This window comes from Mycobacterium sp. RTGN6, from assembly GCF_033804605.1.
Classification (GTDB): Bacteria; Actinomycetota; Actinomycetes; order Mycobacteriales; family Mycobacteriaceae; genus Mycobacterium.
Window position 1 is genome coordinate 1 of sequence record NZ_JAPZKZ010000011.1, and the last position, 112,693, is coordinate 112,693.

The following is a 112,693-nucleotide window of genomic DNA, read 5'->3' on the forward strand; positions in this document are numbered from 1 at the left end:
AGAAGGCGCCGTCGACCGGCGGGGTGCCGAAGAACGCCATGTGCGGACAGAGGTGGTAGTCGCCGCGCCGCGTCTCGGCACTCTCGGGATCGGGTCGCGGGGGGGGGGGGGGCACCCCCCCCCCCCGGCGCCCGGGGTGCACCCCCCCCCCCCCCGGCCCGGCGGGGCGGCGGGGGGGGGGGGGGGGGGGGCGGGGGGGGGGGGGGGGGGGGGGGGGGGGGGGGGGGGGGGGCGGGGGCCGGCGCCCCCCCCCCCCCCGCTCCGAGCGCGAGCAATCCGAATGCTGCTGCAGTGACGCGATTTCGGTCAATCATGACCAACTGGCTCGCTTTCGGTGTGGTTGCCCGGTGTGCACTGCGACTGACGTCAGACGGACTTGGTCACTCCGTAGTAGGCGACGATGTCGTCGGTGTCCGTGGTCGAACTCGTCAGCGTCGCGTACGACCGAATGAACGACTGACCGACGCAACCGTCCACCTTGATGTGGGTGTCCTTCAGCGTGACGCGCACGGGTGCCGCCTTGTACTCCTTCTTGTTCACGGCCACCTGGGTCACCGTGCCGGGCTTGGGGTGGATCTCGATGGTGCCCGAGAGCGGGAACGTGAGGCTGGTCAGGCCTGGGCCCGCAAGGGGGAAGCTGGCACCCACCTGGACGCCGGCCTGTCCGATCAGACGGACCTGGCCCAGTTCGATGCCGCAGCCGATCTGGTAGCCGGCCTCGAGGGTGCCGCCGCTGAGCGACGTCTTGCCCTTGCCGGTGACGGTTCCGGTGAACGTGCCGCCCACCAGGTACTCGCGCTGAGCGAGCGAGGTGGTCAACGGGGCGATGGGCAACTGTGTCTCGTTGCTCGCCACGACGGTCAACGTCCAACCGTCGGGGCTCGTCACGATGCCAGGCTCGGCGGAGGCGACGATGCCGTTGTCCGGCGGAGGGCCGACGTCACCGGCCGGATCCACCGGCGGTTCGGCCAACGCGAGGGGGGAGGTGGCTGCGAAGGGAATGGCCATGCACGCGGCTGCCATCAGAGCAAAGCGATTCATTGTGTTCTCTCGTTCGAGGTCGACTAGGGATTCAGACGGACTTGGTGACGCCGATGTAGGTGATGACGTCGTCGGTGTTGTCGGTCGAGCTGGTCAGCGTCGCGTACGAACGGATGAACGACTGGCCGGCGCACTGGTCGGTCTTGACGCGGACACCGGTGATGGTGATCCGTGTCGTGGTGCCCTTGAACTTCTTCTTGTCGATTGCGACGGTGGCCACCGTGCCGGGCTTCAGGTAGATCTTGCCCTGGAGGCTGATGCCGGCGCTGACGGTGGGAAGGCCCATGTTGCCGAAGCCGGGGGTGAGGCTGGCGCCGGGGTTGATCTCGACCTCGTCGGAGATGATGCCGCAGCCGATCTGCTCGCCGGCCTCCAATGAGCCGCCCGTCAGCTTGGTCTTGCCCTTGCCGGTGATGGTGCCGGTGAACGTGCCTGCGACCAGGTACTCGCGCGACGAGACCGCGGTGGTCAACGGGGCCACCGGCAGCTGCGTCTCGTTGCTGCCGGAGACGGTGAGCTTCCAGCCGTCGGGGGTGTCGAGCACGCCGGGAGCGCCCGACGGGACCGCGCCCTCGGGCGGCAGCGGGTTGGTGGCATTCACCGGCACCACGGGCGGCTCCGGAGGCGGGTCGGCCAAGGCGAGGGGCGCAGTCCCTGCCGGAATAGCGATGCAGACTGCTGCCATAACGGCAAAACGGTTCAACATGGTGGTATTGGCGCCTCTCGTGGTCGGGCGTGCGGATCTGTCGCGTCGGAGCATCCAATGGCCAGGTTGCTAGACGGTGAACGGAATACAAACAATGTCGGCCCTATAGTCATCCAGCGGGCCACTCGGGCACCGCGTTTGAATCAGCATGATTTGCAAGCGAATTCACAGGTTCGTGCTACCGAATGGATGGAGACCGGCCACCTGCAGTTTGGTTGTCGTTCATAATTCCGACGTTTAATCCGAACACGGTAGCTTCAGCTGACGCCCAACCGGACGTGCCGGTTCTGGGTGGCGGAGCGTCAGGCAGTCTGACGAGACTGCGGGACCGACGACATTTGGAGGAACCCATGAGATCACCCCAGCTCCGTGGCCGGGCGCTCGGCGCCTCGGTCATCGCATTGGGAATGGCATTGGCGTTCACGCCACTGGCGCTCGCCGATCCGGTCGAGCCTGCACCAGGTCCGGGGCCGTCACCCATAGTGGTGGAGGCCGCGCCGATGGGGGACGACGCCACGCCCGCCGCAGTGACGGCGTGTGGTGCGTTCGCCCAAGCGCTGGACGGTACTTCGCTCTATTTTGGCGATTTCGCGGACTCCCTCGAGGGTTCTAACTACTCGGACCCCGCCGTCGAAAGCAGCAACTCCGTCGGAAGGACGGCGCTGCGCCAGGGTGCCGGCGTCGCGCTGGAGGCGGCGAACACACCCGGTCTGCAGCCCGAGATCGCGAGTCCGATGCGTTCGTGGTCGATGGGAGCCACCGCAATGCTGATCAAGATGGGGCTCCGCATCCCTGGCGAAAGCCTGAACACCACCGCGGAAGGCATGAACAACAGCGCCACCGAGGCTCAGATGGCGTGTGCCACGGCCGGCACCCACGCCTGAGTCGTTCGTGAGGAAATGCGCCATCGCGGCGCTCGTCGTTGGTTTGCTGCTTGCCGGTTGCGCCGGAAAGACGACGGAAGGTCGGTCGGCGGCGCCGAAGTTGGTGCCCGACACGGCGCTCGAAGGGCTGCTCCTATCGGCCAACGAGGTGAACACCATCATGGGCACGTCGGGGATGACGCCGCGAAGTCAGGTCGTCAATCAGATGGGTGACAACCGGAACCTGCTCCCGAATCTCAACTGTCTCGGAGTCTGGCAGGTGACGCAGGCGCCGATCTATGATCCGTTCCACTGGAAGACGTTGAGACAGCAGCTATTTCGCGTGCCCGACAGCGAGCAGTGGGACTATCTGGTGGTGGAGTCGGTCGTGTCGTTCCGTACGTCGGACGGAGCGCGTGCGTTCTTCGACGACTCCGCCGACCGCTGGTCCAAGTGCACCAACCACCACGTCAACATCACGCTCAACGGCGGGTCGCTGCCCAAGTGGTTCAGCGGCGACCTCATTAGAAGCGACACCCAGCTGGCGATGCCCTACACCCGCGGCGAAGGTGACCAAACCCGTTCCTGCCAGAGAGTTCTGGCAGTGAGTGCGAACGTGATCATCGATGCGCAGGCCTGCAAACCGCAGCAGTCAACGCCGATTGCGTCCGCCGTGGACGTCACCGAGAAGATCGAGTCGAAGATGCCCAGCTGACTCCTTTCGAGGAGCATGATTGAGGTATGTCGCACGCACGGAGTTGGCTCGCCGCGGTGATGCTGGCTGCGGGTGCGGCTACGTTGGCCACTGCACCGGCGGTGTGCGCCGAACCGAATCTGGACCAGTCGGCCGCCGCGGTCATCCAACAGCTGACCGATGAGGGCTACAACGTCCAGATCAACTGGGTAAGCGGCGTCAGCAGTAGGCCACTCTCCGAGTGCGCCGTCCTCGGTGTGCACAACCCCAACCTCGCCGGCGGGCCCGTCGAGGACTTCACCACGGTCTACGTCGACGTCTCGTGCCCGAACCACGACGGCGACTCGCATTTCGACCTCGGAGTCGGGATCGGCTTCGGTTGAGCAGACCTCGGTAAAGGCTGAGGTAACTTACCGATATGGTGCGGCCCGCGCAGACGGCGCGCAGCGAGCGAACTCGCGACGCGCTGCGTCAGGCTGCGTTGGTCCGTTTCCTTGGCCAGGGCGTCGAGGAGACCTCGGCGGAGCAGATCGCGTCGGACGCGGGGGTATCGCTTCGGACGTTCTACCGGCACTTCACCTCGAAGCACGACCTGCTGTTCGCCGACTACGACGCCGGAGTGGAGTGGTTCCGCGCCGCGCTGGCCGCCCAGTCCGGCGAGGAGTCGCTCATCGACTCCGTACACGCGGCGGTGATGTCTGCCCCGTACGACGTCGAAGCCGTGTCGAAGATCGCCGAACTACGCGCCAAGGAACTGGACGCTGGACGCATCGTTCGCCACATCCGGGCGGTGGAAACCGATTTCGCGGAAGCGGTCGAGGAGTACCTGACGCGCGACGCCCCTCCGCTCGCGGGCACCGACGAGCGGCTGCGCATCACCGTCACGGCTCGCTGCATCGCCGCGGCGGTGTTCGGTGCGATGGAGGTGTGGATGCTCGACCCCAATCGGTCGGTGCCCGAACTGGCCCGGCTTTGCCGGACGGCGCTGGACTCGGTGGCCGCTGGACTCGAGACCAACCGACGCTAAAGTTTCGTCATTATTGACAAAACTTTGGTGGCGTGCCAGCCTCGGCACATGGCGGATTTCGACGCGATTGTCATCGGTGCGGGCCACAACGGATTGACCGCTGCCACCCTGCTGCAGCGTGCGGGGCTGCGCACGCTGTGCCTGGACTCCAAGCTGTACGCGGGCGGGATGGCCTCCACCGTCGAGCTTTTCGACGGTTTCAAGTTCGAGATCGCCGGATCGGTCCAGATCCCCACGTCCGCCACGGTGAGCCGCGAGCTCGGGCTCGACGAACTGCCCACCGTCGAGCTCGACGTGATGTCGGTGTCGCTGCGCGGCGTGGGCGACGAGCCGCTCGTCTACTACACCGACCCGATGAAGCTCATGACGCACATCAACGACGTGCATGGCGCCGAGGCGGTCAACGGAATGGCCGGGCTGATGGCCTGGTGTCAGGCGCCGACCCGGGCACTCGGGCGGTTCGACGCAGGCAAACCGCCGAAGTCGATCGACGAGATGTATGCCTGCGCGACAAACGAATTCGAACGATCGACCATCACCGACCTGCTGTTCGGTTCGGTCACCGACGTGCTCGACCGGTACCTGCCGGACAAGGAGAAGCACGGCGCGCTGCGGGGCATGCTCTCGCTGCTGGCCGTCAACACCACGTATCGCGGCCCCGCGACGCCTGGCACCGCCGCCGCGTTGGCGTACGGGTTCGCCGTTCCCGACGAGAATGCCTTGCTCGTCAAGAAGCTGAAGGGCGGCATCGGCGCGTTGACGGCTCACCTCGTCGACGTGTTCACGGCAGGCGGTGGTGAGTTGCGGCTGCGCAGCAAGGTGGAGGAGATAACCGTCGTCGACGGCCGCGTCAGCGGGGTCCGGCTCGAGGACGGTTCGATGATCACCGCGCCCGTCGTCGTCTCCGCGGTGGCTCCGGACTTCACGCTCAACCAGCTCGTCGCACCCTCCGCGGTGCCGGACGACGTCCGTGAGCGGTTCTCCCGCATCGACCATCGCGGGAGCTACCTGCAGATGCACTTCGCGCTCGACGGCATCCCGGAGTTCGCGGCTCCCTACGAACTACTCAACGATCCCGCGATGCAGTCGAACATCGGGATCTTCAGCACCCCAGAGGAATTGCAACAGCAGTGGGAGGACTGCCGGCGCGGCATCGTGCCCGCCGACCCGGCCATCGCGCTGCAGATCCCGTCCGTCAACGATCCCGGCCTCGCGCCGCCGGGAAAGCATGCGGCGTCCGCCTTTTCGCTGTGGTTCCCCGTCGAGGAGTCCCAGTCGAGCTACGGCGACATGAAGGTCGAAATGGGGCGCCGCGTGATCGAGAAGCTCACCCGGTTGGCACCGAACTTCGAAAGCTTGATCATCCGGCACACCACCTTCACGCCCAAGCACATGGGCACCATGTTCGGCGCGCCGGGCGGAGACTACTGCCACGGGCTGATCCATCCCGACCAGATCGGGATCAACCGTCCTGGCCCGAAGGGCTATGTCGACCAACCGATTCCGATCGACGGGCTCTACCTAGGCAGTGCGGGCTGCCACGGCGGACCCGGCATCACCTTCATCCCGGGCTACAACGCCGCGCAGCAAGCGTTGGCCGACAAGAATTAGTCGCCGCGGGCGCGCAGCTGGCTGACCCAGTCCTTGGGCACGCGGCCGCGTGGACCGGGTACGGTCTCGTCGGCGGGATGACTTTGCGGTGCAGCCAGTTCCGGTCCGTCGTAGTACTCATTGGCGTCGTAGTTCCAGAACCAGTCCTCGCCGGGTTCGAACGACTGGATGATTGGATGGCCGGTCGCGCGCCAGTGCGCCGCCGCGTGCCGGGCCAGCGAATCGTCACAACAGCCGACGTGACCGCACGCCGCGCATCGACGCAGGTGCACCCACCAGCCACTGACTGCGTCGCATTCGACGCACCCGGTACCGCTGGGTGGGACCTCCGGGTCGATCGCATCGCTCATGGAGTCGAGCGTAGTGGCGGCCGCCGCCGGCCCAGTAGCGCTCATGTCGTTTGTTGGGCCATATCGCGAGTAGCTACCGCGACAAACGACACAATCGCTAATGTCGCGGCATGGCAACCAGTGATTCGCGTGAAGTGGTCATCGAAGCAACGCCCGCGGAGATCCTTGACGTCATCGCCGACGTCGAGTCGACGCCGTCGTGGTCACCGCAGTACCAGAAGGCCGAGATCCTGGAGAGCTATCCCGACGGGCGGCCGAAGCAGGTCAAGATGACGGTCAAGGCCGCGGGGCTGACCGACGTCCAGGTGATCGAGTACACCTGGACCGACAGCAGCGTGAGTTGGACGCTGGTGTCGTCCGGTCAACTCAAGGCGCAGGATGCGGGCTACACGCTGACGCCTTTGGGGGACACGGACCCCGAAAAGACCCGAGTCAAGTTCGACATGGCCATCGACCTGTCGATACCGATGCCGGGCTTCCTGCTGAAGCGCACCCTGAAGGGCGGGATGGAGACCGCCACCGACGGCCTGCGCAAACAGGTGCTGAAGCTCAAGAAGGGCTGAGTCAGCCAGAGCACTCACGAAGTCGCGATATTTGCGCGGGGCGGCAGCGAGGCTCTTACGATCTCAGGGTGCGTTTGTCGTGGCCGTTGATTGGCCGTACTGGGGAAATGCGGACCATCGAGGCCGCGATCGCGGCCCCGGCCGTTTCCGGTGTCCTCGTGTGCGGAGCGGAGGGGGTCGGCAAGAGTCGAATCGCCCATGAGGCGTTGTCCGCTGCCGCGTCGCAGGGTTGTGAAACCCGCTGGACGGCGGGCACATCTCCGGGGCGGACAATTCCGCTGGGTGCGTTCACTGCGTGGGCACCGTCGGGTGTGACCGACACGGTTCAGTTGTTGCGGGGCGTTATCGAGTCGCTGACCACCGCATCTCCTTCGACCGCCGGGGTGGTCCTTGGTGTCGATGACGTACACCTGCTGGATGAGCTGTCGATCTTCGTGGTGCATCACATAGTGCAGCAGGGTGCGGCAAAGGTGATCCTCACCGCCCGCGGCGAACAGCCGATTCCCGCCGCGATACAGGAGATATGGAAGGCCGGCCAGTTCGACCGACTCGACTTGGAGCAACTGTCGCTCAGTGAAACGACCACGCTGCTGTCGGCGGCATTGGAGGGTTCGGTCGATACGGATGCCGTTCAGCGGCTATGGAAGCTGACCCGAGGGAATGTGCTGTATCTGCAGAACATCGTCGAGCAGGAAGTCGCCGACGGCCGAATCGTGCAAGTGGACGGGTACTGGCGGTGGATTGGAGATCCGGTGATGCCGCCCGGTCTCGTCGAGCTCGTTGAATCGCGTATCGGGGCCGTACCCACGCCGGTCAGCGACGTGATCGACGTGCTGGCGGTTGGGGAGCCGATCGAACTCGGCACACTGACACGCATCACCGATGCCGCAGCAATCGAGGAGGCCGAGATCCGCGGCCTCATCACGCTCGAGCCCGCCGGGACCGGTATCGAAGTGCGGGTGCAGCATCCGCTCTACGGACAGGTACGCCGCAGGCGCGCGCCGCACAGCCGGCTACGACGGCTGCGCGGACTGGTCGCCACCGAACTCGGCGCGTCCAAGGACTGCGACGACATCCGAGTCGTCGTGCGCCGCGCGGCATTGAGTCTCGACTCCGATCTCACCCCCGATGCCGACCTGCTCGCCAGGGCCGCCAACGGCGCCGTCTGGTTGGCGGATCTGCCCTTGGCGGATCGATTGGCGCAAGGGGCAATCCGCGCTGGAGCGCGACCGGAACTCAACTTCGTTCGGGCGCACGCATTGTCGTGGCTTGGGCGCGGGGAGGAGGCGGAGGCCCTACTCGCCGACATCCCGATCAGCCAGTTGACTGACCACGACCGCGCCAGGTTTGCGTTCCTGCGGTCCAGCAACATGCTGTGGGCGCTTGCCGACCCGTCGCGCGCCAAGGAGCTCATCGACGAGGCGGCGCGCGTCACACCTCCCCACGATCGCACCTACATCGACGCCTTCCTCGCGGTGTATTGGTTCGCGATGGACCAGCCGGAGGCGGCACTGCAGGCTTCGAAAACCTTGGCGCTGGAGGGCATTCCCGTCGTCGGTGCCGAGATTGCCTGGGCGCTGGCCCAGATGCGTGCGGATGCGGGGCGCACGACCGAAGCCGTGGCCGCCGCTGACGCGGGATACGCCGTCGCGACCCGCACTCTCGACGCTCCGCACATGAGGTTCAACATCGCCGACGCAGAGCTCGGTGCACTGCTGATGGCTGGCCGAGTTGCAAACGCGCTCGAGGTGGCCGAGCGCACGCGTCAGCAGGCGGTGCATCTCCCAGGAGCGGCTCAACTACTTGGGGCCGCAGTGGCTGGGCGGGCCGCGCTTGGCGCCGGTGATCTGCGCAGCGCATGCCTGCTGCTGGGACAGGCCGCCGAAGGGTTGTCCGCGTCGCACGCGATCGGCTGGGGATTCCGCTATCGCATTCCGCATGTGACTGCGCTCGCGATGCGTGGATTGACTCGCGAGGCGGTCGCCGCACTCGAAGCGCTCGACAAGGTGACCCGCCGATTTCGTGCCCTCGACCATGAGACGAGCGTGGCTCGGGCGTGGGTGGTCGCCAGCCAGGGTGCTGTCAGTGAGGCGGTCACCGTTGCGCTGTCTGCTGCGGAAAGGGCAAGAGATACAGGGCGATTCGCCGGGGAAGTGGCCTGCCTCCAGGCCGCCATCCAGTTCGGTGATCACGCCGCCGGCCACAGGTTGCGCGAACTCGAATCGATCGTCGAGGGGCCACGCGCTGGTCTCGTGGCACGGTTCGCCGAAGCTCTGCGGGACGGCGATGCGACTGAATTGGCTTCGTTGTCAGAGGAATTCGAACGGATGGGTGACCTCGTTGCGGCCGTCGATGCGGCGGCCCACGCCGCTCTGGCATACCGCCGCCAAGGCAAACGGGGGTCGGCGTTGGGATCCTCTGCCCGTGCAGAGGCCCTGGCCGAACAGTGTGGCGGGGCAAGCACCCCAGCGCTTCGCCAGGCCAGCGCACCATTGCCGCTCACCGATCGCGAAGCCGAGCTCGTCATGTTGATCGGTGAGGGATTGTCCAACCGCGACGTTGCCGAACGGCTGACCCTTTCCGTACGCACCGTCGAAAGCCACATCTACCGGGCCATGTTGAAGACCGGAACCACCAGCCGCGACGAACTCGCCGCGCTGCTACCGCGTCACGGGACGCCGACGTAGTGAACGTTGCCCTCTGAGGGCATGCGCTCGGCGCGATCGGCGCCGCAAAGACCAGTGACTAAGCTAAGTAGCACTGCGCAGAAATCGGACGACATTGCAGTGGTGTACTACTGCGCTCCTTCCGCTGCCCCTGGTGGACTATTTGCACCGCGAGGCGCGACATCTCACTCGGTGGCCGTCATTTCGCCAGGGCGCAGCTAGAGGAACGAGCGACTGATGCTAGTGAGGATCGCACGTCTTGCCATCGCGGCGCCGAAACGAATCGTGACAACGGCGGCCCTGATACTGGTCGCGGCCGCCATTTTTGGTCTGCCAGTTACCAAATTGCTCTCCGCCGGGGGGTTCACGGATCCCGGCACTGAGTCTGTTCAGGCTGCGGACATCCTCACCAACAAGTTCGGTCACAACGATCTGCAGTTGCTAGTAGCGGTAACCGCTGACGACGGCGTGCATAGTGCCGCGGCGGCCGCGGCGGCCGCCGATGTCACGTCAGTGCTGAAGAACTCGCCGGACGTCACGAATGTGATTTCAGCATGGTCGGCGCCGCCTCCAGCGGCGGCGGGATTGACCAGCAGGGACGGCAAGACCGGCATGGTCATCGCAGGTCTCAGGGGCACTGACGCCGAATACGCCAAAACTGCAAGGCAACTCGTCGATCAGCTGCCGCATGATCGCGACGGCGTCATCGTCCGGGCCGGCGGCGCGCTCACCTTCGCCGAGGCCAACGAACAGGGCGAACGCGATCTGGTGAAGATGGAATTGATCGCTATCCCGCTGAGTTTTGTGGCGCTGGTGTGGGTCTTCGGTGGTCTTTTCGCCGCGGCCCTTCCGATGGCGATCGGGGTATTCGCGATTCTTGGTTCTCTCGCCTTCCTTCGCGCGATCACCTTCTTCACCGACGTCTCGATCTTTGCGATGAACCTCACGGCGGCAATGGGTCTCGCTCTCGCGGTGGACTACACGTTGCTCATCGTCAGCCGCTATCGCGATGAGATCGCGAACGGCATGCCCCCCGATGAGGCCATTGTGCGTACGATGACGACCGCCGGGCGCACCGTGGCCTTCTCCGCGCTGACCGTGGCTCTCTCCATGAGCGCCATGGCGCTGTTCCCGATGTACTTCTTGCGATCGTTCGCCTATGCGGGGGTGGCCGTGGTTCTTCTTGCGGCCGCTGCCGCGATTGTCGTCACGCCCGCCGTCATCGTTCTGTTGGGCCGCCGGCTCGATGCGTTGGACGTCCGCAAGCTGATTCGTCGTGCCTTTGGTAGGCCGCCGACACCGGCGACGCGCCCGATCGATCAAAGTTTCTGGTACCGGAACACGTATGCTGTCATGCGCCACGCGGTGGCGGTCAGCGCCGTCCTCATTGCGGTCCTGCTGCTGCTGGGAGCTCCGTTCGTCGGAGTGAAGTGGGGCTTTCCTGACGACCGCGTATTGCCTGCCACCGCGACGTCTCGCCAGGTAGGTGACCTGTTGCGAACGGAGTTCGCAGTCAACCCGGCAACCAATGTCAGTGTCGTCATTCCCGATATGTCGGGTGTGTCACCAGAAGCGTTGAGCGGCTACGCCGCAGCCCTCTCGGACGTGGCGGATGTCTCGGGAGTATCGACGCCTGCGGCCACATTCGTGGCCGGCGAACTAGTTGGTCCACCGTCGGCTCCAACTGGAGTCGCCGACGGTGGCGCCTTCCTCACCGTGCAGAGCAAGGCCCCGCTGTTCACTGATGCTTCCAATGAGCAGCTGCGGTCGTTGCATGCCGTGCCGCGACCGGCGGGCCATACCGTATTGTTCGGCGGCGCAGCACAATACAACGTCGACAGCGTGGAGTCGATTACGTCGCGGCTGCCCATCGCTCTCGGCGTCATCGCCCTGATCACCTTCGTCCTGCTGTTCTTGGTGACCGGCAGTGTGGTTCTGCCACTGAAAGCGCTTGTGCTCAACATGCTGTCGCTGACTGCCACCTTCGGGGCGCTGGTGTGGGTCTTCCAGGACGGCCACCTTGGGGGCCTCGGCACCACGGCGGCGGGCACGTTGGTCGTCAATGTACCGGTGCTGATGTTCTGCATCGCCTTCGGTCTATCGATGGATTACGAGGTTTTCGTGTTGTCTCGAATTCGCGAGTACTGGCTGGACTCCGGTCGCACCCGCGCGGACAGCGATGAGAGTGTTGCGCTCGGAATCGCCCGTACTGGGCGCGTGGTCACCGCGGCAGCCTTGCTGATGTCCATTTCGTTCGCAGCACTTCTGACGGCCGACGTGTCGTTCATGAAGATGTTCGGCGTCGGCCTGACGATCGCGGTCTTGGTGGACGCGACGCTGGTTCGCATGCTCCTGTTGCCTGCGCTTATGCGCGTGCTTGGCCGTGCGAACTGGTGGCCCGGCTCCGCTGGCGCGAAGAACATCGTCACCGACAGCGAGACGCGCAGGCGCACTGGCGATCTCAGCAAGATATAGGCTGCTCGCTAGTCTCGCGGCCCATGCGTGCTGTGCAAGCCGGGCCTGCAGTCGAGGTGCGACAGTTGCTACCACGGGTCCAGCAGGGTGCAGCGTCGCGTCCGCCCGTGTCCGCAGGGGGGCTGTCGACACCAGGTTTAGGCGTACAGACTGCGAGATAGCGGCCAGCACTAGGACCAGCTCCAGCTGGGCCAGACTCGCGCCCACGCAGATGTGGCGACCGCCGCCGAACGGGAGATACGCGTAGCGCGGATGGGTGGACGCACTTCCCGGCAAGAATCGTTCTGGGTCGAATCGCTCTGGATCCGACCAGAACTCGGGATGGCGGTGAAGAAGATATGGCGATATACCAACGGTGTCGCCTACGGAAACGGGGATGCCCGAGATGTCGTCGTCTTGCACGGCGTCGCGGTTGACGTGGTACGCCGGCGGGTAGAGGCGCAACGCCTCTGACACCACGGCTCGCGTCCACGGCAGCGCATCAACGTCAGGTGCCTGTGGATCCCAGCCGCCCAACACTTCCTCGACTTCGGCAAGCATCCGCTCATGGGCGGCGGGATTCTGCGACAACAGTGCCAGCGTAAACGTCAGAGCATTGGTTGCTCTCTCATGTCCGGGAACGACGTGGGTCATTACCTCGTCCCGGACCTCCGCGCCGGACAGCGGTTGTTCAATCTGTCCGGCCCCCAGCAGCACGTCGAGTAGGTCGCTCGGTTCGTCGTGGGGCGCGCGGATGCGTGTGTCGATGATCCGGGTGATCATCGACTCGAGCGTCTCGGAGGCTCGACCCAGCCCGGGCACGATGCGGGTAGTGACGGATTTGAATTGCTCGGGCGTCAACGATGTCCGAAAGATCGCCGCGGCGCGTAGCGCCATCGAGGTCTGCAGTCGCTTCTCGGCTCGCCCCACCGGGGCAGCATCGCCAGAGAGGTCCATTCCGAACAACACTCGGCCGACGACATCCGTTGTCAGCGTGAGCATCTCGGAGACGATGTCGATGGTCCCGCCGGGTGCCCACTGAGCGATGCGGCCGCGGGTCGCATCGACGATTGCGGGCGCGAACGACTGCACGTGGCGGTGGCTGAACACCGGCTGAACCAGTCCGCGGTGGTGCTGCCAGACCGCCCCTTCAGTGGTAAGCAGGCCTTCACCGATGAACGCCTGCAGCGGCAGATACCCGTAGCCCCTCACATATCGGTCCTGGTGTCGGACGAGGACATGCTCGGCATATTCGGGGCGATCGAGGAGAAGGAAACTACGGTTGCGATTCAACGGTATTCGCACCGCGTCCCCATAGTTGCGCCGAAGCACGCCGTACGATGCCAGTGGGTCGTGCATCGTCAGCGCCCAATAGCGCAGCACGTTCAAGCCCGACGGCCCGGGCGGTACCGATGCGGTTCGAATATCGCCCGACCTATGCCTCATGGCAGCCGTCCCTTTCCAAGGTGCCCTGGCGGAACGATTGCCACCGGAATAGTTTCGTGCTCCGCCAAGGGAATCGTCGCTCCCGCGGAGCGTGACGGGCCCAGTAGTGCGCTACTGCACCATGGTCCGGCTTCGGCGTGGCGCTACTTAGCTAAGTGGTACTTGCCGAGACCGCCCGAGATTGCAGTGGATCGCTACTGCCATCGCCGCACTTGACGTCGGTGACGATTAATCGGTCACCACGCCAGAGGAGGCATGCACGAAGTGTCCGAGTTAGTTGCGGCGGCCGCCGATCCACAGGTTGGTGTCGAAGATCCCAAGTATGTCATCGAACGGGTAGGTGAGCCGCCGGTTCCCATTGCCGAGCCGGCAGCAGCCTTTAGCACGGCCGCTGCTGTGGGGCTGCCCCGTACGCAGCCCACCCGCGGGGTGATTGCCGTCTTGCACAAGGTGTTTCCGGGATCGTCTGTGGATGCACAGCAGGCGCCGCGCCACTATCCGCCTCGCCGCGCCGCCTTTCTCGATCAGGCTGCCATGGCACGAGAAATGCGCAGGCTGTGACTGCGCCCCTGACCATAGCGACACCGGTACTGCAGCACCAGGGCGTCGCCAAGAAACTTCGTCGGGGCGACGAGCAGGTGCACGTGCTCATCGACTTTGACTACACCTTGGACGCAGGCGAATTCGTGGTCCCGACCGGACCGTCGGGCGCAGGCAAATCGAGCCCTCCTGCATATCGCAGGCGGGCTGGACGCGCCCGACACCGGCACTGAGGCCGTGGCCGGCCAGGACGTGTGGGCGATGCGCGCAGGCGCGCGCGCCGCGTTCCGGCGGCGCAACCTCGGATTCGTGTTCCAGTTCTTCAACTTGGTGCCAATGCTGACCGCAGTCGAGAACGTGTCGTTGCCACTGGTGCTCGACGGGATGCCGACCCGATCAGCGGACGCACGCGCCGAGGAGTTGCTGCAACGGGTCGGGCTCAGAGACCGGGCCCGATACCGGCCGGCCGAACTGTCGGGCGGACAGATGCAACGGGTGGCGGTGGCGCGTGCGTTGGTGGCCCGGCCGTCCATCATCCTCGCCGACGAGCCGACCGGAAACCTGGACAGCCATTCGTCGGCCGAGGTCTTGGATCTGTTGCGGTCGCTGTCAGACGAAGACGGCGCGGCGGTCGTGATGGTGACACACGACCGAATTGCGGCGGGCTACGGCACCCGCGAAGTGCACCTTGTTGACGGGCGTGCGTACGCCGTCGACGCCGCGACGCCTATCGCGGAGCGGTGATGCATCCGCTGCGCCGAATGGATGTCTTTCCGGCGGATCCACCTCGCCGCGTTGATCGCCGACTGGCCCCGCATTGTATCTGTGGTCGCTGGGCTCACCTGTGTACTACGGCATCAAGATCGAGTGGGGTCTGCTTGGGCTGCCACTACGAACCGGAGTGGCAGCCGTGACCGTGCCCGTCTTCGCGGCGGCGGTGTACCCAGGTATCCATTCGCGGTACCCAGGTATCCATTCGCGACGGTTGGAAACGGCCAAGGTTCTACGAAGCAGTTGACGCGCGTTTGCCAATCATCGAGTCGTGTGCTGACGCGAATGAGCCGGTGCGACCGTCACAACTACGGGTTGGACCGGGTGCAGGGTCACGTCACCGCGCACTCGCAAGGGTCCCGTCTGTACCGCGTCTACGACGACAGATTGCGCGAAAACGGCCAGCACGAGCGTCATCTCCAAAAAGGCCAGACTCGCGCCAAGGCAGATGCGGCGGCCGGCGCCGAATGGGAGGTACGCATACCGCGGATAGGTGGATGCGCTGTTCGGCAGGAATCGTCTCGGGTCGAATCTTTCTGGGTCGGGCCAAAATTCGGGAATGCGATGCAGAAGGTACGGCGAGAGTGCGATGGTATCGCCGGCAAAAACCTGGACACCCGAGATGTGGTCATCTTCTGCGGCGTCGCGGATTATGTAGCAACCGGGCGGATAGAGCCGCAACGCCTCGTTCACCACCGCCTGTGTCCACGGCAACGAGTCGACGTCGGTCGCTTGTGGGTCCCGGCCCGCCAACACGTCGTCGACTTCGGCAATCATTCGCTCGTATGCAGCGGGATTTCGCGACAGTAGCGCCAGCGTGAAGGTCAGTGCATGAGTTGTGGTCTCATGGCCGGTGAGAACCAAGGTCATCACCTCATCCTGAATCTCCGCGCGGGATAGCGGTTGCTCATCCTGTCCGGCGGCTAGCAGCAGGTCGAGAAGATCGCTGGGTTCGTCGTGGGGCGCGCGGATGCGGGCGTCGATGATGCGGGCTACCAACGAATTCAGCGTCTGCGAGGCTTCTCCCAACGCAGGCGCGATGCGGGTAGCGACGGCGCGAATGCGCTCAGGTGATAGGAAAGCCAGGTGGATCGCCGCGGCGCGCAGCGCCATCGAGCTCTGCAGTCGCGTCTCAGCTCGGCCGACCATCGCGGCGTCGCTCGAGAGATCCATCCCAAACAGCGCTCGTCCGATGACATCCATTGTCAGCGCACGCATCTCGACGGCGATGTCGATACGGGTGCCCGGCACCCACTGCGCGAACCGCTTTCGGGCAGCATCAACGATGGTGGGTGCGAACGATTGCATGTGGCGGTGGCTGAACACCGGTTGCACCAGCCTGCGGTGGCGCTGCCAGACCGCCCCCTCAGCAGTAAGCAGGCCGTCACCGAGGAACGCCTTGAGCGGCCGAGCGATGAAGGTCCTCACGTACTGGTCCTGGTGTTTGAGGAGGACGTGCTCTGCGTATTCGGGTCGATCGAGCAGGAAGAAACTCCGATTGCGGCTCAGCGGTACTCGCACCGTGTCCCCGTAGGTGCGCCGGAGCACGCCGTACGTTGCTAGTGGGTCCCACAACATCTGCGCCCAGTAGCGCAGCACGTTCATGCCCGACGGCCCGGGCGGTACGGGTGCGGTTCGGATATCGCCCAACCCACGCCTCATGATTGCCGTTCCTTCCCCGATGTCTTGGTGCAACGGCGACCACCGGAATAGGTGCAACGCCTCAAGAGGAATCGTCGCTTCAGGAGGGCATTACGAACCCAGTAGTGCGCCACTGCAATATGCCGGGTTTCGTAGCGGCACTACTTAGATGCGTCTTACCTGCCGCTCCTTGAGGCAAACCAGCGAGGAACGGCGTCTATTGACCTCGGTCTAAGCGATTGCGTACGACAAGGGCAAGATCGGGCTTAAGTAGTACCGCTGGAAATCGGGCGACATTGCAGTGACGCGCTACTGCGCTCGCCATCCCCGCACGAGACCACGATTTCAGTTGTGGAGCGTGGCGCCTATTCCGATGGTCGTCGTTGCACCAGGAAATCGCGGAAGGGAGGATGATGGGTGAGGCAAGCACATCGGTCGCATCCGACGGCATCAGCGTTGACCGGCCTTCGCCGACCAGTCAATCCGATCCCCTGGCCGTCCTTAGCCATATACGGGATCCGCATGACTTGCAGGTATTGTCGCGCGATGAGTTGACGAGACTCGCAGATGAGATCAGGGCATTCCTCATTGAAAAGGTGTCGGTCTCAGGGGGACATCTCGGTCCGAACCTTGGTGTCGTCGAGTTGACCATCGCCCTTCATCGGGTATTCGAATCACCGCGCGATGCATTGATATTCGACACCGGTCATCAGGCATACCCGCATAAGCTTCTGACGGGCCGCCAAGACGACTTCGACCAATTGCGGGCCTCAGGCGGCCTGTCGGGGTACCCGTCGCGGGCAGAAAGCGAGCACGACTGGGTCGAGTCTTCGCATGCATCTGCAGCGCTTTCCTACGCGGACGGGTTGGCCAAGGCATTCGAATTGACCGGCAGTAAAGATCGCCGCGTGGTCGCGATCGTCGGTGACGGCGCGCTCACCGGTGGAATGTGTTGGGAGGCAATGAACAACATCGCTGCCGGCAAGACCCGTCGTGTCATTGTCGTCGTCAACGACAACGGCAGGTCTTATGCACCAACGATCGGCGGACTTGCCGACCATCTGACCAGCTTGCGGACGCATCCCGGTTATGAGCGGTTCCTGGCCTCAGTCAAGAGGGATCTGACCAAGCTGCCGATACTCGGACGTCCCACCTATTCGGTACTGCACGCGGTAAAGGCAGGATTGAAGGATGCTTGGAGTCCGCAGAAATTGTTCGCGGATTTGGCGATCAAGTATCTCGGCCCGATCGACGGACACGATATTTTCGCGCTGGAGAAGGCCCTGCGTAAGGCAACGGATGTGTGCGGGCCAGTCATCGTCCACACGGTGACCCAGAAAGGAATGGGATACCGCCCGGCGGAGCAAGATACGGCTGACCGCATGCATGCGTGCGGACCGATCGATCCTCGAACTGGCAAACCGAAGCCAGCCACCGATGCGACGCAATGGACGGACGTCTTTGCCAGTGAACTGCTCCAATGGGGTACGCGCCGCGACGACATCGTCGCGATTACCGCCGCGATGCCGCGCCCGACCGGGTTGGCGACATTCGGAACGCGGTTTCCGAACCGGATGTTCGATGTGGGGATCGCAGAGCAACACGCTGTTACGTCCGCGGCGGGGCTGGCGCTCGGCGGCATGCATCCAGTGGTTGCCATCTATTCAACGTTTCTGAACCGCGCCTTCGACCAAGTGATGATGGATGTCGCACTGCTGAATTTGCCTGTGACATTCGTTCTGGACCGGGCAGGCATAACGGGGCCCGATGGGGCCAGCCACAACGGCGTGTGGGATTTGTCGCTGCTGGGCATGGTGCCTGGCATGTGAGTCGCCGCCCCACGCGATGCCGCAGCGCTCCGCGAACTGTTCGGCGAGGCGCTCGGTGTCGATGACGGTCCGACCGCGATCCGGTTCCCGAAGGGATCGGTGGGTGACAATACCGAAGCTCTGGAACGAGTCGAGGGCGTCGATATACTTTGCCGCCCAAAGGATCCAGATGTTCTGTTGGTCGCGGTCGGGCCGATGGCGTCGGTCGCGCTGAGGGCGACGGCGACACTGGCGAGGCGTGGCGTGGCCGTCGTGGTGGTGGATCCTCGGTGGGTGCTTCCAGTGCCGGAGCAAGTGGTGAAGCTTGCTGGCAATGTGCGCCTGGTAGTAACACTGGAAGAGTCGGGGCTACACGGCGGGGTTGGGTCGGCCGTGGCGGCCCGGATGCGCGAGGCGCGGATCGACACACCGGTGCGCAGTGTCGGTGTGCCGCAACGATTCCTCGCTCACGCCTCGCGCAGCGCAATTCACGCCGACCTCGGCCTAACGGCCGCCGACCTGGTCACCAACATTAGTTTCTGGGTTCAGCGGCTAGCTGACGTCGACGCGAACCGGGGCGAATGACGATGCGCAGCAGTGCGCAGGGTTTTGCGGTCGTGTGCGTATACGTGGTGATCAGCCGGATCGAATCCATGGTCATGGGCGCGCTCCTTGGCCAGCGGTGTCGAGAGCGCTGAGCTGGAATTGCATTGCGAGGACCCGCATGGCATCGGCATCACGGGGTGGCAGCCGTTCCACGGCCCCGAAAACCAGATGGTCGGCGATCATCATGCGCCGCACTTGGGTCTCCGGCAGTTCGCCGGTCAGTGGTTCTTCCGGCAGGGCTCCGACGAGGGCGAAGGTGGTGCCGACGAGAAGCGGGCCCATTGAGGGCGACATCGAGCGCAGGTCACCCAGACCGAGGATCTCCGCGGCCAGGCCCGACCCGGTAGCGAGGCCAGCCTCGGCAACGGGCTTGGGCGACGCAACCAGCAGCTGGTGGATAGCCCCGTCGGCGGAACGCCGCACCCGCTCCAGCATCGAGGCCCAGCGAACCGGTGAGCGGGCGGCCAGCACTGCCGCTGCCAGCTGCAGTCTTCGCCGGTAGGGCGCCGGCGCCCCGACGGCCGTGCACAAGAACGCGGTGGTGGTGATGGTCATATAGGCCATCGCCGCCCGGGCGCCGCGACTGGGGGTGCTCGGGCCGACCCGGGCCAGCAGGGCGAAGCTGCCCAGCGCGGGGGCCAGCAGGCGCAGCATCACCGTCCGTGTCAGTTCCTCGCGGTCGGCGGCGCCGTACAGCGCCAGTTCGCCGCCGCGCAAGTCGTTGGCCAACTGGGCCGTGACGCCGATGCATCCGGCCAGCTCACTTAAATCGGCCTCCGCACAGGCATCTTCGGCGACCAGTGAGCAGACGTATAGCATCACCCGCCCGAGCACGCCCTCGCCGTAGGCGGTCCGTGGCAGCGCGGAATCGAGGTTGTGGGCCATCACTTGGCCGACATCGACCAGCATTCGGCCGACCCGTTTGCGACCCTCGCAGGGCAGCGCCAACAGCAGCGCCCGCACGTCGCGGATGCGCTCGACCAGCACCAGGTCGACCGCCTCGCTGTCGCGGACGGCGATCGCCCGCGGTGGCGATGGCGGCGTGTCGGTGTCGCCGTTCAGGTAGTCCACGGCGGTCACGACGGCGCCGCGCGCCCGCGGGCGGTCGCTCAAGTCTTCGTAGACGTCGAGCACCCGGCAAGCCAGCAGGGCGGCGGTGGCTTCGGCCCGTAGGTCCGCAGGAAGGAAACCGGCTGCGATGCCGCAGTTTCGGGCCGCCGGCGTTAGCGCCAGCCTGGCCAGCTCATCCGGTGACCGGGCTGCCCGCATCGCGGCCAAGTCAGGTGTGCGGCGCAGGTATCTCAGCCCAACGGCTAGGATGCCGAGCCGCCCCGCGCTCATCGGGAGATCACCCGCGCCGAGAGTGCGCGCAAGTGCTCACGCGCTGAGGAGGGCGGGAACACGTCCATTGCCCAGCGGGCCGTCTCGGCGGCGCGGACGGCGACGGCACGGGCAGCTCGGGTGGCCCCGCTGTGCACCAGATCGGCCTGCAGGTCGGCACTGGAAGTCAGCCCGGAGAGCCACATTTCACAAGAACCAGGCCGCATGGCCAGCCATTCGATCACCGGCCAGGTCGGTATCCGGCGGTTGAGGTCGCCGCCGGCCTCCTTGCCCAGTGAGGGGCTGCCCTCGACGTCGCGGACATCATCCATGATCTGAAAGGCGAGGGCGAGTTGGTCTGCGTACCTCATCAGGGCGGGCAGCCGTTCGTGGTCGATTCCCCCCGCAGTGCCGCCGTACGAGCAGGCCAGCCGGAACAGGGTGCCGGTCTTCGCGCCGGCCACGAGCTCATAATGCCGGCGCAAGGCGGCGGCGTCGACGGCGGGCGGTAGGCTCTCGACGAGCTGGCCGGCGGAGAGGTCGGAGATCCGGTCGAGATATGTGACGCCCGGGACCTCACCGAGCCGCGCGAACACCGCCGGATTGTCGGCCAGCACTCGCGCGAGCACCTGTAAAGCCTTGCCGGCCAAATGAAATCCCGCCCGGGCCGCGCTGCGAACGCCGAACGCGGCGGGTACGGACGGCGCATCGCGCCGCAAGAGCGAACCGTCGCAGATGTCGTCGTGCATGAGCGACGCCTCGTGGAACATCTCCATCGCACAGGCCACGTCGACGGCGTCGCGCAGCGGCACCGCGGCGGCCTCGGGCAGCAGACGGGCGCAGGCCAGCGCCATTCCGGCCCGGACCCGTTTACCGGGAACGGCCAGAATGTGGCGGTAGATGGCATCGAAACTGCCACCGCTGATAAGGACTTCGTGCAGCCGATCGGCGACCAGGGTCAATTGATCGTATGGGCGGGTCAGCAAAAGTCGGTCAACGCTGAGGGCGTCGGACGCGACGGATGTGCTTGCCTCACCCATCATCGTCCCTCCCGCGGTGTCCCGGCGAAACGACGGCCACCGGATCCGGTGATTCTCGCTCCACAACGGAAATCGTGGCTGCCGCGTATCGCGACGAGAGCAGTAGCGCGCCACTGCAATCTCGCCCGGTCTCCGGCGGTACTACTTAGGTCACGGTCGTGAGCTGGGTCGTAGTGCTATCCACCCGACAGTGACTCAGCTCATGTCGCGATCGGCACCGCGAATTCTTTCTTTCGAAGGCCAAAACACTCGCGGAATCGTCAAGTTCGACAGTGCTCCCGACCCTCACATCGCCCCGGCCCAGGCGATGTGTCCTTCGAAGCCAAGCGATTCCGCCATCGCGCGATAGCGCCCCACCAAGTCCCGGTATTCGACGTCGTCGCCGCGCGCGCGGGCTTGCAATGCACGTAGTCGCAGCAGCGTGATCTCGAGAATTGCCGAATCTTGTTCGGCCCGCAGATCCGTCAACCAGCCGATCGCCTCTTGGGCTTCGGCCAGGTCGCCCTCGGCGTCACGCTCCAGCAGCGTCTCCACCAGAACGCTGGTGTTCCAAACGCCATACCCGAGCCGTCCTGCCAGCTGCATCTCGTTCGCGGCTTTGCGCATCACCGGGATGGCACTATCGCGGTCGCCGCGCCTGGCCGTTTCCCGGGCGACGCACGTCTCGATGACCGGGAGCAGGAAGAGACCACGCGCGCGCAGCACCGTGTCGCGGACCTGCACCATCATCTCCAGCCCCCGGTGACGGTCGGCTGGGGTGTCCCGATTCAGCAGCGCAATGCCCAGCGTGTACTCGGCCAAACCCACAGCGAGATCGCTGGATTCCGCGGCGGTCTGCACCGCCTCCTCGAAGACACGCAGTGCGGAGTCATCGACCCGAGGCACCCCGTAAAGCATCGAGTTACCGTAGGTCCAGGCGAGGACACAGGCGAGGGTGCCCGGATCGCTGTCTCGCGCCATCGCGATGGCGTCGTGGAGGTCCTGCCGCCACCCGGGACCGCCCAGCCACCACCGAGCCGTGCCGCGCCATGCCAACGCGGCCGCCACCGGTGATCCGAGACCGAAGCCGGCGCCCTTGGCGGGGTCGCCCTCGGCCAACTCGACGGCGGTCTGCGACCAGCGCAAGAGCTCGCCGAATTCACCGGCATCCCACCAGTTGCAGAATGCTACGAAGGCCAACCCCACAGTCAGGGTGGGATCGCCGATCGATTCCAGCAGCACCATTTGTTCGGATGCCAGCCGCGAACCCTCCCCAGCGCGTCCGGCGTAGAGGAGTTCGGTGGCCAGCCCGGTCATGGCAATGGCCAGCGAGACCTTGTCCCCGGCTGCCGCGCACAACTCCCGCAACTCCGCGAAGCGGTCCCGGCTTTCGTGGACTGCCCCGAACCCGACGGTGGCGCACAGCATGGTCCGCGGGGCGATGCGCATCGACAGCTGGTCTGGGTACTCGGCAGGCAGCGTGTCGGCGATCTGGCGTGCCCGCTCCCAACTGACCCGGGCGGCGCTGGGATCACGGTCGATTGACCACGCGGCGGCACGCATCTGCCAGCCATAGGCGGCGGGCAGCTCGTCGGCGGCCTGCAGATGTTCGGCGATCAGCGCCGCGTTGTCCTCCACCGAGCCGGGCGCACGCTCTTGGATCTCGGTGGCCAGGCGCAGGTGCATTTCGGCGCGATCCGATTTCAGCTGCGATTCGTAGGCCACCGCGCGGATCAGGGGGTGGTGGAAGGCGTATTCGGCGCTGGGGGTGAACCGCACCTGATCGATCAGATCGACACTGAGCAGCTCGTCGAACTCCGGATCGATGCCCAGCGCGGCGAGCAGGTCAGCCCCGAAGCGGGCGCCAATTACCGACGCCGCGTTGAGCGTGCGCTTGGCCGCTGTGGTCAGTCGGTCGATGCGCGCCTCAATGGCCGCCTGCACCGTGGCCGGCACTGCGACGTCGGCGACATCCGTGAGACACACGTAGCTCCCGCGGTCGCCTTCCAGCACGCCGCGGGTAGCCAACTCGCGCACGATCTCCTCGGCGAAAAACGGGTTCCCCGCCGCCCGCTCGGCGACGATCGCCGCCAGCTCGCCGACCGAAGGATCCGCACCCAGCAGCTCACCCAGCAGCTCCGTCGTGTCCGAATCAGCCAGTGGGGCAAGGGCTATCGTCTGCGCACCGCGCACCCGCGTCAGTGCCCCCTCATACTCCGGGCGCGACGTGATCAGGACCATCGACGGGGTGCGTGGAACCACCGTCAGGAAGTCGGCCAGCATCGACTCACTGACCGCGTCGATCCAGTGCGCGTCCTCGATGATGAACAGAGACGGCTCGGTGCGGGTCAGCATTGTCGCGTTCACCAGCGCGGTCAACCGGCGCCGCCGCGCATCCGGGTCGACCTGGGGCAGCGCAACCTCGGGGTCGGCAATAGCGAGCAGATCATCAAGCAGCAACCGATCTTGCGGGTCGGCATCAGGCACATACGCCCGCAATCCAGCGCGGGCGGCTTCGCCGTCCAGGTCAGCCACCCCGCTGCCCGCCCGCAGCAGGCGGGCTATCGCACCGAAGGGGACGTCACGGGTATGCCACTCGCAGAAGGTCCAAAACACTTCGACCCCGCGACCGGCCGCTAGCGCCGCAGCTTCCCGCGCCGCCCGGGACTTGCCGATGCCGGGCGGCCCCACCACGTTCACCACACCGCCGTGGCCACCGATCGCGCGGTCCACCATGGCGTCAAGGGCCGCCATCTCCCAGCCCCGACCCACTAGGCTCGCGTCGGCGCGCCCGACCAGGCCATCGCGCGCGCCGATCGCCACCAGTCGGCGCGCGGGCACTGGTTGGTCGGCGCCCTTGATGCGTACTTGGTCCGGTTCGGCCAGCATCACGGTGTGCTCGACCAGCCTCGCGGTCGACTCCGACAGCATCACGCCGCCCGGCGGGGCCACCGATTCCATCCGCTGGGCGAACCCGACGGCCGCGCCGGTCGCGGTGTACCCAAGCGATCCCGAGCCGATGACCCCGGCGATCACCCGGCCCGAGTTCAGGCCCACCCGCAACCGCAGATCCACACCATCGCGGTTTTGGACCTCGACGGCGAGCCGCTTCGCTTCATCCTGAATCGCCAAGGCTGCGAGACAGGCACGAAAAGCGTGGTTCTCCAACGCAACTGGGGCGCCGAAGATTGCCATTAGCCCGTCGCCGGTGTGTTCGACGGCCCCGCCGCCGTAGCGTTGCGCCACCGCAGCTGAGCGCTCCAGCAGTTCGGTCATGATTTCACGCAACCGCTCTACATCCACGGCGGCCGCGAGGTCCATTGACCGCACCACGTCGGCGAACAGCACCGTCACCTGCTTGTACTCCGCTGGATCAACCGAAGCCACCAACTGCGACCCGCACATGTCGCAGAATCGGGCGCCGCGCTGTGGTGCGGAGCCGCACGACCGGCACACTGCCGTTGCCGACGGCTCGGAATCCCCGGCCAAGTCCGCGTCCTCCACTGACCTACTGATGCGCCAAGCGTATGACGTTTCGCGCATTTGCGGATAGCCGATATTGCCGCACGCGAAAAAAACGTGTGCTCGACGGGACGGCGCCAGGCAACTTACGGTCCATCCGTGACGAATACGGGACCCCTGGCCGGGGTGAAGGTCATCGAGCTCGGCGGCATCGGGCCGGGCCCACACGCGGCGATGATCCTCGCCGACCTCGGTGCCGACGTGGTGCGCGTGCGTCGCCCTGGTGGGCTGCAGATGCCACCCGAGGACGTCGACCTGCTACACCGGGGCAAGCGCGTCGTCGACCTCGACGTCAAGAACCAGCCGCAGCTGCTGCTGGACCTCGCCGCCAAGGCCGACGTGTTGCTGGACTGCTTTCGGCCCGGCACCTGCGAGCGGCTCGGCATCGGGCCCGACGAATGCGCGGCCGTCAACCCACAGCTGATCTACGCCCGCATCACGGGGTGGGGTCAGGATGGTCCGCTCGCGCAGACCGCGGGCCACGACATCAACTACCTGTCACAGACCGGCGCGCTGAGCGCCATCGGCTATCGCGACCGTCCTCCGGTGGCGCCGCTGAACCTCGTCGCTGACTTCGGCGGAGGGTCGATGTTCGTGTTGCTCGGCATCGTCGCGGCGCTCTACGAGCGTGAGCGCTCCGGGCTGGGGCAGGTGATCGACGCGGCGATGGTCGACGGGGTCAGCATCCTCGCGCAGATGATGTGGACGATGAAGGCGACCGGCTCGCTGAAGGATCAGCGCGAGTCGTTCCTGCTCGACGGCGGTGCTCCGTACTACCGCAGCTACGAGACGTCGGACGGTGCGTACATGGCGGTCGGGGCCATCGAGCCCCAGTTCTTCGCGCAATTGCTCGACGGGCTCGGACTGTCGCCCGACGAGGTGCCCAACCAATTCGAGCTCGGTCGCTACGACGAAATGAAGGCGATCTTCGCCGCCCGGTTCGCCAGCCGGACGCGCGCGGAATGGGCCGAGGTGTTCGCCGGGACGGACGCGTGTGTGACGCCCGTGCTCAGCTGGACCGAAGCCGCAGGTAACGAGCACCTGAACGCGCGCGGGACGCTGACGACGGTCGACGGCGTCCAGCAGGCCGCGCCCGCACCGCGGTTCTCCCGCACGCCGGCCGGGCCCGTGGGCGCACCGCCGAAATCGACCTCGTCGCTCGATGAAATCGACTGGTAATTGACAGAATGTACGAATTAGCTAAGAAATAGCCTGCGCGAGGCTGGAGAATAGTACTACCTTTGCTCTTATGGCAGTGCGAGCGTCGAAGGAAATGGTTTTCGACGCCTCGCCGGAGGCGATCCTCGATGAGCTCGCCGACATCGACGAGGTGCCGTCGTGGTCAACGGTGCATCGCGCCGTGGAAGTGCTCGATCGTCACCCCGATGGGCGACCTCATCACGTCAAGGCCACGGTGAAGATCATGGGCATCACCGACAAGGAGCTTCTGGAATATCACTGGGGCCACGACTGGGTGGTCTGGGACGCGTCGAAGACTTTCCAGCAACGCGGCCAACACGGTGAATACAACCTGACGCGCGTGGGCGAGCAGACGCGGGTGCGGTTCGACATCATCGTCGACCTGGCCGCGCCCATCCCGGAGTTCCTGATCAAGCGCGCCAAGAAGATCGTGTTGGACGTCGCGCTCGACCGGCTGCGGTGCCGGGTGACGCGCAACCACGGCTGACGCCCACAGGTCTTGCGCGCATGGTGAGTGAAAGGGAATGTCCGCGCGGCCCGTGCGGGTTGTCGCAGACATGCCCACCGGAGTAGTCCTTCATCGCAGCGCCACGGCCGACAACGCGGTCGACGACGTCATCGGCCAGGCCCGCCAGGCCTTCGCCGCCGGAGTCCGGCAGATCTGGCTGGCCCAGCAGTTCGACCACGACGCGATCTCGCTCGCCGGGCTCGTCGGCGCCGCGGTGCCCGGGCTCGGCGTCGGAACCTTCGTCGTCCCGATCAATCCGCGGCACCCGCTCGTCGTCTCGTCGCTGGCGCAGACCGCACAGGCTGCCTCGCACGGGAACTTCAGCCTCGGCCTTGGGCTCGGCGCGCACGGCCCCGAGCATCAGGCCTTCGGTACGTCGTGGCCGAATACCGTTGCACGGCTGCGGGAACACTTGACGGTGCTCCGGTCGATCTTCGACACCGGCGAGGTGAGCTTTCACGGAACGGAGCTCACCGCAGCCCCAGAATGGCCCGTCGCCCTGCCCGGCGGCACGCCGATTCCGTTGTACGTGGCGGCCATGGGCCCGAAGGCGCTGCAGGTGACCGGCGAGCTCGCCGACGGCACCCTGCCGTATCTCGCCGGGCCGCGCACCATCGCCGAGTTCATCGGGCCGACCATCCGCAAGGCCGCCGCGGACGTGGGTCGCGCCGAGCCGCGCGTCATCGCGGCCGTGCCGGTGTTGGTGACCGACGGCGTCGACGCGGGCCGTACGTTCGCCGCCGACGTGCTGTCGTTCTACGCGACGATCCCGTCGTACCAGAAGGTCATCGCGCGGGAGGGCGTGGGCAACGTCGCGGAACTGGCGGCGGTCGGCCCCGCCGACGCGGTGCGCAAGCAGTTGCGCCGCTATGTCGACGCCGGAGCGACGGACCTCGTGCTCAGCCCCCTGCGGGGCACCGAAGACGTTGGTCGGCAGGCCCTTTGGGAGCTCGCCGCGTCGCTCTGACTACTTCAGTACCTGCAACCGCTTGATGGCCTCTTCCATGGTCTCGTCACGCTTGCAGAAGGCGAAGCGCACCAGGTGATTCCAGTCACCGAGGTGCCCGGAGCCGGGATCGCAGAACGCCGACATCGGAATCGCCGCCACCCCCGCCCGCTCGGGCAACTCGGCGCAGAACGTCGAACTGTCGGCGTAGCCCAGCGGCCGGGGGTCGGCGCATAGGAAGTAGGTGCCGAAACTGTCGTGCACCGCGAAGCCGATGTCGCTCAGCGCCGAGGCGAGCCGGTCGCGCTTGGCCTGGAACGACTCTCGCAGCGCAGCCACCCACGCGTCCTCGGTATCGAGCGCGGTGGCCACCGCGGGCTGAAACGGTGCGCCGCCGACGTAGGTGAGGAACTGCTTGGCCGCCCGCACCCCTGCGATGAGTTCGCTTGGCCCGCAAGCCCATCCGATCTTCCATCCGGTGACGTTGAACATCTTCGCCGCACTCGAGATGGTGACCGTGCGCTCGGCCATCCCCGGATAGCCCGCCAGCGGACGGTGCTGCTTGCCGTCGAATACCAGCTGTTCGTAGACCTCGTCGGTGATCACCAGCAGGTCGCGGGCCACCGCGAGCTCGGCGATGGCGGACAGCTCCGCGTCGGAGGCGACCATCCCGGTGGGGTTGTGCGGTGAGTTGACGATGAGCGCGCGCGTGCGCGGGGTGACGGCGCGGGAGAGGGCGTCGACGTCGATGGCGAAGCCTGCGCCCGCGGTGATCATCGGCACGGCCACCCGGTGGCATCCGGCCATGGCGATCACGGGGGAGTAGGAGTCGTAGAACGGCTCGATGACCAATACCTCGGAGCCGGGTTCGACGAGCCCGATGACCGACGCCGCGATGGCCTCCGTCGCGCCGACCGTGACGAGCACCTCGGTATCGGGGTCGTAGGTGATGCCGAAGCGCCGCAGGCGTTGGTTGGCGATGGCCTCTCGCAGCGCAGCGATGCCGGGCCCGGGCGGGTACTGGTTGACGCCGTCGGCGATCGCCTGCTCGGCCGTCTTCAACATCAGGTCGGGGCCGTCCTCGTCGGGGAAGCCCTGCCCCAGGTTCACCGCGCCGATGCGCGCGGCCAACGCCGACATCTCGGCGAAGATCGTCGTCGCATACGGCTGCAGCCTCGAGACCGTCATGGGTGTCGAGCCTAGGGCCCGCCGTTCGGCGTCGCCGCAGCAGAGGAGGCGCCGGCCCGCCCGCCCAACCACCCGGTTGGGAGGGGCTGTTACGCTGCGGGTACAGGGGTCCTCACATCTGACATCCGAACCACCACGAAGAGGAATTCACCATGTCCGAAGAAGCCTTCATCTATGAGGCCATCCGCACGCCGCGAGGCAAGCAACGCAACGGCTCGCTGAACGAGGTCAAGCCACTGGATCTGGTGGTCGGGCTGATCGACGAGCTACGCACCCGCAACCCCGATCTGGACGAGAACCTGATCAGCGACGTCGTGCTCGGCGTCGTCTCGCCCGTCGGTGACCAGGGCGCCGACATCGCGCGCACGGCCGTCGTCGCCGCGGGCATGCCCGACACCGTCGGTGGCGTCCAGCTCAACCGCTTCTGCGCGTCGGGCCTCGAAGCCGTCAACACCGCCGCGCAGAAGGTGCGCTCCGGCTGGGACGACCTCGTGATCGCGGGCGGCGTCGAGTCGATGAGCCGCGTGCCGATGGGCTCTGACGGCGGCGCACTGTTCACCGATCCGGCCACCGGCTTCGACAACTACATCGTCCCGCAGGGCATCGGCGCCGACCTGATCGCCACCATCGAGGGCTTCTCCCGTGAGGACGTCGACGCCTACGCGGCGCGCTCCCAGGAGCTGGCCGCGGCGGCCTGGTCGGGCGGTTACTTCGCGAAGTCCGTCGTCCCTGTCAAGGACCAGAACGGCTTGGTGATCCTTGACCACGACGAGCACATGCGGCCCGGCAGCACCGTCGAGAGCCTTGGCAAGCTGAAGCCGGCGTTCGAGGGCCTGGCCGCCATGACCGGGTTCGACGACGTGGCGCTGCAGAAGTACCACTGGGTGGAGAAGATCAACCACGTCCACACCGGCGGGAACAGCTCCGGCATCGTCGACGGCGCCGCCCTGGTGCTCGTCGGGTCCGAGGCCGCGGGCAAGTCGCAGGGGCTGACCCCGCGCGCCCGCATCGTGGCGACCGCCACCAGCGGCGCCGACCCGACGATCATGCTCACCGGACCCACGCCGGCGACCCGCAAGGTGCTCGACCGGGCCGGGCTGACTGTCGACGACATCGACCTGTTCGAGCTCAACGAGGCCTTCGCGTCCGTGGTGCTGAAGTTCCAGAAGGACCTGAACATCCCCGACGAGAAGCTGAACGTCAACGGCGGCGCCATCGCGATGGGTCACCCACTGGGTGCCACCGGAGCCATGATCGCCGGAACCATGGTCGACGAGCTCGAGCGCCGCGGCGCCCGCCGCGCGTTGGTCACCCTGTGCATCGGTGGCGGAATGGGCGTCGCCACCATCATCGAGCGAGTCTGAGGGTAGGGAAAAGACATGGCAGAGAAAACGATTCAGTGGGACAAGGATGCCGACGGCATCGTCACCCTGACCTTGGACGACCCAACGGGCTCGGCCAACGTGATGAACGAGCACTACCAGGAGTCGATGCACTACGCGGTCGAATGCCTTCTCGCGGAGAAGGATTCGATCACCGGCGTCGTCATCACCAGCGCGAAGAAGACCTTCTTCGCCGGCGGCGACCTGAAGGCGATGATCAACCTGGGCCCCGAGAACGCGGGGGAGGCCTTCGACACGGTCGAGAACGTCAAGCGTGACCTGCGCGCACTCGAGACGCTGGGCAAGCCCGTCGTCGCCGCGATCAACGGCGCCGCGCTCGGCGGCGGCCTGGAGATCGCGCTGGCGTGTCATCACCGCATCGCGGCTGACGTGAAGGGCAGCGTCTTGGGTCTACCCGAGGTCACGCTGGGCCTGCTGCCAGGCGGCGGTGGCGTCACCCGCACCGTGCGGATGCTCGGCATCCAGACCGCGTTCGTCAGCGTGCTGAGCCAAGGCACCAGGTTCAAGCCGGCGCAGGCCAAGGAACTCGGTCTCGTCGACGAGGTGTTGCCGACCGTCGAGGAACTGGTGCCCGCCGCCAAGGCGTGGATCAAGGCCAACCCCGACAGCCACGTGCAGCCGTGGGACGTCAAGGGCTACAAGATGCCCGGGGGCACCCCGAGCACGCCGTCGCTCGCGGCGATCCTGCCGTCGTTCGCCTCGCTGCTGCGCAAGCAGCTCAAGGGCGCACCGATGCCTGCCCCGCGCGCCATCCTGGCCGCGGCGGTCGAGGGCGCGCAGGTCGACTTCGACACCGCCAGCCGCATCGAGAGCCGCTACTTCACGTCGCTGGTCACGGGTCACGTCGCGAAGAACATGATCCAGGCGTTCTTCTTCGACCTGCAGTACATCAACTCCGGCGGCTCCCGCCCCGAGGGCATCGGCAAGACCCCGATCACCAAGATCGGCGTGCTCGGCGCGGGCATGATGGGCGCGGGCATCGCCTACGTCTCGGCGAAGGCCGGGTTCGACGTCGTGCTCAAGGACGTCTCGATCGAGGCCGCGCAGAAGGGCAAGGCCTACTCGGAGAAGCTCGAGGCGAAGGCGCTCGAGCGGGGCAAGACCACGCAGGAGAAGAGCGACGCGCTGCTGGCTCGCATCACGCCGACGGCGGACCCGGCCGACTTCAAGGGCGTCGACTTCGTCGTCGAGGCGGTCTTCGAGTCGGTTGAACTGAAGCACAAGGTGTTTCAGGAGATCGAGGACGTCGTCGAGCCCAACGCACTGCTCGGGTCGAACACCTCGACCCTGCCGATCACCGAGTTGGCGACCGGCGTGAAGCGGCAGGACGACTTCATCGGAATCCACTTCTTCTCGCCCGTCGACAAGATGCCGTTGGTGGAGATCATCCGCGGCGAGAAGACCTCGGACGAGGCGTTGGCCCGGGTGTTCGACTACACCTTGGCCATCGGCAAGACCCCGATCGTCGTCAACGACAGCCGTGGCTTCTTCACCTCCCGCGTCATCGGCACCTTCGTCAACGAGGCGCTGGCGATGCTCGGCGAGGGCGTCGAGCCGACCAGCATCGAGCAGGCGGGTAGCCAGGCCGGCTACCCGGCGCCGCCGCTGCAGCTGTCCGACGAGCTCAACCTCGAGCTCATGCACAAGATCGCCGTCGCGTCGCGCAAGGGCATCGAGGACGCGGGCGGCACGTACGAGGCGCACCCGGCCGAGGCGGTCGTCGAGAAGATGATCGATCTCGAGCGGCCGTCCCGGTTGAAGGGCACCGGGTTCTACGAGTACGTCGACGGCAAGCGCGTCGGGCTGTGGTCGGGGCTGAAGGAGACGTTCAACTCCGGCACGTCGCAGCCGCCGCTGCAGGACATGATCGACCGGATGCTGTTCGCCGAGGCGCTCGAGACGCAGAAGTGCATCGACGAGGGCGTGCTCACCTCGACCGCCGACGCCAACATCGGCTCGATCATGGGCATCGGCTTCCCGCCGTGGACGGGTGGGTCGGCGCAGTACATCGTCGGATACCCCGGTGGCAAGGAAGGTTTCGTGGCCCGCGCCAAGGAACTGGCTGCCAAGTACGGCGACCGGTTCACGCCGCCTGCGTCGCTGACCTAGTTCGGCTGCGAAACTGCCCCGAAACAACGGAGTTTCGGGGCAGTTTCGCGTCTGGGGGCTACTCAGTCCCGCGCGAACACGTAGTGCCTAGCCGAATTCTTGCCGTTGCGGTCCATGGCCGATTCGTCGCCCTGAGCGAGCATCGTCCAGCCGTCGGTGAACCGTCGGGCCACGTCCTCGGAGGAGATACCGGGCACGACGAATAAGCCGCCGGGGACGAACGCGACGATCACCAGCCGGCAGCCGGGGGCGGCGAGGGTGGTGACCTCGCGGGCGTAGGCGTCGCGGTCCACGTCGCTCATCCCGTGCAGACACCCGTTGTCGACGATGAGCCCGAACCCCGATGCGACGCCCTCCGAACCGAGCCTGGTGGCGTCGGCCCTGACGAAGTCCACCGAGACGTCGGCCTTGGCGGCCTTCGTGCGCGCCTCCGCCAGCGGCTTGTCGACGTAGTCCACGCCCGTCACCTGCCACCCGTTCTTCGCCAGGTAGATCGCGGTGTCCCCAGTGCCGCAACCGATGTCGAGCGCGCGGCCCGGGGTCAAGGCGTCCGGGCCTTCGACGAGCCCGCGCAGCGTCGGTGACAGCGGGTGGCCATCCCACGGGGTGAAGCCCAGCCGGTACAGCACTCGGAAGAGCCGTTGCCGCGACGGCATGGTCAGAACCCGCCGAGGTCCGCCGACAGCCAGTGCTCGGGCTTCAGCCGGATGGTCACGCTCTCACCGTGCTCGCGGCGGGCGAACTCGAGATAGGCGTCGACCTGTTCGGGCAACAGGTAGCGCTTGGTCATCTCGACGAGCTGCTCGTCGACGCTGGGCTCGATCGAGCTGACGGCGCCGTCGACCGCGACGTAGCGCACGGTCGGCTCGAGCCGTTCGGCCATCAGCGAGAAGTACCCACTGGACTCGATGAGCCGGTGCTTGCGCGAGCCAGCACCCGTCAGCAGCCAGGGCTCCCCGCCGGGGGCGTACTGGTACCAGATGGGAACGGTCAGCGGGCCGCGCTGGTCGCCCGCGTACACCGAAAGCGCGCCGATGTGCGGTTCGGACAGAAACTGTTCGCGTTCTTCCTTGGAGAGTGCCATGTAACCCAGGCTAACCGCGCTAGCGATTGGCCCAGAGGCTCTCGACCCGCTGGGGAGTGGACACTGACTGCACGCTCATCGCGCCGAACGCGGCGACGACCGCCTCGCTGGGCGCGTGCGCGCCGAAGACGCCGCCCTGCATGGTGATCATGTTGAGCGCGGCCACGTGGTTGGCGTAGTCGGTGGCGCCGGTGGCATCGGAGACGACGAGGCATTCGTACCCGCGGTCGTTGGCGTCTCGCATGGTGGTGTGCACGCACACGTCGGTGGTGATGCCGGTGAACACGATGTGAGTGATGCCGTTGCTCTTGAGGATCAACTCCAGGTCGGTGGCGTAGAAGCTGCCCTTGCCCGGCTTGTCGATGACGGGTTCGCCTGGTCGTGGGGCCATCTCGGGTACGAGCTCCCACCCGGGCTCGCCGACCGTAAGGATGCGCCCGCACGGCCCGAGCGAGCCGATCTCAGCGCCGATCTGCGCCGAGCGCCAGCGCTTGTTGGCGGGCAGGTCGGACAGGTCGGGCCGGTGGCCCTCGCGGGTGTGGACGATGAACAGGCCTGCCTCGCGGGCGGCCCGCAGCACCGTCTGTGCGGGTCCGAGTGGCGTGCGAGTCAGCGACAGGTCGTAGCCCATCGCGTCGACGTAGCCGCCGTCACCGCAGAAGTCGACCTGCCAGTCGATGTTGATCAATGCCGTTCGGCCGCAGGGGATGTCGCCGTCGTACGGCCAGGTGTACGGATTGGCGGCGATGGTCACGGGGCTCATGCGGTCTCTCCACTCAGTGCGGGCAGGGTTGTGTCCGCTGCTGTATACAGTGCGGTATACGTGTCGCAACCTTGTTGAGCCGCGTGAACATCCGGTTACGTTCCGGCCTTCCTCGTCACCGAACCGGCGTCGGATAGTCGAAGACGGGCATCGAGTCGAACGCCCGCACGCCGCCGGGGTTGGCTCGGGCGATGGCGTTGCCCAGCCAGGCCGGTAGCCGCGAGAACGCCTGCGCGCCATAGGCCAACGCCCACACGCCAGCGCGCGTGTCCGGCACCAGCGTCTTGGCCGCTCGAAGGGCGAGTGCCCTGCTGTGCCGCACCGGTTCGGCCATCGCCTGCTCGTACGCGGCGAAGGCGCGGACGTGATCGCCGTCCGCGCGGGCGAGCTCGCCTGCCAACGTGTATGCGCCAACCACGGCAAGGGTGGTGCTGCCGCCGACCGCGGGACCGGGGCAGTAGCCCGCGTCGCCGACGAGCGTCACCCGGTCGCGCGACCAGCTGTCCATGCGCAGCTGTGTCACCGAGTCGAAGTAGAACGACGGAGTGTGGTCCAGATCGTCGAGCCATGTGTCGACTTCCGGTGCCATCGACCTGAATTCCGCGTCGAGGAAGGCCTTTTGGCGTTCGGCATCGCGGTGGTGGTACTCCAGTGGCTGCTCGCGCTTGAACAGGAAGACCGCCCGCGCATCCGAGAGGTGCTTGACCGTGTAGATCGCGGTGAGGCGACCGGGACTGGCGTACACGATGTTCTGGCCCTCGGGTGCCGCCGACTTTGGCACCGAAAGCACGGCGAGGTAGGCGCCGATGTAGGTGCTCAGTGCAGCCTCGTCGCCGAACGTCAGGCGCCGCACGTTCGAGTGCAGCCCGTCGGCGCCGACGACCAGGTCGAACCTGCGTGGTGGGGCCTTCTCGAAGGTCACGTCGCCGTCGGGGGAGATCGCCGTGATGGAATCGTCGAAGAGGTACTCGACGTCGTCTCGGCCTGCGTCGTAGTAGATCTCGCTGAGGTCGTCGCGCATGATCTCAGCGTGCCGGCTCGAGGTGGCGGCGAACAGCTTGCTGAGGTCGACGGCGACCGCACGATCGCCGGGCATGCGATGGATCGTCATTCGGTCGTTGCGGGTCGCGAGCTCGTTGACGCGATCCAGGACGCCCATCCGTTCGGTGATGTCCATCGCGGGTCGGAAGAGGTCGATGGCATGGCCGCCTGTCTTGCGCAGTGCCGGGGCGCGTTCGACGACGGTCACGTCGAAGCCGTACCTGGTCAGCCAATGGGCCAGGACCGGGCCGGAGATGCTAGCTCCCGAGATGAGGATGCTCATGTCCAACTCCTTACTTAACGATCGGTAAGGTGACGCTAACACTTACCGACCGTTAAGTCAGGGCTACCCTTCTAGGGTGCCCAGCAGACCGCCATCGGAGACCAAGCAGCGCATTCAGGAGGTCGCCAGGGAGATGTTCGTCGCCAAGGGCGTCGCGAGCACCAGCCTCCAGGACATCGCCGATCGACTCGGCGTCACCAAGCCCGCGCTGTACTACCACTTCGCCTCGCGGGAGGAGCTCGTCCGCAGCATCGTGGCGCCCCTCATCGAGGAGGGCGAACGCTTCATCGCGGAGCACGAGGCCTCGCGGGACAACGACGCGCGGGCGCTGCTGGAGGGCTACTTCGACTTTCACTACGCGCACCGCGCCGACCTCGTCATGCTCGTCACGGAGCTCAGCACACTCGCGGAGCTCGGCCTCGTCGACAAGGTGCTGGCCTGGCGCGACCGGCTCGGCAAGCTGGTCTTCGGGGCCCGGCCCACGCTGGCCCAATCGACGCGCGCCGTGATCGCGTTCGGCGGACTGCAGGACTGCTGTCTGCAGTTTCCCGACGCGCCTTACGACAAGCTTCGTCGCGTGACCGTCGACGGCGCACTGGCGGCGTTGGGACGCTGACGGATCACCGTGGGTGCTCGGTCAGCCACGCGTCGGTGACGCGGACGAAGTCACCCACCACGTCGGCGATCTGGGCATTGAAGAAGCCGGCGATCGCGCCCCCGAGCAACGGCACCTTGACCTCGGCCGCGGCAGTGCCTGCGAGGTGCGTCCCGTGGCCGGAGGGCGTTAGCTCCACCCGGCCGCGTCCGGATATCGGTGTTCGCAGGGCCGCGATGGTGACGTCACCGCTCAGGCCGCCGTGCACCGGACGCCACCGCTCGCGCTGTATCACCCGCAGTGCGCCAAGTCGCAGCGGGCGAAGCACTGCGGGCAGTTGGTCGCCGCCGAATCGCATCGTGATCTCGACGGTCGTGGTGCCGTCCTCATCGGTGGTCAAGGAGTCGAGTGTCGGCGCACCGACGTCGTAGTGGGCAAGCCGCGAACGCCAGTAGTCCGCGTGGGCGAACGCCCACTGGATATGGGTGACGGGGTGTGGGGACTGGGCCGAGAGGTTGATGGAACGCGGCACAGCACGGCACGCTACCGCAAATCAATTGGGCGTTGGCCAGTTCATCGACCTGCCGGATAATCCACAGGTCAGCGTGCTTCGAATATGGAGAGCCGAGTAACCGGTCAAATTACTGGCGATGAATGATGGTGCTCGAAACGACATTGCACAATGCAATTCCTGACGGCAACGACAAATCGAATGAATGCGCCAGGCTCACAGATGCGGCGGCGGCAGCTTCGTCAGATCTGGAAGCTGCGGCGGCGGCAGTTGTGTCAGGTCGGGCAGCTGGGGCGGTGGCAGCTGAGTCAGGTCGGGCAGCTGCGGCGGTGGTAGCTGGCCGAAATTCGGCTGCAGGATTATCGGGATGTCGGGCACCAACCCGAGGCCGATGCTCGGGAGTACCAGGTCGGGCATGTTGACCTGCGCCAGCGGTGGAATCCCGCTGAGCGCTGACCAATTCGGCGTACCAGACAGGTCCGACCCACCCAGCCCCGGCGGAGGCGGAAGGTGCTGGAGATTCGCGCCGACGCCCGACCACAGGTCGAGGCACTGTCCGGACTGCTCGTCGACGACGGTGTTGTCGGGGCACCGCACCCCGCACTGATTGGCGTCGACGGTGTATCCGGTGTTGCCTGCGTCTTCGCAGTCAGCGCGACTGATTGCGGGAACGACCACGACGCTGAACGCCATCGGAGCGAGCGCCACCGCCGAACTGGACACAAGCATCAGCAGAATTTGGCGAACGCGAACCGTCATGAGAGTCCCTTGGAAAATATCGAAATCAATGAATTCATGCGAGTGTAGACAATTGCGTCCGCGTCCGCTGCTTTACCTAATTAGCCAGCGTATTTGGCGGCCGTGGGAATTTCGTGTAAAGAGCCGGGCGCTCGGCTGGCGGTGCTGGATCGTTCGGCCGGGCTTAGAGTGAGAACTCGTGCGCTTCGGACTCTTCATCCCACAAGGTTGGCGACTCGATCTGGTGGGCATCCCCACCGCAAGCCAGTGGGGGGTGATGAGCGAGCTCGCGACCTACGCCGACGGCGGCGCCTGGGACTCGCTGTGGGTCTACGACCACTTCCACACGGTGCCGGTGCCCACCGACGAGGCCACCCACGAGGCTTGGTCGTTGATGGCCGCGTACGCGGCGACGACGTCGCGGATCAAGCTCGGCCAGATGTGCACCGCGATGAGCTACCGCAATCCCGTCTACCTGGCCAAGGTGGCCGCCACCGCCGACATCATCTCGGGTGGCCGGGTGCAGATGGGCATCGGCGGCGGCTGGTACCAACACGAATGGGAGGCCTACGGCTACGGCTTTCCCTCGGCAGGCGTTCGGTTGCGCAAGCTCGACGAGGGCGTGCAGATCATGCGCGACGCCTGGCGGGACGGCCGGGTCAGCTTCCACGGCAAGGAGTATCCCGACGTCGAGGGTGCCATCGTGGCGCCCAAGCCGCTGCAGGACGGCGGCCCACCGCTGTGGATCGCCGGCGGCGGCGAGAAGGTGACGTTGAAGATCGCCGCCAAGTACGCGCAGTACACCAACTTCACCTCCGAGCCGGAGGGCTTCCGACACAAGTCCGAAGTACTCGCCGCGCACTGCAAGGACGTCGGCACCGACTACGACGCCATCGTGCGATCGGCCAACTTCAACGCCGTCGTCGGGACGTCCGAGGCCGACGTCGCCGAGCGCGTCGAGCGGATCCGCGCCCGGCAGGTCGGCGTCGCCAACGCGGAGGCCGTCGAGGGCATGCTGTCGACGATCACGTCGCCCGACTCCGCCAGCGGCACACCGGAACAGATCGTCGAGAAGCTCCAGCGGATGAAGGCGCTCGGCTGTGAGTACGCCATCCTGTACTTCCCAGAAGCCGCCTACGACCGGTCCGGCATCGAGCTCTTCGAGCGCGAGGTCATACCCGCCCTGAGCTAGCCGCCTGATACTGGGCGACGTGCCAGCCGTCGCCACCGTCGGTGAGCACCACGCCGATGTTGAGCTCCAACGGCGGCCGGTCGGTGAACGCGAACGTGGCAGCCAGGTAGCCGAGCACGACATCGTTTGTCGGCCTGCGGGTTTCGAGGACGCGATAGTCGACCGTCATGCCCAGCGGCTGGGAGTCGTAGTAGGTGGCCACCCCCGTCCGCCCGACGGTGTACGGGCGAAGGCCTTGGAAGACGGCGTCGGTGCTGAACAACGCTGCCACGCGGTCCGGCTCACGAGCGTCGATGCCCGCCTTCCACCGGTCCATGACGCTGCGCAGGAGCTGCTCGGTCGTCATCAGTGGCCGGCGCTCTGGCCGCCGTCGACGTGCAGGATCTCGCCCGTCACGAACCCCGCCTGCTCGAGGTAGAGCACGGCGTCGACGACGTCGCTGACGTCGCCCAACCGGCCCAGTGGATGCAACCCGGCCAGTGCCGCGTACGTGGCGGGGTCGTGCATGGGAGTCTTCACAACGCCGAGGGCGACGGCGTTGGCGCGAATTCCCCTGTCCGCGTATTCGATTGCCAACGCCTTGGTAGCGGCGTTGAGGCCGCCCTTCGTCAGCGACGCCAACGCCGAAGGCACCTGTGAGTTGGCGTGGTCGACAAGGCTCGTCGAGATCGTCACCACGTGGCCACCGCGGCCGGCGGGCACCATCGCCGCGAGCGCCGCCCGCGTGACGTCGAAGAAGCCGCGCAGATTGACGCCCGTGATGGCGTCGTAGTCGGCGTCGGTGTACTCGGTGAATGGCTTCGAGATGAAGATGCCCGCGTTGTTCACCACGGTGTCGATTCGCCCGAAGTGGGAAAGTGCGGCGTCGACGATCCGTTGCCCGACGCCGGGCTCGGCGATGTCACCCGGTACGACGAGCACCATCGGGTCGTCGGACTCGGTGATGGAACGGGAGTTGGCGGCGACGACGTAGCCGAGCTTGCGGTAGCCCGCTACCAGCCCTTCGCCGATGCCCTGGGAGGCACCGGTGATGAGTGCGACGCGTGGTGAGTTGGTCATGATGGATTCCCTTCTGGCGGTTGTGCTCATCGCAACGAAGTCTCAGACGGTGGCACTCCCCGCCGCCACGACCGGATTCCTCTCTGCTGAGAGGTCGAGCCTCATAGCGGCGGACCTGCACTACGCTGGCCGAATGGAGTTGCGGCAGCTGCGCTACTTCGTCACGGTCGCCGACGAATTGAACTTCGGGCGCGCCGCCGAACGGTTGCGCATCGCGGGTCCGTCGCTGTCCCAACAAATCAAATCGCTCGAGCGTGACCTCAAGGTGCAACTGTTCGACCGCGATCGCCGGTCGGTGGCGCTCACTGCGGCCGGGTCCGCGCTGCTGCCGCAAGCCCGTGCGCTGATCGGCCAGGCCGACGACCTTCGCAGGCAGGCGCTCGGGCTGTCGTCGTCGGAGCCGGTCCGGATCGGTTGCGTGCAGTGGTGCCCGACGGACTGGGCGGAACGGGCGGCCGGAGTGGCACAGGTGCACGTCGACACTTGGGTGATGCCATCGCACGCTCAGGCCGCGCGGGTGGCCGAGGGCAGCTTGGATCTCGCGATCTGCTGGGTGGAGCGCTCCGACCTGGAGGCGCTGTCACTCGAGGCGCGGTTGGTCGGCACCGATCGGCTGTACGCGCTGGCCGTGGGTGACGACACGTCACCCGTCGATGCGCGGCACACAACGGTGCTGGTCGACGCCGACGAGGCCAGCTGGTCGTCGTGGAACCGCTACGCCGAACAGTTCGCCCGCGACGCGGGTGCACCCTTGGTGCGCGTCGACGACGGCGGCGTGACGGGCTCGACGTTCTTCGACCACATCCGTCGGCTGCGCCAGCCCGTGCTCAACAATCCCAAGGGGCAGAACGACGTAACGCCCGCGGATCTGGTCCGCCGCCCAGTGGTCGGGCCGGCCCCGCTGTGGACGTGGTCGCTGGTGTGGCGGCGCGGTGAGGACAACGCCGCGGTGCGCGCCGTCATCGAGGCGTTCACCGCTGACGCAGACCGGTCGGTGCTGGACCAACCTGGGGTGTGGCTGCCGCTGGACGACCCGCATCGGGCGGTCGTCGGCTGAGCACTGCCGTTTTACAGCCGAGGCTGTGGCCCTACTGGGGCGGGTACAACGGCGGCGGCGGCGGTGAGTGCACCGGCTGGTACACCCCCGCCGGTGGTGCCGGAGCGGGTGGCGGTCCGTCGAAGTACCCGGGCGGCGGGGGGCCGCTCAATGGGTAGTACCCGGGCGGCAGCGCGGTCACGCCGGCCGGGGGGCCTTCTGACGGCGGCGGGATCGTCTCGGATCCCGGGGCGTTGGTCGAGACGTATCCGGGTGGCAGCGGTGGAGGCGGACCGGCTCCTGGGGGCGGTGCCGATCCGGGCATCATGCCCTCCGGCGTGTCCGCGTAGTTGAACGGATCCTTCGCCTGATTCCAGGCATCGCGGATGGAGCCGAGCGGGCCGTTGTTGTTCCCGTTGCCGTAGTGGGGGTTCTCCATCTCCGGCACCGGCGGCGGGCCGATGGGCGGGGGAGGTGGTGCGGCGATGGGTTCGCTGCCTGCTGGTTCCACGACGGGCTGACCCGGGGCCGCGCACGTCGGCGTCGGCGGGTTGCAAGGAGGCGCCACGGGGTCCGCGGAAGCGTGCCCTGCCAGGGCCAATGCCCCCAGCCAGATGGTCACGCCTGCGAAGGCGACGGTGGCGATGTGCATGGCTGAGCTGGCGCGGTAGCGCTGCCGTCCGGTCATGAGTTGAGTGGTGTGCTTCCTGCCATAGTCCGCGAGGACTGCTGTCGACCCGCGATTGAGGCTAGCGCGTCAGTGGGGCGCCCGCGTTGTTAGGGCGATGTCGGCCCCCATACGCCGGTCGCAGCGGTTTGGCGGACGTACTGCGCGAAGTCCTTGGGTTCGCGGCCAAGCGCACGCTGCACACCGTCGGCCAACTGCGCCTTGCTACCGAGCACTTCGGTGAACAAGTGGTTCAACAGCCAGATGAAGTCCTTGGGCATCCCGTACTCGGCCAGCATCGAGACGTAGTCGTCGATGGAGACCGACACGAACTGGACATCCCGCCCGGCGGCCGCGGCCACCTCCGCGACCGCCTCGCCGAAGCTGAGGAGTCTCGGCCCGGTCAGCTCATAGAGCTGGCCGACGTGGCGGTCCTCGGTCAGCGCGGCGACCACGACGTCAGCGATGTCGTCGGCATCCACGAATGGCTCCTGCACGTCGCGGACCGGTAGTGCCACGCTGCCGGCGAGAACTTCATCGAGCCAGGCCCCCTCGCTGAAGTTCTGCGCGAAGAACGCGCAGCGGACGATCGTCCATCGCAGCCCTGACGCCTTGACGACGTCCTCGGCCCGCTCGGCCTCGACCTCGTTGCGGCCGGACAGCAGCACGAGGCGACTGACGCCGGCTTCCTTGGCCATTCCGGTCAGCGCGCGGACGGCGTCGACCGAACCGGGGACGGCCAGGTCCGGGTAGTAGGTGAGGTAGACCTTGTCGACGCCGGCCAGGGCAGGCCTCCAGGTCTGCTGGTCGTCCCAGTCGAATGGGACGTCGGCGGCGCGCGACCCGTGCCGGACGGGGATGCCGCACTGCTCGAGTTGGTCTGCGACGCGCTTTCCGGTCTTTCCGGTGCTGCCGATGACGAGGATGGGGCGGATGTCAGGTGAATTGGTCATGCCGATGATTCAAGGACCAATCGACGAGACGATCCATGGTTCAACGGCTCAATCGCATACGCAATCGTCTGGCTCAGATGGATCAGATGGCCGGGCCCAGCAAGTCGTCGGCGTCCTTGATGACGTAGCCGTAGCCCTGCTCGGCAAGGAAGCGCTGGCGGTGCGCGGCGTAGTCGGCGTCGAGGCTGTCGCGGGAGACCACCGAGTAGAACACTGCCCCGCCGCCGTCGGCCTTGGGCCGTAGCAACCGTCCCAACCGCTGGGCCTCTTCCTGACGTGAGCCGAAGGTGCCCGAAACCTGCACGGCGACGCTGGCTTCCGGCAGGTCGATGGAGAAGTTGGCGACCTTGGACACCACTAGTGTCTGGATCTCACCTTGGCGGAAGGCTTCGTAGAGCGACTCGCGTTCGGCGGTCTTGGTGGAGCCCTGGATCACCGGCGCGTTGAGTTCTCGGCCGAGTTCGTCCAGCTGGTCGAGATACGCGCCGATCACCAGCGTCGGCTCGTTCGGATGGCGCTCGAGAATGGACTTCACCACGGCGATCTTGGTGTGCGCGGTGGAGCAGAGCTTGTAGCGTTCCTCGGGCTCGGCGGTGGCGTAGATCATGCGCTCGTTGTCGGTCATCGTGACCCGCACCTCGATGCACTCGGCGGGGGCGATCCACCCTTGCGCCTCGATGTCCTTCCACGGTGCGTCATAGCGCTTGGGGCCGATCAGGCTGAACACGTCGCCCTCGCGGCCGTCCTCCCGGATCAGCGTGGCGGTCAGGCCGAGCCGCCGGCGGGACTGCAGGTCGGCCGTCATGCGGAACACCGGAGCGGGCAGCAGGTGCACCTCGTCGTAGATGATCAGGCCCCAGTCGCGGCTGTCGAACAACTCGAGGTGGCGGTACTCGCCCTTGGTGCGGCGCGTGATTACCTGATACGTCGCGATGGTGACCGGCCGGATCTCCTTGCGCTCGCCTGAGTACTCGCCGATCTCCTCTTCGGTCAGCGACGTGCGGGCGATCAGCTCGCGCTTCCACTGCCGGCCTGCCACGGTGTTGGTGACCAGGATCAACGTCGTCGCGCTGGCCTTGGCCATGGCCGCCGCACCCACCAGCGTCTTGCCTGCGCCGCACGGCAGCACCACCACGCCGGAGCCGCCCGCCCAGAACGAGTCGGCGGCCATCTGCTGATAGTCGCGCAGGTGCCAGTTCTGTTGGTCGAGGCTGATCGGGTGGGCCTCGCCGTCCACGTAACCCGCGAGATCCTCTGCGGGCCAACCGATCTTCAGCAGCATCTGCTTGACCCGGCCGCGTTCACTTGGGTGCACTAGGACGGTGTCGTCGTCGATGCGCGCGCCTAGCATCGGGGCGATCTTCTTGTGGCGCAGCACCTCTTCGAGCACCGCGCGGTCCAAGCTGATCAGCACGAGGCCGTGCACCGGGCTCTTGACCAACTGCAGCCTGCCGTAGCGGGCCATCGTGTCGACGATGTCGACGAGTAGCGGCTGCGGCACCGCATAACGCGAGAACGACACCAGTGCATCGACGACCTGCTCGGCGTCGTGCCCCGCCGCGCGCGCGTTCCACAGTGCCAGCGGGGTGATGCGGTAGGTGTGGATGTGTTCGGGGGCACGTTCGAGCTCGGCGAACGGCGCGATGGCCGCGCGCGCCTCGCCTGCGAGCTCGTGGTCGACTTCGAGCAGCACCGTCTTGTCGGACTGCACGATCAATGGGCCGTCAGTCATCCGCGAGCCCGCTCCGCTTCACAGTCATTCCGCCCATTATCCGTCCTCAGCCGACACCACCGACGTCACGCGGTGGATCGCGAACTCCCGGACGCGACCGGCGGCCGGGTCGTAGGCCGTGAGTTGGCCGCCCCGCACGTTGATCGGGGCGACGACACGCTGCGTGGCGACGCCCGCGGCGTCGACGTAGCCGATCACCACCGACCCCTGCTGATGCGCGGCGCGTTGCAATTGCGCCATCGCTTCGGCCGGGTCGAGCCTGATGCCCGAGGACGGCGCGGCCGCCATCTTGCGCAGCACGGCGACGATCGCGCCCAGCGTCTGGGCGTTCGGGGTCGGGTTGGGCCGGTAGCGGCGCGGCCGGCCCGGCGGGGTGACCCTGGCACCGCGGGCGCGGACGTCGACGATGGTGCCCGACGCATCCTCGGCCGCCGGAGCGAATCCGGCCGCGCGAAGGGCGGTCAGCACCTCGCCGATCGGGGCTTGCGACACCGCGACGGTGGGCGCGAGGATGCGCACGTCGAGCCGCTCCACGGCGGCCGACGCGACGGCCTGGGCCAGCAGCGCGGGGTCCTCGCAGCGGACGAACGAGGCGGCCATGCCGACGCGCAGCTGCCCGTGCCTGCGGGCGACGTCGTCGATCAGGTACGTCAAGCCTTGCGGCACAGGTGTTTTCGAGTGCCTGGTGAACAGGGCGTGCAGTTCCCCTGCGGTCCGGCCGGTGTCCAGCGCGCGCCTGATGGACTGTTCACTGATCCGGTACACCATGGCCGCACCAGCCGACTCGACGGTGGCCACCGCGGCCAATTGCTCGGCCAGTTCGCGTTCCAGCGGGCCGGGCACGATCACGGTGAGGTCGGCCTGCAGCAGGAAGTGGTCGATCGGCGCGGGCAGCACCTTGGCCATGGCCGCGACGACCCGGTCCTCGGACGCGTCCTCGAGAAGCAGCCGCATCGGCGTCGCGAGCGCGCCCCGGCCAACCACGCCGACCGCGTGTGCCTCGGTGAGCAAGTCGGCCACCGGCTCGGGTTGCAGTCGGGCCGCCCACCGCGGCCGCCGCCAGCTCAGCGCCTGCGCGGCCGACGTCGCGTCGACGCCCTTGCCGGGAGCGAGCTGCGCGAGCATCGCCAACAACAGCCGGCGGTCCAGTGGAGCGGCCGTCGAATACAACGAATCCGACAGCGCCGCATAGGGTTTGCCGTCGGGCCCGCGTTGGCCGACGAGCCCGGGCCGCGACGGCAGGTCCAGCCAGGTGGTCGCGAGTAGGTGCCAGCGCACGGCCGCGGGCGACTCGATGAAGCGGTCGGCGGCGACGGTGGGAGCCCACACCGTGCCGTCGTCCGCCAACGGGTCGGAATTCGGCACCCCTGGGGCGATGAGGCCAGCGGTCGACGCGACCCCGAGGAGCAGTCCGAGTCGTTGCTCGTCGATTCCGGTCACCTTGGTCAGCCGCTTGACCTCGCGCACCCCGAGCCCGCCGTTGCGAAGCTCGGGAACCGGTGCGGCGGACAGGTTCTCGATGAGCACCTCGACGTCGCGCAGCAGATCGATCGCTGCTCCAGCCGCGGCGGCATCGACGTCGGCCACCGACGTGGACGTCACCGCGGGATCGGGCGGCACCAGGGACGTCGGGCCGGGCAGCTCACCGCGCAGCACCTGACCGACCGCCCGCGGCAGGATGACGGTGTCGACGTCGACCTGGCGCAGCAGTCCCGACGCGAGCAGCACTTGCACCGGACGGTCGGCCGGGGTGCCAGGGGCGGCGTCTCGGGTGCGCCCGACCGGCGACCCGTCGACGAGGCGGTCGAGCAGCTCGCGTTGGGCGGGGTCGACGTCGGCGAGCAGTTCGGCGATGCGCGCGGCGCCGTCGCCGTCCGCTTCGAGCGTGACCTGGCCGGGATGCCAGGGCAGCCCCGAGGCGGCCTCCCCGGTGACCCGCAGTGCGGTGTCACCCCAGACCAGGGCTCGGGCCTTCAGGTCGTCTACAGCGGCGTTCACGTCGGCTTCGTCGGCGCGGTCGCCAATCAGCGCGACCAGCTTGGCCGGCGGTACCAGATCACCGTCGGCACGCAGCAGCAGAAGCGCGTCGAGCACCGCAAGCCGCAGAAAGTCGAGATCGTCGGTGACGGCCTTCACCGACTGCCGCGTCTGCGCCCGTGCGGCCAACGCCGAGATGGAGCCAGGCGGCGGCTGGGTCAGATCGGGCCGTAGCTCCAGCAGCTGAACCAGCGCTTCGTCGGGCAGGTCGGTCAGCCAGGCGCCCAAAGGTACCGAGGGAGCCGGCTGGGAGCTGGGGCGAGACATTGCCAACCAGCCTATGCCAGCGCACTGCGCTCGCCACTCGCCGTCGTGCCTGCCACAATGTGGGGCGTGGCTGAGAAGAAACCGCAGAAGAAGCGCTACGTCGACAACGGCTGGCCCGCGACGAACGACGGCGACCACGCCATCAGTGAGCTTGCCGCCGACCGCACCGGGGCCCTTTCCCCCTTCGGTGAGGTGACCTTCCCGCTCCCGGCCGACGAACTGCCCTACATGCACCCGATCACCGTCATCAACAGGTAGCCGTGGGCTTGTCACACCTCGACGATGAGGGGGCAGCGCACATGGTCGACGTCAGCGGCAAGGACGCCACCAAGCGCACCGCGGTGGCCGCAGGCGTACTGCGCACCCGGCCCGACGTCGTCGCACTGATCGCCAGCGGCGGCCTGCCGAAGGGTGACGCGTTGGCCACTGCGCGGGTGGCGGGCATTCTCGCCGCCAAGCGCACCAGCGACCTGATTCCGCTGTGCCATCAACTTGCGCTGACGTCCGTCGACGTCGAATTCGATATCGGCTCAACGGAAGTCGCGATCACGGCGACGGTACGTACCACCGATCGCACCGGCGTGGAGATGGAGGCGCTGACTGCCGTGAGCGTGGCAGCGCTGACGCTCTACGACATGCTCAAGGCCGTCGACCCGGCAGCGACCATCGACGGCATCCACGTCGTGCGCAAGCAGGGCGGCAAGACCGGCACCTGGACCCCTTCGTGACGCGTTCTGCGCGGGTGGTGATCGCGTCCACGCGCGCGGCCACAGGCGTCTACGAGGACCGCACCGGACCCGTCATCGTCGAGTGGTTGACGCGGCGGGGCTTCGCCGTGCCGCCGCCGGTCGTCGTGGCCGACGGCACCGGCGTGAACCAAGCGCTGTTCGCCGCGCTCGGCGAGCGGGTCAACCTGATCCTGACGTCGGGGGGCACCGGCATCTCGCCGACCGACGGAACCGCCGACGCCACCGCGAACGTCGTCGACTACCAGATTCCTGGGCTGGCCGACGCGATCCGGCGCTCCGGCCTGCCCCACGTGCCGACCTCGGTGCTGTCGCGGGGCGTGTGCGGCGTGCGCGACGGCACCCTGATCGTGAACCTGCCGGGCTCGACCGGCGGCGTCAACGACGGCCTGGGCGTGCTGGAGGACGTGCTGGACCACGCCCTTGACCAGTTGGCCGGCGGGGACCACTCCAAATGAGCGCAGTCGTGCTCCGCGCCGAACTCAGCGAGCGGCCGATCGATCTCGTCTCGCACGAAGCCCTCGTCGCGCACCGCACCGCGGGAGCCGTCGTCGGCTTCGTCGGTGCGGTCCGCGATCACGACGGAGGGCAGTCGGTGTTGAGGCTGGAGTACTCCGCGCATCCCACGGCGCAGCAGACGCTGGCCGACGTGGCCGCCGAGATCGCCGCGAACAGCCGAGGCGTGCGGGCCATCGCCGTCAGCCACCGCATCGGTGCGCTGGAGATCGGCGACGCGGCCCTAGTGGCCGCCGTGGCCGCCGCCCACCGTGGTGAAGCGTTCGAGACGTGCGCGCTGCTGGTGGAGCAGGTCAAGGCGCGGCTGCCGGTGTGGAAGCACCAGTTCTTCGCCGACGGAACCGACGAATGGGTCGGGAGCGCCTAATCCGCTACGCGGGCGGCGCAGGAACCGGGGCTGGCGGGAACAGCGGTGCCGGGCCCGCGGGCAGCGGAGCCGGTGCGGCGTCGCCGGGGGACAGCGGAACGTTCGGGCCGGGCGCCTGATCCGGGTACGGCGTGTTCATCCCACGCTGCGCGATGCCCATGATCAGGGCTTCCTTGCCGCTGATCTCCTGGTTCTGGACGGCCTGCCACAGATCCTTCAGGTAGCTCACGTTGGGCGTCTCGTTGCCGGCCGCGGTCGGATCCATGGTCGAACCCGGCGGCAACGCGTCGGGGCTGGCGAGGTGCGGCATGCCCTCTGGAGGAGTGGGAATCTGCCCGCTGACCAGCTGGTTCGCTGCGTCGTATGCCGGGGCAGGGACGTCGACGGCGTTGAGCGGGAGCAACGGATCGGCGGGTGCCGCCACGGGACCGGGCGCAGGCGGGGCGGGGGGCCCCGGCACCGGCAGCACCGGATCCAGCGGGAGGTCGCCTGCGTGCAGCGCCCATGCCTGCGGCTGATCGGCCGGGGCCGGGCCACCCTCGACGACGTCCCAGTCGGCGGCCTCGATGACGGGCGGTGCGTCGGGCAGCGGGGCGTCGGCGGGCGGTGCCTCGGGCAGCGGGGCGTCGATCATCGGCATCGGAGCGCCGACGGTGAACGCGGGGTCGATGACCGGAAGCTGCTGGTCCAGCGGCATCACGTTCGGATCGGGCGGCGGTGGTCCGTCGACGGGCGGCGCCTCGGGCATCGGGGCGTCCAGCGGGACGAATGCGTCGGGCGGCGGTGGGCCGACGGGCTCCGGGGGAGGCGTCGGGGCGAAGTCCGAGACGAGGTCGAATGGCGGCGGCGGGGGAAGCTCGCCGTTCAGTTCCGGGTTGTCGAGCGGCTGAGGCGCATCGGCCACGACGTTGCGTGGCGTCGCGGCTCCGAGGCCACGACCACAGACGGGCCAGGCGCCGCGGCCCTGGGAGGCCAGCACGCGCTCGGCGACGGCGATCTGCTGTTCCTTGGTGGCCAGATGGGCGGCGGGGGCGTACTCGCCGCCGCCATGGCCCTTCCAAGTGCCAGCCGCGAATTGGAGGCCGCCCTGATATCCGTTGCCGGTGTTGATGGCCCAGTTGCCGCCGGATTCGCATCGGGCGACGGTGTCCCACTCGCCGTCGGTCGCGGCATTGGCCTGCCCGGCGAGGGCAATGCTTCCGGTTCCGATGACGGCGCCCGTGAAGGCGATCTTTGCGACGCTTACCGCTGAACTGGTGGCCTTACGATGCCGTCCGCTCATGGGTGCAGAAAATCCTCTCGTCAACGCCCGCGAGGTCAGCTGTCGGGTTCGGGCTGGAGAGGTTGCCCGGCCGGCGTCTCACGACGTCGGCTTCACCCCAAGGAGTCGTTTCCGGCTCCGTGGTCCTGCAGTGTGGTGGACCGGTGGGTCCCCCGCCCCCATCCAATGGGTATGTCGGTGGCAGTGCCCAATGGATGAGGTTCGGCGCTATCGGGCACAGCGGGCCACCGATTTGGGTCGAGTGGCTTGGGATCAGACCGTAATGGGTTCAAGTGCTCTCGTCATTTTTGACAGCCTCGGCGTTTCCCCAGCTAGCGAACTATAAGAGGACCTTAAAGCCGCAGGACGGGTTTACGTTGTCCCAGCGTCGGGAACGAGATAACCGGGCCGTGGCCAGTTCGTGATCATTTTGTGATGTGACGTATATCACGTCATCCGCCGGCGAACGGCGGCAATACATCTACGGTCTGGTTTGTTGCGAGCGGCTTGGCGCGGTCGCGCACGGCGACGCCGTCGCAGAGGAACGAACAACGGTCCAGCACCGCGGCCAATTTGCTGCTTCGGGTGCTGAGCTGCTCGACCAGGTCATCGACCGTCGACCCCGGCGCCACACCCACGGTCTCCGTCTCCACGCCGGCCGCGGCGCGCGCCGCCGCGAAGTAGCGGACGGTGATCTGTCCCGTCATCCGCCGATCGCACTCATCGGTCGGGTCGGCTGCACGAAGTTGGGATCGTTGATGCCGTGCCCCGCGGGCTTGGCCCACATCGCCGAACGCCACGCGGCCTCGATCGCGGCGTCGTCGGCGCCGGTGCGCAGAAGCAGCCGCAGGTCGGTCTCCTCGGTGGAGAACAGGCAGCTGCGCACCTGGCCGTCGGCGGTGAGTCGGGTGCGGTCGCAGGCCGAGCAGAACGCATGCGACACCGAGGCGACGATGCCGACCGAGCCGCCGCGGCCAGGACCGTCAACGCGCCACAGCTGCGCCGGCGCCGAACCGCGGGGAGCGGGATCGGGGCGGAGCTCGAAGTTTCGCTGCAAGGTGTCCAGGATCCGGTCGGCGGAGACGGTCTCGTCGCGCTTCCATTGATGCTCGGCGTCCAGCGGCATCTGCTCGATGAGCCGCAGCTGATACCCGTGATCCAGGCAGAAGCGCAGCAGCGAGACGGCGTCGTCGAGACCGGTCTCCCGGTCGAGCACGGCGTTCACCTTGACCGGCGTCAGGCCGGCCGCAGCCGCCCCAGCGAGCCCTTCGATGACGTCGGAGAGCCGGTCGCGGCGCGTGATCTTCGCGAAGCGATCCGGCTCGACGGTGTCGAGTGAGACGTTCACCCGATCGAGTCCCGCGGCCTTGAGTCCGGCGGCGCGGCGTGCGAGCCCAATTCCGTTGGTGGTCAACGCGATCTCGGGGCGGGGACGCAGGGCCGCGGCCGCAGCGATCGCCTCCTCGAGGTGTCGCGACACCAGCGGTTCGCCTCCGGTGAAGCGCACGCTGGTGACGCCGAGTCGGGTCACGGCGACGTGGAGCAGCCGGGCCATTTCCTCTGGGTTCAGCAGTTGATCGCCGGGCAGCCAGTCGAGACCCTCGGCGGGCATGCAGTACGTGCACCGCAGGTTGCACCGGTCGGTCATCGAGACGCGCAGGTCGGTGGCGATCCGGCCGTACGTGTCGACGAGGGGGCCAGTCGGCGGCGCATCCGTGGCGGGAAGGCGCAACGACGGGACGCCGAGTGCGGTCACGGTCATCCGGGCACCCCCGTGCGGGGAGCGTCGGTGGGCACGATCTCCTTGCCAAGCGGCAGCAGGGACACCGGGATGAGCTTCAGGTTGGCGATGGCCAAGGGGATGCCGATGATCGTGATGGCCATCGCGACGGCGGTGACCACGTGGCCGATGGCCAGCCAGATGCCACAGAGGATCAGCCAGATCACGTTGCCGACGGCGGCCCCTGGGCGGGGTCCCGGCTTGTCGACGACGGTGTACCCGAACGGCCACAGCGCGTAGACCCCGATGCGGAACGCGGCGAAGCCGAACGGGATGGTGATGATGAGGATGAAGCAGAGGATGCCGGCCGCGAAGTAACCCAGGGCCAGCCACAGGCCGCCGAAGATCAGCCAGATGACGTTCAGGATCAGGCGCATGTCTTCCTCCCGCGGTCGTTTCAGCCTACCGGGGCTTATTCGCGTGCTGGTCGGGGAGGCGTCCGAGTAGAATCATCGCATTCGCGTCCTGCGCAGGTGGGACGCGTTCCTTGTGTGAACCAGAGATTGAGCGGGTGAGACCAGTGCCGACCGGCAAGGTGAAGTGGTACAGCGCCGAAAAGGGCTTCGGCTTCGTGTCCCAGGAGGACGGCGAAGACGTCTACGTCGGGTCGTCGGCGTTGCCCGCTGGCGTCGAGGAACTCAAGGCCGGTCAGAAGGTCGAGTTCGGGATCGCCGCGGGTCGTCGTGGCCCGCAGGCGTTGAGTCTCAAGGTGATCGAGCCGCCGCCGAGCATTCAGCGCACCCGGCGCGAGGCAGCTCCGGCGCCCGAGCACAAGCACACGCCTGACGAGTTGCACGGCATGGTCGAGGACATGATCACGCTGCTCGAGGGCGCGGTGCAGCCCGAGCTGCGCAAGGGCCGCTACCCCGACCGCAAGATCGCCCGGCGGGTGTCCGAGGTGGTCAAGGCCGTCGCGAGCGAGCTCGATTCCTAGGGTTCGCTCGCCGAACGTCGACTTATCGTCGGCTGACGAGGGCGCTCGACGTCAACTCGACGCTCGGCAAGACTGACGGCATGGCGTACGTCAACCCCAAGGGCGAGTTCTCCCGCGACACCAACTACATCACCACCCGCGTCACCGCGGACGGCCGCGACGGCTACCCCGTCGAACCGGGCCGCTACCGACTGGTGGTGGCGCGGGCGTGCCCGTGGGCCAACCGGGCGATCATCGTGCGCAGGCTGCTGGGGCTGGAAGACGTGCTCTCCATTGGCTTTTGCGGCCCCACCCATGACGAGCGGAGCTGGACGTTCGACCTGGACCCCGGCGGCGTCGACCCCGTGCTGAAGATTCCGCGCCTGCAGGACGCCTACTTCACCCGGGACCCCGACTACCCGAAGGGCATCACGGTGCCCGCCATCGTCGACGTCGCGACCGGGGCGGTGGTGACCAACGACTTCGCGCAGATGACCCTCGACCTGTCGACCGAGTGGACGGCCTACCACCGCGAGGGTGCGCCGCAGCTCTACCCAGAGCAGCTGCGTGCCGAAATCGACGAGGTGGCCAAGCGCGTCTACACCGAGGTCAACAATGGCGTCTACCGATGCGGGTTCGCCGGCTCGCAGGGCGCGTACGACATGGCCTACGACCGGCTGTTCACCGCATTGGACTGGTTGTCCGAAAGGCTAAGCGGGCAAAGGTATCTGGTGGGCGACACCATCACCGAGGCCGACGTGCGGCTGTTCACCACGTTGGCGCGCTTCGATCCCGTCTACCACGGCCATTTCAAGTGCAACCGGACCAAGCTCACCGAACAGCCGGTGTTGTGGGCGTACGCCCGCGACCTGTTCCAGACGCCGGGCTTCGGCGACACGATCGACTTCGTCCAGATCAAGCAGCACTACTACGTGGTGCACGCTGACATCAACCCGACGCGCATCGTGCCGAAGGGTCCCGAGCTAACGAACTGGCTGACGTCACACGGCCGGGAAGCCTTGGGCGGCAGGCCGTTCGGCGATGGGACGCCGCCCGGTCCGACGCGCGACGCAGAGCGCGTGCCGCCGGGCCACGGGGCCGACTAGGCCCACACGGTCCGCACCGACCATTCGGCGTGCGGCCAGGGGAACTCGTTGCCCTGCTCGTCGCGGACCAGGGTCGGCAGCTGGACCGCGACCCCGGTCAACTTGCCGTAGTGCGGGTCGACGGTGGGGATGGTGACCGCGAGCTTGACGTTGGGCGGGAACGCCTCGACCACCGGTCCGTCGGAACCCTCGTAGGCGCGCAGCAGCACCCACGGCGCCCGCGCGATCGACGGCGGCACCGACAGCTGGATGGGGTCGCGCGAGGTGACCACCAATTCGCCGGTGGTCTCGGGGATGTCGCACTTGGTGATCTCGAAGACGTCGCAGTACCGGTACGGCCCGACGCGGACCAACTGCCCGTGCGTGTAGGCGCTGATCTCCGGGTGCTGGGGACGTGACTCGCGGGTCAGCCGCCAGATCACCACGGCCGTGCCTGCGGATGCGAGTATCGCGACCACCCCGAGGACGGCGATGACGCGCTTCACTCGGGTGCCGCCGCCGCGCGAGTGCGGGGCCCCTCCTGCTCGGCGAAGACGGGCCTGTTGCCGCCGAGCCCCGGGATCAGCGAATCACCGTTGTAGCTCACCAGCGTCTGCGCGAGCCCCGGGATGAGGAACGCGGTGATGGCCGTGAAGCCCACCCACAGGTCGGTGTAGATCAGCACGCCCGTCGCACCGCCGAGGACCCAGGCCAGCTGCAGGAACGACTCCGATCGGCCGAACGCAGAGGCCGTCGACGCCTCGGGCAGGTCGTCCTGAATGGAGGCGTCCAGGCAGGCCTTCGCGATGGCGCTGGCACCCGCCGTGACCAGCGTCGCCACCGCGGCCACCAGGATGTTGCCCGCCAGCGCGGTACCCAACGCGACGGCGGTGACGGCGATGGTGGCCCACACCACCAGCTTGGCGGGATGGCCGAGTTTGAGCCGCGCGGCCGTCATGTTGCCGGCGAAGTTGCCGATGCCCGCCGCGACGCCGATCAGGCCGAGCACCTTGATCTGTTCCCAGCCGCTGCTGTCGGCATCCGCCTTGGCGACGAACGCGGGGTACAGGAACAGGAACCCCACCATCAACTTGATCGTGCAGTTGCCCCACAGCGAAGTGATGATGTTGCGGCCCAAGGGTTGTCGCGCCGACTTGCCCGGTTTGCCTGCGGGCTCCCGGTTGATCAGTTCGGTGGGCGCGTGGTAGCTCAGCGTGGTCGGCACCTCACCCTCGGTGACCTCGACCCACTTGGGGATCCGCATCGCCAGGACCGCCCCCGCCACCGTCATCGCGACGCAGACGTAGAGCGCGCCGGGCAGGTCGAACATGTTGAACGAGTACTCCACGCCCGCGGCGATGGCGCCTCCGACGATGGTGCCGCCGAGCAGGCCGAAGGTGGTCAGCCGCGAATTCACCCGAACCAGATCGATGGTCGGTGGCAAGACGCGCGGTGTCATGGCGCTGCGCAGCACGGAGAACGACTTCGACAGCACCATCATGCCCAGCGCGCACGGGTAGAGCACCCATGGCGGGAAGCTGCCGTTCTCGTAGTTGGCGATGAGTACCACCGCGAGCACGGTGCGCAGCCCGAACGACGTGGCGAGCGCGACGCGGCGGCCATGCTGAAACCGGTCGAGCGCGGGCCCGATGAGTGGAGCGATGACCGCGAACGGCGCGATGGTGATGAGCAGGTAGAGGGCGACCTTGCTCTTGCTCTCGCCGGACGCTGCGGCGAAGAACAGCGTGTTGGCCAACGCCACGGCCATGGCCGAGTCGGCCGCGAAGTTGGCCATTACCGGGTACGTCAGTGCCGTCAGCCCGGACTTGTCGGCGCCGTCGGCGGTGGCCGCCTTCTGGAACAGGCCGTACATCTTCGAGCCCATTTCGCGGCCGCGCGCCGCGGCGCCGCGCGGGGGCGCGACCCGCTGACCGGCGGACTGTCCTGCGCCACCGGCGGGCGGCGGTGCGGAACCGGAGCGCTCGCGCGGCGAGTCGATGGGGGGCAGGTACGGGTTGGCGCTGCCGGGTGCGGCTCCGCGGCGCGGCCGCCGCTGGCGGCCGGGATCGCTCGGGTAGTTGGCCATGCCCGGATGCTCCGGCGGCCGTGGCGGAGAGTAGCGAGGACCCCTCGGGTCCCCTGGCCCGTGCCTGGGATCGCGCGGTCCGCTCACGCCGTCGATTCTTCCCCATCGGCCGGACAGACGCCTGCAGGGCGACCGGTGTGGCTTTGCTCGCCCCCCGTCAGGCAGTATTGATGCCGATGGACGCCATTACTGATACCGCCGAGCACGTTGACTCGGCCGACCTCACCACGGTGCTCACGGGCGCCGTGGAGCTGGCGCGCGCCGCGATCGTCGAGTTCAGCGGTGAGGACGTGGTCGGCGAGTATCTCGGCGCAAGCTTCGAGGATCCGACCGCGGCCACCCACCGCTTCCTCGCCGCCATGCCCGGCTACCAGGGCTGGCAGTGGGCCGTCGTGCTCGCGGCATATCCGGGCGCCGATCACGCCACCATCAGCGAGGTGGTCCTGGTGCCTGGGCCGACGGCGCTGCTGGCGCCCGCGTGGGTGCCCTGGCAGCAGCGGATCCAACCCGGCGACCTCGGCCCCGGCGACCTGCTGGCTCCGCCCGCCGACGACCCGCGGCTGGTGCCCGGCTACATGTCGTCGGGCGACGAAGAACTCGACGAGGTGGCAGGCGAGGTGGGCTACGGCCGTACCCGGGTGCTCAGCCAGTGGGGCCGCATCGAGGCCGCCCAGCGGTGGTTCGACGGCGACTACGGTCCAGGTTCGGCGATGGCGCGCTCCACCCGCCGCGTGTGCCGCGACTGCGGTTTCTACCTGCCGCTGTCGGGTTCGTTGGGGTTGATGTTCGGGGTGTGTACCAACGAGTTGGCGGCCGACGCCCACGTCGTCACCAATGAATACGGCTGCGGCGCGCATTCGGACACGCCTGCGCCTGCCAGCATCGGGTCGCCCATGTTCGACCCGTTCGACGACGGCGTGCTCGACCTGGCCGACCAGTAGTCGCGCGACTACGGTTCCCTGCGGCCCTCGGCGGCCGCCTTCAGCCGGCGCAGCGATGCGTTCATGCCGTCGACCAGCTCCCGTTCGAAGTTGGGTACGCCTCCGAACATCTTGTCCACCACGAAGTTCGACGCCGGCTTGATCCCGTCGTCGGCGCGTCGTGTCTCGACCACGCGGGTGCCGGTTGAGGTCGGTTCGAGCTCGTAGGACCAGACGGTGTTGTTCTCGTTGACGCGGAACGCGAGTTTCTTCTCGGGCTCCAGCTCGGTGACCCGACACGTGGTCGGCCAGTACGTGAGCTTGCGTCGGTTCAGGTTGACCGTCTTGGTGCCGACGCGCAGCGGTCCGAACGCCTTCATCACCCGGCATTGCGGACTCCATCGTGGCATCAGGCTGAGGTCGGAGATCAACGCCCAGACCTTGGCCGGCGGCGCGTCGATGTCGAGTTGCGCCTGCAGAACCTCATCGGACATGTCGTTCCTCCGTGTGTCGAATTCAGCTGAGCCCGGACTGCGCGCCGCGTGAGCCCCTGCGGGCGGCTTGGCGCTGCCACAGGAAGATCGACGTCCCGAGTACGCCGACGCCGAGGCCGGCCACTGTGGTGGGCCTCCAGCCGTGCAGGTCCGGCACGGTGAACGCGAGGATCACCGCGACGAGCCACCCCGTGGCAATGACGACGATGACCGGCCATGGCTTCAGCAGCGCCGCCGGCAGAGCGGGCGGTTCTGGCGTTGCGTCGCCGGGTGGCGGTGTCGTCGCGGACATCGCGCACCAACCTAGTCGATGGGCCTGCCGCCCGGACCGCGACCCGAAACGCCCGATGTTCTGCCGGTTTCCGAACACGGGTCGGTAGTCTGTTGCCTCGTGAGCGACGCGGATGCCCGACTGGCCAGCGACTTGTCGCTCGCCGTCGTTCGCCTGGCACGGCAATTGCGGTTCCGGCGTCCCGATTCTCCGGTCTCCCTGTCGCAGTTGTCCGCCCTCGCGACGCTCGCGAAGGAGGGTCCGATGACTCCGGGCACCCTCGCGGTGCGCGAACGCGTGCGACCGCCGTCGATGACACGCGTGATTGCGTCGCTCGCTGAGCTCGGGTTCGTCGACAGGGCCGCCCATCCCGACGACGGCCGCCAGGTGTTGGTGTCGGTCTCGCAGTCGGGGGCCGAGTTGATCGAGATCGAGCGGCGCGCCAGCCGTGAGTGGTTGCAGCAGCGGCTGGCCGAGTTCACGACGGACGAGCGCAGGACCTTGGTGGCCGCGGCGGACCTGATGATGGCCATCGTGGACGAAAGTGCTTCAGCCTGAATGTGATCGACGTCGGCGATCCGGCCGATCCGCGGCTCGACGACTTCCGCGACCTCAACAGCATCGACCGCAGGCCCGACCTGCCGACCGGCAAGGGGCTCGTCATCGCCGAGGGCGTGTTGGTGGTGCAGCGGATGTTGGCGTCGAGGTTCGCTCCGCGGGCGATGTTCGGAACCGACCGCAGACTCGGCGAGCTGGCGGCCGACCTCTGCGACGTCGACGTGCCGTACTACCGGGCCAGCGCGGAGGTGATGGCCGAGGTGATCGGCTTCCACCTGAACCGTGGGGTGCTGGCCGCGGCGCCGCGCCCGCCGGAGTTGACTGTCGCGGGCGTGCTGGACGGCGCGCACACGATCGCGGTGCTCGAAGGCGTCAACGACCACGAGAACCTGGGCTCGATCTTCCGCAACGCGGCGGGGCTGGCCGTCGACGCCGTGGTGTTTGGCACTGGGTGCGCCGATCCGCTGTACCGGCGGGCGGTGCGCGTCTCCATGGGGCACGCGCTGCTCGTCCCCTACGCGTGGGCCGCCGACTGGCCGAGGGACCTGGAGACGTTGCGGGACAATGGTTTCCGGATACTGGCGATGACCCCCGACCCGTCGGCGCCGTCGTTGGCCGAAGCGATGACGCACCTCGCGGAGGCAAAGGTGGCGGTGCTGGTCGGCGCCGAGGGGCCGGGGCTGACCGAGCGTGCGATGCGGTCGAGCGACGTGCGGGTGCGCATCCCGATGTCGCGGGGCACTGACTCGCTGAACGTCGCGACGGCGGCGGCGTTGGCCTTCTACGAGCGGGCTAGGGAGCACTAGCCCCCTGCAGCAGTGGGAGTTTCGGCGTTGACCAAGTTGTCGTGGAACACGTCCATCAGTTCCGAACTGAGATGGTCGTTCTTCTTCGTCAGCGACGCGAACTCGTACTGCTTCTTGGGCATGTCGTCACGGATGGCGACCATGGGGTCTTCGAAGTCGCGGATGTATCCCACGGCCAGGCCGCCCATTTGGTAACCCATCAGCTTGAGCAGATCGTCGTCGAGGGTGCGGGCCACCTCGATCGGCGTCGACAGGTACTGGTTCTCCTCCTGACGAACCCAGCCGACGCAGTAGGTGATGTTGATGCCCTGGCGCACCTTGTCCGACTTGTTGGCCGCGGCGCCGTGGTACACCTTGCCCGAATAGAAGAAGACCGAGCCGCGCTCCATTTCGGCACGCACGATCTCCTCGTCGACGTAGGTCTGCTTCCCCTCGGCGAAGTGACTTCCCGGCACCAGTCGGGTGGCACCGTTTTCGACGGTGAAGTCGGTCATCGCCCACATGGTGTTGCACTGCACGTCGTAGTCGAGCGGGAAGGGAAAGAAGTCCCATGCGTTCTCGTCACGGTGTAGCGGCTGGTCCGTCTCGCCCGGGAAAACCGAGATCACCTGGGTGAGGTGCAGCTGATAGACGGTGGCCTTGGACAGCATGTCCGCGCAGGTGTCGAGCACCAGCGGGTGAGTGACGAGCTCACGGCTGGCGGGCGAGCGCGGGATCAGCGAGCCGGTTCGGCGGGTCATCCGGCCGATGAAGTCGTCGTTGCCTGCGGGCGTGAGGTCGATGTGCTCCTCGAGCTCTTGGGCCACCCGGTCCATGAGTTCGTTCGAGACGAGGTTGTCGACGATGACGAAGCCGTTGGCGCGGATCGCTGCGGCAACTTCTGCCGACGTCGCGGTGGGCGGCAGGTGGTACTCAGGCATCGAGCAACTCCGATCACGTGATGGTGCGAGGTAGGGTGAGCCGCGTGGAAATGGGCCGGGAACCTCGCTGGTGAGGCGGCATCGTTGACGGTGAAACTGAATCAGTCTCAGATTTCTGAGCCACTGCCGATCGGTAAAGGACACGTAACCGCCGGGGCGTCCCTGCCCGAGCTCATGGTTCCGGTGATGGCCCAGGTTGGCGCCCGGCGCTCGGCCGCTCAGTCCCGCAGCCAGGACAAGATGGACCGGGTCCTGCGCGCCACTGCAGCGCTCCTCGACGAGAGCGGCGCCGATGCGGTCACCACCACTGCGGTGGCGGCGCGTGCCGAGGTATCCATCGGCTGGCTCTACAACTTCTTCGACGACCGCCAGGCGCTGCTCGAAGAGATCGTGGCCACCGGCCTGCTGCAACTCGACCGTGATCTGGAGAAAGTCGGATTCAGCCTGGCGGGCACCGACTGGCGGACCACTGTGATCGCCGGCATCGATACCGTGATCGAGTTCTTCGACGCCTCACCGGGATTCAGGTCGCTGTGGTTCTCCGCAGAATTCTCCGGCCGCATGCTGCAGGCGAACCGACTGCACGACGACGCGCTGGCCGCCTACCTGGCGGCCAGCGTCACCGCGACCCGACCCGATGCGCCGGACGTACCGCTGGAGATCGTCACGCAGGTCTTCATCGGCATGCTCGACAAGGGACTCGATCTCTCCTACCGCAACAACTCGGAAGGCGACAAGAAGATGCTCGCGGAGATGTCCCGCGCCAGTGTCGACTACCTGGGTTGCTTCTTGCCCTGACGACGTGGCCACCGCCGAGGAAGCGAACTGGGAAGGTTGATGGAGTGACAGAGGATGCCAAGCCGTGGGGCACGGGACTGACGGTGGCGGGTTTCGTCGCGGCGGTCACGGCCGCGGCGATCATCGTGTTGAGCCTCGGCCTGACGAGGGTGCACCCGCTACTCGCAGTCGGCCTGAACGTCGTCGCCGTCGGTGGGTTGGCGCCGACGGTGTGGGAATGGCGCAGGCGCCCGGTGTGGCGGTGGTTCGTGCTCGGCAGCGGCGTCGGGGTCGTGGGGGGCTGGCTGGCGCTGCTCGCGATGGCGATCGCAAGCTAGGCGCGCGACGACAGGTCAGGGTTGGGTGCCGGAGCGGACGCCAAGCAGGACGTCCTCCCAAGCCGGTACCTCGGGCTTGCGCTTGCGGGCGCGCGGCTTCGGTGCGGGCTGCGGTTCCGGTTCGATGACCTGTTCCGGGGGACTGAGCGGCAGTTCCGGTTCGGCGACGAATTCGGGGACGGGTGCGACCGCCCGCAGTGGCGGCCGGTCGAAGTTCGGGTCGATGAGCTCGGCGGCGGAGTCGTCGAACGCCGTGGCGGTGCCGCCGTGGGCTCCCGGGGTGAACCGGAAGTGGGCGACGTTGTCCGACCGGCCGGCCTTCCATGCCATCTGCACCGTCCAGCGGCCGTCCTCGTTGCGCCAGGCGTCCCACGTCGTCGACTCCGGGTCGAGGCCGCGCGAGACGAGCGCGGCGGTCACGGTCTCCAGCAGTGTCATGACGGATGGCCCGTCGGCGAGCACCGGATGGGCGGCGGTGGCCAACTCGGCGGCGCGGGAGCGTTCCAGCAGGACGGGGTGGGCGAATCGTTCTATCCGGCTGAGGCTCTCCCCGGCCGCAGAGGCAACCTGTTCGACGGACGCGCCCGCACGAATCCTCGATTGAATGTCCTTGGGACGCAGCACGGTTGGAACCTCGACCTCGATCTTGGGTGGACTGACGCCGGCCCGGTCCCCGCGCAGTGCGGCGTGCAGGCGATCGTCGGGACACAACACGAACTTGTCACCCGAGTCGGCCGTCTCGCAGATGATGCGTTTGCCATCGACGTCGAGTCCGACGACCTGCAGTTCCCGCATATCGACCTCCTGAGGCTTAACGCATCACCCTACTGCGTTACCGACTCGTGACCGGCCCGACACGCGGAGCGTTGCGCACGAGGTCAGAGGTGTTCGACGACCCAATCGACGCAGGCCACGAGGGCACTGACGTCGTCGGGATCGACGGCGGGGAACATCGCCACGCGCAGCTGGTTGCGGCCCAACTTCCGGTACGGCTCGGTGTCGACGATGCCGTTGGCGCGTAGCTCCTTGGCCACCGCCGCTGCGTCGACGTCATCGGAGAAGTCGATCGTGCCGACGACCTGTGAGCGCTGCGCCGGATCCGCGACGAACGGTGTGGTGTAACTGGTGGCCTCGGCCCACGAATACAGCCGCTGCGACGAGTCCGCGGTGCGCTTGACGGCCCAGTCCAGTCCGCCGTTGCCGTTCAGCCAGTCGACTTGCTCGGCGAGCATGACGAGCGTGCCGATGGCCGGGGTGTTGTACGTCTGGTTCTTGAGGCTGTTGTCGACGGCGATCGGCAGCGAAAGGAAGTCGGGCACCCAGCGGCCGCCCGCGGCGATCTGTTCGACGCGGGCCAGTGCGGCTGGGCTCATGATGGCCAGCCACAGACCACCGTCGGAGGCGAAGTTCTTTTGCGGCGCAAAGTAATACGCGTCGGTATCGGCGATGTCGACGGGCAGTCCGCCCGCCGCCGACGTGGCGTCGATGACCACCAACGCATCGCCGGCCGGCCGCTGCACGGGCACCGCGACACCGGTGGACGTCTCGTTGTGCGCCCACGCCACCACGTCGACGGACGGATCCGACTGGGGTTCGGGAGCGGTGCCGGGGTCGGACTTGATGACGATCGGGTCGCCCACGAATGGGTTGGCCGCCACGGCGGAGGCGAACTTCGCACTGAATTCGCCGAAGGTGAGGTGCAGCGAGCGCTTGTCGATGAGTCCGAATGCGGCGGCGTCCCAGAACGCCGTCGACCCGCCGTTGCCAAGCACGACCTCGTAGCCGTCGGGCACCGAGAACAGCGTTTTGATGCCGTCGCGCACGCGGCCGACCAGGTTCTTCACCGGCGCCTGCCGGTGCGAGGTGCCGAACAGCGCACCCGCTGCCGCGAGGGCCTGCAGTTGTTCTGGGCGGACCTTGGATGGTCCCGAGCCGAAGCGGCCGTCCTTGGGCTTCAGTTCGGCGGGAATGGTGAGCGCCATGCCGCCAAGCCTAGTGACCTCGCTAGAGCGTGAGGATGCGGGCATCGTCGGCCGTGACCGCGACGGTGTGTTCGCTGTGCGCGGCGCGTGCGCCGGTGGCGGTGCGCAACGTCCATCCGTCGGCGTCGTGCCGGTAGTCGTCGGTGCCGTCGGCGATGAGCATCGGCTCGATGGCGATCACCAACCCGGGCCGCAGCGTCATGCCCAGGCCCGCTCGGCCTTCGTTGGGGACGTGCGGGGCCTCGTGCATCGTGCGTCCGATCCCGTGCCCGCCGTGATCGGCGAGCATGCCGAAGCCGGCGCGACGAGCGGTCGTCCCGATCGCGTGGCCGATGTCGCCGAGCGTGTTTCCAGGCCGGACCGCGGCGATGCCCGCCGTCAGTGCCGCGTCCGTCGCGGCGATCAACGCGGAGTCCTCGGGTGAAGCGGTGCCGACGACGAAGCTGCGGGCGGCGTCACCGCACCAGCCGTTCAGGACGGCGCCGAAGTCGATGGAGACGAGGTCGCCGTCGGACAGCAGCTCCGCCTTGGGGATGCCGTGAACGACGGCATCGTTGACGCTCGTGCACAGCACGGCGGGGAAGGGCGACGACGCCCAGGGCGGGTGGTAGTTGAGGAACGGCGACGTCGCTCCGTGCCGCGCGAGCACGTCCGCGGCGACCTCGTCGAGGTCGGCGGTCGAACGTCCGGGGACGGCGTAGGCGGCGACGGCGCGCAGGGCCTCGGCCACCACGGCGCCCGCTGCGGCCATCGCGTCGATCTCGGAAGCGGTCTTCAGTTGGACCATCAACTGTGATCTACATCACATGTGACCGGGATTACCAGGCTGGACCACATCCCAGAAACGGCCTGTTCAATTCCTGGGACCTCCGGTACCGTGTTAGACACCGAGCAAGCAAATGTAAACCTCACGGGAGGGTTCGAATGGCTCGCACGAAGATGATCAACCGTTGGCGTCGCAACATGGAAGTCCGCGATGACACCGAGTACGTGGACATGCTCACCACACTGTCTGAGGGGTCTGTGCGGCGCAACTTCAATCCGTACACGGACATCGACTGGGATTCGCCCGAGTTTGCCGTCGTCCCGAACGACGAGCGCTGGATCTTGCCGGGCACCGACCCGTTCGGCAAGCACCCCTGGTACCAGGCGCAGTCGAAGGAACGCCAGATCGAGATCGGCATGTGGCGCCAGGCCAACGTCGCCAAGGTGGGCCTGCACTTCGAGTCGATTCTGATTCGCGGTCTGATGGAGTACGCGTTCTGGACGCCGAACGGCTCGCCGGAATACCGGTACTGCTTGCACGAGGCGGTCGAAGAGTGCAACCACACCATGATGTTTCAGGAGATGGTGAACCGCATCGGCACCGACGTGCCTGGCATGCCGCGGCTGCTCAAGTGGATCCAGCCGGTCATCCCGCTGGCCGCCGGTCCGCTGCCGATCCCGTTCTGGTTCGGCATTCTCGCGGGTGAGGAGCCCATCGACCACACCCAGAAGAACGTGTTGCGCGAGGGCAAGACGCTGCACCCGATCATGGAGCGGGTGATGGCCATCCACGTCGCCGAGGAGGCCCGGCACATCTCGTTCGCGCACGAGTACCTCCGCAAGCGGATTCCGCACCTGCCGCGACGCAAGCGGTTCTTGTTGTCGCTCTACGTCCCGCTGACCATGCGGATCCTGTGCTCGGCCATCATCGTTCCGCCGCGGGCGTTCTGGAAGGAATTCGACATCCCCCGCTCGGTCCGCAAGGAAGTGTTCTTCTCCTCGCCCGAGTCCCGCCAGATGCTGAGGGACATGTTCGGCGACGTCCGGATGCTCTGCCACGACACCGGCCTGATGAACCCGCTTTCGAAGCTCATCTGGCGGATCTGCAAGATCAACGGTGCGCCCAGCCGCTACCGCAGCGAGCCGCAACGCCAGCATCTGGTGTCGGTCGCTTAAGGTTCGGCATGCCCCACGTCATCACCCAGTCGTGTTGCAGCGACGGGTCCTGTGTCTACGCCTGCCCGGTGAACTGCATCCACCCGTCACCGGACGAGCCCGGCTTCGCCACGGCGGAGATGCTGTACATCGATCCGGTGGCGTGCGTCGACTGTGGGGCGTGCGTCTCGGCGTGCCCGGTCGGGGCCATCGCACCCGAGTCGAAGCTGGAGCTCGAGCAGCTGCCCTTCGTCGAGCTCAACGCTTCGTTCTATCCGAAGCGTGAGGGCAAGCTGCCGCCGACGTCCAAGCTGGCGCCGGTGCTCGAGGCCCCGGAGATCCGGGCGCGCTCCGGCGGCCCACTGACGGTGGCGATCGTCGGTTCCGGGCCTGCGGCGATGTATGCGGCGGACGAACTGCTCACGCAGCACGGTGTGGTCGTGAACGTCTTCGAGAAGCTGCCGACGCCGTACGGGTTGGTGCGGGCGGGCGTCGCGCCGGACCATCAGACCACCAAACGGGTCACGTGGTTGTTCGACAAGATCGCCAGCAAGCGCGGCTTCGGGTTCTACCTCAACGTCGAGGTCGGCAAGCACGTCAGCCACGCCGAACTGCTGGCCCACCATCACGCGGTGCTCTACGCAGTCGGGGCGCCCAACGACCGTCGGCTCGACATCGAGGGCATGGGAATGCCCGGCAGCGGGACGGCGACCGAGCTGGTCGCGTGGATCAACGGTCACCCCGACTTCGCCGAGCTGCCCGTCGACCTGAGCCACGAGCGGGTCGTGATCGTGGGCAACGGCAACGTCGCCTTGGACGTGGCCCGCATCTTGACTAGTGATCCGGACGCGCTGGCTCGCACCGACATCGCCGATCACGCGCTGGCGGCGCTGCGTGGCTCGCGGGTCCAGGAGGTCGTGATCGTCGCGCGGCGCGGACCGGCCGCCTCCGCGTTCACGCTGCCCGAGTTGATCGGGCTGACGGCGACGCACGAGGTGGTGCTCGACGCAGCGGACCATGAACTGGTGCTGCGCGAGCTCGCGACGGAGTCCGACCCGTTGACGCGCAACAAGCTCGAGGTGCTCTCGAAGCTCGGCGACGCATCGGCTCCGATGACCCGGCCCCGCATCCGATTGGCATACCAACTGACGCCGCACAGGCTGCTTGGCGCGGGCCGCGCCGAGGGCATCGCGTTCGTGGTCACCGGAGCCGACGAGGTGCGCCACGTCGAAGCGGGGTTGGTGTTGACGTCGATCGGATACCGCGGCAAGGCCATCGCCGACCTGCCGTTCGACGACGACGCAGCCGTGGTGCCCAACGAGCGCGGGCGGGTCGGCGGGGCGCCGGGGGCGTATGTCGCCGGCTGGATCAAGCGCGGGCCGACGGGGTTCATCGGCACCAACAAGTCGTGCGCGGCGGAGACCGTCTGCGAGTTGGTCGCCGACTACAACGCAGGCCGGCTGGCCGATCCGAGCGTCAAACCCGCGACGCTGGATCGACTGGTTCGGCAGCGGCAACCCGACGTCGTTGACTCGGCCGGCTGGACGGCGATCGACGAGGCCGAGCGTGCCCGCGGCGGTGCAGACCGGCCACGCGACAAGTTCACCGCTATCCCCGACATGCTCGCGGCCGCCGCGGCCGCTCCGGTGCCGTCGCTGAGTCGACGATTGCTGGCTGGGTTGCGCCGCTAGGCCGTCCGACTTCGGCAAAACCCCGCGCCACTCCCGCTGCGGGCGTAAGCAATTCCCATGAGCGCAGGCGCGTACGTGGGTCGTGTCGGGGGGTTGGCGGTTGCGCTGGGGGTGGGCGCGGCGTTGTTCACCGGTAGCGGGGTCGCGTGGGCGGACACTCCGTCGTCGTCTGATTCGTCGTCGACGGACTCCTCGCCGGCGTCGGCTCACGACGAGAAACCCGGCGCCGAGAAGCCCGACGCCGAGAAGCCGGATGCGACGAAACCGGACTCCCAGCAACCCGATACGACGAAACCCGAGCCCGAGGCGGGAGCCGACGAAGCGGCCGACCCCGACCCCGTGGACCCAGAGCCCTCAGACCCCGCGGACCCCGCGGACCCCGCCGAGCCGGCCAAGCCGGTCACCGAGTCCAAGAAGTCGGCCGCCACGACAGAGGAGTCCGCCGCGTCGACGACGCCCACGACCAAGGTGTCCGCCACCGAGGTGAAGGTCGACGAGTCGAAGCACCTCGAGTCGAAGCCCACGGCCGAATCGGAGTCGACCGAGCAGTCGGCCCTCACCGCCTCGCCGCGCGCGATGGCCGCCAGCGTCGAGGTCCAGGCCGCGGCGACGTCCGTGGCAGTTCCGTCGCTGCGGCCGTGGCCAACGGCCTTCGACCCCGGCACCGCCGTGAGTTACCTGACGGGCCTGGTGACCAGCGTCGTCAGCGCCGTACTGAACCCGTTCGCCGCAGGGCTGCCCGCGGGCCCGGCCGCGCCTCCGACGGCGTGGACGCTGCTGGCGTGGGTGCGTCGGGAGTTGTTCAACGAGTCGCCGACCATCACCCCGGTGATCAACCCGCAATCAAACGGACTCGTCACCGGAAACATCGGTGCAGTCGACCCCGATGGCGACCCCCTGACCTACACCGTCGTCGGCACGCCACACAACGGCGGCACGCTCGAGATCGACGACGCCGGCAACTTCACCTACCGCCCCATGAACGCGATGGCAGCGGTCGGCGGAGTCGATCAGTTCACGGTCGTGGTCAGCGACGAGGCCGCCGGGCTCCACGTGCACGGCCCGCTGGGTCTGTTGAAGTTCGTGCCGATCCTCGGCAACTTCATCAATCCCGGCGCCGGTGACGCAGTGGCGCAAACGATCACGGTCAACGTCGACCCAGTGGCCGGCGTCGACCTGTCGTTCCCGGCCAGCTTCCACTGGGGTGTGGCACATGCGGGATTCCAGGCCGAGGGCGGCCCAGGCTCACCGGTGGATCCGAACTCCGACTGGTACAAGTGGGTGCACGATCCGATCAATCAGCTGCTGGGACTGACCCACGGAGTGCCGGAGGACGGGCCAGGCACGTACGTCTCCTACGACACCGACGCGGTGCTCGCCGAGACCGACCTCGGCATGAACACGTTCCGGATGAGCATCGAGTGGAGCCGTATCTTCCCGAATTCCACTGCATCCATTGATATCTCAGATGAAGGCGGTGGCGTCAGTCAGGCCGATCTGGAGGCGCTGGACGCGCTGGCCAACTCGGCCGAGGTCCAGCACTACCGCGACGTGTTCGCCTCGCTGCGCGCACATGATCTGGAACCGCTGATCACCGTCAACCACTTCACGTTGCCGGCCTGGGTGCACGACCCGACCACCACCCGGCTGCTGGCCCAGCTCGGCTTGCCCGCGCCGGACGCGGGGTGGCTGTCGCCCGACACCCCGGTCGAGTTCGAGAAGTACGCCGCGTACGTCGCGTGGAAGTACGGCGACCAGGTCGACAACTGGACGGTGCTCAACGAGCCCGTGCCGCCGGTCCTGACCGAGTTCCTCTCGATACCCGGTGTGGTGCCGGCCTGGCCGCCGGGGCTCATCCGGCCCGATCTTGCGTCGACGTTCCTGGTGAACGAGGCCAAGGGGTACGTCGCCGCGTACGACGCCATCCATGAGTGGGACCAGCACATCGCGACGCCGGGCCAGCCCAAGGCGTTCGTCGGGTTCGCGAACAACATGATCCCGGCCCGGCCGGCCAACCCGGTGAATCCGCTCGACGTACAGGCGGCCGACGCGTGGAACGACTTCTACAACCACTGGTTCCCGAACGCCGTCATCGACGGGTGGGTCGATGCCAACCTCGACGGCATCCAGACCGCCGACGAGATCCATCCCGAGTTCATGAACAAGGCCGACTTCATCGGCGTCCAGTACTACGGGTCGCAACCGATGCAGGGCTTCGGCTTCGCACCGGTCCCGGGATTCCCATGGCTGAAGGGCCTGCCGGGCCGATGCGCGGCCTCCGAGCCGACGTGCAGTGACTTCAACCAGCCGACTGACCCCGGTGGCTTCCGCGAGGTCCTCGAGGTCGCGGCCTCATACGGAAAGCCGTTGTGGGTCACCGAGAATGGCATCGCGGATGCGAATGACTCGAAGCGGCCGTCGTACCTCGTCAACCACATCGCCGTCGTACAGGACATGGTCGCGCACGGCGTCGACATCCGCGGCTACACCTACTGGTCGTTCGTCGACAACCTCGAATGGGCCAACGGCTATGACCTCGAGTTCGGGCTGTACGGCTCCGACCCGACGACGCCGGAACTGGAGCGCACACCGAAGCCGGCCAGCATCGCCGCGATCAGCGGGATCACGACGTCAAACTCGCTACCGCTGGCCTTGCTCGGTATGTACATCCCGAACCTATGAGCCCTGCTTCATCGCCTCGGCGATCTCCTCCATGCTGACCTCGCGGACCTGCTGGCCCAGCGACCAGTGGTGCCCGAACGGGTCGCGCACGGCGCCGTAGCGGTCACCCCAGAACTGATCCTCGAGCGGTGCGACGACCGTCGCCCCGGCGTCGAGCGCCTGCTGGAACTTGGCGTCGACGTCCTCGGTGACCTGAAGGTGGATGGTGACCGGGGTGCCGCCAAGCGACGTCGGCGTCATCGACTTGCCGCCACTCATCTCGGGGAAGTCGTCGTTGAGCATGATCGACGAGCCGTTGATCGCGAGCGACGCGTGGACGAGCTTGCCTCCTGGGCCGGGCACCCGGCCCTGCTCGACGGCATCGAAGGCCTTGACGTAGAAGTCGATGGCGGCGGCGGCATCGTCGACGACGAGGTGGGGAATGACGGCGGATTGCAGTTGTTCTGGCATGGCGAGCTCCTAATTCTTGGTGCGATTCATGCGTACGTCGTTACTGACCGGCACCGCACACGCAACTCATCGCGGTGCCAACCCCAAGCCAACCCCACGCCACCGACAAGTGGCGCTAGACAACCGAGAATTCAGCGGGCAGACGTCCTCGCCCGGTGAGTGCCAGCAGCATCGACTCGCCCTGACCGAGCGCGACCCCGATGCGGGTGGCCAACGCCGTGGCCTCCGCCAGCACGTCGTCCGGCAATACCGGCGCAATGCTGCAGGCGCGTGCGATGTCGAGTCCGTGCACCGCCAGCTCGAAGGTGCGGGTCGGAAGGTAGTGGTTCAGCCGGATGCCGAGGCCGCCGATGACGGCGATCAGCGGATCGCCCACACCGTCCAGATCGGACAGCGCCCGCTCGACCAGTCCGTCGATGGTGGCTGCGGGATCGGCGCCGAGCTCGCGACCGGCCTGCCTGCCGCGCTCGATGATGTCGGCGGCACCCAGGGTGGACGCGTAGTCGCGAATCTTCACGTAGTAGTCGGCGGGGCTAGTGACGTCCTCGCGCTCGGCGGTCGTCTGTAGGTAGGTGCTCACCGTGATCAGCGATCGCGACGTGTGGCCGACGAGCGCCCGCAGGTCCCAGTCGCCCAGTCCAGGACCGTCCCAACCCGATCCGGGGAGTTGGCGCACCAGGTGTGCGAACGCCCTGGCGGCCGAGGCGAAGGTGGCGACGGTCGAATCGGTCATGACGTGCTGAGCTGATCCCAGCCTTCGACTTCCTCAGGCGTTCGTGGATCCGGGCCGACGTAGATGGCCGACGGGCGCACCAGCTTGCCGAGCCGCTTCTGCTCGAGGATGTGCGCGCACCAGCCCGCCGTGCGCCCACAGGTGAACATCGCGGGCATCATCTTGGCGGGCACCTTGGCGAAGTCGAGGATCACCGCGGCCCAGAACTCGACGTTGGTCTCGATGGCGCGATCCGGGCGTCGCTCGCGAAGCTCGGCCAGTGCGGCCTGTTCCAGGGCGGCGGCGGCGTCGTAGCGGGGCGCATTGAGCCGTTTGGCGGTGGCCCGCAGCACCTTGGCCCGCGGATCCTCGGCGCGGTAGACGCGGTGCCCGAAGCCCATGAGCTTGTCCTTGCGGTCGAGGATGCCCTTCACCACGGCCCGGGCGTCGCCACTGGTCTCGACCTCCTCGATCATCGGGAGCACGCGCGCAGGCGCGCCGCCGTGCAGCGGGCCGCTCATCGCGCCGACGGCGCCGGACAACGACGCCGCCACGTCGGCCCCCGTCGAGGCGATTACCCGCGCCGTGAACGTGGAGGCGTTCATGCCGTGTTCGGCGGCGGTCACCCAGTACGCGTCGATGGCCTCGACGTGCTTGGGGTCGGGGTCGCCCTGCCATCGGGTCATGAAACGTTCTGTGACGGTGACACATTGGTCGATGGTGCGTTGCGGCACCGCGGGCTGGTAGATGCCGCGGGCGGATTGTGCGACGTAGGACAGGGCCATCACCGACGCCCTGGCCAGCTGCTCGCGGGCGGTCTCGTCGTCGATGTCCAGCAAGGGGGCGTAGCCCCAGATCGGCGCGAGCATGGCCAACCCGGCCTGCACGTCGACGCGGACGTCGCCGGTGTGGATCGGCAGGGGGAACGGTTCGGCCGGTGGCAACCCGTGGCCGAACCGTCCGTCGACGAGCAGCGCCCACACGTCACCGAACGTGACGCGGCGGTCGACCAGGTCCTCGATGTCCACGCCGCGGTAGCGCAACGCGCCACCGTCCTTGTCGGGTTCGGCGATCTCAGTGGTGAAGGCGACGACGCCTTCGAGGCCCGTGACGAAGTCGTCGGGTACCTGGGACATGCGGGTCATGCGCCGATTCTTGCACTCGCTTCGGTACAGATCACTGCCGGTCCGTAATGCATCGGCGAACACGCGGGCGTAGCGTCGCGACCGTGAGTTCCCAGGATGGCGAGCACCTCGCGCACATGCGGGTGGAGTACGGCTCGGTCGAGAAGGACGGCAGCCCCGACCTCGACGCCGACTGGCTCGCCGACGGCTGGGTTGCCTTGCTGCGCAACTGGATGGCCGACGCCGAGCGGGCCGGCTGTGCGGAGCCGAACGCCATGGTGGTCGGGACGACCGATGAGCGGGGAAGGCCCGTCACCCGAACGGTGTTGTCCAAGGGCGTGGACGAAACCGGCATCACGTTCTTCACCAATTACGACTCCGACAAGGGCGAGCAGCTAGCCCGCAATGCGTACGCCTCGGCAACCTTCCCGTGGTACGCGCTTGGCCGCCAGGTACACGTGCGCGGACCGGTGACGAAGGTGTCGGCCGCCGCCACGCTCGACTACTGGTCCAAGCGGCCACGCGGTTCGCAACTGGGGGCGTGGGCGTCACACCAGTCAAAACCGATTGGCACACGTGCGGCACTGCTGGAACAGTTGTCCGACGTGACGCAACGATTCGCCGACCTCGACGCGGTCCCGGTGCCGCCGAACTGGGGCGGCTATCTCATCGCACCGGAGGTCGTCGAGTTCTGGCAGGGTCGGGAAAACCGGGTACACAATAGGATTCGTGTCACAGAGGGCCGCGTCGAGCGGCTCCAGCCGTAGTGCGGAAGTTATTCGCCGACACCACACCGCTGCGAACACCGGATTTCCGGCGGCTGTGGCTGGCAGAGGTCGTCACGGTCATCGGCGGCAACCTGACCATCTTCGCGGTGCCGGTCCAGCTGTACGCCCTCACCCAGAACTCCGTGTACGTCGGGCTTTCCGGACTGTTCGCGCTCGTTCCGCTGGTCGTGTTCGGGCTCCTCGGCGGTGCCTGGGCCGACGCGATGGACCGGCGACTGCTGTTGATCATCGCGTCGATCGGGCTCGCGCTGTCGTCGGTGCTGCTGTGGCTTCAGGCCGCGCTGGCGCTGAACAATGTCTGGGTGGTGCTGTGCCTGCTATCGGTGCAGCAGGCGTTCTATGCGATCGAGAGCCCGACCCGGGCGGCGGCCATTCCACGCATGGTGCCCGGCGATCAGTTGGCGGCCGCCAACTCGCTGAACATCACGGTGTTCCAGTTCGGTGCCATCGTGGGGCCGCTGTTGGCCGGCGTGATGCTGCACTGGGTCGACCTGTCCACGCTCTACCTGATCGACGCGATCACCTGCATCTTGCCGATCTGGATGATGTTCCGGATCGCGCGGATGCCACCCACCAATGGCGCCCAGGGTTCGTCGGGGTACGGGTTTGCCGCGGTGCTGGACGGGTTCCGGTACCTGGCCGGAAACCGGGTGGTGCTGATGTCGTTCGTCGTGGACCTCATCGCGATGATCCTTGGCATGCCTCGCGCCCTGTTCCCGCAAATGGCGCACGAAAGCTTTGGCGGCCCGGTCGAGGGGGGCACCACGATCGCGCTGCTGGCCGCGGCGATGTCGGCAGGCGCCGTCGCGGGCGGAGTGTTCTCGGGCTGGTTTCCCCGCATCCAGCGTCAGGGTTTGGCGGTCGTGACCTCGATCGTGGTGTGGGGCGTGGCGATGATCGGGTTCGGGGTGGCTGGCGGGTTCGCGCACGGCCATACCGGTGCTCTGCTCTGGATTGCGTTGGCGTTCTTGGCCATTGGCGGCGCCGCGGACATGGTCTCATCGGCGTTTCGCAATACCATCCTGCAGCAGGCCGCTTCTGATGAATTGCGCGGCCGGTTGCAGGGCGTGTTCACGGTGGTCGTGGCGGGCGGACCGCGGTTGGCCGACCTGTTGCACGGCGCCGCAGCGGCCGCAGTGGGCACCACCGTGGCAGCGGCTGGTGGGGGCGGATTGGTCGTCATCGGCGTGATGGTGGCCGCGGTGGCCGTCCCTGCGTTCGTGCGTTATCGCGTGTAAGTCCTTCCCATTTCACCGACTTAACTAACTCACAGTCCGGAGGGTTAACATGCTCGAGTGGCCCATGTGTTGGGGGAGGCGCCAGCAGGCCTGCGCGAGCGCAAGAAGCAGCGCACTCGCGCGATGCTCATCGACGCGGCCATGAACCTCTGCGTTAGACAAGGCTACGAACAGACCACCGTCGAACAGATCGCGGAGGCCGCGGACGTCTCATCGCGCACGTTCAGTCGGTACTTCGCCACCAAGGACGCGGTGTTCCTCACGCTCATCGAGGATTACGTCGAGCAGGTCGCCGTCGAGTTGGGAAACGTTCCGGCCAACGTCGGTCCGCTGGAAGGGCTGCGGATGGCGCACGTCGCGACCCTCACACGAGTGGCGAACCGTCCGGTCGGCCGGCTGTCCGACGACCGGATCGCGCTCATGTTGCGCGTCATCAATGCGTCGGATGCACTGCGGCAGGCCGCTTTCGACTTCGAGCACGAACCGTCTCACGTCTTCATGGCCAAGCGCTTAGGGGTGCCGGTCGACGACCGCCGCGTGCGGTTGGTCGCCGCGGTCTTCTCCGCGGTGATCGTCGCGGCCTGCGGTGACCTCGTCGCAGACACGGACGGCGTGCGGCTCGGGGCCGGCGTCATGATCGACCGACTAAACGAGGCATTCGCTCAGCTGACGGATTTGGTCATTGACCTGGAAGTTCCGGTGGAAGAGCGCACCTTCGAGGCGGTGAATGGCTGAGTTCTCGGGGATTCGTGAGCGCAAGAAGGTCCGTACCCGCGAGGCCCTGATCGAGGCCGCTGCCGAACTCTGCCTTCGCCGCGGGTTCGACAACACCACCGTCGAGCAGATCGCCGCTGCCGCCGACGTGTCGACGCGGACCTTCAGCCGCTACTTCCCGACCAAGGGAGCGGTGATCGTTGCGATCGCCGACGACATGGACGCGTCCATCGCCGCCGCGTTGAGCGAGCAGCCCGTCGACATCACCGAATACGAGGCGCTGCTGCGGGCCCACCTGGCCGTGTTCGGCCCGGAGCTCAACTACGTGACCCCGGGCTTCCGGCGCATGGCGGCGCTGATTCAGATCGTCAACGGTTCGGCGTCGATGAGGGCGTCCGCGCTGGCACAGAAGGACGGGGTCTCGAACAACGCCGCGCTGGAGGTTATGGCCAGGCGCATGGGGGTGCCCTTCGAACACCCTGCGATCCGTGTGATCGGCGACACGTGGACGATGTTGTTCGCGGCGTCCTTCGACGGCCTTGGCCTACCCGGTAACGAGCCGGTCGAGCCCAAGGTGGTCTGTGATCGGTTGTGCGCGACGTTCGAGTTGTTCCGCAGGTCCTGGACGCCGTGGAATGGGCCGCCGACGGAATCCGTCGTCAAGGAGTAGCCCCCCGCAAGCGCGCCGGGTTGAGAGCGACTACCTTCCACTAGTGACGGACAGCGTGTCCCGGACGACAACCGCAGAAGGGGTTTCCGTGCCCGACAACTCGAGTTCCGACGAGGTCGCGACGCTCCGCTATCCAGGCGGAGAGCTCGACCTGGATATCGTCCGCGCGACGGAGGGCTCCGACGGCATCGCACTTGGGCCGTTGCTCGCCAAGACCGGGTACACCACGTTCGACGGCGGCTTCGTCAACACCGCGTCCACCAAGAGCGCCATCACCTACATCGACGGTGACGCGGGCATTCTGCGGTACCGGGGCTATCCGATCGAACAACTGGCGGAGAAGTCGACGTTCATCGAGGTCAGCTACCTGCTGATCTACGGCGAACTCCCGACCGCCGAGCAGCTGGAGAAGTTCACCACCCAGATCCAGCGCCACACGCTGCTTCACGAGGACCTCAAGCGCTTCTTCGACGGCTTCCCCCGCAACGCGCACCCGATGCCGGTGCTGTCCAGCGCCGCCAACGCACTGTCGGCGTATTACCAGGACTCACTCGACCCGCTCGACAAGGAGCAGGTCGAACTGTCGACCATCCGGCTGCTGGCCAAGCTGCCCACCATCGCCGCGTATGCCTACAAGAAGTCGGTCGGCCAGCCGTTCCTCTACCCGGACAACACGTTGACCCTCGTCGAGAACTTCCTGCGGATGACGTTCGGGTTGCCCGCCGAGCCCTACGAGGTCGACCCCGAGATCGTCCGGGCGCTCGACATGCTGCTGATCCTGCACGCCGACCACGAGCAGAACTGCTCGACGTCGACGGTGCGGCTGGTCGGCTCGTCGCAAGCCAACCTGTTCACGTCGATCTCCGGCGGCATCAACGCGCTGTGGGGCCCGCTGCACGGTGGCGCCAACCAGGCGGTATTGGAGATGCTGGAGGAGATCCGTAAGTCCGGCGGCGACGTCCACGAGTTCGTCCGCAAGGTGAAGAACCGCGAGGACGGCGTGAAGCTGATGGGCTTCGGTCACCGCGTCTACAAGAACTACGACCCTCGGGCGCGCATCGTCAAGGAGCAGGCCGACAAGATCCTCGGCAAGCTCGGCGTTCAGGACGACTTGCTCGACATCGCGAAGGCGCTCGAAGAGGTGGCGCTCACCGACGACTTCTTCATCGAACGCAAGCTGTACCCGAACGTCGACTTCTACACCGGGGTGATCTACCGCGCCATGGGCTTCCCGACCCGGATGTTCACCGTGCTGTTCGCCCTCGGCCGCTTGCCGGGGTGGATCGCGCACTGGCGCGAGATGCACGACGAGCCCGGCGGCAAGATCGGCCGTCCGCGTCAGATCTACACGGGGTACACCGAGCGGGACTACGCCATCATCGACGGCCGCTAGCTTCTTCTTGCCCGCGAGCGTGCGTGTTTGCACGCGACACGCCGAGGCACGGCGGCAGTATGCGCACGCTCGTCGATCCTGAGACGCACGTCACCCGAAGATCGTTTGCATTGGTAATAGTTGTAGGTTCACAATAGTTGTGTGAATACAACTGGCATGAGCGAGCGGCGGAAGATCATCATTCTGCTGACCTGCTGCATGAGCCTGTTGATCCTGTCGATGGACATGACGATCGTCAACGTCGCGATCCCCGCCATCCGCACTGACCTGCACGCCACCCCGTCGCAGCTGCAATGGGTCGTCGACATCTACACGCTCGCGCTCGCCTCGCTGTTGATCCTGGCGGGGGCCACCGGCGACCGCTTCGGCCGACGCCGGGTGTTCCAGATCGGGTTGGCGCTCTTCGCGGTCGGCTCGCTGCTCTGCAGCGTGGCACCCACCATCGACATGCTGATCGGAGCGCGGCTCGTCCAGGGGATCGGCGGTTCGATGATGAATCCCGTTGCCATGTCGATCATCTCGCAGGTATTTACCGGCCGCGTGGAGCGCGCCCGAGCGCTGGGGATCTGGGGTGCCGTGATCGGGATCTCGATGGCACTGGGTCCGACGGTCGGCGGATTGCTCATCGAGTACGTCAGCTGGCAGGCCGTGTTCTGGATCAACCTGCCGATCTGTGCCGCGGCGATCGCGCTGACGATGATCTTCGTGCCGGAGAGCAAGTCGGCGACGATGCGCAACATCGACCCGATCGGACAGGCGTTGGCCGTGCTGTTCCTGTTCGGGCTGGTCTTCGCGCTGATCGAGGGCCCCAGCAAGGGGTGGACAAACCCGCTCGTGCTCGGCATTGCCGCCGTCGCCGCGGTTGCGTTCGTCGGCTTCCTGGCCTTCGAGTCCCGACGAACCGACCCGTTCATCGACTTGCGCTTCTTCCGGAGCATCCCCTTTTCGTCGGCCACGCTGACGGCGGTCTCCGCGTTCGCCGCCTGGGGCGCCTTCCTCTTCATCATGTCGCTGTACCTGCAGGCCGAGCGACACTTCTCGGCGATGCAGACCGGGCTGATCTACCTGCCGATCGCCGTTGGCGCCCTGGTGTTCTCGCCGCTGTCGGGCCGATTGGTCGGTCGCTACGGGGCGCGCCCGTCACTGCTTGCGGCGGGGGTGCTGATTACCTGCGCATCGGTGCTGTTGACGTTCCTGACGGCGACCACGCCGGTGTGGGGGCTGGTGATTCTTTTCACCGTCTTCGGAATCGGCTTCTCGATGGTGAACGCGCCCTTGACCAACACCGCGGTGAGCGGGATGCCACTGGATCGGGCGGGCGCCGCGTCAGCGGTGACGTCGACCAGCAGGCAGGTCGGCGTGAGCATCGGTGTGGCGCTGTGCGGTTCGCTGACGGGCACGGCGCTGACGCACCTCGGGTCAGACTTCGCCGCCGCGGCCCGGCCGCTGTGGTTCGTGTGCGTCGGGCTGGGCATCGTGGTCTTCTGCCTAGGTTTCTACGCGACGACGCCAAGGGCCCTTCGTTCCGCCGAACGGTTGGCGCCGCTGATCGAGAGCCCGGTGAGGCCGAAGGTGGCCGCAGATGTCTGACGAGCTGGCCGACGAAGTCTGGCGCTCCATGGCCGCGGTGGTGTTCGACAACCGTGACGTGTGGAAGCGGTCCATCATCGACCAGACGGGCCTGCCGTTCAGTCGAGTCCGAGTGTTGATCAGACTCGCCAGGCGACCGATGACCGCCAAGGAGATCGCCGAGGCCGCCACCATGGATGCGCCCGCCACCACCGTCGCCATCAACGATCTCGAGGAACGCGGACTCGTCGTGCGCGAGACGGATCCGACCAACCGCCGGTCCAAGCTCGTCTCGCTGACCGATGAGGGCCGCCGCGTCTGCGCGAGCATCGACGAAGTCGACGATCCGGCGCCCGATCCGTTCGCGACGCTGAGCGAAGCGGAACTTCTGGCGCTCCAAGCCATCCTGGCGAAGTTGAGCGCCGACTAGCTCTCGAGTACAGCCATTGCGGCGTTGTGCCCACCTATGCCCGAGACGGCGCCGCCGCGGCGGGAACCCGAGCCGCACAACAGGATCCGGTCGTGGGCGGTGGCCACGCCCCACCGGTGCGCCGGAGTATCCAGTGGCTCGTCATCGTCGGCGAACGGCCAGCGCAGCGCGCCGTGGAAGATGTTGCCCGCCGTCATCCCGAGCGCGTCTTCGAGATCCGCGGTCGTCTTGGTCTCGATGCACGGTCTGCCGTCGGCGTCCGTCATCACGACGTCCTGAATGGGTTCGGCGAGTACCGAATTCAACGAGGCCAGCACCGCGTCGGTGAGCCGCGTCCGGATGGCGTCGTGGTCTGCCGCGGCGACCAGCGCGTGAGGAGTGTGCAGGCCGAACACCGTCAGCGTCTGCGCACCCGACCGACGCAGCTCGTCGGACAGGATGGTCGGATCGGTCAGCGAGTGGCAGTAGATCTCGCACGGTAGTGGATCGGGGACGCGGCCGCTGTCCGCTGCGTCGAAGCCGCCGTCGAGTTGGGAGAGCGTCTCGTTGATGTGGAACGTGCCGCCGAAGGCCGCTTCGGGCGTGACGGACTGGTCGCGAAGTCGGGGCAGCCGTTTCAGCATGAGGTTGACCTTCACCTGGGCGCCCGGCGCCGTCGGCGGTGCGGGTTCGCCGAGCAGGTTCGCCAGCACCGACGGGGTGACGCCCGACATCACCCAGCGTGCGTGGGCCACGCGATCGCGGCCGCCGCTGCGGTAGCGCACCTCACCGTCCGGGGTGATCGCGTAAACGTCTGCGCCCGTGACGAGTTCGGCGCCGTGGCCTGCCGCGGCCGCCGCGAGCGCGCCGGTGACGGCGCCCATGCCGCCGATCGGAACGTCCCAGTCGCCCGTGCCACCACCGATGAGGTGATAGAGGAAGCACACGTTCTGGGCGAGCGACGGGTCGTCGGTGCGCGCGAACGTTCCTATCAGCGCATCGGTCGCCATCACGCCACGAACCAGGTCGTCATCGACGGCGGCGCAGATGGCGGTGCCGATGGGTTGGCCGACAAGGGCGTCCCATGCAGCCACGGCATCGGGGTCGCCCCCCGCCATGACGTGCCGGCGCGCGTCGGCGGCGGTTTGCAGGGGTTGCAGGAGCGTCGGCCATAGTCGTTGCGTCACCAGGCGGAAACGCCGGTAGAACTCGTCGAATCCGGGCGCATCGGTGCCCGCGCCGATGGTGTCGAACGATCCGCCCGGACCCACCAACAGTCCGGTGCGACCGCCCGTCGCCGGATCGGGCGTGTACGACGACACGCTTCGTCGGGCCAGGCGCACCCGCGCGCCGAGATCGTCGACGATGCGCTGCGGCAGCAGGCTGACAAGATACGAGTACCGCGACAGCCGAGCGTCGACCCCGGCGAAGGCATGCGCCGAAACTGCCGCTCCACCAACGCTTTCGAGACGTTCGAGCACCTGAACTCGACGCCCTGCTCTAGCGAGGTAGGCCGCCGCGACCAGCGCGTTGTGACCGCCGCCGACGATGACTACGTCGGGTTGCCCGTCAGTCACGATTCAATTCAGGTAGCCCTCGACCTGATCGCCTGGTCGCGCAGTGGCCTGATCGGGGTCCTGACCCGTCTCGCGCAGCGCGCGCCGCTGCCGCAGCAGATCCCAGCACTGGTCGAGTTGAACCTCCAGGGCGCGCAGCCGCTTGTGCTCCTCGGTCTCGTCGATCTCGTGATGTTGAAGCTGCGAGCGGAGCTTCTTCTCCTCGGCGACGAGTTCGTTTACCTGCTCGAGAATGTTGCGGTCCTTGTCCACCAGCCCAGTGTGCCCGACTACCGTGATGGTCGTGGCAGGAGACAAGAAACCCGAGATCGACTTTCCCGACGGCCCCGCTCCCGGTGAGCTCGTCATTTCCGACGTGGTCGTCGGCGACGGCGCCGAAGCAGTCCCCGGTGGAACCGTCACCGTTCACTACGTCGGCGTCGAGTACGACACCGGCGAGGAATTCGACAGTTCCTGGAACCGTGGCGAATCCATCGAATTCCCGCTGCGTGGCCTGATCCAGGGCTGGCAGGACGGCATTCCGGGCATGCGGGTCGGTGGGCGGCGCAAGCTCGTCATCCCGCCCGCGCAGGCGTACGGCGCCGAGGGGTCGGGGCACCGGTTGTCCGGCAAGACGCTGATATTCGTCATCGACCTGCTCGGCGTCCGATAGCGCCTGGCGCAGCAAACCGTCCGCCCGCCGCATAGGGGTTCGCCGTGTTTGCTGATTCGGACGAACACCTTCCGGTGGTACCCGGTCGGCTCTAGGCTCGAAAGGCCGTGCAAGCGCGGCGCGGTTTCGTCTGTACATGACAGGAGGACAAATGTCGGGTTCGGAGGAAGATCGCACCGTCACCGACTGGCGCACCGAGTCCAGGCTCTACCGACGCAAGCCGGGCGCGGGCTGGCTAGTGGCGTTCCTCGCCATTCCCGCGTTGCTGGCGCTGATCGGATGGGGCGGACTGGACAGGGCCAACCGCTCGGACGAGTTGGCGCTGCCGAGCGTCGACCCCTCGGCCACGTTGAGCGTCACCGCCGCGGCACCGACGGCCACGGGTACCGCCGCCCCAGTTGGCGGCTACCCGCCGTGGTCAATCACCCGCAACGGCAACGGCTTAGCGCTGTCGGGTGAATTGCCCGACGCCGACACGAAGACGGGCTTGGTCGACGTGCTCAAGCAGGTGATGCCCGGCGCCCTCATCGATGACAAGCTCACCGTCCAGTCGGGTGTGACCGCTCCCGACGCCGCCGCGCTCGGTGGCCTGTTCAGTGCCATCGTCGGGATGCCCGACTTCGACCTGAAGCTCGAGGGCGACACGGTGACCCTGACGGGCACCGCGCCGGCGGAGGCCATCAAGGCCAGTGCCGAGGAGTACGCCAAGAAGTCTTGGCCGAACGTCAAGGTCGTCAACAACATTGAGGTCACCGGCGCCACTCCGACGGCGCCGGCGAGTGCTCCACCGCCCACTCCGGCCCCGGCACCGGCTCCCGGCGCTGGCGGACCGTGTGCGACGTTGCAGGCCGACATCACCAGCCTGTTGAAGACGCCGATCAACTTCGCGACCGACGGCTTCTCGCTCGCGCCCGAGTCCAAGCGACTGGTGGCCCAGATCGCCGACAAGGTGAAGGCCTGCCCCGACGTGAAGCTGTCCGTGGTCGGGCATACCGACAACACCGGCAACGATGCGATCAACGTTCCGCTTAGCGGGAGCCGCGCCAAATCGGTTGCCGAGGAGCTCGTTTCGGATGGAGTGACCGCAGGCGGCGTCACGTCGAGCGGCGCAGGCTCGGCCAACCCGGTCGCCAGCAATGCCACCCCTGACGGTCGGGCGCAGAACCGCCGCGTCGAGATCACAGTCAGCTAAGGAGAATTGACATGGGTTTCTTCCTCCAGTGGGTGTGGTACCTACTCGCGTTTCTTGTCGGGTCTCTGGTGGCGTGGCTGCTCGCAGTCGTCACGGTGAAGCGCACGAGCGAAGACGAGGCGTTCGCCGACCTACCCGGCTCGCGTGAGATCGGGGGCGAGTCGTGAGCAACGTGAACTGGTGCCTCATGGCGGTGTCGTTCGGGCTGGGATTGGTTCTGACGCTGGCCTTCCTGATTCGGCGGGTCAAGCGTGAGGTGCCGGTGTACGGGTCCGGCGGCGGTTCCGCGGGCCTGGCAGGTTCGGCGGGGGTGAAGGCGCCGAAGGTGGACGTGGACGCACCGACGGCTGCGGTGCCGTTGGCTGGTGCTCCGGACGTCGACGCGCCGACGGCGAGGGTGCCCAAGGTGGACCCGACCGATGTGGACGGCCCCGACGTCGACCTGCCGGACGTCTCGGGCAAGGGCACGCTGGCCGCCGCGGCAGCGGGCGTTGCCGGGGGTGCGGCCGCGGCGAAACTCGTTGGTTCGAGCGGATCCTCGGGAGCCGACGAGCCGTACGGAGCGGGCTCGGCGCGGGTCGCGCCGGGCGCGGCGGCGCCAACTGGATGGACCATCAAGGGCAACGAGGACTCGATGCTCTACCACTCACCGGAAAGCCCGTCGTACAAGCAGACGATCGCCGAGCTGTGGTTCCGCGACGAGGAGACGGCAACAGCCGCGGGCTTCGCACGCTGGGACAGCGGAAAGTCCCAGCGCGGGCAGCGTTAGCGCCTTACTGCGGGCCGGGTAGCCGCAGCAGCAGGCGGGCGCCGCCCAACGGGCTGGCCTCTAATGAGGCTGTCCCACCATGCAGTTCGGCCTGCTGAGCCACCAGTGCCAGACCCAGCCCCGAGCCGGAATGCGACGCCGTAGAACCCCGGCTGAACCGAGCGAAGACGACGGTGCGCTCCTCCTCCGGAACGCCGACGCCGTCGTCGTCGATGGCGATTTCGACCCCGGCCCGCGAGCTCACCGCGGACAGCTGAACCCGGCTGGCGCCACCGTGTTTGACGGCGTTGGCGATGGCGTTGTCGACGGCCAGCCGAAGCCCCGCGGGCAGGCCGATGATGATCACCGTGGGGGCGGGCACCAGCGACACGTCGAGTTCGGGGAACACGCGCATGGCGTCGTGGGCGGCCCGGTCGAGCAGCTCGGTGATGTCGACGGGCACGTGGTCGTCGAACGTCGAGAGTTCGCCCTGCGCAAGGCGTTCGATCGCCGACAGCGTGGCCTCGATGCGGGTCTGCGTCCTGATGACGTCGCCGAGCACTTCCTTGCGTTGCTCCTCGGGCATGTCGAGGGTGGCGAGCACCTCGAGGTTGGTGCGCATGGCGGTCAGGGGAGTGCGCAGCTCGTGCGACGTCACCGCGGCGAAGTCGCGGGAGGTCACCAGCGCGGCCTTGGTGCGGTCCTGTTCGTCCCAGATGCGTTGGACCATTCCATTGACGGCGTCGGCGATCTCGACGGCCTCGGTGGCCCCGCGGACTTCGATGTCGGGTGCCTCACCGCCGACGTCGATGGCCCGCGTTTGCTGCGCGAGCCGTTTCAGCGGGCGCACTGCGAAGGCGGCCAGCAGCCAACCGAGGAAGGCCGCAGCGCCGATGGCGAACACGCAGATCAGCAGCACCCGGCGGTGCAGGTTGTTGGTGTCGGCGATGGTGGCGTCGTAGGTGGCGCCGACGGCGACCAGCGTCGGCTCCGCGGGCCCGCGGATCTCGACGGTGCGTACCCGGTAGCGGACGCCGTTGACGTCGGTGTCGGCGTAGCCCGCGGGCAGCTCGGGAAGGACGACGTCCGAATTCGAGGACACCTGCCCGGCCGTGCGCACGGTGATGATCGCGTCCTGGTCGTTGGGCGACTTCGGAATCTGTTCGAGTCCGCGGGGCAGGAACGGGATGGCGAACCCCGCGGCTTCGTCGAGGCGACGGTCGAGCCGCTCCTTGCGGTCGTTGGTGATGCCGACCCACACGATGGTGCCGACGATGGTGATCAGGATCGCGGCGGCGACGGCGCTCGCGAAGGCCACGCGCGTCCGCAGCGACGGAGTCCGTCGAAACGTTCGCGCTAGTAGGTTCACTACCTACTGCTGTCTGAGGACGAACCCCACGCCGCGCACCGTGTGCAGCAGCCGGGGCGCGCCGCCTGCCTCCAGCTTGCGGCGCAGATAACCGATGAAGACGTCGACGACGTTGGTGTCGGCGGCGAAGTCATAGCCCCACACCAGCTCGAGCAACTGCGCGCGCGACAGTACGGCCGTCTTGTGCTCGGCGAGCACGGCCAGCAGGTCGAACTCGCGCTTCGTCAAGTCGACGTCGACGCCGTTCACCCGCGCCCGCCGACCCGGGATGTCCACCTCGAGCGGACCGACCGCGATGGTTTCCGACGAGAACGTCGCCGTCGCCCCGCGGCGCCGCAACAGCGCCTTGACCCGCGCCACCAACTCGGCCAGCACGAACGGCTTGACCAGATAGTCGTCGGCGCCCGCTTCGAGGCCGGCCACGCGGTCGTCGACCGAACTGCGTGCCGACAGCACGCACACCGGCACGTCGTTGTCCATCGCGCGCAACGCGGTGACCACGCTGACCCCGTCGAGCACCGGCATGTTGATGTCGAGCACGATCGCGTCGGGCCGGTTCTCCGTCGCGCTGCGCAGCGCCTCGGCGCCGTCGACGGCCGTGGCGACCTCGAACCCCGACAGTCTCAGCCCCCGCTCGAGGGATGCGAGTACGTCGGGGTCGTCATCCACCACGAGCACCCGGGGAGACGAACCGCCGCTGTCCATAATGGCCATCTTGCCCGATGAGCTCCCCGCGGTGCGGTAGGCGCGTGACCGGCCCCGAAACGCGACGCACCGAATTAACGTCATGGCAGGGTGCCGGGCCCCGCACGCTGCTAGTTTCGACACTCGTGCAACCGAATGGTTCCCGCCTGATCGTCGAGCCCGACGACGGACTCGATCCGGTCCGAGAATTCATCGGCTCGGCGCAGACGACGCTGCAGGTCAAGCAGTTCACCTTCACCGACGAGTCGCTCATCGCGGCGGTCATCGACCGCAAGAACGCGGGCGTCGACGTGCGCGTCATGCTGAATGCGGCGCGCTCCGGTGGCGACCGGGCCAACGACGAGACCTTCGCCCAATTCGAGGCCGCCGGCATCACTGTCCAGTGGGCCAACCCCAACTTCTACGTCACGCACGAGAAGTCGATCGTCGTCGACGGGTCCGCCGCGCTGGTCGCGACGTTCAACCTCTGCGAGAAGTACTTCACCCGGACCCGCGACTACGGCGTCATCACCACCGACCCCCTGCACGTCGCGCAGATCATCGAGGTCTTCAACGCGGACTGGGAGCACGCCGACTGGGTGCCGTCGGAACACCACGGCCTGTCGTGGAGCAACTCCAACTCGCGGCTGGACATGGCCCAGTTCATCGATTCCGCCACCTGGCGTCTTGACGTCCAGCACCCGAAGTTCGTCGACGCGGTGATCCTCGATCGCATCGTCGACGCCGTCCATCGCGGCGTGAAGGTGCATGTGCTCTGCGGCGGCAAGCATGGCATCAGCGAGTGGGACGTGCTGGACACGTTCGCCTCGCTGCGCACGTTGCGGCGGTTCGGGGTCAAGGTGCACAAGCAGAAGAACCTGCGTGTGCACGCCAAGCTGCTCATCGTCGACGACGAACGGGCGTTCGTCGGTTCGATGAACATCGACCGCAGCGCCTTCGACCTGCGCCGCGAGCTCGGCATCGTGACCGCCGACCCGGCCGTCGTCGCTCGACTCAAGACCGTCTTCGACGAGGACTGGGCGCTGTCGCATCAGTACGACCCGCCGGATCCGCTCAACGCGGCCGAGCACCACGAGGACGACTTCCCGCACGACCCCGAACTGATGCATGAGTGACGGGCTGTCGCCCCCGGCGGAGCGGGTCTCGCTCGCTACCTTGGCCTGGACCTTCAACCACATCGCGCTCGCGTCGTTCGGCGGCGGCCTTTCGGCGTGGTCGCGTGAGGTGCTGGTAGTCGAGCGGAAGTGGTTGGGCGAGAACGAGTTCCTGTCCGCGATGACGATGTGCCGCATCCTGCCCGGCGCCAACCAGGTCAACATGGCGGTGTTCGTCGGCACCAAGATGCGCGGTGTGCCCGGGGCGGTCACGGCCGTCGTCGGGCTGTGCTTCATGCCGCTGGTGATCGTGTTGTTCATGGCGTGGCTCTACTTCCAATTCAAGGAAGTCCCCGCGGTCAAGGGCGTGCTGCACGGCGCGTCGGCGGCGGCCGTCGCACTCACGTTGGCGATGGTGATCAAGACGGGCCAGAAGTGCCTGACCGGCGTGGTTCCCGTCGCGCTGTTCGCCTTGGCGTTCGTGCTCAACGGGGTGCTGCGCTGGCCGCTGCTCGGCGTGTTGGGGATCGTCGCTCCGCTCGCGTTGCTCTGGGCGTGGCCGCGGCGGCGCGACGAGGTCAAGGCGTGAGTACGTACCTGCAGCTGGTCGTGCTGTTCGGCTCGCTATCGCTGATGTCGATCGGCGGCGGCAACGCCGTGCTGCCCGAGATGCACCTGCGGGCCGTGAACCAGGACCATTGGGTGACGAACGCCCAGTTCGCCGACCTGTTCTCGATCTCGCAGACGGCGCCGGGCCCGAGCATCCTCATCGTCGGCATGGTCGGCTATGCGGCCGGTTTGCCCGTTGGCGGGGTGGCTGGGGGCATCCTCGGCGGCGTGATCGCCACCGTGGCGATGGTGATTCCGGCCGCGTCGCTGGTCTACGGCATCACGCTGTTCTGGCAGAAGGCCGAGCAGTCCAAGTGGCGCATCGCCGTCGAGAAGGGCTTCGCGCCGCTGACCGTCGGATTGATCCTCGCCTCATCGCTGGTGATGAGCCGCGCCGCCGACCACGACTGGCAGGCCTACGCGCTGACGGCGGTGTGCACGTTGATCTTCGTGCGGACCAAGCTCAACCCGCTGCTGGTGGTCGCCGCCGCAGGCGTGATCGGCTACTTCGGCATCGTCTGACTGTGATTTGGGCGCGCTTTCGCCCGGTCAGCGTCCGTGCGCGCGCCGAAATCGCCAGGGGGGGCGCGCCGGGGAAGGCTTTGACCTCATCAATGGTTGAGGTTCTAGGGTGATTACGTGAACATGGAAATGGCTGCGCGGCACACGCTGCGCCTGCAGGTGAAGGCCCGTGGGGGTGACCTGCGCGAGCTGGCCAACCGCACGCTGCTGAAGCGGATCTGGCGGTTCTCGGCGCGTCACCACCGCCGACTGGGCGGATTCGTCGCAGTCAGCGTGGTCGGCGCGCTGCTCGCCGTGTCCACCCCGGTTCTGGCGGGTCGCGTGGTCGACGCCATCGTGCACGGCGGCCAACCGTCCACGGTCGTGGTCATCGCAACGATCATCGCGATGGTGGCGCTGGCCGAGGCCGCGGTGGGGCTGCTGACTCGCTGGCTGTCGTCCAACATCGGTGAGGGCTTGATCCTCGACCTGCGCACCGCCGTGTTCGACCACGTGCAGCGGATGCCGGTGGCGTTCTTCACCAGAACCCGCACCGGTGCACTCGTCAGCCGCCTCGGCAACGACGTGATCGGCGCCCAGCGCGCCTTCTCCGACACGTTGTCCGGCGTGGTGGGCAACCTGGTCACGCTGGCGCTCACGCTGACCGTGATGCTGAGCATCTCGTGGCAGATCACCGCGCTGTCCCTGGTGTTGACGCCACTGTTCCTGCTGCCCGCCCGCCGCATCGGTCGCACCATGGCGACGTTGAGCCGCGAGAGCGCGATCTACAACGCGACCATGAACACCCAGATGACCGAACGCTTCTCGGCGCCCGGCGCGACCCTGGTCAAGCTGTTCGGCAATCCGGTCCGGGAGTCCGACGAGTTCGCAGCGCGCGCCGACCGCGTGCGCGACATCGGGGTGCGCACCGCGATGTTGCAGGCCACCTTCATGAACTCGCTGACTCTGATGTCGGCACTCGCACTGGCGCTGGTGTACGGCCTGGGCGGGGTGCTCGCGATTGGCGGACAACTGCAGGCGGGTGCGATCGTCTCGTTGGCTCTGCTGCTGACCCGGCTCTATGCACCGCTGACGGCGTTGGCGAACGCGCACGTCGAGATCGCCAGTGCGCTGGTCAGTTTCGACCGGGTGTTCGAGGTGCTGGACCTGACCCCGCTGATCCGCGAGCGGCCCGGCGCGGTGCCGGTGCCCGACGGTCCGGTGAGCGTGGAGTTCGACGACGTGCGGTTCGGCTACCCGTCGGCGACGGAGGTATCGCTGGCCTCGCTGGAGGAGGTGGCCGTGCTCGACGACCGCGGGGGAGACGAAGTGCTGCACGGGATTTCGTTCACCGCGCAGCCCGGCCAGATGGTGGCGCTCGTCGGCTCGTCTGGCGCGGGCAAGTCGACCATCGCTTCTCTGGTGGCCAGGCTGTACGACGTGTCGTCGGGGACGGTGCGGTTGTCCGGCACCGACGTGCGCGACGTGACGTTCGCGTCGTTGAAGGAAACGGTCGGCGTCGTCACCCAGGACGGGCACCTGTTCCACGAGTCGATCCGGTCGAACCTGACCTTGGCGGCTCCCGATGCCGACGACGATCAGTTGTGGGACGCATTGCGCCGGGCCAGGCTGGCCGATGTGGTGGCCGACATGCCCGACGGGCTGGACACCGTCGTCGGCGAGCGCGGCTACCGGCTCTCGGGCGGCCAGCGCCAGCGGCTGACCATCGCGCGGCTGCTGCTCGGCACATCGAGGGTCGTCGTGCTCGACGAGGCCACGGCATCGCTGGACTCCGAGTCGGAGGCCGCGGTCCAGCAGGCCCTCGCCGAGGCGCTGGAAGGCCGCACGTCGATCGTGATCGCGCACCGGTTGTCCACCATCCGCGCGGCCGACGTGATCCTCGTCGTCGAAGACGGCCGCATTGTCGAACGGGGTACACACCGGCAGCTGCTCGCGCGCCGCGGGCGCTACACCGAGTTGTACGAGACCCAGTTCCGCGACGACACGGTTGCGGCGTGACGCAGGTTAATTAGTTGTGCTTCGTGGGAACCTTGAATGCGGGGGATCGACGGCGTCCGCGATGTCGTAGGCATGAGATAGACAAGAGCTGATGGGTGGACAGATGCGCGCTGGGGAATCGGGGCTTCGCTCCGAACCGGCCATTGCGCCGCCGCCCCGGAGGATCCGATCGTCCTCGGACATCCTTCGTCTGCTGCCGTATCTGAAGCCCTACCGCGTGCGGTGGATCGCGATGCTCGTCGTGGCGCTGCTCAGCCTGGTCGCCACCGTCAGCATTCCGTTGATCACCAAGGCCGTCATCGACGGTCCGGTTCGGCATCAGGATCAGCAGCGGCTGTGGGTGCTCGGTGCGGCCGCGACCGCCCTGCTGGTGTCGGAGGCGGTGCTGTGGTTCATCCGCCGCTGGCTAGTCGCCCGCGCCACCATGGGCGTCGAGGCCGACCTCCGCAAGGACCTCTACGCGCGGCTGCAGCTTCTGCCCATGGCGTTCCACGGCAAGTGGCAGTCCGGCCAGTTGCTCTCGCGGGTGATGAACGACCTGAGCACCATCCGCCAGTTCCTGTCGTTCGGGTTGCTCTTCCTGTTGCTCAACATCATTCAGATCATCGTGGTGACGGGCATCCTGCTGGCGATGTACTGGCCGCTCGGCGTCGTCGTGGTGGTGTCCATCCTGCCGATCACGGTGACGGTGCTGCACTTCCAGCGCCAGTTCACCAAGCTGTCCCGCGCCGCGCAGGATCAGTCCGGCAACGTCGCAACGCACGTCGAGGAGCAGGCGCTCGGGCTGCGGGTGGTCAAGGCGTTCGGCCGCGAGCAGTACGCCTACGAGCGGTTCGACGAGCGCGCCTCCGACCTGTTCGACACCGAGGTGCGCAAGGTCGGGGTGTCGGCGAAGTTCTGGACTCTGCTCGAGGTCATCCCTAACGTCACGCTGATCATCGTGTTGGGCGTCGGCGCCTACGCAGCGGGTAGCGGTCTGGTGACCATGGGCACGCTGGTCGCATTCATCACGATGATGCTGTCGCTGGTGTGGCCCATCGCGTCGCTCGGCTTCCTGCTGTCGATGACGCAGGAGTCCATGACGGCGGCCAACCGGGTCGCCGAGATATTCGACGCGCCGCGCGAGATCACCGACGGCCCGCACCGGGACGTCCCGCGCGGAGGTCGGCTTGAGCTCGTCGACGTCGGGTTCCGGTTCCCCGACTCCGAGGAGTGGGCGCTGCGGCACGTCGACGTCACGGTCGAGCCGGGCGAGACGCTCGCCCTCGTCGGCTCGACCGGTTCGGGCAAGTCGGTGCTGGTGTCGCTGTTGTCGCGGCTCTACGACGTCACCGAGGGCCGCATCCTGATCGACGGCCGTGACATCCGCGAGCTGTCGGTGCCCGCGCTGAGGCAAGCGGTCGCGACCGCGTTCGAGGACCCGACGCTGTTCTCCATGTCGGTGGCCGAGAACCTCCGGCTCGGCAATCCCGATGCGTCCGACGAGCTACTGGCGCAGGCCGTCGAGGTCGCGGCAGCCGGTTTCGTCTACGACCTGCCGTTCGGCCTCGATACCCGGATCGGTGAACAGGGCATGAGCCTCTCGGGCGGGCAGCGGCAGCGACTTTCGCTGGCCCGGGCGTTGCTGGCCGCCCCTTCGATCCTGGTGCTCGACGACACGCTGTCGGCGCTCGACGTGCACACCGAGGCCGTGGTCACCGAGGCGCTGCGCCGGGTGCTGGCCTCCGTCACCGGGCTGGTCGTCGCCAACCGGGCCTCGACGGTGCTGCTCGCCGACCGGGTGGCGTTGCTCGAGGACGGCACCATCACGCGCGTCGGTACGCACGCAGAACTGCTCGCCGATGCGCCGCAGTACCGCTACCTGCTGGCCGCCGACGACGATCTCGCCGACGGCGTGGAGCGCAGCTGCGACTGGCAGCAGGACGAGGACCGCAAGCGGCTCGACAACGAGTACCGCGAGCGCGAGGCAGCCGACGAAGCTTGTGCCGACAGGGATTTCGTGGCGTCGGAGGCCGAACGGCGATGACCACCACCGACTGGCGGGGCCGCGCCGTCACCAATGACGACGACGATCTGCCCATCGACGAATCGATCTCCCGGCGCCGCGAGGCCCGCTCGCTGTTGGGGTCGCTGCTGCGGCCGTACGCCACCGCCGTCGCGCTGCTGGCCATCGTCGTGGTGGTCGAGAACGCCGCCCGGCTGTCGGTGCCACTTCTGGTGCAGCGCGGCATCGACCACGGCATCCCGCCGATCGTGGCTGGCGGCTCGACGCGGGAGCTGCTGCTGATCGTCGCCACGCTGTGTGGCGTCGTCCTGGTGCAGGCCATCAGCCGGATGTACTTCCTGCGCCGCTCGGGGCGGATCGGCCAAGAGGTGCTACTCGAGTTGCGCCGCAGGATCTTTCGGCACTTCCAGCGGCTCGACGTGGCCTTCCACGACCGCTACACCTCGGGTCGCGTGGTGGCCCGCTCGACGAACGACGTCGAGGCCATCCAGGACATGCTGCAGACCGGGTTCGACGGGCTCATCACCGCCGTCCTGACGCTGTGCGGGACGGCCGTGCTGCTCGTCGTGCTCGACGTGAAGCTGGGCCTGATGTGCCTGTGCGCCTTCCCCGTTCTGGTGGTGCTGGTGTGGTGGTTCCGCACCCAGTCGTCGAAGACGTACCTGAAGGTGCGCGAGAGCGCTGCCCTAGTGATCGTCCAGTTCGTCGAGACGATGACCGGCATCAAGGCCGTGCAGGCGTACCGCCGTGAGCCGCGCAACCAGGAGATCTTCACCGACGTCGCCGACCAGTACAAGAACATCAACGAGCGGGCCTTCAAGCTGCTGGCGGTGTTCATGCCGGGCGTTCGGCTGGTCGGCAACATCACCACCGGAGTCGTGCTGCTTTACGGCGGCTACCTCGTGCTGGAGGGCGAGATGACGCTGGGCACGCTGACGGCCTTCCTGCTGTACTTGCGTATCTTCTTCGAGCCGATGCAGGAGATCTCGCAGTTCTTCAACACCTTCCAGTCGGCCGCCGCAGCACTGGAGAAGATCGCCGGGGTGCTCGCCGAGCAGCCGGGCATCCAGGATCCGGCCAAGCCGGTCGAGTTGTCGAAGGTTGAGGGCGACATCGGCTTTCACGACGTGGACTTCTCCTACGTACCGGGCCGGCCGGTGCTTCCGGACTTGCGGCTCCACATCCCGGCGGGCCAGACCGTCGCGCTGGTGGGCACCACCGGCGCGGGCAAGACCACCATCGCGAAGCTGATCGCCCGGTTCTACGACCCGAGCTCCGGTGCGGTGACGCTCGACGGCGTCGACCTTCGCGACCTGGCGCAGGTCGACCTGCGTCGCCACGTCGTAATGGTGACGCAGGAGAACTTCATGTTCGAGGGCAGCGTCGCCGACAACATCCGGTTCGGCCGCCCCGACGCCTCGGACGAGGAGGTGCGCGCCGCCGCGGAGGCCGTCGGCGTGGACCGGTTCATCGCCGGGCTCGCCGACGGCTACGACACCGACGTGGCCAAGCGGGGCGGCCGGTTGTCCGCGGGCCAACGGCAGCTGATCGCGTTCGCGCGGGCGTTCCTCGCCGACCCCGCCGTGCTGATCCTCGACGAGGCGACGTCGTCGCTCGACATCCCCAGTGAACGCATGGTCCAGCGGGCGCTGGCGACGGTGCTGGCCGACCGGACGGCCGTGGTGATCGCGCACCGGTTGTCCACCGTCCAGATCGCCGATCGGGTGCTGGTGCTCGAGCATGGCCGCATCGTCGAGGACGGCCCGCCCGACGAGTTGGTGTTGGGTGACGGCCGGTATGCGGCGTTGCACCAGGCGTGGGTCGACTCGCTCGCCTAAGGACCTAAGCGCTCGAGCACTCGCCGAAACTGCTGGGAGATCACGAAATTCGTCGAAATCACGATCTGACCGCAGTCTCGGCGGTGGGTCAGGGCAGGATGCCGCGGCGACGGGCCTTGGACACCGCCTCCAGGCGGGTTCGGGTACCCAGCTTGGCCGCGGCGCTGCGCAGGTAGCTCTTCACTGTCTCCGGTTTCAACGAGAGTCGGCGCGCCGCTTCAGCATTGGTGCAGCCCAATGCGACCTGGGCGAGCACGTCGAGTTCGCGCGACGTCAACGACGGGCCGTCCTGATCGTCGTCGCCGGACAGCCGGTCGGCCAGGGCCTTGAGTTTGTCGCGCATCCCGGGTTCGGCGTCGGCGGCCAGCCTGCGCAATTCGGCGTGCACCTCGCGGATCAGCTCGGGCACTACCGTGCTCGCTGGCTGGGCTTCGTGCAGCCGCAGCCGCCGGTCGACTTCGTCGCGGACCCGCAACTCAAGGCTGAGGCGCCGGGCGGCACCGATCATCAGGTCGGCCGTCCGGTCACCGATCGGTGCTGCCGCCCGGTAAGCCCCGTACAGCACCGCCCGGGCCCTGCCGTCAACCACCACCGGAACGGCGAGGATTGATTTGATTCCCTCGCCGAGCACGGGCCCGTCGTAGTCGTGCGTGATGGTCGAGGCCTTGCGATAGTCGGCTACCGACATCGGCCGCCTGGCCACGACGGTCGCGCCACCAAGACCCGAGCTGGGCAGCACCGCGAGTCCGCGCATGAGGCTGGTCCGTGTACCGAGGAACTCGGTGAGCAGCAGCGTGTCGTCGTGAACCTCACCGCCGAACGTCATGGGAAGGCCGGCGACCGTCGCCACATGGCGCAACTCCGCACGCAGCGCATCCCCATCACGGGGACGCAGCAGTGACGCCGGCATCAGGACTGCCCTCCTTCGGGGGTAGCGCGAAGCGAATGTGACGTAGATCCTATCCGTCATGACCTCCAACACCGATCTGTATCGCGCGGCCCGCGATCATCTCGTGGCCGTGATCAGCGACTACGACAAGGCGGTCGACACCTTCGCGTGGCCGCGGATCACCGGCGCCTTCAACTGGGCCACCGACTGGTTCGACGTCATCGCGCGCGACAACCACCGCACCGCGTTGTGGATCGTCGAGGAGGACGGCAGCGAGCACGAGGTCAGCTTCGCCGAGATGGTCGACAGCTCCGACCGGGTGGCGACGTGGCTGCGGGGCCTGGGAGTCGGCAAGGGTGACCGCGTCATCCTCATGCTCGGCAATCAGGTCGAACTGTGGGAGGCGATGCTCGCCGTCGCCAAACTCGGCGCCGTCATCATGCCTACGACGGGGGCGCTGGGCCCCGCAGACCTGGCCGACCGGATAACCCGCGGTGGTGCCACGTTCGTGATCGCCAACGATGCCGACACCGCAAAGTTCGACGACGTTCCCGGGGACTACGTCGGGATCGTGGTTGGCGAGGCGGTGCCCGGCTGGAACTCCTACGCCGCCGCCTACGCCACCGCGTCGGCCGGGCCGTTCACCGCGTGCACCGACGTCGACGACTCGATGCTGGTCTACTTCACCTCGGGGACCACCAGTAGGCCCAAGCTCGTCGAGCACTCGCAGGTCTCCTACGCGGTCGGGCACATGTCGACGATGGCGTGGATCGGGGTGAAGCCGGGCGACGTGCACCTGGCGATCAGTTCCCCGGGCTGGGCCAAGCACGCGTGGAGTTGCTTCTTCGCGCCGTGGATCGCGGAGGCGACGATCTTCGTCTACAACTACGGCCGGTTCGACGCCCCAGCGCTGCTTCATCAGCTCCGTCGGGCCGGCGTCTCGACGTTCTGTGCGCCTCCGACCGTGTGGCGCATGCTGATCCAGGCGGACCTGGGGGAGAAGCCCGAAGCGCTACGCGAGATCCTCGGTGCGGGCGAGCCGCTCAATCCCGACGTGATCGCCCGAGTCGAGAAGGCGTGGGGGCTGACCATCCGCGACGGGTTCGGTCAGACCGAGACCACGCTGCAGGTCGGCAACACCCCGGGCCAACCGGTCAAGGCGGGCTCGATGGGCCGGCCGATGCCCGGCGTGCCGGTGGTGCTGGTGGACCCGGTGACGGGCGCGCTCGCCGACGAGGGCGAGCTGTGCCTCGACCTCGGCCAGACTCCGCTGAACCTCATGACCGGGTACCTCGGCGATCCTGAGCGCAACGAGGCCGTGATGGCAGGCGGCTACTACCACACGGGTGACGTGGCGAGCCGCGATGACGACGGCTACATCACCTACATCGGACGCACCGACGACGTGTTCAAGTCCTCGGACTACAAGGTGTCGCCGTTCGAGTTGGAGAGCGTGCTGATCGAGCATCCGGCGGTGGTCGAGGCCGCGGTGGTTCCGCAGCCCGACGAGACCCGGCTGTCCGTGCCGAAGGCCTACGTCGCGCTGGCCGAGGGTTGGGCTGCCGACGCCGAGACGGCGCGGTCGATCATGGAGTACGCCCGCGACCACCTCGCCCCGTACCTCAAGGTGCGCCGCGTCGAGTTCTTCGAACTTCCCAAGACCATTTCGGGCAAGATCCGGCGCGTCGAACTGCGGGCGCGGGAGGATGAGGCACATCGGTCGGGCACCGCGATCGACACCGAGCATCGATACGAGGACCTGGTGACATGAAGTCCTACGACGCAGGCCCCACCGACACGCCGGTCCTCGAGGAGACCATCGGGGCGAACTTCGAACGTATCGCCGCTCTGCACCCCGACGGCGACGCGCTGGTGGACGTCGCACAGGGGCAGCGCTACACCTACACCGAACTCAACGCCGAGATCGACCTCGTGGCAAGGGGTTTGATGGCGCTCGGCATCGAGAAGGGCGACCGCGTCGGCATCTGGGCGCCAAACTGCGCCGAGTGGGTGATCGTGCAGTACGCGATGGCGAAGGTCGGCGCCATTCTGGTCAACGTCAACCCGGCCTACCGCACTCACGAACTGGGCTACGTGCTCAACCAATCCGGGGCGCGGGCCCTGATCGCGGCGACGTCGTTCAAGACCTCGGACTACGTCGCCATGGTCGACGAGGTGCGCGCGGAGACGCCACATCTGTCCGACGTGGTGTTCCTCGGCACGGACGACTGGGACGCCTTGCGGGCCCGCGCTGACGAGGTACCGGCCGATGCGCTGGCCGAACGACTCGCGGGACTGGTGAACACCGAGCCGATCAACATCCAATACACCTCGGGCACAACGGGTTTCCCCAAGGGTGCGACGCTCTCCCACCGCAACATCCTCAACAATGGGTACTTCACCACCGAGTTGATCAACCTCGGACCGGATGATCGGCTGTGCATCCCGGTGCCGTTCTACCACTGCTTCGGCATGGTGATGGGCAACCTGGGCTGCACCAGCCACGGCACGACGATGGTGATTCCGGCGCCCGGCTTCGACCCGGAGGCCACGCTGAAGGCCATCGAGCAGGAACGCTGCACGGGGGTCTACGGCGTGCCGACGATGTTCATCGCAATGCAGAACCACCCCGAGTTCGCCAAGCGGGACCTGTCGTCCCTGCGCACCGGGATCATGGCCGGCGCAGTGTGCCCCGTCGAGGTGATGAAGCACTGCGTGAACGACATGAACATGTCCGAGGTCGCCATCGCCTACGGAATGACCGAGACGTCGCCGGTGTCCTGCCAGACGCGCATCGACGACGACTTGGAGCGTCGCACCTCCTCGATCGGCCGGGCCCATCCGAACGTCGAGATCAAGATCGTCGACCCGAACACCGGCGAAGCAGTGGAGCGCGGTCAGCCAGGAGAGTTCTGCACACGCGGCTACTCGGTGATGCTCGGGTACTGGAACGACGACGAGAAGACCGCGGAGGCAATCGATTCCGACGGGTGGATGCACACCGGCGACCTGGCGGTCATGCGCTCCGACGGGTACTGCAACATCGTCGGCCGGATCAAGGACATGGTGATCCGCGGCGGCGAGAACGTCTATCCGCGCGAGATCGAGGAGTTCCTCTACACGCACCCCGACATCGAGGACGCCCAGGTGATCGGCGTGCCCGACGTCAGGTACGGCGAGGAGATCTGCGCCTGGATCCGGATGAAGCCGGGGCGGCCCGCGCTGGATGCGCCTGCGGTGCGCTCATTCGCCGAGGGACGCCTGGCGCACTACAAGATTCCGCGCTACGTCCACGTCGTCGAAGAGTTCCCGATGACGGTCACCGGCAAGGTCCGCAAGGTCGAGATGCGTGAGGTCACTGTCGAACTGCTCGGGCTCGACTCAGGCGAGTAGCGGGCTCAACCGCACCGCGTACTCGCGAAGTGTGGGCACCTGGCGAGCCAGCAGGTCGGCCTGATCGTCGCGCCCGGACATCGCCAGGGCGGCCACCAATGCTTCCGACGGCGCCCGCACCGGCACCGCGATGCACGCCGAACCCTCCCGCAACTCCGCGGTCTGGGTAGCGACGCCCTGGTCGCGCACGGCGTCGAGTTCAGAGGCCAGGGCGGCCCTCGACGTCACGGTGCGGTCCGTCAACGCCCCGAGGGGAACCGTCAGCAGTTCGTCGGCGTCTCGCTTCTCGGCGAGCAGCAGCTTGCCGACGCCACAGGCGTGCAGGTGCCGGTTCAGTACGGATTCGTCTGCGGGCGGCGGGTATTCACCGTCGGCGTCGGCGATCCGCACCGCAGTGTTGGTGAAGTAGAAGAGGTGGACGCCGAACCGGACCGACAGCCTCAGCTCGGCGAGCACGTCGCGCGCTGCGGTGCACACCAGCGGCGACACGGCGGCGTCGATCAACACGCCCATTCGCGGTCCCAGCGAGAAGCCCGAAAGGTCCGGCAGCCGAACGACGTATCCGTCGGCGACGAGCAGGTTCAGCAGCCGGTAGGTGGTGGCCGACGGCATCGAAAGGTGCTCGGCGATCTCCTTGGCCGTCACGCCGACGCCGGCGCGGGCCACCTCCTCGAGCACCTGGAGCGCGCTCTGTACGGCCTTTGGCTGACGGCCCGAGAGCGATCCGTCGACGGGGCTCATCGTCGGACCTCCCACGGGTTGTAGTCGGCGAAGACGTCACCGGTGACCGTCTCGTCGAACACGCCGACCCGATGCGCCAGGTCGGGAATCGCGCGCTTGCGCACCGCGAACGCCCCGAACCCCGCGGTGATCAGCACCCCGTACACCGCCGTCGCGATCCACACCGGCGAGTCGACCGTGAGCGCGGCCCACACGATGATCGCCACCATCAGCGCGGCCGTGGCTAGGCCGACGATCAGTGGCGTCACGGTCAATTCACCGATGCGGCGCAGGAACGCGGGCGTGGCCAGGCAGACCAGAAGGTACGCACCCACGTAGCCGTGGGCGGACACCGCGAGCAGGCCGATCAGCACCTCGCGACTGGACCCCGCGACGAACAGGTACGCGACGGGCACGGCGACGATGAACGGAATCGCCGTGCACAGCGCGACGTGCGGGGTCCGGTACACGCGGTGGGCGTGGCCGACGCGCTCGTTGATCACGCCTTCTCGGCCCATCGCGAACAACGTCCGAGACAGTGCCGTGGTGGACCCGATGACGCAGGCGAACCACGACGCGAGGATGCCGAGTTCCATGACGATCGACAGCGCGGTCGAACCGGTGCCCGCCGAGTCCGGCAGCGTGAGCACGATCGGAAGGGAACCGATTGCCGCGCTGACGGTTCCGCCGGCCTGCATCGCCGCCGCGAACGTGTAGAGCACACCAAGCGCCAACGGAGTCCAGCGGATCGCCCTGGTGACGGTGACGAACGGGTTGCGGGCCTCGCGGGCGACGGTGCCCGCGCTCTCGAACCCGACGTACGACGTGATGGCCAGCAGCAGCGCGAACCCGAGCGCCGAGTGCGACTCCGTCCCAGCGGTTCTCGGCAGTCCACCCGTTGCGCTGACCGTTCCGGTGAAGGCGATGACGAGCACGGTTGCGGCGACGGCGATCGCGAAAACCTCGATGGTCAAGGAGATTCGGGCCGACAGCCGGATGCCGCGGATCATCAACAACAGCGCCGCGGCGCCGACGAGCACCGCCAGAGCTGCGATGGTCGGCCGTCCATCCGGCACGCCGAGCCGGCCCAGCAGCGCCGCGAGATAGCTTGCGGCGCCGAGCGTACTGGCCATCGCGGCCGCCGCGTACCCGATGACCACCGACCAGCCCGCGATGATGCCGGGCACCGGGCCGAGCCCCTTGACGGTGTAGCTGTACAGCCCGCTGACCGCGACCATCCGGGTGGCGAACTGTCCGACGCAGTAGCCGACCGCCGCCATCAGCAGCGCCGTCACCACGAACACCGCGAGCGTCCAGCGCCCGGCCGCGGGGATGACGAGTGCGGGCAGCGTCACCATGACTGCCGACGGCGCCACCGCCGACACCGACTGCCCGAGCACCTGGGCGAACGACAGCTGCGCCCGTCGCAGTCCCGACACGGGCGAGGTGCTTCTCATGGCCCGACTCGCGCCCACCCGTCGGAAGGTAGTCCATCGCCCGCGCGGGAGCGGTCGTGTCGCGGGATCCGTGTGTAAATCTTCGAAATCCTCAAATGAGAATCGTCGGAGCCGATGTTCCCGACAGAATCCCAAGCACGGCCCGACGGCCGGTTCAACTGCGCGTTCACCAACGGCGAAATGGGAATGCAAACGCCATTTCGAATGAGAATGCGCGACACCGGAATACCCATTCGAAATTGGTGGTGACGCACGCCACATCGGGGCGTAATTTCGGCCCACATGACCACCGTGCTCACCACCGAACTGGACCCGCGCACCGTCGACTTCACGTCGCGCCCGAAGCAGATGTTTCTCGACGGAGAGTGGGTCGACGCCTTGTCGGGGAAGCGGTTCGAGACCGTCGACCCGGCCACCGAACAGGTCATCACGACGGTTCCGCACAGCGGCGTCGAAGACGTCGAGCGTGCGGTGCGCGCGGCGCGGCGTGCGTTCGAGAGTGGCCCGTGGCCTGCGCTCACGCCCGCCGAGCGGCAGCGGATGATCTGGCGCATCGGCGAGGGGATCACGGCCCGCGCCGACCAGTTCGCCGAGTTGGAGACCATCGACAACGGCAAGTCGGTCGCGGTCGCGAAGGCCGTCGACGTGACCTGGGCTGCGGAGATCTTCTACTACTACGCGGGCTGGGCCACCAAGATCGAGGGCCGCACGGTTCCGGTGTCGGTGCCGTGGGCGCCCGGCGCGCGGTTCCACGCCTTCACGCTGCGTGAGCCCGTCGGGGTGTGCGCGCAGATCATCCCGTGGAACTTTCCGCTGGTGATGGCCGCCTTCAAGGTGGCGCCCGCGCTGGCCTGCGGCAACACCGTCATCCTCAAGCCCGCCGAGCAGACCCCGCTGACCGCGCTGCTGCTGGCCGAGGTCATCGCCGAGGCCGGCGTGCCGGCAGGCGTGGTGAACGTGCTGACCGGATTCGGCGACGTCGGCGCCGCCTTGTCCGCCCACGACGGCGTCGACAAGGTGGCCTTTACCGGGTCCACCGACGTCGGCAAGAAGATCGTCAACGCCGCGTCGGGCAACCTGAAGAAGGTCTCGCTGGAGCTCGGCGGCAAGAGCCCGCAGGTGATCTTCGCCGACGCCGACCTCGACGCGGCCATCCCCGGCGCCGCGTCGGGCTTCCTGTTCAACCACGGCCAGACCTGTACCGCCGGCACCCGGCTGCTGGTCGAGGACGGCATCTTCGACGAGTTCACCGCGGGCGTCGCCGAGTACGCGCGCAGCCGCAAGATCGGCCCCGGCCTTGACCCGACCAACGACATCGGGCCGCTGGTGTCACGCGAACAGCTGACCAAGGTCACCGGGTATCTGGACGCCGGGAGGAGTCAGGGCGCCCGCGCGCTGGCCGGCGGTGGCCGGCATGGCGACACCGGTTTCTACGTCGAACCCACCCTGCTGGTCGACGTCGACCGTGACTTCAGCGTGTACCGCGAGGAGATCTTCGGCCCGGTGGCCGTCGCGGTGCCGTTCAGCCGCGAGGACGGCGTGCGCGCGGCCGCCAACGACACCCCGTACGGGCTGGCCGCCAGCGTGTGGACCCGCGACGTGTCGACGGCTCACGAAGTCGCCGCGCAGCTGAAGGCGGGCACGGTGTGGGTCAACTGTCACAACGCGTTCGACACCGCGTTGCCGTTCGGTGGATACAAGCAATCGGGCTGGGGACGCGAACTCGGCGAAGGCGCAATTGCCGAATACACCCAGACGAAGGCCGTCAACATGTTGCTTTAGCGGCGTCTGGTTCAAATGAGAATTCGGCTTCCGACCATTCTCATTCGAGCTTCCCGAACCCTTACCCAACCGCAACCAGAAACCCGATCAATTCACCGAAAGTCGATGCCATGACAACTGACGCGTTACATCCCAAGACGGCGGCGCCGCGGGATCACCGGCTCGCCGGCCGGCTGGGCCCCGCCGCCATCGTGTTCATGGTGGTGGCCGCCGCCGCGCCACTGACCGTCGTGGCGGGCACCTTCCCCATCGGCATCGCCGCGGGCAACGGTGCCGCCTACCCGGCCTCGTACGTGGTGTGCACCGCGGTGCTGATCCTCTTCGCGGTCGGGTTCACCGCCATGGCCCGGCACGTCCCAGGGGCGGGCGCCTTCTACACGTACGTGGGCCACGGCCTTGGCAGGCACACGGGCCTTGGCGCGGCGTTCCTTGCGTTGCTGTCCTACACCGCGGTGCAGGGCGGGGTGTACGGCTACATCGGTGCCGCGATGGATGGCCTCGTCACGTCGCACGGCGGACCCGCGGTGCCCTGGTACCTCTACGCGCTGGGAATGATGGCCGTCGTCGCCGTACTGGGTTACCGCCGCATCGAACTGTCCGGCAAGGTGCTTGGCGTCCTGCTCATCTGCGAGGTCGGCATCGTGATGGTGGTCAACGTCGCGGTGATCGGCCAGGGCGGCGCGGGCGGAATGTCCACCGCAGCATTCGATCCCGGCCAGTTCTTCTCGGGCGCACCCGGTATCGCGCTGATCTTTGCGCTTGCCGGCTACATCGGGTTCGAGGCCACCGCGGTGTTCCGCGACGAGGCCCGCGACCCGGCTCGCACCATCCCGCGCGCGACCTACCTCGCCCTGTTGCTCATCGGCGGCTTCTACGCGCTGTCGAGTTGGGTGTTGGTCAGTGCCTGGGGCGACGAGGGTGCCGTCAAGCTGGCCACCGACAACCCGGAGGGCATGCTCACCGAAACCGCGACCCGTTACGCCGGATCGGTGACCGGCGACCTGGTGCAGATCTTCCTCATCACCAGCCTGTTCGCCGCGCTGCTGTCCTTCCACAACGTGTTGGCCCGCTACGTCTTCTCGCTCGGCAACACCGCGGCGCTGCCGTCGGCGTGTGGGCGTAGCCACGCCAGGCATGCCTCGCCGCACGTCGCGTCGGCAGTGCAGACCGTGTCGGCACTGGTACTGGTCGGGGCGTCGGCGTTGGCCGGGCTCGATCCGGTGACCCAGGTCTTCGCCTGGTTCGTCGGCATCTCGTCGGTCGGCATCATCGCGTTGATGACGCTGACGTGCGTCGCCGTGGTCGTCTACTTCCGGCGCAGCCGCGTCGACACCAGGACCTGGCACACGGTGGTCGCGCCGAGCCTCGGCCTCGTCGGCCTGGCGATCCTGCTTGTCATGACCTCCGTCAACTTGCCGCTGCTCGTCGGCGGCTCTGCGACCACGGCCGCTGTGCTCGGCGTGCTGCTGGTCGGCACCTTCGCAGGCGGTGCCGTGCTCGCGGCACTGCGCCCCCGCGCCGGCCATACCAACCCCGCTATTGAAGAGGAGCAGCCCCGATGAGCACCGCCATCGTCGAAACCGTCACGGACACCGCCCCGGCGTCCCCCGACCATCCGCTGACCCCGCTGAGCGCGGACGAGATCCGTGCCGTGCGTCGCATCGTCGAGACGCACGGGCTGCTCGGTGAGCAGGTCCGCTTCGTCTACGTCGCGCTCGAGGAGCCGCACAAACAGGTAGTGCTGGCCTTTGCGCCTGGCGACCCGATCGAGCGGTGTGCCCGAGTCCTATTGCTGGATAGGGCAACCGGGCTGGGCAGTGACCTGGTGATATCGGTTACGCAGGACCGCGTCGTCAGCCAGGCGACACTGGACGCCGCGGCCGACGGGCACGTGCCGATCCTCGATCAGGAGTTCGAGGACATCGAGGGGTTCCTACTCGAGTGCACGGAGTGGCTCGAGGCGATGCGCAAGCGCAACCTGAATCCGACTGATGTGCGGGCGGTTCCGTTGTCGGCCGGGGTGTTCGGTCACGAGGACGAGGTAGGCAAACGCATCGTCCGCGTGCTCGCGTTCTATCAGTACGACGAGGCCGACCTGCCGTGGGCGCACCCGATCGACGGCGTGGTGGCCTACGTCGACCTGACCGAACGCACGGTCGTGAAGGTCACCGACGAGCTCGAGCTTCCATTGCCCGCCGAACGCGGACAGTGGGACGCCGAACCGCATGCGGCACCGGCCCGCACCGACCTCAAGCCCATCGAGATCACCCAGCCCGACGGGGCCAGCTTCACCGTCGAGGGCAACCAGATCAGTTGGGCCGACTGGACGTTCCGGTTCGGGTTCGACGTCCGTGAGGGCTTGACGCTGCATCAGATTGCGGTCGACGGTCGGCCCGTGGTCTACCGGGCCTCGATCGCCGAGATGGTGGTGCCGTACGCCGACCCGTCACCGGTGCGCTACTGGCAGAACTACTTCGACCAGGGCGAGTATCTGTTCGGCCGCTACACCAACTCGCTGGAGCTGGGCTGCGACTGCCTGGGTGACATCACCTACTTCGACGTGACCATCGCCGACGAGGACGGTCATCCACGGGTGATGAAGAACGCGATCTGCCTGCACGAGGAGGACTTCGGCGTGCTGTGGAAGCACACCGACATGTTCAACGGCATGGCCGAGACGCGGCGCTCGCGGCGACTGGTCATCTCGTTCTTCCTGACCATCGGGAACTACGACTACGGCTTCTACTGGTACCTCTACCTCGACGGCACCATCCAACTGGAGGCCAAGGCCACCGGCATCGTGTTCACGTCGGCCTACCGGGGACCCGACGGCTACGCCACCGAAATGGCCCCCGGGCTCGGGGCGCCGTTCCACCAGCACCTGTTCTCGGCGCGGCTGGACATGTCGGTCGACGGCGACTGCAACGTCGTCGAGGAGGTCGACGCCGAAGCGGTGCCGATGGGTCCGGACAACCCGTGGGGAAATGCGTTCCGGCCCAAGAAGACTCGGCTGACGCGCGAGTCGGAGGCGCAGCGCATCGCCGACAACCTCAAGGCGCGGGTGTGGCACGTGACGAACCCGACCAAGCAGAACCGGCTCGGACAGGACGTCGGCTACGCGTTGCACCCCGAGGGGCAGCCGGTGCTGCTGGCCGACCCGTCGAGCTCGATCGCCGCACGCGCCGCGTTCTCGACGAAGCACCTCTGGGTGACGAAATACGATCCGGAGCAACGCTATCCAGCCGGACGGTTCGTCAACCAGCACCCAGGAGGCGCCGGGCTCCCGACCTGGGTCGCCGAGGACCGCGACATCGACGGCGAGGACATCGTGCTGTGGCACACGTTCGGACTGACGCACTTCCCGCGGCCCGAGGACTGGCCCGTCATGCCCGTCGACTACGCCGGCTTCAAACTCAAGCCGCAGGGCTTCTTCGACCGCAACCCCACCCTGAATGCTCCCGCTGCGCCGAAGGCGCACTGCTGCGAGAGTTGACCGATGGCTACCGGTCGCACGCCCGCCGTCCTCGGACGGCGGGCGTGCGCGCTGGCCGCGGCCTGCTCGGCCGTGCTGCATGCCGCGATGGTTCGGGATTCGGGCAATCCGGCGCGCGCCGTGCTCATCGTCGCGATGGCGGCGGCGTGTCTGTACTGCGCCTACGAGCTGTGGACGCGCGGGTCGCTGCGGGCCTGGTGCACCGTGGCCGTGATGAACCTGGCGATGATCGGCGCGCACCTCTCGGCGCCCGTCCACCATCACGGCACGGCCATCGGGCAGGTGGGGTCGGCACCGTCGGCGCTGATGACGGCGGCCACCCTGGTGGCGATCGGTGAGGTGGTGATCGCCACCGCGGTGCTCTACGTGCGCACGCGGGGACGGACCGTCACGCCGGCGTAGCCGAGAGCAGTCCTGCAGCGCTATCCGGCGTTGCCGCTGTCGCCGGAACTGCCTGTGCCACCGGCTTTTCCGTTTGCACCACCGGAGCCAGGGGTATCGCTCTCCCCGCCGTTGCCGCCCGCGCCGCCAGTTCCAAGGGCGCCTCCGGTGCCTCCCGTTCCACCGGAGCCGGCGGCGCCGCCCGAGCCGGTCGGGCCGGCCTGACCCGCCAAGCCTCCGCCGCTGCCCCCGGCGCCGGCCGCGCCACCCGAGCCGCCGGTGCCGCCCTTGCCGCCGGTGCCGCCATCGCCGCCGACACCGCCGTCGCCGCCGACGTTCGGTCCGCTGAGCCCGTTGCCGCCGGTGCCGCCAGTACCGCCGCCGCCACCCGTTGCGCCGGTCCCGCCGGTGGCACCCGCGCCACCCGTGCCGCCGGTGCCGCCGTCGCCCACCAGCAGGCCACCACTGCCGCCACTTCCGCCGGCGCCGCCGCTGCCACCCGTCCCACCTTGGGCGCCTCCGCCGCCGGTGCCGCCCGCGCCGCCGGATCCGGCAACGGAGGCGCCCGGGCCGCCCACGTCGCCACCGGTGCCGCCGTTTCCGCCTGCCGCACCATCGCCCCCGACACCGCCCGCTCCGCCCGTACCTGGAACAGCGCTTGCGTCTGCGCCGGATCGCCCGCCATTGCCGCCGTTGCCGCCAGGAGCACCTGCGCCTCCGGCACCGCCGGCACCTCCGTCGCCGCCCTGTCCGGTACCGCCTTCTCCCGGGTCGAAATTGCCATTGCCCTGGCCGCCGTTGCCGCCGACACCACCGGGGGCGCCTGGGCCGCCAGCGCCGGCCTGGCCCCCCGTGCCGCCAATCCCATTGCCGTTGGAGGCCTGGCCGTCGCCGCCGTTGCCGCCGTTCCCGCCGGCTTGACCGGGGGTTGCGCCGGGTTGCCCAGGGTCGCCGTTTCCGCCGGTAGCGACTCCCATCCCAGGCAAAGTGACGTCCGCACCGTTCGGCCCGCCTGCTGCCGGGGCGACGGGTGGGGCCAGTCCGGGGTTGACGCCGGCTGCGCCTGCCGCACCCTTTCCGCCTTGGCCGCCAGCGCCCCCGTTTCCGAAGAGGCCCGCGTTGCCCCCGTTACCGCCGCTGCCTCCGGAGGCGCCAGCGCTCGCGCCGTCGGCGCCCGCACCGCCTGCACCGCCGTTGCCGATGAAGAAGGCGCCGTTGCCACCGTTGCCTCCGGCCCCGCCGTTGACCCCGACTACGCCGACGCCACCCTTGCCGCCAGAGCCGAAGAAGAGCCCGCCGTTGCCGCCGTCCTGGCCCGCGGCTGCGTCGAACCCGTTGCCGAACAACAGCCCCGCGTTGGGACGCTCAGCGGTGCCGTTGGAGATGAAGATCCCGATTAGCGCGCTCACCGGATCCAGCGCTGAAGCCGACAACGACGGCTGCGCTGCCGCCGGAACGAGCATCGCCTCGAACAGCGGACTCGGCGTCGGGGCTGCCGGGCCGGAGTTGCGCAGCCCGGTACAGATCAACTCGTCGCACTCGGTACTCGCCTGCGCCGGCGCAGTAGCCAACCAGAAGGCCGCACCTGCGGCGGCGATGCCCACGACGACGGACGGACGAACGATGGCAACCATCAGAGCTCGCTTTCCGGGCGTCCCACTATTTCCGCCCAAATAGTGCCCGGTTGACCCGTACCAGACCCTCAGATCTTCGACGACGATCACCAACGGGTGTTTGCTTTTCGAAGAATCGACGGGTGTGAAGTCAGCGTCGCGCTGAAAGGAGCGCCTCGAGTTTCTCGTTGGCCGCCCGCAGCCGCGGCGCCGCCATGGCCGCCCCGCTGGCCGCGGCCTCGTCGTCGGTCTGCATGTGGCTCACCGCGTTGAGCCGGGACCGGTTGAGCCAGTGCATCATGTCGGGGTCGTCGAACCACTTGAGCTGGTTGTGGTTGAAAGCGACGGTCATGGTGACCCAGTCGATCGGGACGGTCGGATGCGGCACCGGCCAGACGTAGTCGTTGCGGGTGTCGTCGTCGACGTCCATGGCCTCGACGTGGGCGACGGCGGCCGCGCTGAACGCCGGCTGGCAGGTGCGCACCGACTGCAGCGTGATGGCGCCGGGGGAGAACACCGGCGTCGCTTCGCGCAGCCCGATGCCGTCGCCGGTGCAGTCGATGTACAGCGCAGAGGGATTGGTGTCGATGGTGCCGCCGTCGAGCACGACACGGCCGGGCTCGATCGACCGGACGTGGCCCATCCGGACCACGCCGTCGATGGTCCGCAGCTTCTCGAGTTCGTGCTGCGACAGGATCGCGCAGCGGTACATCGTCGGCTCGACCGACTGGTCGATGCGCATCAGGCAGCCCAACGCCTCCAGTTGGAGGTAGAGGTCATCGATGGACGTGGCCCGCTTGATGGCGCGGGACTGGGCGGAGAAGTCGGCCAGCACGCGCCGGGCGAACTGCAGGCCCGGTTGCACCGCGGCGCGGTCCAACACCCAGGACTCGCGCGGCTTGATCCACGTCACCCGATCGGGCGCGATCCCGTGGCGCAACAGCCACGAACAGGTGTCCATGGACGTCTTGCCCGCGCCGACGACGACGTACTGCTCGCGGACGGGTTGTCGGGGCAGCCCGTTGGGCGGGATGCACTCGACGCCGTCCGCGACGTCGTAGAGCGGCGGTCGCATGGCCGGCACGATGACGCTCAGGTACGTGGCGTCGACGATGCGGCGCTTTCCCTCGACGCGGTAGTCGTCCCCGCCCAAGGTTCGGAAGGTGCCGTCGCCCAGGTACTCACTCATCGGGAAGTACGACACCCGGCCGCTTGGCAGCAGATGCTGGCGCATCACCGTGTCGTAGTAGGAGACGACCTCGCTGCCGCCCGCGAGTTCGAAGTACCCCTCGTTCCAGCCGCTGGCATCGATCGAGTCGGTGCCGAGCTTTCGCGAGTTCACCCCGTAGTAGGCCGACGGCTGGTGCAAACGCACAAAGGGGTACGCGCTGAGCCAGTGCCCGCCGGGCTGGTCGTTGCGATCGACCATGACGACGGTGGCATCCGTCTCGGTGATCAGCGTGTCGACGAAGGCCATGCCCATGGCGCCGGCCCCGACCACCAGATAATCGGCCTCGATCGTCTGCATCCGGACAGGCTGCCAGATTGCCAGGGGCTACTTCGTGGGTGGGGTGAACTGGCTGATGACGAACTGCGCGCCTTGCGGGTCGCGAACGGTGGCGGCCTTGGTCCACTCCGAACCCTCGGTGGCGACGACCGTCGCTCCGAGGCGCTCGGCGGTGGCGGCGGATTCGTCGCGGTCGGCGACGGCGAACGTCACGTCCCAGCGTTCGGGATGGCCCTGCTGTTCGAGCACCATCCATGCGATGGCGTCCTCGAACCCGGGTGGGGCCGAGATGTCGGCCTGAACCTTCTTGATGTCGGGGTAGACCGTCGCGGCGAGGTGGTCGCCGTAGCCGGGCCTGCGAATCATGGTCGCGAAGCCGACGTCGTCGACCTCCCAGCCGAACACCTGCGCGTAGAACTCGGCGGCGACGTGCGGATCGGTGGTGTGCAGATCGCTGAAGTTCCACGTGCCCGGCGCGTTGACGAGTTGCGCGCCGAGCCTGGCCCGCGCCTGCCAAAGCCGGAACTCGGCGCCGCGCGGGTCGACGCAGACCGCCAGCCGCCCGCCGGGTCCGGCGTCGACGGGTGCCAGTGTGACTGCGCCGCCTGCCTTTTCGACAGCTGCGGCGGTCGCGTCGGCGTCGTCGACGGCGACGTAGGTGCGCCACGTGACGGGCTCGTCGTCCGAATCGGGTGACGCGATCGCAGCGACGTCCTGCCCGCCGATGGTGGCGATGAGGTAGCTGCCCGGCGCCTCCGCGGGCATCGCGTCGGTGAACGTCCAGTCGAACAGGCCGGCGTAGAAGCGCTTGGCCTCGTCGAGGTCGTGAGCGACGGTGTCGATCCAGCTTGGGACGCCGTGGGGATACGTTCTCGGTTCGGTCATGGCCTCATGGTTCCCGATGACACCGACATGCCAAACGTTTCAGCGGTAGACCAGCCCGGACAACCGCGACGCCAGCGCCCGCGTTGCCGCAGGGATGTGACCGACGATGCCGAGGAACACGTTTCGCACCGGACGAAGGGCGCGGGGCAGCGTGGCCAGCTTGGTCAGCCGGTCGGTCAACTCGACGACCTGTTGGGCGATCGGGCGCCGGGTGGCGCTGTAGTCGTCGAGCAGCGAGTCGGGTCCGCCGTCGAGCACTGCCGCCAGGGTTTCGGCCAGGGCAGCGGCGTCCTGGATGCCGAGGTTCATGCCCTGCCCGCCGGCCGGGCTGTGCACGTGGGCGGCGTCGCCGGCCAGCAGGATCCGGCCGGCCCGGTAGGCGTCCGCGACGCGGTGGTGGATGCGGAACCGCGAACCCCAGGCCACTTCGGTGACGGTGATGCCACCCGGGCCCCTGGCGTCGAGGAGTCCTTGAACGAACTCGACCGACGGCACCTCGGGTGCGTCGTCCACGGGCGCGACGACGCGGAAGGTTCCGTTGGGCAGGGGTGCGACGACGGTGAGGCCCTCACTGTCCCAGAACAATCGGACCTCGTCGGTGGGCGCATCGCCGCTGAGTCGGGCGTCGGCGAGCACGAAGGAGTGCTCGTAGGAACCGCCGGAGAAGCCGATGCCCGCTTGCTCGCGGACGGTGCTGTGCATGCCGTCGGCGCCGACGACGTAGCGCGCCCGGAGGGTGTCCCCGTCGGTGAACGTAGCCGTCACCCCGGCGTCGTCCTGGACGAGCGTGGCGAGCACCTTGGGCCTCGTCACGTCGCCGCCGAGTTCGCGGACGCGCTCGAGCAGCAGCCGCTCAGTGGTCGACTGGGGAGCCAGCAGCGTGTATGGATACGCGGTCTGCAGCCCGCTGAAGTCGAGCGCGAGGAGCACCTTGGCGCCGTCGCGGATGACGAATCTTGGGGCTTCGATGCCCTCCTTGACCAGCCGGCGCGTCACGTCGATCGGCTCGAGCACTTCGAGTGTGCGGGCGTTGACCGCGGCTGCCCGCGAAGTGTTCGCGCCCTCGGTCTGGCGGTCGACGAGCGTCACGTCGATGCCCTTGACCAGCAGGGAAGCGGCCAGAGTGAGGCCGGTGGGCCCAGCTCCCACGATGAGTACGTCGGTGGTCTTCATCGGAGTGTCCTTGTCTTCGAAGTTTTGCCAACGGTCGTTGGTATTTCCCATGTTGCGCCCTAGTGCTGGAAAAGTCAACACCTGTTGGCCTACACTTGTTGGCATGGGTACGAAGGCTGATCAGACCAAGGCCGTCATCCTGGCTGCGGCCAGGGAACGGTTCGCCGAATCCGGGTACGAGGCCGCCACCATCCGGGCCATCGCGGCCGACGCGAACATCGACCCGTCGATGGTGATGCGCTACTTCGGCAACAAGGACCAGCTGTTCGCGGCGGCCGCTGAGTTCGACCTGCGCTTCCCCGATCTATCCGAGGTGCCGCCGTCCGAACTGGGGACGGCGTTGGTGTCACACTTCCTCGCGCGATGGGAGGACGACGACGCGCTCGTCGTGCTGCTGCGTTCGGCAACCACGAATGCCGAAGCGGCACAACGCATGAAGGACATCTTTGCGGCGCAGCTCATGCCCGCCATCACCAAGTTCGTACCTGCCGAGGACGCGCCGCGGCGCGCCGGGCTCATCGCCACGCAGGTGCTCGGCATGGCGTTGTGTCGCTTCGTGTTGCGGCTGCCCCCGGTGGTCGCGATGGGCCGCGAGGAACTGATCGAGTGGCTCGGGCCGACGCTGAGCCGGTACGCGACCGCGCCCGCTCCCTAGGCCTCGAGTTGGCCCGCGATGCGGCGTTCGATGGCGATCCTCGTCGCCGCCGGAAGCGCGATGAGCCCATCGAGTTCCCGCTGCGCCTTGGCGTAGGCGTTCTGACGTTCCCCCGGGGTGGCGGCCTCGTCCGACGCCAATCGCAGCAGCCGCTGCGCGCGCTCGATCCGCTCTTGGCCCTCCGGCGAGAAGTCGCTGCGGCGCCTGCGAATGGCCTCGGCCTCGGCGACGTCCAACGCGGACACGTACTCGTGCACGGCGTCGCGGTAGTCGAGCAGCGCGGCCCGATCGTCGATCACGTCGTCGACCGTGTCGGGCCGCAGCAAGTCGGCACGGCTACGCGCCTTGTGGAACGCGACGGTCAGCGGGTCGCGCATGTCGGTCATCAGCGGGCAGTCGAGCAGCTTGGCGACGTCGACCTCGTAGTCCAGCCAGCGGGCGTCGGTGCGATCGTGCCGCTCGAGCAGTTTCGTGGTCTCACGCCGGGCGGCGGCTTCATCGAGCCTGCCCCGGCCCGACGCCTCGGCCACCGCGACCTTGGTCTGCTGCTTGATTCGGTACCGCTCCAGCCGACGTTCCGCGCGGCGCTCGTTGGCCGCGGCGACCGCCCGGATTCCGCCGGCGATCATCCCGCCGAGCGGAAAGATCAGCCACCAGAAGTGCCATACGGAATCCACCTCTCCCAGAATGCCACCGCGCCCCGGGCGATCGTGGGGCCAAACGATTCAGCGCAGCGCGAAATTCGGACCGGAGTGAGGCCTCCCCGAATGATTACGCGCTGAGGTCGACCGCCGTCCCGACGCCGAGGTCTTCCGCGCGGGCGATGACGAGCTTGGCGGTGGCGAGGTCCTGAAGTCCCATGCCGACGGACTCGAACAACGTGATGTCGTCGTCGGACGAGCGGCCCTCGCGTGCGCCGACGATCACCTGTCCGAGTTCGGTGCGTGCGTCCTCCTCGGTGATGGCTCCCTCGGCGATCGCCAGAAGGACGCCGCCCGACTTCGCCATGGCGGTGGAGTGGCTGTCGACGACGATGCGGGCCCGTTTCATGGCCCCCGAGTCGACCTCGCGATGGTCCGGCCTCGGCGGTGCGCCGACGGCGTTGACGTGCTGGCCGGATCGCAGCCATGAGCCGAACAGCACGGGTTCGCGTGCCGGGGTGAGGGTGCACACGATGTCCGCCTCGGACACCACGGCTTCGGCCGACGCCGCCGGTTGGACTGGGATGCCGAGCCCGTCAGTCGCCGCGCAAAATGCCTCGAGCGTGGCGTCGCTTCGGGACCACACGAAGATCTTCTCGATGTTCCTGACGGCTGCGATGGCACGGGCGTGCTCGATCGCCAGATTGCCTGCGCCGATGAGTCCGAGCACCGAAGCCGAGCTACGAGCGAGGTGATCGGTGGCCACTGCGCTGGCGGCCGCGGTGCGGATGGCGGTGATCGCGCGGCCGTCGAGCAGTGCGACGCACTGTCCGGTCAGCGCCGACGTCACCACGATGGACGAGCGTTGCACCGGGAGCCCCTGGCTCCGGTTGCCTGGTAAATCGCACAGCAGCTTGACCGATACCGAGTCGCCGCCTGAGGCGGTCATCGGGATCGCCGACCCGTTGCCGGGGAGGCGCATGGATCGTGGCGCAGGATTCTGCCAGTCTCCACGGGCCAGCCCGGCGTGGGCCAGTTCGACGGCCTTGCGAACCTCGTCGCGGTCGAGCAGTCCGGTGATGTCGGAGTGCTTCAGGATGAGCACCACGGTGAATCAGACCGCGACCGTAGTCGACTCGACCGCATCGACGATCGTGGTGTCGACCACGTCGCCGAAGGCAGGGATGCTGCGAACCATGCTCTCCTCGAACAGGATTCGCATCCACCGCTCGGTGGCGGGCTGGTCGATGCGCGGCGTGTCCCAGGTCTGAGAGTTCAGCATCCGCGCGCAGGCGCCGTCCAACACCTCCTGCGACGTGGCCGGCCAGTGTTCGTCGAGCAGGGGGCGAAGCTCGGCGACGTTCACCGACTTGAGCAGCCGCATCGACTCGCCAAGTGCGGAGGTGAACCGAACCAGGCGCTCGGACAGTTCCTCGAGCCGGTCCGTGCGGCAGTAGTAGACACTGTTCGGCCCAAGCCCGCCGGAACGGGTGTAGTCATCGACGATCGCGCCGGTTCCCCTGTGCTGCATGGCTTCTGCGTTCACCAGATCGAGCACGATGGCCTCGCCGAGGCCAGCCTCGAACAACTCGACGTACATCGGGGTGGACAGGTCGCGCAGCCACGTGATCGACGCGGGGTCGACGCCGGACTCTCGAACGAGGCCCGCAGTGAAGGCGTACGGCGCGCTACCGCCGATGCCCGGTGCGAGCACCGTGTGTCCGATCAGGTCGGACCACGTGAAGTCCGGGCGGGGGGTGCGGGTCACCAGGGCCTTGGGGAATTGATGATTGACCTGAGCGAAGACGGACAGCGTGCGGGGCGTGTTGGCGTACATGGCAGGCACCCACAGGCCACCCAGTGCGACGTCGGCGGCGCCGCTGTCCAGGTCGTCCAGCACGCCCGTCCACGGATCCTTCGCGGTGGCCGCGACGGCGAGGCCGCGGTCGGCGAACAATCCGAGGTGTTCGGCGTAGTACTGCGGTACGTAGTTCAGGGCGTGTGCCGTAGCGGAGATGTTGAGCGTCAACATGTTCGGTACTTCCTTTCTAGTGGGTGGGTCAGGCCGCCGCGGCCAGGGCGGGCTTCTCGGTGACGGATTCCAGTGTCTTGCCGAACGTCTCGGGCCCGAAGCGAGCGGCGACGACCAGCAGTCCGTACATGACGGCGATCATGGCGAACACGCCTGCGACGCCGGCCCGGTCGAAGAAGAACAGTGCGGCGAAGGGCATGACGGCGCCCGCGACGTTCCCGATCCCGTTGACGACCGAGGTGCCCATGGCCCGCACCGAGGTTGGGAACAGTTCGGGCGACCAGACTGACAGCATCGTGTTGAGCATCATGGTGAAGAACTGGAAGATCATGCCCAGCACCAGGATCAATACCGTCGTGTTGGCGAACGACGCGAAGCAGATGGCGGAGATGCAGCCCAGCACCGCGGCAATCGTCACCGTCAGCCGCCGTGGCGCCTTGCCTGCCAGATAGGACGCGGCGCAGGCCCCGAACAACGACCCGATGTTCATGATCATGGTGAACGCCAACGAATCTGACAGTGAGTAGCCCCGCGAGACCAGCAGGATCGGCATCAGGAACAGCAGGGTGACCTGAGCGCCGAACGACATCCAGGAGGCGGCGCCGATCGCGGCGGTGCGCTTG

General features: G+C 67.5%; 106 protein-coding genes, 3 pseudogenes and 1 riboswitch (1 of these 110 cut by a window edge). Of the genes and pseudogenes, 58 read left to right on the forward strand and 51 right to left on the reverse strand.

Annotation, left to right across the window (positions count from 1 at the left end; genetic code table 11):
* Positions 1-366: 366 nt before the first annotated feature.
* Positions 367-1,041 (reverse strand): MspA family porin, encoded by a 675-nt coding sequence (locus tag SLQ33_RS24950; protein WP_319456587.1) that lies wholly within the window; start codon positions 1,039-1,041, stop codon positions 367-369.
* A gap of 31 nt (positions 1,042-1,072) precedes the next feature.
* Positions 1,073-1,747, reverse strand: coding sequence for an MspA family porin (locus SLQ33_RS24955; protein ID WP_319456588.1), 675 nt, complete (start codon positions 1,745-1,747; stop codon positions 1,073-1,075).
* A gap of 350 nt (positions 1,748-2,097) precedes the next feature.
* Here SLQ33_RS24955 and SLQ33_RS24960 point away from each other — a divergent pair, with 350 nt between their 5' ends.
* Genes SLQ33_RS24960 through SLQ33_RS24980 form a run of 5 tightly spaced genes read left to right on the forward strand, consistent with a single transcriptional unit; the run spans position 2,098 to position 5,942 of the window.
* Positions 2,098-2,631, forward strand: a complete 534-nt coding sequence (locus SLQ33_RS24960; RefSeq protein ID WP_319456589.1) for a hypothetical protein — start codon at positions 2,098-2,100, stop codon at positions 2,629-2,631.
* Between the two features lie 7 nt (positions 2,632-2,638).
* Positions 2,639-3,325, forward strand: a complete 687-nt coding sequence (locus SLQ33_RS24965; RefSeq protein ID WP_319456590.1) for a sensor domain-containing protein — start codon at positions 2,639-2,641, stop codon at positions 3,323-3,325.
* A gap of 26 nt (positions 3,326-3,351) precedes the next feature.
* Positions 3,352-3,687: a hypothetical protein gene (locus SLQ33_RS24970; protein ID WP_319456591.1), complete on the forward strand. Its 336-nt coding sequence runs from the start codon at positions 3,352-3,354 to the stop codon at positions 3,685-3,687.
* A gap of 35 nt (positions 3,688-3,722) precedes the next feature.
* A complete protein-coding gene (locus tag SLQ33_RS24975; protein WP_319456592.1) occupies positions 3,723-4,331 on the forward strand; it encodes a TetR/AcrR family transcriptional regulator in 609 nt (202 codons plus the stop codon).
* 48 nt (positions 4,332-4,379) lie between these two features.
* A complete protein-coding gene (locus SLQ33_RS24980; protein ID WP_319456593.1) occupies positions 4,380-5,942 on the forward strand; it encodes an NAD(P)/FAD-dependent oxidoreductase in 1,563 nt (520 codons plus the stop codon).
* Here SLQ33_RS24980 and SLQ33_RS24985 read toward each other — a convergent pair.
* Entirely contained in the window at positions 5,939-6,292 is a 354-nt protein-coding gene (locus SLQ33_RS24985; RefSeq protein ID WP_319456594.1) for a UBP-type zinc finger domain-containing protein, read from the reverse strand. The two genes, SLQ33_RS24980 and SLQ33_RS24985, sit on opposite strands and share 4 nt — an antisense overlap.
* Before the next feature lie 110 nt (positions 6,293-6,402).
* On the opposite strand from SLQ33_RS24985, the gene SLQ33_RS24990 reads away from it, so the two are divergent.
* The 3 genes and pseudogenes from SLQ33_RS24990 to SLQ33_RS25000 all read left to right on the forward strand — a co-directional run.
* Positions 6,403-6,855 carry an SRPBCC family protein gene (locus SLQ33_RS24990; protein ID WP_319456595.1) on the forward strand — a complete coding sequence of 151 codons (453 nt, stop codon included), beginning with the start codon at positions 6,403-6,405 and terminating at the stop codon, positions 6,853-6,855.
* A 107-nt stretch (positions 6,856-6,962) separates the two neighbouring features.
* Entirely contained in the window at positions 6,963-9,542 is a 2,580-nt protein-coding gene (locus tag SLQ33_RS24995) for a LuxR C-terminal-related transcriptional regulator (RefSeq protein WP_319456596.1), read from the forward strand.
* Between the two features lie 216 nt (positions 9,543-9,758).
* Positions 9,759-11,937, forward strand: a pseudogene (locus tag SLQ33_RS25000) (MMPL family transporter); the annotation flags it as partial.
* Between the two features lie 200 nt (positions 11,938-12,137).
* Here SLQ33_RS25000 and SLQ33_RS33650 read toward each other — a convergent pair.
* Positions 12,138-13,421, reverse strand: a pseudogene (locus SLQ33_RS33650) (cytochrome P450); the annotation flags it as partial.
* A 255-nt stretch (positions 13,422-13,676) separates the two neighbouring features.
* Between SLQ33_RS33650 and SLQ33_RS25005 the strand changes: the two are divergent.
* From SLQ33_RS25005 to SLQ33_RS25015, 3 genes are read left to right on the forward strand one after another with little or no spacing between them, the layout of a single operon-like run.
* Positions 13,677-13,982 carry a hypothetical protein gene (locus SLQ33_RS25005; RefSeq protein WP_319456597.1) on the forward strand — a complete coding sequence of 102 codons (306 nt, stop codon included), beginning with the start codon at positions 13,677-13,679 and terminating at the stop codon, positions 13,980-13,982.
* Positions 13,979-14,194 carry a hypothetical protein gene (locus tag SLQ33_RS25010; RefSeq protein WP_319456598.1) on the forward strand — a complete coding sequence of 72 codons (216 nt, stop codon included), beginning with the start codon at positions 13,979-13,981 and terminating at the stop codon, positions 14,192-14,194. The genes SLQ33_RS25005 and SLQ33_RS25010 overlap by 4 nt, the downstream gene beginning before the upstream one ends.
* A 4-nt stretch (positions 14,195-14,198) precedes the next feature.
* Positions 14,199-14,705 (forward strand): ABC transporter ATP-binding protein, encoded by a 507-nt coding sequence (locus SLQ33_RS25015; RefSeq protein ID WP_319456599.1) that lies wholly within the window; start codon positions 14,199-14,201, stop codon positions 14,703-14,705.
* Positions 14,706-14,993: 288 nt separating this feature from the next.
* On the opposite strand, the gene SLQ33_RS25020 is transcribed toward SLQ33_RS25015, so the two are convergent.
* Positions 14,994-16,394 (reverse strand): cytochrome P450, encoded by a 1,401-nt coding sequence (locus SLQ33_RS25020; RefSeq protein WP_319456600.1) that lies wholly within the window; start codon positions 16,392-16,394, stop codon positions 14,994-14,996.
* A 470-nt stretch (positions 16,395-16,864) separates the two neighbouring features.
* Here SLQ33_RS25020 and dxs point away from each other — a divergent pair.
* A pseudogene (gene dxs / locus SLQ33_RS25025) lies at positions 16,865-18,766 on the forward strand (1-deoxy-D-xylulose-5-phosphate synthase).
* Positions 18,767-18,838: 72 nt separating this feature from the next.
* On the opposite strand, the gene SLQ33_RS25030 reads toward dxs, so the two are convergent.
* The 3 genes from SLQ33_RS25030 to SLQ33_RS25040 all read right to left on the reverse strand — a co-directional run bounded on the left by SLQ33_RS25030 (position 18,839) and on the right by SLQ33_RS25040 (position 24,531).
* Complete coding sequence (locus tag SLQ33_RS25030) at positions 18,839-20,128, reverse strand: hypothetical protein (RefSeq protein WP_319456601.1); 1,290 nt, start codon at positions 20,126-20,128, stop codon at positions 18,839-18,841.
* The gene (locus SLQ33_RS25035; RefSeq protein ID WP_319456602.1) at positions 20,125-21,069 is read right to left on the reverse strand and encodes a polyprenyl synthetase family protein; all 945 of its coding nucleotides are present in this window, start codon (positions 21,067-21,069) and stop codon (positions 20,125-20,127) included. Before SLQ33_RS25035 ends, SLQ33_RS25030 begins: the two co-directional genes overlap by 4 nt.
* Positions 21,070-21,432: 363 nt before the next feature.
* A complete protein-coding gene (locus SLQ33_RS25040; RefSeq protein WP_319456826.1) occupies positions 21,433-24,531 on the reverse strand; it encodes an ATP-binding protein in 3,099 nt (1,032 codons plus the stop codon).
* 216 nt (positions 24,532-24,747) lie between these two features.
* Here SLQ33_RS25040 and SLQ33_RS25045 point away from each other — a divergent pair, with 216 nt between their 5' ends.
* The 3 genes from SLQ33_RS25045 (at position 24,748) to SLQ33_RS25055 (ending at position 27,323) form a co-directional block, all read left to right on the forward strand.
* The gene (locus SLQ33_RS25045; protein ID WP_319456603.1) at positions 24,748-25,827 is read left to right on the forward strand and encodes a CaiB/BaiF CoA-transferase family protein; all 1,080 of its coding nucleotides are present in this window, start codon (positions 24,748-24,750) and stop codon (positions 25,825-25,827) included.
* A 70-nt stretch (positions 25,828-25,897) separates the two neighbouring features.
* Positions 25,898-26,335 (forward strand): SRPBCC family protein, encoded by a 438-nt coding sequence (locus SLQ33_RS25050; protein WP_319456604.1) that lies wholly within the window; start codon positions 25,898-25,900, stop codon positions 26,333-26,335.
* 70 nt (positions 26,336-26,405) lie between these two features.
* Entirely contained in the window at positions 26,406-27,323 is a 918-nt protein-coding gene (locus SLQ33_RS25055) for an LLM class F420-dependent oxidoreductase (protein WP_319456827.1), read from the forward strand.
* On the opposite strand, the gene SLQ33_RS25060 is transcribed toward SLQ33_RS25055, so the two are convergent.
* On the reverse strand, positions 27,324-28,490 hold the full coding sequence (locus tag SLQ33_RS25060; RefSeq protein WP_319456605.1) for a pyridoxal phosphate-dependent aminotransferase: 1,167 nt from the start codon (positions 28,488-28,490) through the stop codon (positions 27,324-27,326).
* A gap of 152 nt (positions 28,491-28,642) precedes the next feature.
* Here SLQ33_RS25060 and SLQ33_RS25065 point away from each other — a divergent pair, with 152 nt between their 5' ends.
* Together SLQ33_RS25065 and SLQ33_RS25070 are read left to right on the forward strand one after the other, a co-directional pair.
* Complete coding sequence (locus SLQ33_RS25065; protein ID WP_319456606.1) at positions 28,643-29,854, forward strand: acetyl-CoA C-acetyltransferase; 1,212 nt, start codon at positions 28,643-28,645, stop codon at positions 29,852-29,854.
* Positions 29,855-29,869: 15 nt separating this feature from the next.
* Positions 29,870-32,002 (forward strand): 3-hydroxyacyl-CoA dehydrogenase NAD-binding domain-containing protein, encoded by a 2,133-nt coding sequence (locus tag SLQ33_RS25070; RefSeq protein WP_319456607.1) that lies wholly within the window; start codon positions 29,870-29,872, stop codon positions 32,000-32,002.
* A gap of 62 nt (positions 32,003-32,064) precedes the next feature.
* On the opposite strand, the gene SLQ33_RS25075 is transcribed toward SLQ33_RS25070, so the two are convergent.
* From SLQ33_RS25075 to SLQ33_RS25090, 4 genes are all read right to left on the reverse strand, one after another.
* Positions 32,065-32,658 carry a class I SAM-dependent methyltransferase gene (locus tag SLQ33_RS25075; protein WP_319456608.1) on the reverse strand — a complete coding sequence of 198 codons (594 nt, stop codon included), beginning with the start codon at positions 32,656-32,658 and terminating at the stop codon, positions 32,065-32,067.
* A gap of 2 nt (positions 32,659-32,660) precedes the next feature.
* Positions 32,661-33,086 carry a pyridoxamine 5'-phosphate oxidase family protein gene (locus SLQ33_RS25080; protein ID WP_319456609.1) on the reverse strand — a complete coding sequence of 142 codons (426 nt, stop codon included), beginning with the start codon at positions 33,084-33,086 and terminating at the stop codon, positions 32,661-32,663.
* 19 nt (positions 33,087-33,105) lie between these two features.
* Entirely contained in the window at positions 33,106-33,849 is a 744-nt protein-coding gene (locus SLQ33_RS25085; protein WP_319456610.1) for an isochorismatase family cysteine hydrolase, read from the reverse strand.
* 115 nt (positions 33,850-33,964) lie between these two features.
* Positions 33,965-35,173 carry an FAD-dependent monooxygenase gene (locus SLQ33_RS25090; RefSeq protein WP_319456611.1) on the reverse strand — a complete coding sequence of 403 codons (1,209 nt, stop codon included), beginning with the start codon at positions 35,171-35,173 and terminating at the stop codon, positions 33,965-33,967.
* A 76-nt stretch (positions 35,174-35,249) separates the two neighbouring features.
* Here SLQ33_RS25090 and SLQ33_RS25095 point away from each other — a divergent pair, with 76 nt between their 5' ends.
* Positions 35,250-35,789 (forward strand): TetR/AcrR family transcriptional regulator, encoded by a 540-nt coding sequence (locus tag SLQ33_RS25095; protein ID WP_319456612.1) that lies wholly within the window; start codon positions 35,250-35,252, stop codon positions 35,787-35,789.
* A 4-nt stretch (positions 35,790-35,793) separates the two neighbouring features.
* Here the strand turns inward: SLQ33_RS25095 and SLQ33_RS25100 are convergent, their stop codons facing one another.
* A complete protein-coding gene (locus SLQ33_RS25100; protein WP_319456613.1) occupies positions 35,794-36,300 on the reverse strand; it encodes a DUF2505 domain-containing protein in 507 nt (168 codons plus the stop codon).
* A gap of 195 nt (positions 36,301-36,495) precedes the next feature.
* The gene (locus tag SLQ33_RS25105; RefSeq protein ID WP_319456614.1) at positions 36,496-37,038 is read right to left on the reverse strand and encodes a hypothetical protein; all 543 of its coding nucleotides are present in this window, start codon (positions 37,036-37,038) and stop codon (positions 36,496-36,498) included.
* Between the two features lie 178 nt (positions 37,039-37,216).
* Between SLQ33_RS25105 and SLQ33_RS25110 the strand changes: the two genes are divergently transcribed.
* Positions 37,217-38,209: an LLM class F420-dependent oxidoreductase gene (locus SLQ33_RS25110; protein ID WP_319456615.1), complete on the forward strand. Its 993-nt coding sequence runs from the start codon at positions 37,217-37,219 to the stop codon at positions 38,207-38,209.
* On the opposite strand, the gene SLQ33_RS25115 is transcribed toward SLQ33_RS25110, so the two are convergent.
* Complete coding sequence (locus tag SLQ33_RS25115; protein ID WP_319456616.1) at positions 38,190-38,555, reverse strand: hypothetical protein; 366 nt, start codon at positions 38,553-38,555, stop codon at positions 38,190-38,192. The two genes, SLQ33_RS25110 and SLQ33_RS25115, sit on opposite strands and share 20 nt — an antisense overlap.
* Complete coding sequence (locus SLQ33_RS25120) at positions 38,555-39,268, reverse strand: SDR family NAD(P)-dependent oxidoreductase (RefSeq protein WP_319456617.1); 714 nt, start codon at positions 39,266-39,268, stop codon at positions 38,555-38,557. Before SLQ33_RS25120 ends, SLQ33_RS25115 begins: the two co-directional genes overlap by 1 nt.
* Positions 39,269-39,401: 133 nt before the next feature.
* On the opposite strand from SLQ33_RS25120, the gene SLQ33_RS25125 reads away from it, so the two are divergent.
* Complete coding sequence (locus SLQ33_RS25125; protein ID WP_319456618.1) at positions 39,402-40,325, forward strand: LysR family transcriptional regulator; 924 nt, start codon at positions 39,402-39,404, stop codon at positions 40,323-40,325.
* A 31-nt stretch (positions 40,326-40,356) separates the two neighbouring features.
* Here the strand turns inward: SLQ33_RS25125 and SLQ33_RS25130 are convergent, their stop codons facing one another.
* From SLQ33_RS25130 to SLQ33_RS25145, 4 genes are all read right to left on the reverse strand, one after another.
* Positions 40,357-40,992 (reverse strand): hypothetical protein, encoded by a 636-nt coding sequence (locus tag SLQ33_RS25130; protein WP_319456619.1) that lies wholly within the window; start codon positions 40,990-40,992, stop codon positions 40,357-40,359.
* 89 nt (positions 40,993-41,081) lie between these two features.
* Entirely contained in the window at positions 41,082-41,924 is an 843-nt protein-coding gene (locus tag SLQ33_RS25135; RefSeq protein WP_319456620.1) for an NAD(P)H-binding protein, read from the reverse strand.
* 82 nt (positions 41,925-42,006) lie between these two features.
* Entirely contained in the window at positions 42,007-43,656 is a 1,650-nt protein-coding gene (locus SLQ33_RS25140) for a DNA repair helicase XPB (RefSeq protein ID WP_319456621.1), read from the reverse strand.
* A 36-nt stretch (positions 43,657-43,692) separates the two neighbouring features.
* Positions 43,693-45,960, reverse strand: a complete 2,268-nt coding sequence (locus SLQ33_RS25145; protein WP_319456622.1) for a helicase-associated domain-containing protein — start codon at positions 45,958-45,960, stop codon at positions 43,693-43,695.
* Between the two features lie 57 nt (positions 45,961-46,017).
* Here SLQ33_RS25145 and SLQ33_RS25150 point away from each other — a divergent pair, with 57 nt between their 5' ends.
* The 4 genes from SLQ33_RS25150 to SLQ33_RS25165 are packed head-to-tail and all read left to right on the forward strand — an operon-like array spanning position 46,018 to position 47,589.
* Positions 46,018-46,218, forward strand: a complete 201-nt coding sequence (locus SLQ33_RS25150) for a hypothetical protein (protein WP_319456828.1) — start codon at positions 46,018-46,020, stop codon at positions 46,216-46,218.
* A 41-nt stretch (positions 46,219-46,259) separates the two neighbouring features.
* Entirely contained in the window at positions 46,260-46,688 is a 429-nt protein-coding gene (moaC, locus tag SLQ33_RS25155) for a cyclic pyranopterin monophosphate synthase MoaC (RefSeq protein ID WP_413467690.1), read from the forward strand.
* A complete protein-coding gene (locus SLQ33_RS25160) occupies positions 46,685-47,164 on the forward strand; it encodes a MogA/MoaB family molybdenum cofactor biosynthesis protein (protein WP_319456624.1) in 480 nt (159 codons plus the stop codon). Before moaC ends, SLQ33_RS25160 begins: the two co-directional genes overlap by 4 nt.
* On the forward strand, positions 47,161-47,589 hold the full coding sequence (locus tag SLQ33_RS25165) for a molybdenum cofactor biosynthesis protein MoaE (protein WP_319456625.1): 429 nt from the start codon (positions 47,161-47,163) through the stop codon (positions 47,587-47,589). The genes SLQ33_RS25160 and SLQ33_RS25165 overlap by 4 nt, the downstream gene beginning before the upstream one ends.
* Positions 47,590-47,593: 4 nt before the next feature.
* On the opposite strand, the gene SLQ33_RS25170 is transcribed toward SLQ33_RS25165, so the two are convergent.
* The 4 genes from SLQ33_RS25170 to SLQ33_RS25185 all read right to left on the reverse strand — a co-directional run bounded on the left by SLQ33_RS25170 (position 47,594) and on the right by SLQ33_RS25185 (position 51,007).
* Positions 47,594-48,871, reverse strand: coding sequence for a transglycosylase family protein (locus SLQ33_RS25170; protein WP_319456626.1), 1,278 nt, complete (start codon positions 48,869-48,871; stop codon positions 47,594-47,596).
* 9 nt (positions 48,872-48,880) lie between these two features.
* Positions 48,881-49,088: riboswitch (cyclic di-AMP (ydaO/yuaA leader) on the reverse strand.
* 214 nt (positions 49,089-49,302) lie between these two features.
* Positions 49,303-49,557: a MoaD/ThiS family protein gene (locus tag SLQ33_RS25175; protein ID WP_319456627.1), complete on the reverse strand. Its 255-nt coding sequence runs from the start codon at positions 49,555-49,557 to the stop codon at positions 49,303-49,305.
* Positions 49,554-50,612 (reverse strand): GTP 3',8-cyclase MoaA, encoded by a 1,059-nt coding sequence (gene moaA / locus SLQ33_RS25180; RefSeq protein ID WP_319456628.1) that lies wholly within the window; start codon positions 50,610-50,612, stop codon positions 49,554-49,556. The genes SLQ33_RS25175 and moaA overlap by 4 nt, the downstream gene beginning before the upstream one ends.
* The gene (locus SLQ33_RS25185) at positions 50,609-51,007 is read right to left on the reverse strand and encodes a YccF domain-containing protein (protein WP_319456629.1); all 399 of its coding nucleotides are present in this window, start codon (positions 51,005-51,007) and stop codon (positions 50,609-50,611) included. The genes moaA and SLQ33_RS25185 overlap by 4 nt, the downstream gene beginning before the upstream one ends.
* A gap of 143 nt (positions 51,008-51,150) precedes the next feature.
* Between SLQ33_RS25185 and SLQ33_RS25190 the strand changes: the two genes are divergently transcribed.
* Positions 51,151-51,564: a cold-shock protein gene (locus tag SLQ33_RS25190; RefSeq protein ID WP_319456829.1), complete on the forward strand. Its 414-nt coding sequence runs from the start codon at positions 51,151-51,153 to the stop codon at positions 51,562-51,564.
* An 80-nt stretch (positions 51,565-51,644) separates the two neighbouring features.
* Entirely contained in the window at positions 51,645-52,649 is a 1,005-nt protein-coding gene (locus SLQ33_RS25195) for a glutathione S-transferase family protein (RefSeq protein ID WP_319456630.1), read from the forward strand.
* On the opposite strand, the gene SLQ33_RS25200 is transcribed toward SLQ33_RS25195, so the two are convergent.
* Positions 52,646-53,134 carry a DUF2771 domain-containing protein gene (locus SLQ33_RS25200; RefSeq protein ID WP_319456631.1) on the reverse strand — a complete coding sequence of 163 codons (489 nt, stop codon included), beginning with the start codon at positions 53,132-53,134 and terminating at the stop codon, positions 52,646-52,648. The genes SLQ33_RS25195 and SLQ33_RS25200 overlap by 4 nt on opposite strands.
* Positions 53,131-54,714, reverse strand: coding sequence for an MFS transporter (locus SLQ33_RS25205; RefSeq protein WP_319456632.1), 1,584 nt, complete (start codon positions 54,712-54,714; stop codon positions 53,131-53,133). Before SLQ33_RS25205 ends, SLQ33_RS25200 begins: the two co-directional genes overlap by 4 nt.
* A gap of 176 nt (positions 54,715-54,890) precedes the next feature.
* Between SLQ33_RS25205 and SLQ33_RS25210 the strand changes: the two genes are divergently transcribed.
* Positions 54,891-55,655: a DUF3027 domain-containing protein gene (locus SLQ33_RS25210; protein WP_319456633.1), complete on the forward strand. Its 765-nt coding sequence runs from the start codon at positions 54,891-54,893 to the stop codon at positions 55,653-55,655.
* A gap of 8 nt (positions 55,656-55,663) precedes the next feature.
* Here SLQ33_RS25210 and SLQ33_RS25215 read toward each other — a convergent pair whose 3' ends face one another.
* Positions 55,664-56,128 (reverse strand): SRPBCC family protein, encoded by a 465-nt coding sequence (locus SLQ33_RS25215; RefSeq protein WP_319456634.1) that lies wholly within the window; start codon positions 56,126-56,128, stop codon positions 55,664-55,666.
* A gap of 22 nt (positions 56,129-56,150) precedes the next feature.
* Positions 56,151-56,420, reverse strand: a complete 270-nt coding sequence (locus SLQ33_RS25220) for a DUF2530 domain-containing protein (RefSeq protein ID WP_319456635.1) — start codon at positions 56,418-56,420, stop codon at positions 56,151-56,153.
* 99 nt (positions 56,421-56,519) lie between these two features.
* On the opposite strand from SLQ33_RS25220, the gene SLQ33_RS25225 reads away from it, so the two are divergent.
* The gene (locus tag SLQ33_RS25225; RefSeq protein WP_319456636.1) at positions 56,520-56,957 is read left to right on the forward strand and encodes a MarR family transcriptional regulator; all 438 of its coding nucleotides are present in this window, start codon (positions 56,520-56,522) and stop codon (positions 56,955-56,957) included.
* Positions 56,954-57,763, forward strand: a complete 810-nt coding sequence (locus SLQ33_RS25230) for an RNA methyltransferase (RefSeq protein ID WP_319456830.1) — start codon at positions 56,954-56,956, stop codon at positions 57,761-57,763. The genes SLQ33_RS25225 and SLQ33_RS25230 overlap by 4 nt, the downstream gene beginning before the upstream one ends.
* On the opposite strand, the gene SLQ33_RS25235 is transcribed toward SLQ33_RS25230, so the two are convergent.
* Complete coding sequence (locus SLQ33_RS25235) at positions 57,760-58,683, reverse strand: phytanoyl-CoA dioxygenase family protein (RefSeq protein WP_319456637.1); 924 nt, start codon at positions 58,681-58,683, stop codon at positions 57,760-57,762. The genes SLQ33_RS25230 and SLQ33_RS25235 overlap by 4 nt on opposite strands.
* A 186-nt stretch (positions 58,684-58,869) precedes the next feature.
* On the opposite strand from SLQ33_RS25235, the gene SLQ33_RS25240 reads away from it, so the two are divergent.
* Both SLQ33_RS25240 and SLQ33_RS25245 read left to right on the forward strand, forming a co-directional pair.
* Positions 58,870-59,481 (forward strand): TetR/AcrR family transcriptional regulator, encoded by a 612-nt coding sequence (locus tag SLQ33_RS25240; RefSeq protein ID WP_319456638.1) that lies wholly within the window; start codon positions 58,870-58,872, stop codon positions 59,479-59,481.
* A 44-nt stretch (positions 59,482-59,525) separates the two neighbouring features.
* Entirely contained in the window at positions 59,526-59,798 is a 273-nt protein-coding gene (locus SLQ33_RS25245; protein ID WP_319456639.1) for a DUF2537 domain-containing protein, read from the forward strand.
* 15 nt (positions 59,799-59,813) lie between these two features.
* Here the strand turns inward: SLQ33_RS25245 and sepH are convergent, their stop codons facing one another.
* The 3 genes from sepH to map form a co-directional block, all read right to left on the reverse strand.
* The gene (sepH, locus tag SLQ33_RS25250; protein WP_319456640.1) at positions 59,814-60,593 is read right to left on the reverse strand and encodes a septation protein SepH; all 780 of its coding nucleotides are present in this window, start codon (positions 60,591-60,593) and stop codon (positions 59,814-59,816) included.
* An 83-nt stretch (positions 60,594-60,676) separates the two neighbouring features.
* On the reverse strand, positions 60,677-61,780 hold the full coding sequence (gene serC / locus SLQ33_RS25255) for a phosphoserine transaminase (RefSeq protein ID WP_319456641.1): 1,104 nt from the start codon (positions 61,778-61,780) through the stop codon (positions 60,677-60,679).
* A 22-nt stretch (positions 61,781-61,802) separates the two neighbouring features.
* Positions 61,803-62,567 carry a type I methionyl aminopeptidase gene (gene map, locus SLQ33_RS25260; RefSeq protein ID WP_319456642.1) on the reverse strand — a complete coding sequence of 255 codons (765 nt, stop codon included), beginning with the start codon at positions 62,565-62,567 and terminating at the stop codon, positions 61,803-61,805.
* Positions 62,568-62,704: 137 nt separating this feature from the next.
* Here map and SLQ33_RS25265 point away from each other — a divergent pair, with 137 nt between their 5' ends.
* From SLQ33_RS25265 to SLQ33_RS25275, 3 genes are read left to right on the forward strand one after another with little or no spacing between them, the layout of a single operon-like run.
* Positions 62,705-63,721 carry a diiron oxygenase gene (locus SLQ33_RS25265; RefSeq protein WP_319456643.1) on the forward strand — a complete coding sequence of 339 codons (1,017 nt, stop codon included), beginning with the start codon at positions 62,705-62,707 and terminating at the stop codon, positions 63,719-63,721.
* Positions 63,722-63,729: 8 nt separating this feature from the next.
* The gene (locus SLQ33_RS25270) at positions 63,730-65,391 is read left to right on the forward strand and encodes an FAD-dependent oxidoreductase (RefSeq protein WP_319456644.1); all 1,662 of its coding nucleotides are present in this window, start codon (positions 63,730-63,732) and stop codon (positions 65,389-65,391) included.
* A gap of 57 nt (positions 65,392-65,448) precedes the next feature.
* A complete protein-coding gene (locus tag SLQ33_RS25275; protein WP_319456645.1) occupies positions 65,449-68,073 on the forward strand; it encodes a family 1 glycosylhydrolase in 2,625 nt (874 codons plus the stop codon).
* Here SLQ33_RS25275 and SLQ33_RS25280 read toward each other — a convergent pair.
* The 3 genes from SLQ33_RS25280 to SLQ33_RS25290 all read right to left on the reverse strand — a co-directional run bounded on the left by SLQ33_RS25280 (position 68,068) and on the right by SLQ33_RS25290 (position 70,371).
* Positions 68,068-68,523 (reverse strand): VOC family protein, encoded by a 456-nt coding sequence (locus SLQ33_RS25280; RefSeq protein ID WP_319456646.1) that lies wholly within the window; start codon positions 68,521-68,523, stop codon positions 68,068-68,070. The two genes, SLQ33_RS25275 and SLQ33_RS25280, sit on opposite strands and share 6 nt — an antisense overlap.
* A gap of 115 nt (positions 68,524-68,638) precedes the next feature.
* On the reverse strand, positions 68,639-69,256 hold the full coding sequence (locus tag SLQ33_RS25285) for a maleylpyruvate isomerase N-terminal domain-containing protein (RefSeq protein ID WP_319456647.1): 618 nt from the start codon (positions 69,254-69,256) through the stop codon (positions 68,639-68,641).
* Complete coding sequence (locus tag SLQ33_RS25290) at positions 69,253-70,371, reverse strand: citrate synthase 2 (RefSeq protein ID WP_319456831.1); 1,119 nt, start codon at positions 70,369-70,371, stop codon at positions 69,253-69,255. The genes SLQ33_RS25285 and SLQ33_RS25290 overlap by 4 nt, the downstream gene beginning before the upstream one ends.
* Before the next feature lie 125 nt (positions 70,372-70,496).
* Between SLQ33_RS25290 and pdxH the strand changes: the two genes are divergently transcribed.
* The 7 genes from pdxH (at position 70,497) to SLQ33_RS25325 (ending at position 77,161) form a co-directional block, all read left to right on the forward strand.
* Entirely contained in the window at positions 70,497-71,126 is a 630-nt protein-coding gene (pdxH, locus tag SLQ33_RS25295) for a pyridoxamine 5'-phosphate oxidase (RefSeq protein ID WP_413467691.1), read from the forward strand.
* The gene (locus SLQ33_RS25300) at positions 71,126-72,385 is read left to right on the forward strand and encodes an MFS transporter (protein ID WP_319456649.1); all 1,260 of its coding nucleotides are present in this window, start codon (positions 71,126-71,128) and stop codon (positions 72,383-72,385) included. Before pdxH ends, SLQ33_RS25300 begins: the two co-directional genes overlap by 1 nt.
* A gap of 57 nt (positions 72,386-72,442) precedes the next feature.
* Entirely contained in the window at positions 72,443-73,120 is a 678-nt protein-coding gene (locus SLQ33_RS25305; RefSeq protein WP_319456650.1) for a TetR family transcriptional regulator, read from the forward strand.
* Positions 73,113-73,769 carry a TetR family transcriptional regulator gene (locus SLQ33_RS25310; protein ID WP_319456651.1) on the forward strand — a complete coding sequence of 219 codons (657 nt, stop codon included), beginning with the start codon at positions 73,113-73,115 and terminating at the stop codon, positions 73,767-73,769. Before SLQ33_RS25305 ends, SLQ33_RS25310 begins: the two co-directional genes overlap by 8 nt.
* Positions 73,770-73,857: 88 nt before the next feature.
* A complete protein-coding gene (locus SLQ33_RS25315) occupies positions 73,858-75,162 on the forward strand; it encodes a citrate synthase (protein WP_319456832.1) in 1,305 nt (434 codons plus the stop codon).
* A 156-nt stretch (positions 75,163-75,318) separates the two neighbouring features.
* Positions 75,319-76,752, forward strand: coding sequence for an MFS transporter (locus SLQ33_RS25320; protein ID WP_319456652.1), 1,434 nt, complete (start codon positions 75,319-75,321; stop codon positions 76,750-76,752).
* Positions 76,745-77,161: a MarR family winged helix-turn-helix transcriptional regulator gene (locus SLQ33_RS25325; protein WP_319456653.1), complete on the forward strand. Its 417-nt coding sequence runs from the start codon at positions 76,745-76,747 to the stop codon at positions 77,159-77,161. Before SLQ33_RS25320 ends, SLQ33_RS25325 begins: the two co-directional genes overlap by 8 nt.
* On the opposite strand, the gene SLQ33_RS25330 is transcribed toward SLQ33_RS25325, so the two are convergent.
* Together SLQ33_RS25330 and SLQ33_RS25335 are read right to left on the reverse strand one after the other, a co-directional pair.
* The gene (locus tag SLQ33_RS25330; RefSeq protein ID WP_319456654.1) at positions 77,158-78,717 is read right to left on the reverse strand and encodes an NAD(P)/FAD-dependent oxidoreductase; all 1,560 of its coding nucleotides are present in this window, start codon (positions 78,715-78,717) and stop codon (positions 77,158-77,160) included. The genes SLQ33_RS25325 and SLQ33_RS25330 overlap by 4 nt on opposite strands.
* Before the next feature lie 3 nt (positions 78,718-78,720).
* Positions 78,721-78,969, reverse strand: coding sequence for a DUF2630 family protein (locus SLQ33_RS25335; RefSeq protein WP_319456655.1), 249 nt, complete (start codon positions 78,967-78,969; stop codon positions 78,721-78,723).
* 31 nt (positions 78,970-79,000) lie between these two features.
* Here SLQ33_RS25335 and SLQ33_RS25340 point away from each other — a divergent pair, with 31 nt between their 5' ends.
* The 4 genes from SLQ33_RS25340 (at position 79,001) to SLQ33_RS25355 (ending at position 81,330) form a co-directional block, all read left to right on the forward strand.
* Positions 79,001-79,369, forward strand: a complete 369-nt coding sequence (locus SLQ33_RS25340; RefSeq protein ID WP_413467683.1) for an FKBP-type peptidyl-prolyl cis-trans isomerase — start codon at positions 79,001-79,003, stop codon at positions 79,367-79,369.
* 151 nt (positions 79,370-79,520) lie between these two features.
* Positions 79,521-80,561, forward strand: a complete 1,041-nt coding sequence (locus SLQ33_RS25345) for an OmpA family protein (RefSeq protein ID WP_319456656.1) — start codon at positions 79,521-79,523, stop codon at positions 80,559-80,561.
* Positions 80,562-80,572: 11 nt separating this feature from the next.
* Positions 80,573-80,728 (forward strand): hypothetical protein, encoded by a 156-nt coding sequence (locus SLQ33_RS25350; RefSeq protein WP_319456657.1) that lies wholly within the window; start codon positions 80,573-80,575, stop codon positions 80,726-80,728.
* Complete coding sequence (locus tag SLQ33_RS25355) at positions 80,725-81,330, forward strand: hypothetical protein (RefSeq protein ID WP_319456658.1); 606 nt, start codon at positions 80,725-80,727, stop codon at positions 81,328-81,330. The genes SLQ33_RS25350 and SLQ33_RS25355 overlap by 4 nt, the downstream gene beginning before the upstream one ends.
* A gap of 4 nt (positions 81,331-81,334) precedes the next feature.
* Here the strand turns inward: SLQ33_RS25355 and SLQ33_RS25360 are convergent, their stop codons facing one another.
* Positions 81,335-82,678 carry a HAMP domain-containing sensor histidine kinase gene (locus tag SLQ33_RS25360; protein ID WP_319456659.1) on the reverse strand — a complete coding sequence of 448 codons (1,344 nt, stop codon included), beginning with the start codon at positions 82,676-82,678 and terminating at the stop codon, positions 81,335-81,337.
* A 3-nt stretch (positions 82,679-82,681) separates the two neighbouring features.
* Entirely contained in the window at positions 82,682-83,392 is a 711-nt protein-coding gene (gene prrA, locus SLQ33_RS25365; protein WP_319456660.1) for a two-component system response regulator PrrA, read from the reverse strand.
* Positions 83,393-83,508: 116 nt separating this feature from the next.
* Between prrA and SLQ33_RS25370 the strand changes: the two genes are divergently transcribed.
* From SLQ33_RS25370 to SLQ33_RS25395, 6 genes are all read left to right on the forward strand, one after another.
* Entirely contained in the window at positions 83,509-84,498 is a 990-nt protein-coding gene (locus SLQ33_RS25370; protein WP_319456661.1) for a phospholipase D-like domain-containing protein, read from the forward strand.
* The gene (locus tag SLQ33_RS25375; protein WP_319456662.1) at positions 84,491-85,066 is read left to right on the forward strand and encodes a chromate transporter; all 576 of its coding nucleotides are present in this window, start codon (positions 84,491-84,493) and stop codon (positions 85,064-85,066) included. The genes SLQ33_RS25370 and SLQ33_RS25375 overlap by 8 nt, the downstream gene beginning before the upstream one ends.
* Positions 85,063-85,608: a chromate transporter gene (locus SLQ33_RS25380; RefSeq protein WP_319456663.1), complete on the forward strand. Its 546-nt coding sequence runs from the start codon at positions 85,063-85,065 to the stop codon at positions 85,606-85,608. Before SLQ33_RS25375 ends, SLQ33_RS25380 begins: the two co-directional genes overlap by 4 nt.
* 123 nt (positions 85,609-85,731) lie before the next feature.
* Positions 85,732-87,606, forward strand: coding sequence for an ABC transporter ATP-binding protein (locus SLQ33_RS25385; RefSeq protein WP_413467692.1), 1,875 nt, complete (start codon positions 85,732-85,734; stop codon positions 87,604-87,606).
* A gap of 103 nt (positions 87,607-87,709) precedes the next feature.
* Entirely contained in the window at positions 87,710-89,632 is a 1,923-nt protein-coding gene (locus SLQ33_RS25390) for an ABC transporter ATP-binding protein (RefSeq protein WP_319456665.1), read from the forward strand.
* Positions 89,629-91,449, forward strand: a complete 1,821-nt coding sequence (locus SLQ33_RS25395) for an ABC transporter ATP-binding protein (RefSeq protein ID WP_319456666.1) — start codon at positions 89,629-89,631, stop codon at positions 91,447-91,449. The genes SLQ33_RS25390 and SLQ33_RS25395 overlap by 4 nt, the downstream gene beginning before the upstream one ends.
* Positions 91,450-91,537: 88 nt before the next feature.
* Here SLQ33_RS25395 and SLQ33_RS25400 read toward each other — a convergent pair whose 3' ends face one another.
* Complete coding sequence (locus SLQ33_RS25400; RefSeq protein WP_319456667.1) at positions 91,538-92,359, reverse strand: LuxR C-terminal-related transcriptional regulator; 822 nt, start codon at positions 92,357-92,359, stop codon at positions 91,538-91,540.
* Positions 92,360-92,417: 58 nt separating this feature from the next.
* Between SLQ33_RS25400 and SLQ33_RS25405 the strand changes: the two genes are divergently transcribed.
* Together SLQ33_RS25405 and SLQ33_RS25410 are read left to right on the forward strand one after the other, a co-directional pair.
* On the forward strand, positions 92,418-94,109 hold the full coding sequence (locus SLQ33_RS25405) for an AMP-binding protein (RefSeq protein ID WP_319456668.1): 1,692 nt from the start codon (positions 92,418-92,420) through the stop codon (positions 94,107-94,109).
* Positions 94,106-95,731, forward strand: a complete 1,626-nt coding sequence (locus SLQ33_RS25410; RefSeq protein ID WP_319456669.1) for an AMP-binding protein — start codon at positions 94,106-94,108, stop codon at positions 95,729-95,731. Before SLQ33_RS25405 ends, SLQ33_RS25410 begins: the two co-directional genes overlap by 4 nt.
* Here SLQ33_RS25410 and SLQ33_RS25415 read toward each other — a convergent pair.
* Together SLQ33_RS25415 and SLQ33_RS25420 are read right to left on the reverse strand one after the other, a co-directional pair.
* Positions 95,720-96,472, reverse strand: coding sequence for an IclR family transcriptional regulator (locus SLQ33_RS25415; protein ID WP_319456670.1), 753 nt, complete (start codon positions 96,470-96,472; stop codon positions 95,720-95,722). The genes SLQ33_RS25410 and SLQ33_RS25415 overlap by 12 nt on opposite strands.
* Positions 96,469-97,908 carry an APC family permease gene (locus SLQ33_RS25420; protein ID WP_319456671.1) on the reverse strand — a complete coding sequence of 480 codons (1,440 nt, stop codon included), beginning with the start codon at positions 97,906-97,908 and terminating at the stop codon, positions 96,469-96,471. Before SLQ33_RS25420 ends, SLQ33_RS25415 begins: the two co-directional genes overlap by 4 nt.
* Before the next feature lie 282 nt (positions 97,909-98,190).
* Between SLQ33_RS25420 and SLQ33_RS25425 the strand changes: the two genes are divergently transcribed.
* The 4 genes from SLQ33_RS25425 (at position 98,191) to SLQ33_RS25440 (ending at position 103,585) form a co-directional block, all read left to right on the forward strand.
* The gene (locus SLQ33_RS25425) at positions 98,191-99,690 is read left to right on the forward strand and encodes an aldehyde dehydrogenase family protein (RefSeq protein ID WP_319456672.1); all 1,500 of its coding nucleotides are present in this window, start codon (positions 98,191-98,193) and stop codon (positions 99,688-99,690) included.
* A 110-nt stretch (positions 99,691-99,800) separates the two neighbouring features.
* A complete protein-coding gene (locus tag SLQ33_RS25430) occupies positions 99,801-101,252 on the forward strand; it encodes an APC family permease (RefSeq protein WP_319456673.1) in 1,452 nt (483 codons plus the stop codon).
* Positions 101,249-103,183 (forward strand): primary-amine oxidase, encoded by a 1,935-nt coding sequence (locus SLQ33_RS25435; protein ID WP_319456674.1) that lies wholly within the window; start codon positions 101,249-101,251, stop codon positions 103,181-103,183. Before SLQ33_RS25430 ends, SLQ33_RS25435 begins: the two co-directional genes overlap by 4 nt.
* 3 nt (positions 103,184-103,186) lie before the next feature.
* The gene (locus tag SLQ33_RS25440) at positions 103,187-103,585 is read left to right on the forward strand and encodes a hypothetical protein (RefSeq protein ID WP_319456675.1); all 399 of its coding nucleotides are present in this window, start codon (positions 103,187-103,189) and stop codon (positions 103,583-103,585) included.
* A gap of 20 nt (positions 103,586-103,605) precedes the next feature.
* Here SLQ33_RS25440 and SLQ33_RS25445 read toward each other — a convergent pair whose 3' ends face one another.
* From SLQ33_RS25445 to SLQ33_RS25460, 4 genes are all read right to left on the reverse strand, one after another.
* A complete protein-coding gene (locus tag SLQ33_RS25445; RefSeq protein ID WP_319456676.1) occupies positions 103,606-105,198 on the reverse strand; it encodes a hypothetical protein in 1,593 nt (530 codons plus the stop codon).
* 130 nt (positions 105,199-105,328) lie between these two features.
* Complete coding sequence (locus tag SLQ33_RS25450) at positions 105,329-106,705, reverse strand: NAD(P)/FAD-dependent oxidoreductase (protein WP_319456677.1); 1,377 nt, start codon at positions 106,703-106,705, stop codon at positions 105,329-105,331.
* 27 nt (positions 106,706-106,732) lie between these two features.
* Positions 106,733-107,569 (reverse strand): VOC family protein, encoded by an 837-nt coding sequence (locus SLQ33_RS25455; RefSeq protein ID WP_319456678.1) that lies wholly within the window; start codon positions 107,567-107,569, stop codon positions 106,733-106,735.
* Between the two features lie 39 nt (positions 107,570-107,608).
* Positions 107,609-108,742 (reverse strand): FAD-dependent oxidoreductase, encoded by a 1,134-nt coding sequence (locus SLQ33_RS25460; RefSeq protein ID WP_319456679.1) that lies wholly within the window; start codon positions 108,740-108,742, stop codon positions 107,609-107,611.
* A gap of 103 nt (positions 108,743-108,845) precedes the next feature.
* On the opposite strand from SLQ33_RS25460, the gene SLQ33_RS25465 reads away from it, so the two are divergent.
* Positions 108,846-109,397 (forward strand): TetR family transcriptional regulator, encoded by a 552-nt coding sequence (locus SLQ33_RS25465; protein WP_319456680.1) that lies wholly within the window; start codon positions 108,846-108,848, stop codon positions 109,395-109,397.
* Here the strand turns inward: SLQ33_RS25465 and SLQ33_RS25470 are convergent.
* From SLQ33_RS25470 to SLQ33_RS25485, 4 genes are all read right to left on the reverse strand, one after another.
* Positions 109,394-110,026 carry a DUF2786 domain-containing protein gene (locus SLQ33_RS25470; protein ID WP_319456834.1) on the reverse strand — a complete coding sequence of 211 codons (633 nt, stop codon included), beginning with the start codon at positions 110,024-110,026 and terminating at the stop codon, positions 109,394-109,396. The two genes, SLQ33_RS25465 and SLQ33_RS25470, sit on opposite strands and share 4 nt — an antisense overlap.
* A 142-nt stretch (positions 110,027-110,168) precedes the next feature.
* Positions 110,169-111,146 (reverse strand): ornithine cyclodeaminase family protein, encoded by a 978-nt coding sequence (locus tag SLQ33_RS25475; RefSeq protein ID WP_319456681.1) that lies wholly within the window; start codon positions 111,144-111,146, stop codon positions 110,169-110,171.
* 6 nt (positions 111,147-111,152) lie between these two features.
* The gene (locus tag SLQ33_RS25480) at positions 111,153-112,070 is read right to left on the reverse strand and encodes an ABC transporter substrate-binding protein (RefSeq protein WP_319456682.1); all 918 of its coding nucleotides are present in this window, start codon (positions 112,068-112,070) and stop codon (positions 111,153-111,155) included.
* A 28-nt stretch (positions 112,071-112,098) separates the two neighbouring features.
* Positions 112,099-112,693, reverse strand: the final stretch of a protein-coding gene (locus SLQ33_RS25485; RefSeq protein WP_319456683.1) for an MFS transporter. It continues 860 nt past the right edge of the window; 595 of the gene's 1,455 nt are visible here — the last part of the coding sequence; the start codon falls outside the window, past its right edge; the stop codon is at positions 112,099-112,101.

Excerpts from the sequence above, each read along its gene's own strand:
- SLQ33_RS24950 (WP_319456587.1), bottom strand. The coding sequence starts at position 1,041 with ATGAATCGCTTTGCTCTGATGGCAGCCGCGTGCATGGCCATTCCCTTC.
- SLQ33_RS24955 (WP_319456588.1), bottom strand. The coding sequence starts at position 1,747 with ATGTTGAACCGTTTTGCCGTTATGGCAGCAGTCTGCATCGCTATTCCG.
- SLQ33_RS24960 (WP_319456589.1), top strand. The coding sequence starts at position 2,098 with ATGAGATCACCCCAGCTCCGTGGCCGGGCGCTCGGCGCCTCGGTCATC.
- SLQ33_RS24970 (WP_319456591.1), top strand. The coding sequence starts at position 3,352 with ATGTCGCACGCACGGAGTTGGCTCGCCGCGGTGATGCTGGCTGCGGGT.
- SLQ33_RS24975 (WP_319456592.1), top strand. The coding sequence starts at position 3,723 with ATGGTGCGGCCCGCGCAGACGGCGCGCAGCGAGCGAACTCGCGACGCG.
- SLQ33_RS24980 (WP_319456593.1), top strand. The coding sequence starts at position 4,380 with ATGGCGGATTTCGACGCGATTGTCATCGGTGCGGGCCACAACGGATTG.
- SLQ33_RS24985 (WP_319456594.1), bottom strand. The coding sequence starts at position 6,292 with ATGAGCGATGCGATCGACCCGGAGGTCCCACCCAGCGGTACCGGGTGC.
- SLQ33_RS24990 (WP_319456595.1), top strand. The coding sequence starts at position 6,403 with ATGGCAACCAGTGATTCGCGTGAAGTGGTCATCGAAGCAACGCCCGCG.
- SLQ33_RS24995 (WP_319456596.1), top strand. The coding sequence starts at position 6,963 with ATGCGGACCATCGAGGCCGCGATCGCGGCCCCGGCCGTTTCCGGTGTC.
- SLQ33_RS25005 (WP_319456597.1), top strand. The coding sequence starts at position 13,677 with ATGCACGAAGTGTCCGAGTTAGTTGCGGCGGCCGCCGATCCACAGGTT.
- SLQ33_RS25020 (WP_319456600.1), bottom strand. The coding sequence starts at position 16,394 with ATGAGGCGTGGGTTGGGCGATATCCGAACCGCACCCGTACCGCCCGGG.
- SLQ33_RS25030 (WP_319456601.1), bottom strand. The coding sequence starts at position 20,128 with ATGAGCGCGGGGCGGCTCGGCATCCTAGCCGTTGGGCTGAGATACCTG.
- SLQ33_RS25040 (WP_319456826.1), bottom strand. The coding sequence starts at position 24,531 with ATGTGCGGGTCGCAGTTGGTGGCTTCGGTTGATCCAGCGGAGTACAAG.
- SLQ33_RS25050 (WP_319456604.1), top strand. The coding sequence starts at position 25,898 with ATGGCAGTGCGAGCGTCGAAGGAAATGGTTTTCGACGCCTCGCCGGAG.
- SLQ33_RS25055 (WP_319456827.1), top strand. The coding sequence starts at position 26,406 with ATGCCCACCGGAGTAGTCCTTCATCGCAGCGCCACGGCCGACAACGCG.
- SLQ33_RS25060 (WP_319456605.1), bottom strand. The coding sequence starts at position 28,490 with ATGACGGTCTCGAGGCTGCAGCCGTATGCGACGACGATCTTCGCCGAG.
- SLQ33_RS25065 (WP_319456606.1), top strand. The coding sequence starts at position 28,643 with ATGTCCGAAGAAGCCTTCATCTATGAGGCCATCCGCACGCCGCGAGGC.
- SLQ33_RS25070 (WP_319456607.1), top strand. The coding sequence starts at position 29,870 with ATGGCAGAGAAAACGATTCAGTGGGACAAGGATGCCGACGGCATCGTC.
- SLQ33_RS25075 (WP_319456608.1), bottom strand. The coding sequence starts at position 32,658 with ATGCCGTCGCGGCAACGGCTCTTCCGAGTGCTGTACCGGCTGGGCTTC.
- SLQ33_RS25080 (WP_319456609.1), bottom strand. The coding sequence starts at position 33,086 with ATGGCACTCTCCAAGGAAGAACGCGAACAGTTTCTGTCCGAACCGCAC.
- SLQ33_RS25085 (WP_319456610.1), bottom strand. The coding sequence starts at position 33,849 with ATGAGCCCCGTGACCATCGCCGCCAATCCGTACACCTGGCCGTACGAC.
- SLQ33_RS25090 (WP_319456611.1), bottom strand. The coding sequence starts at position 35,173 with ATGAGCATCCTCATCTCGGGAGCTAGCATCTCCGGCCCGGTCCTGGCC.
- SLQ33_RS25105 (WP_319456614.1), bottom strand. The coding sequence starts at position 37,038 with ATGACGGTTCGCGTTCGCCAAATTCTGCTGATGCTTGTGTCCAGTTCG.
- SLQ33_RS25115 (WP_319456616.1), bottom strand. The coding sequence starts at position 38,555 with ATGACGACCGAGCAGCTCCTGCGCAGCGTCATGGACCGGTGGAAGGCG.
- SLQ33_RS25120 (WP_319456617.1), bottom strand. The coding sequence starts at position 39,268 with ATGACCAACTCACCACGCGTCGCACTCATCACCGGTGCCTCCCAGGGC.
- SLQ33_RS25125 (WP_319456618.1), top strand. The coding sequence starts at position 39,402 with ATGGAGTTGCGGCAGCTGCGCTACTTCGTCACGGTCGCCGACGAATTG.
- SLQ33_RS25130 (WP_319456619.1), bottom strand. The coding sequence starts at position 40,992 with ATGACCGGACGGCAGCGCTACCGCGCCAGCTCAGCCATGCACATCGCC.
- SLQ33_RS25135 (WP_319456620.1), bottom strand. The coding sequence starts at position 41,924 with ATGACCAATTCACCTGACATCCGCCCCATCCTCGTCATCGGCAGCACC.
- SLQ33_RS25140 (WP_319456621.1), bottom strand. The coding sequence starts at position 43,656 with ATGACTGACGGCCCATTGATCGTGCAGTCCGACAAGACGGTGCTGCTC.
- SLQ33_RS25145 (WP_319456622.1), bottom strand. The coding sequence starts at position 45,960 with ATGTCTCGCCCCAGCTCCCAGCCGGCTCCCTCGGTACCTTTGGGCGCC.
- SLQ33_RS25150 (WP_319456828.1), top strand. The coding sequence starts at position 46,018 with ATGTGGGGCGTGGCTGAGAAGAAACCGCAGAAGAAGCGCTACGTCGAC.
- moaC (WP_413467690.1), top strand. The coding sequence starts at position 46,260 with ATGGTCGACGTCAGCGGCAAGGACGCCACCAAGCGCACCGCGGTGGCC.
- SLQ33_RS25165 (WP_319456625.1), top strand. The coding sequence starts at position 47,161 with ATGAGCGCAGTCGTGCTCCGCGCCGAACTCAGCGAGCGGCCGATCGAT.
- SLQ33_RS25170 (WP_319456626.1), bottom strand. The coding sequence starts at position 48,871 with ATGAGCGGACGGCATCGTAAGGCCACCAGTTCAGCGGTAAGCGTCGCA.
- SLQ33_RS25175 (WP_319456627.1), bottom strand. The coding sequence starts at position 49,557 with ATGACGGGACAGATCACCGTCCGCTACTTCGCGGCGGCGCGCGCCGCG.
- moaA (WP_319456628.1), bottom strand. The coding sequence starts at position 50,612 with ATGACCGTGACCGCACTCGGCGTCCCGTCGTTGCGCCTTCCCGCCACG.
- SLQ33_RS25185 (WP_319456629.1), bottom strand. The coding sequence starts at position 51,007 with ATGCGCCTGATCCTGAACGTCATCTGGCTGATCTTCGGCGGCCTGTGG.
- SLQ33_RS25195 (WP_319456630.1), top strand. The coding sequence starts at position 51,645 with ATGGCGTACGTCAACCCCAAGGGCGAGTTCTCCCGCGACACCAACTAC.
- SLQ33_RS25205 (WP_319456632.1), bottom strand. The coding sequence starts at position 54,714 with ATGGCCAACTACCCGAGCGATCCCGGCCGCCAGCGGCGGCCGCGCCGC.
- SLQ33_RS25210 (WP_319456633.1), top strand. The coding sequence starts at position 54,891 with ATGGACGCCATTACTGATACCGCCGAGCACGTTGACTCGGCCGACCTC.
- SLQ33_RS25215 (WP_319456634.1), bottom strand. The coding sequence starts at position 56,128 with ATGTCCGATGAGGTTCTGCAGGCGCAACTCGACATCGACGCGCCGCCG.
- SLQ33_RS25220 (WP_319456635.1), bottom strand. The coding sequence starts at position 56,420 with ATGTCCGCGACGACACCGCCACCCGGCGACGCAACGCCAGAACCGCCC.
- SLQ33_RS25235 (WP_319456637.1), bottom strand. The coding sequence starts at position 58,683 with ATGCCTGAGTACCACCTGCCGCCCACCGCGACGTCGGCAGAAGTTGCC.
- SLQ33_RS25240 (WP_319456638.1), top strand. The coding sequence starts at position 58,870 with ATGGCCCAGGTTGGCGCCCGGCGCTCGGCCGCTCAGTCCCGCAGCCAG.
- sepH (WP_319456640.1), bottom strand. The coding sequence starts at position 60,593 with ATGCGGGAACTGCAGGTCGTCGGACTCGACGTCGATGGCAAACGCATC.
- serC (WP_319456641.1), bottom strand. The coding sequence starts at position 61,780 with ATGGCGCTCACCATTCCCGCCGAACTGAAGCCCAAGGACGGCCGCTTC.
- map (WP_319456642.1), bottom strand. The coding sequence starts at position 62,567 with ATGGTCCAACTGAAGACCGCTTCCGAGATCGACGCGATGGCCGCAGCG.
- SLQ33_RS25265 (WP_319456643.1), top strand. The coding sequence starts at position 62,705 with ATGGCTCGCACGAAGATGATCAACCGTTGGCGTCGCAACATGGAAGTC.
- SLQ33_RS25270 (WP_319456644.1), top strand. The coding sequence starts at position 63,730 with ATGCCCCACGTCATCACCCAGTCGTGTTGCAGCGACGGGTCCTGTGTC.
- SLQ33_RS25275 (WP_319456645.1), top strand. The coding sequence starts at position 65,449 with ATGAGCGCAGGCGCGTACGTGGGTCGTGTCGGGGGGTTGGCGGTTGCG.
- SLQ33_RS25280 (WP_319456646.1), bottom strand. The coding sequence starts at position 68,523 with ATGCCAGAACAACTGCAATCCGCCGTCATTCCCCACCTCGTCGTCGAC.
- SLQ33_RS25285 (WP_319456647.1), bottom strand. The coding sequence starts at position 69,256 with ATGACCGATTCGACCGTCGCCACCTTCGCCTCGGCCGCCAGGGCGTTC.
- SLQ33_RS25290 (WP_319456831.1), bottom strand. The coding sequence starts at position 70,371 with ATGTCCCAGGTACCCGACGACTTCGTCACGGGCCTCGAAGGCGTCGTC.
- pdxH (WP_413467691.1), top strand. The coding sequence starts at position 70,497 with ATGCGGGTGGAGTACGGCTCGGTCGAGAAGGACGGCAGCCCCGACCTC.
- SLQ33_RS25310 (WP_319456651.1), top strand. The coding sequence starts at position 73,113 with ATGGCTGAGTTCTCGGGGATTCGTGAGCGCAAGAAGGTCCGTACCCGC.
- SLQ33_RS25320 (WP_319456652.1), top strand. The coding sequence starts at position 75,319 with ATGAGCGAGCGGCGGAAGATCATCATTCTGCTGACCTGCTGCATGAGC.
- SLQ33_RS25325 (WP_319456653.1), top strand. The coding sequence starts at position 76,745 with ATGTCTGACGAGCTGGCCGACGAAGTCTGGCGCTCCATGGCCGCGGTG.
- SLQ33_RS25345 (WP_319456656.1), top strand. The coding sequence starts at position 79,521 with ATGTCGGGTTCGGAGGAAGATCGCACCGTCACCGACTGGCGCACCGAG.
- SLQ33_RS25350 (WP_319456657.1), top strand. The coding sequence starts at position 80,573 with ATGGGTTTCTTCCTCCAGTGGGTGTGGTACCTACTCGCGTTTCTTGTC.
- prrA (WP_319456660.1), bottom strand. The coding sequence starts at position 83,392 with ATGGCCATTATGGACAGCGGCGGTTCGTCTCCCCGGGTGCTCGTGGTG.
- SLQ33_RS25375 (WP_319456662.1), top strand. The coding sequence starts at position 84,491 with ATGAGTGACGGGCTGTCGCCCCCGGCGGAGCGGGTCTCGCTCGCTACC.
- SLQ33_RS25385 (WP_413467692.1), top strand. The coding sequence starts at position 85,732 with ATGGAAATGGCTGCGCGGCACACGCTGCGCCTGCAGGTGAAGGCCCGT.
- SLQ33_RS25390 (WP_319456665.1), top strand. The coding sequence starts at position 87,710 with ATGCGCGCTGGGGAATCGGGGCTTCGCTCCGAACCGGCCATTGCGCCG.
- SLQ33_RS25395 (WP_319456666.1), top strand. The coding sequence starts at position 89,629 with ATGACCACCACCGACTGGCGGGGCCGCGCCGTCACCAATGACGACGAC.
- SLQ33_RS25400 (WP_319456667.1), bottom strand. The coding sequence starts at position 92,359 with ATGCCGGCGTCACTGCTGCGTCCCCGTGATGGGGATGCGCTGCGTGCG.
- SLQ33_RS25405 (WP_319456668.1), top strand. The coding sequence starts at position 92,418 with ATGACCTCCAACACCGATCTGTATCGCGCGGCCCGCGATCATCTCGTG.
- SLQ33_RS25410 (WP_319456669.1), top strand. The coding sequence starts at position 94,106 with ATGAAGTCCTACGACGCAGGCCCCACCGACACGCCGGTCCTCGAGGAG.
- SLQ33_RS25415 (WP_319456670.1), bottom strand. The coding sequence starts at position 96,472 with ATGAGCCCCGTCGACGGATCGCTCTCGGGCCGTCAGCCAAAGGCCGTA.
- SLQ33_RS25420 (WP_319456671.1), bottom strand. The coding sequence starts at position 97,908 with ATGAGAAGCACCTCGCCCGTGTCGGGACTGCGACGGGCGCAGCTGTCG.
- SLQ33_RS25425 (WP_319456672.1), top strand. The coding sequence starts at position 98,191 with ATGACCACCGTGCTCACCACCGAACTGGACCCGCGCACCGTCGACTTC.
- SLQ33_RS25430 (WP_319456673.1), top strand. The coding sequence starts at position 99,801 with ATGACAACTGACGCGTTACATCCCAAGACGGCGGCGCCGCGGGATCAC.
- SLQ33_RS25435 (WP_319456674.1), top strand. The coding sequence starts at position 101,249 with ATGAGCACCGCCATCGTCGAAACCGTCACGGACACCGCCCCGGCGTCC.
- SLQ33_RS25440 (WP_319456675.1), top strand. The coding sequence starts at position 103,187 with ATGGCTACCGGTCGCACGCCCGCCGTCCTCGGACGGCGGGCGTGCGCG.
- SLQ33_RS25445 (WP_319456676.1), bottom strand. The coding sequence starts at position 105,198 with ATGGTTGCCATCGTTCGTCCGTCCGTCGTCGTGGGCATCGCCGCCGCA.
- SLQ33_RS25450 (WP_319456677.1), bottom strand. The coding sequence starts at position 106,705 with ATGCAGACGATCGAGGCCGATTATCTGGTGGTCGGGGCCGGCGCCATG.
- SLQ33_RS25455 (WP_319456678.1), bottom strand. The coding sequence starts at position 107,569 with ATGACCGAACCGAGAACGTATCCCCACGGCGTCCCAAGCTGGATCGAC.
- SLQ33_RS25460 (WP_319456679.1), bottom strand. The coding sequence starts at position 108,742 with ATGAAGACCACCGACGTACTCATCGTGGGAGCTGGGCCCACCGGCCTC.
- SLQ33_RS25465 (WP_319456680.1), top strand. The coding sequence starts at position 108,846 with ATGGGTACGAAGGCTGATCAGACCAAGGCCGTCATCCTGGCTGCGGCC.
- SLQ33_RS25470 (WP_319456834.1), bottom strand. The coding sequence starts at position 110,026 with ATGATCGCCGGCGGAATCCGGGCGGTCGCCGCGGCCAACGAGCGCCGC.
- SLQ33_RS25480 (WP_319456682.1), bottom strand. The coding sequence starts at position 112,070 with ATGTTGACGCTCAACATCTCCGCTACGGCACACGCCCTGAACTACGTA.